At 60.0% G+C, this 113,127-nt stretch carries 107 protein-coding genes and 2 pseudogenes (2 of these 109 cut by a window edge); 70 read left to right on the top strand and 39 right to left on the bottom strand.

Annotation, left to right across the window (positions count from 1 at the left end; genetic code table 11):
- The 7 genes from ACWHRL_RS10885 to ACWHRL_RS10855 form a co-directional block, all read left to right on the top strand.
- Positions 1-798 carry the 3' portion of a TRAP transporter substrate-binding protein gene (locus ACWHRL_RS10885; protein WP_447893663.1) on the top strand. It extends 171 nt beyond the left edge of the window, so the window shows 798 of its 969 coding nt (coding positions 172-969); the start codon falls outside the window, past its left edge; its stop codon occupies positions 796-798.
- An 84-nt stretch (positions 799-882) separates the two neighbouring features.
- A complete protein-coding gene (locus ACWHRL_RS10880; protein ID WP_447893662.1) occupies positions 883-1,464 on the top strand; it encodes a TRAP transporter small permease in 582 nt (193 codons plus the stop codon).
- Positions 1,465-1,466: 2 nt separating this feature from the next.
- Entirely contained in the window at positions 1,467-2,750 is a 1,284-nt protein-coding gene (locus ACWHRL_RS10875; protein ID WP_447529149.1) for a TRAP transporter large permease, read from the top strand.
- 280 nt (positions 2,751-3,030) lie between these two features.
- Positions 3,031-3,771, top strand: coding sequence for a GntR family transcriptional regulator (locus tag ACWHRL_RS10870; RefSeq protein WP_447893661.1), 741 nt, complete (start codon positions 3,031-3,033; stop codon positions 3,769-3,771).
- Between the two features lie 94 nt (positions 3,772-3,865).
- Complete coding sequence (locus ACWHRL_RS10865; RefSeq protein WP_447893660.1) at positions 3,866-4,819, top strand: C4-dicarboxylate TRAP transporter substrate-binding protein; 954 nt, start codon at positions 3,866-3,868, stop codon at positions 4,817-4,819.
- A gap of 96 nt (positions 4,820-4,915) precedes the next feature.
- Positions 4,916-5,410 (top strand): TRAP transporter small permease, encoded by a 495-nt coding sequence (locus tag ACWHRL_RS10860; protein ID WP_447893659.1) that lies wholly within the window; start codon positions 4,916-4,918, stop codon positions 5,408-5,410.
- Entirely contained in the window at positions 5,407-6,696 is a 1,290-nt protein-coding gene (locus ACWHRL_RS10855) for a TRAP transporter large permease (RefSeq protein ID WP_447893658.1), read from the top strand. Before ACWHRL_RS10860 ends, ACWHRL_RS10855 begins: the two co-directional genes overlap by 4 nt.
- A gap of 82 nt (positions 6,697-6,778) precedes the next feature.
- Here ACWHRL_RS10855 and ACWHRL_RS10850 read toward each other — a convergent pair whose 3' ends face one another.
- From ACWHRL_RS10850 to ACWHRL_RS10830, 5 genes are all read right to left on the bottom strand, one after another.
- The gene (locus ACWHRL_RS10850) at positions 6,779-7,537 is read right to left on the bottom strand and encodes a GntR family transcriptional regulator (protein WP_447893657.1); all 759 of its coding nucleotides are present in this window, start codon (positions 7,535-7,537) and stop codon (positions 6,779-6,781) included.
- 145 nt (positions 7,538-7,682) lie between these two features.
- Positions 7,683-10,082 (bottom strand): TIM-barrel domain-containing protein, encoded by a 2,400-nt coding sequence (locus tag ACWHRL_RS10845; RefSeq protein WP_447893656.1) that lies wholly within the window; start codon positions 10,080-10,082, stop codon positions 7,683-7,685.
- Positions 10,083-10,101: 19 nt separating this feature from the next.
- Positions 10,102-11,400 carry a TRAP transporter large permease gene (locus ACWHRL_RS10840; protein ID WP_447893655.1) on the bottom strand — a complete coding sequence of 433 codons (1,299 nt, stop codon included), beginning with the start codon at positions 11,398-11,400 and terminating at the stop codon, positions 10,102-10,104.
- A gap of 22 nt (positions 11,401-11,422) precedes the next feature.
- A complete protein-coding gene (locus ACWHRL_RS10835; RefSeq protein ID WP_447893654.1) occupies positions 11,423-11,923 on the bottom strand; it encodes a TRAP transporter small permease in 501 nt (166 codons plus the stop codon).
- Positions 11,924-11,927: 4 nt separating this feature from the next.
- Positions 11,928-12,926, bottom strand: coding sequence for a TRAP transporter substrate-binding protein (locus ACWHRL_RS10830; RefSeq protein ID WP_447893653.1), 999 nt, complete (start codon positions 12,924-12,926; stop codon positions 11,928-11,930).
- A gap of 247 nt (positions 12,927-13,173) precedes the next feature.
- Between ACWHRL_RS10830 and uxaC the strand changes: the two genes are divergently transcribed.
- Genes uxaC through uxuA form a run of 3 tightly spaced genes read left to right on the top strand, consistent with a single transcriptional unit; the run spans position 13,174 to position 17,278 of the window.
- Complete coding sequence (uxaC, locus tag ACWHRL_RS10825; protein ID WP_447893652.1) at positions 13,174-14,583, top strand: glucuronate isomerase; 1,410 nt, start codon at positions 13,174-13,176, stop codon at positions 14,581-14,583.
- A gap of 30 nt (positions 14,584-14,613) precedes the next feature.
- Positions 14,614-16,071: a mannitol dehydrogenase family protein gene (locus ACWHRL_RS10820; RefSeq protein ID WP_447893651.1), complete on the top strand. Its 1,458-nt coding sequence runs from the start codon at positions 14,614-14,616 to the stop codon at positions 16,069-16,071.
- Between the two features lie 25 nt (positions 16,072-16,096).
- A complete protein-coding gene (gene uxuA, locus ACWHRL_RS10815; protein ID WP_447893649.1) occupies positions 16,097-17,278 on the top strand; it encodes a mannonate dehydratase in 1,182 nt (393 codons plus the stop codon).
- Positions 17,279-17,363: 85 nt separating this feature from the next.
- On the opposite strand, the gene ACWHRL_RS10810 is transcribed toward uxuA, so the two are convergent.
- From ACWHRL_RS10810 to ACWHRL_RS10765, 10 genes are all read right to left on the bottom strand, one after another.
- Positions 17,364-18,035, bottom strand: coding sequence for an HAD family hydrolase (locus tag ACWHRL_RS10810; protein WP_447893648.1), 672 nt, complete (start codon positions 18,033-18,035; stop codon positions 17,364-17,366).
- Positions 18,036-18,068: 33 nt separating this feature from the next.
- Entirely contained in the window at positions 18,069-18,860 is a 792-nt protein-coding gene (locus tag ACWHRL_RS10805; protein WP_447893647.1) for an IclR family transcriptional regulator, read from the bottom strand.
- Between the two features lie 52 nt (positions 18,861-18,912).
- On the bottom strand, positions 18,913-19,665 hold the full coding sequence (kduD, locus tag ACWHRL_RS10800; RefSeq protein WP_447893646.1) for a 2-dehydro-3-deoxy-D-gluconate 5-dehydrogenase KduD: 753 nt from the start codon (positions 19,663-19,665) through the stop codon (positions 18,913-18,915).
- 30 nt (positions 19,666-19,695) lie between these two features.
- The gene (kduI, locus tag ACWHRL_RS10795; protein WP_447893645.1) at positions 19,696-20,526 is read right to left on the bottom strand and encodes a 5-dehydro-4-deoxy-D-glucuronate isomerase; all 831 of its coding nucleotides are present in this window, start codon (positions 20,524-20,526) and stop codon (positions 19,696-19,698) included.
- A 57-nt stretch (positions 20,527-20,583) separates the two neighbouring features.
- Complete coding sequence (locus ACWHRL_RS10790) at positions 20,584-21,858, bottom strand: TRAP transporter large permease (RefSeq protein ID WP_447893644.1); 1,275 nt, start codon at positions 21,856-21,858, stop codon at positions 20,584-20,586.
- Positions 21,855-22,397 (bottom strand): TRAP transporter small permease, encoded by a 543-nt coding sequence (locus ACWHRL_RS10785; RefSeq protein WP_447893643.1) that lies wholly within the window; start codon positions 22,395-22,397, stop codon positions 21,855-21,857. The genes ACWHRL_RS10790 and ACWHRL_RS10785 overlap by 4 nt, the downstream gene beginning before the upstream one ends.
- On the bottom strand, positions 22,397-23,395 hold the full coding sequence (locus tag ACWHRL_RS10780) for a TRAP transporter substrate-binding protein (RefSeq protein ID WP_447893641.1): 999 nt from the start codon (positions 23,393-23,395) through the stop codon (positions 22,397-22,399). The genes ACWHRL_RS10785 and ACWHRL_RS10780 overlap by 1 nt, the downstream gene beginning before the upstream one ends.
- Before the next feature lie 223 nt (positions 23,396-23,618).
- On the bottom strand, positions 23,619-24,599 hold the full coding sequence (locus ACWHRL_RS10775) for a 2-hydroxyacid dehydrogenase (RefSeq protein WP_447893640.1): 981 nt from the start codon (positions 24,597-24,599) through the stop codon (positions 23,619-23,621).
- A gap of 29 nt (positions 24,600-24,628) precedes the next feature.
- Positions 24,629-25,603, bottom strand: a complete 975-nt coding sequence (locus ACWHRL_RS10770) for a sugar kinase (RefSeq protein ID WP_447893639.1) — start codon at positions 25,601-25,603, stop codon at positions 24,629-24,631.
- Positions 25,596-26,621, bottom strand: coding sequence for a substrate-binding domain-containing protein (locus ACWHRL_RS10765; RefSeq protein WP_447893638.1), 1,026 nt, complete (start codon positions 26,619-26,621; stop codon positions 25,596-25,598). The genes ACWHRL_RS10770 and ACWHRL_RS10765 overlap by 8 nt, the downstream gene beginning before the upstream one ends.
- Positions 26,622-26,784: 163 nt before the next feature.
- On the opposite strand from ACWHRL_RS10765, the gene ACWHRL_RS10760 reads away from it, so the two are divergent.
- From ACWHRL_RS10760 to ACWHRL_RS10750, 3 genes are read left to right on the top strand one after another with little or no spacing between them, the layout of a single operon-like run.
- Complete coding sequence (locus ACWHRL_RS10760) at positions 26,785-28,302, top strand: amidase (RefSeq protein WP_447893637.1); 1,518 nt, start codon at positions 26,785-26,787, stop codon at positions 28,300-28,302.
- Between the two features lie 33 nt (positions 28,303-28,335).
- Positions 28,336-29,145 carry a methyltransferase domain-containing protein gene (locus ACWHRL_RS10755; RefSeq protein ID WP_447893636.1) on the top strand — a complete coding sequence of 270 codons (810 nt, stop codon included), beginning with the start codon at positions 28,336-28,338 and terminating at the stop codon, positions 29,143-29,145.
- Positions 29,142-30,140 carry a methyltransferase gene (locus ACWHRL_RS10750; RefSeq protein ID WP_447893635.1) on the top strand — a complete coding sequence of 333 codons (999 nt, stop codon included), beginning with the start codon at positions 29,142-29,144 and terminating at the stop codon, positions 30,138-30,140. Before ACWHRL_RS10755 ends, ACWHRL_RS10750 begins: the two co-directional genes overlap by 4 nt.
- Before the next feature lie 30 nt (positions 30,141-30,170).
- Here ACWHRL_RS10750 and greB read toward each other — a convergent pair whose 3' ends face one another.
- On the bottom strand, positions 30,171-30,701 hold the full coding sequence (greB, locus tag ACWHRL_RS10745) for a transcription elongation factor GreB (protein WP_447893634.1): 531 nt from the start codon (positions 30,699-30,701) through the stop codon (positions 30,171-30,173).
- Positions 30,702-30,893: 192 nt separating this feature from the next.
- On the opposite strand from greB, the gene ACWHRL_RS10740 reads away from it, so the two are divergent.
- From ACWHRL_RS10740 to ACWHRL_RS10695, 10 genes are all read left to right on the top strand, one after another.
- A complete protein-coding gene (locus tag ACWHRL_RS10740; protein WP_447529136.1) occupies positions 30,894-31,535 on the top strand; it encodes a TRAP transporter TatT component family protein in 642 nt (213 codons plus the stop codon).
- Between the two features lie 70 nt (positions 31,536-31,605).
- Entirely contained in the window at positions 31,606-32,298 is a 693-nt protein-coding gene (locus ACWHRL_RS10735; RefSeq protein WP_447893633.1) for an NUDIX domain-containing protein, read from the top strand.
- Positions 32,291-32,737: a DUF1249 domain-containing protein gene (locus tag ACWHRL_RS10730; protein WP_447893632.1), complete on the top strand. Its 447-nt coding sequence runs from the start codon at positions 32,291-32,293 to the stop codon at positions 32,735-32,737. Before ACWHRL_RS10735 ends, ACWHRL_RS10730 begins: the two co-directional genes overlap by 8 nt.
- Complete coding sequence (locus tag ACWHRL_RS10725) at positions 32,737-33,474, top strand: metallophosphoesterase (protein WP_447893631.1); 738 nt, start codon at positions 32,737-32,739, stop codon at positions 33,472-33,474. Before ACWHRL_RS10730 ends, ACWHRL_RS10725 begins: the two co-directional genes overlap by 1 nt.
- A gap of 164 nt (positions 33,475-33,638) precedes the next feature.
- Positions 33,639-34,601, top strand: a complete 963-nt coding sequence (gene cysD, locus ACWHRL_RS10720) for a sulfate adenylyltransferase subunit CysD (protein ID WP_447529132.1) — start codon at positions 33,639-33,641, stop codon at positions 34,599-34,601.
- Positions 34,601-36,034: a sulfate adenylyltransferase subunit CysN gene (cysN, locus tag ACWHRL_RS10715; RefSeq protein WP_447893630.1), complete on the top strand. Its 1,434-nt coding sequence runs from the start codon at positions 34,601-34,603 to the stop codon at positions 36,032-36,034. The genes cysD and cysN overlap by 1 nt, the downstream gene beginning before the upstream one ends.
- A 258-nt stretch (positions 36,035-36,292) precedes the next feature.
- Positions 36,293-36,856 carry a type 1 glutamine amidotransferase domain-containing protein gene (locus ACWHRL_RS10710; protein WP_447893629.1) on the top strand — a complete coding sequence of 188 codons (564 nt, stop codon included), beginning with the start codon at positions 36,293-36,295 and terminating at the stop codon, positions 36,854-36,856.
- Positions 36,856-37,989 carry an App1 family protein gene (locus ACWHRL_RS10705; RefSeq protein WP_447893628.1) on the top strand — a complete coding sequence of 378 codons (1,134 nt, stop codon included), beginning with the start codon at positions 36,856-36,858 and terminating at the stop codon, positions 37,987-37,989. The genes ACWHRL_RS10710 and ACWHRL_RS10705 overlap by 1 nt, the downstream gene beginning before the upstream one ends.
- A 75-nt stretch (positions 37,990-38,064) precedes the next feature.
- On the top strand, positions 38,065-38,739 hold the full coding sequence (locus tag ACWHRL_RS10700) for a zinc metallopeptidase (RefSeq protein WP_447893627.1): 675 nt from the start codon (positions 38,065-38,067) through the stop codon (positions 38,737-38,739).
- A gap of 134 nt (positions 38,740-38,873) precedes the next feature.
- On the top strand, positions 38,874-39,974 hold the full coding sequence (locus ACWHRL_RS10695) for a hypothetical protein (protein WP_447893626.1): 1,101 nt from the start codon (positions 38,874-38,876) through the stop codon (positions 39,972-39,974).
- Positions 39,975-40,070: 96 nt separating this feature from the next.
- On the opposite strand, the pseudogene ACWHRL_RS10690 reads toward ACWHRL_RS10695, so the two are convergent.
- Positions 40,071-40,430 (bottom strand): annotated as a pseudogene (locus tag ACWHRL_RS10690) (DUF1698 domain-containing protein); the annotation flags it as partial.
- A gap of 220 nt (positions 40,431-40,650) precedes the next feature.
- Here ACWHRL_RS10690 and ACWHRL_RS10685 point away from each other — a divergent pair.
- From ACWHRL_RS10685 to ACWHRL_RS10575, 23 genes and pseudogenes are all read left to right on the top strand, one after another.
- Positions 40,651-42,770: pseudogene (locus tag ACWHRL_RS10685) on the top strand (type VI secretion system Vgr family protein).
- Positions 42,763-43,686, top strand: coding sequence for a DUF4123 domain-containing protein (locus tag ACWHRL_RS10680; protein WP_447893625.1), 924 nt, complete (start codon positions 42,763-42,765; stop codon positions 43,684-43,686). The pseudogene ACWHRL_RS10685 and the gene ACWHRL_RS10680 overlap by 8 nt, the downstream one beginning before the upstream one ends.
- Positions 43,683-44,426, top strand: a complete 744-nt coding sequence (locus ACWHRL_RS10675) for a hypothetical protein (RefSeq protein WP_447893624.1) — start codon at positions 43,683-43,685, stop codon at positions 44,424-44,426. The genes ACWHRL_RS10680 and ACWHRL_RS10675 overlap by 4 nt, the downstream gene beginning before the upstream one ends.
- 75 nt (positions 44,427-44,501) lie before the next feature.
- Complete coding sequence (locus ACWHRL_RS10670) at positions 44,502-45,467, top strand: type VI immunity family protein (RefSeq protein WP_447893623.1); 966 nt, start codon at positions 44,502-44,504, stop codon at positions 45,465-45,467.
- A complete protein-coding gene (locus ACWHRL_RS10665) occupies positions 45,460-45,864 on the top strand; it encodes a hypothetical protein (RefSeq protein WP_447893622.1) in 405 nt (134 codons plus the stop codon). The genes ACWHRL_RS10670 and ACWHRL_RS10665 overlap by 8 nt, the downstream gene beginning before the upstream one ends.
- A 93-nt stretch (positions 45,865-45,957) precedes the next feature.
- Positions 45,958-48,030: a hypothetical protein gene (locus ACWHRL_RS10660; protein WP_447893621.1), complete on the top strand. Its 2,073-nt coding sequence runs from the start codon at positions 45,958-45,960 to the stop codon at positions 48,028-48,030.
- Positions 48,031-48,094: 64 nt separating this feature from the next.
- The gene (locus tag ACWHRL_RS10655) at positions 48,095-49,081 is read left to right on the top strand and encodes a hypothetical protein (RefSeq protein ID WP_447893620.1); all 987 of its coding nucleotides are present in this window, start codon (positions 48,095-48,097) and stop codon (positions 49,079-49,081) included.
- Positions 49,078-49,341 (top strand): PAAR domain-containing protein, encoded by a 264-nt coding sequence (locus ACWHRL_RS10650; protein WP_447893619.1) that lies wholly within the window; start codon positions 49,078-49,080, stop codon positions 49,339-49,341. The genes ACWHRL_RS10655 and ACWHRL_RS10650 overlap by 4 nt, the downstream gene beginning before the upstream one ends.
- Before the next feature lie 128 nt (positions 49,342-49,469).
- Positions 49,470-50,402, top strand: a complete 933-nt coding sequence (locus ACWHRL_RS10645) for a hypothetical protein (RefSeq protein WP_447893618.1) — start codon at positions 49,470-49,472, stop codon at positions 50,400-50,402.
- Between the two features lie 8 nt (positions 50,403-50,410).
- Positions 50,411-50,596: a hypothetical protein gene (locus ACWHRL_RS10640; protein ID WP_447893617.1), complete on the top strand. Its 186-nt coding sequence runs from the start codon at positions 50,411-50,413 to the stop codon at positions 50,594-50,596.
- A 38-nt stretch (positions 50,597-50,634) separates the two neighbouring features.
- Positions 50,635-51,762: a hypothetical protein gene (locus ACWHRL_RS10635; RefSeq protein WP_447893616.1), complete on the top strand. Its 1,128-nt coding sequence runs from the start codon at positions 50,635-50,637 to the stop codon at positions 51,760-51,762.
- Between the two features lie 77 nt (positions 51,763-51,839).
- On the top strand, positions 51,840-52,694 hold the full coding sequence (locus ACWHRL_RS10630; protein WP_447893615.1) for a hypothetical protein: 855 nt from the start codon (positions 51,840-51,842) through the stop codon (positions 52,692-52,694).
- Positions 52,691-52,954 carry a PAAR domain-containing protein gene (locus ACWHRL_RS10625; RefSeq protein ID WP_447893614.1) on the top strand — a complete coding sequence of 88 codons (264 nt, stop codon included), beginning with the start codon at positions 52,691-52,693 and terminating at the stop codon, positions 52,952-52,954. The genes ACWHRL_RS10630 and ACWHRL_RS10625 overlap by 4 nt, the downstream gene beginning before the upstream one ends.
- A gap of 43 nt (positions 52,955-52,997) precedes the next feature.
- The gene (locus ACWHRL_RS10620; RefSeq protein ID WP_447893613.1) at positions 52,998-53,906 is read left to right on the top strand and encodes a hypothetical protein; all 909 of its coding nucleotides are present in this window, start codon (positions 52,998-53,000) and stop codon (positions 53,904-53,906) included.
- A complete protein-coding gene (locus ACWHRL_RS10615) occupies positions 53,903-54,166 on the top strand; it encodes a PAAR domain-containing protein (RefSeq protein WP_447893612.1) in 264 nt (87 codons plus the stop codon). Before ACWHRL_RS10620 ends, ACWHRL_RS10615 begins: the two co-directional genes overlap by 4 nt.
- A 43-nt stretch (positions 54,167-54,209) precedes the next feature.
- Positions 54,210-54,434: a hypothetical protein gene (locus ACWHRL_RS10610; RefSeq protein WP_447893611.1), complete on the top strand. Its 225-nt coding sequence runs from the start codon at positions 54,210-54,212 to the stop codon at positions 54,432-54,434.
- A protein-coding gene (locus ACWHRL_RS10605) for an IS3 family transposase (protein ID WP_447893610.1) occupies positions 54,403-55,550 on the top strand; the annotation gives its coding sequence in 2 pieces (ribosomal slippage) (positions 54,403-54,646 and positions 54,646-55,550; 1,149 coding nt in all). Before ACWHRL_RS10610 ends, ACWHRL_RS10605 begins: the two co-directional genes overlap by 32 nt.
- A 237-nt stretch (positions 55,551-55,787) precedes the next feature.
- Positions 55,788-56,792, top strand: coding sequence for a tetratricopeptide repeat protein (locus ACWHRL_RS10600; RefSeq protein ID WP_447893609.1), 1,005 nt, complete (start codon positions 55,788-55,790; stop codon positions 56,790-56,792).
- Positions 56,789-57,799, top strand: a complete 1,011-nt coding sequence (locus tag ACWHRL_RS10595; protein WP_447893608.1) for a tetratricopeptide repeat protein — start codon at positions 56,789-56,791, stop codon at positions 57,797-57,799. Before ACWHRL_RS10600 ends, ACWHRL_RS10595 begins: the two co-directional genes overlap by 4 nt.
- A 119-nt stretch (positions 57,800-57,918) precedes the next feature.
- Positions 57,919-58,812, top strand: a complete 894-nt coding sequence (locus ACWHRL_RS10590) for a tetratricopeptide repeat protein (protein WP_447893607.1) — start codon at positions 57,919-57,921, stop codon at positions 58,810-58,812.
- Positions 58,813-58,904: 92 nt separating this feature from the next.
- Positions 58,905-59,831 carry a tetratricopeptide repeat protein gene (locus tag ACWHRL_RS10585; RefSeq protein WP_447896165.1) on the top strand — a complete coding sequence of 309 codons (927 nt, stop codon included), beginning with the start codon at positions 58,905-58,907 and terminating at the stop codon, positions 59,829-59,831.
- Positions 59,832-60,095: 264 nt separating this feature from the next.
- Positions 60,096-60,254 carry a hypothetical protein gene (locus ACWHRL_RS10580; RefSeq protein WP_447893606.1) on the top strand — a complete coding sequence of 53 codons (159 nt, stop codon included), beginning with the start codon at positions 60,096-60,098 and terminating at the stop codon, positions 60,252-60,254.
- A 170-nt stretch (positions 60,255-60,424) separates the two neighbouring features.
- Complete coding sequence (locus tag ACWHRL_RS10575) at positions 60,425-61,048, top strand: hypothetical protein (protein WP_447893605.1); 624 nt, start codon at positions 60,425-60,427, stop codon at positions 61,046-61,048.
- 68 nt (positions 61,049-61,116) lie between these two features.
- Here ACWHRL_RS10575 and cmoB read toward each other — a convergent pair whose 3' ends face one another.
- Entirely contained in the window at positions 61,117-62,124 is a 1,008-nt protein-coding gene (cmoB, locus tag ACWHRL_RS10570) for a tRNA 5-methoxyuridine(34)/uridine 5-oxyacetic acid(34) synthase CmoB (protein ID WP_447893604.1), read from the bottom strand.
- 1 nt (position 62,125) lies between these two features.
- Positions 62,126-62,869, bottom strand: coding sequence for a carboxy-S-adenosyl-L-methionine synthase CmoA (cmoA, locus tag ACWHRL_RS10565; protein WP_447893603.1), 744 nt, complete (start codon positions 62,867-62,869; stop codon positions 62,126-62,128).
- 103 nt (positions 62,870-62,972) lie between these two features.
- Here cmoA and pgi point away from each other — a divergent pair, with 103 nt between their 5' ends.
- From pgi to serB, 4 genes are all read left to right on the top strand, one after another.
- Positions 62,973-64,664: a glucose-6-phosphate isomerase gene (gene pgi / locus ACWHRL_RS10560; RefSeq protein ID WP_447893602.1), complete on the top strand. Its 1,692-nt coding sequence runs from the start codon at positions 62,973-62,975 to the stop codon at positions 64,662-64,664.
- Positions 64,665-64,822: 158 nt separating this feature from the next.
- Positions 64,823-66,718, top strand: a complete 1,896-nt coding sequence (gene parE, locus ACWHRL_RS10555) for a DNA topoisomerase IV subunit B (protein ID WP_447893601.1) — start codon at positions 64,823-64,825, stop codon at positions 66,716-66,718.
- A 6-nt stretch (positions 66,719-66,724) separates the two neighbouring features.
- Positions 66,725-68,977 (top strand): DNA topoisomerase IV subunit A, encoded by a 2,253-nt coding sequence (gene parC, locus ACWHRL_RS10550; RefSeq protein WP_447893600.1) that lies wholly within the window; start codon positions 66,725-66,727, stop codon positions 68,975-68,977.
- A 3-nt stretch (positions 68,978-68,980) separates the two neighbouring features.
- A complete protein-coding gene (gene serB / locus ACWHRL_RS10545) occupies positions 68,981-69,898 on the top strand; it encodes a phosphoserine phosphatase SerB (protein ID WP_447893599.1) in 918 nt (305 codons plus the stop codon).
- 472 nt (positions 69,899-70,370) lie between these two features.
- Here the strand turns inward: serB and ACWHRL_RS10540 are convergent, their stop codons facing one another.
- Genes ACWHRL_RS10540 through ACWHRL_RS10515 form a run of 6 tightly spaced genes read right to left on the bottom strand, consistent with a single transcriptional unit; the run spans position 70,371 to position 76,219 of the window.
- Positions 70,371-70,757: a Na+/H+ antiporter subunit G gene (locus ACWHRL_RS10540; protein WP_447893598.1), complete on the bottom strand. Its 387-nt coding sequence runs from the start codon at positions 70,755-70,757 to the stop codon at positions 70,371-70,373.
- 31 nt (positions 70,758-70,788) lie between these two features.
- Positions 70,789-71,058 (bottom strand): K+/H+ antiporter subunit F, encoded by a 270-nt coding sequence (locus tag ACWHRL_RS10535; RefSeq protein ID WP_447529119.1) that lies wholly within the window; start codon positions 71,056-71,058, stop codon positions 70,789-70,791.
- Positions 71,052-71,549 (bottom strand): Na+/H+ antiporter subunit E, encoded by a 498-nt coding sequence (locus tag ACWHRL_RS10530; RefSeq protein ID WP_447529118.1) that lies wholly within the window; start codon positions 71,547-71,549, stop codon positions 71,052-71,054. Before ACWHRL_RS10530 ends, ACWHRL_RS10535 begins: the two co-directional genes overlap by 7 nt.
- Positions 71,546-73,057: a monovalent cation/H+ antiporter subunit D gene (locus ACWHRL_RS10525; RefSeq protein ID WP_447893597.1), complete on the bottom strand. Its 1,512-nt coding sequence runs from the start codon at positions 73,055-73,057 to the stop codon at positions 71,546-71,548. Before ACWHRL_RS10525 ends, ACWHRL_RS10530 begins: the two co-directional genes overlap by 4 nt.
- On the bottom strand, positions 73,054-73,386 hold the full coding sequence (locus ACWHRL_RS10520) for a Na+/H+ antiporter subunit C (protein WP_447529116.1): 333 nt from the start codon (positions 73,384-73,386) through the stop codon (positions 73,054-73,056). The genes ACWHRL_RS10525 and ACWHRL_RS10520 overlap by 4 nt, the downstream gene beginning before the upstream one ends.
- 1 nt (position 73,387) lies before the next feature.
- Positions 73,388-76,219 carry a monovalent cation/H+ antiporter subunit A gene (locus ACWHRL_RS10515; RefSeq protein ID WP_447893596.1) on the bottom strand — a complete coding sequence of 944 codons (2,832 nt, stop codon included), beginning with the start codon at positions 76,217-76,219 and terminating at the stop codon, positions 73,388-73,390.
- 278 nt (positions 76,220-76,497) lie between these two features.
- Between ACWHRL_RS10515 and ACWHRL_RS10510 the strand changes: the two genes are divergently transcribed.
- Positions 76,498-77,352 carry an ion transporter gene (locus tag ACWHRL_RS10510; RefSeq protein ID WP_447893595.1) on the top strand — a complete coding sequence of 285 codons (855 nt, stop codon included), beginning with the start codon at positions 76,498-76,500 and terminating at the stop codon, positions 77,350-77,352.
- Positions 77,353-77,387: 35 nt separating this feature from the next.
- On the opposite strand, the gene ACWHRL_RS10505 is transcribed toward ACWHRL_RS10510, so the two are convergent.
- From ACWHRL_RS10505 to ACWHRL_RS10485, 5 genes are all read right to left on the bottom strand, one after another.
- Positions 77,388-78,284 (bottom strand): ParB/Srx family N-terminal domain-containing protein, encoded by an 897-nt coding sequence (locus tag ACWHRL_RS10505; protein ID WP_447893594.1) that lies wholly within the window; start codon positions 78,282-78,284, stop codon positions 77,388-77,390.
- 213 nt (positions 78,285-78,497) lie between these two features.
- A complete protein-coding gene (locus tag ACWHRL_RS10500) occupies positions 78,498-80,531 on the bottom strand; it encodes a pyrroloquinoline quinone-dependent dehydrogenase (protein WP_447893593.1) in 2,034 nt (677 codons plus the stop codon).
- A gap of 8 nt (positions 80,532-80,539) precedes the next feature.
- Positions 80,540-80,902 carry a hypothetical protein gene (locus tag ACWHRL_RS10495; RefSeq protein ID WP_447893592.1) on the bottom strand — a complete coding sequence of 121 codons (363 nt, stop codon included), beginning with the start codon at positions 80,900-80,902 and terminating at the stop codon, positions 80,540-80,542.
- 69 nt (positions 80,903-80,971) lie between these two features.
- Positions 80,972-81,118 (bottom strand): AraC family transcriptional regulator, encoded by a 147-nt coding sequence (locus ACWHRL_RS10490; protein ID WP_447893591.1) that lies wholly within the window; start codon positions 81,116-81,118, stop codon positions 80,972-80,974.
- Positions 81,119-81,124: 6 nt separating this feature from the next.
- Entirely contained in the window at positions 81,125-81,973 is an 849-nt protein-coding gene (locus ACWHRL_RS10485) for a hypothetical protein (protein ID WP_447893590.1), read from the bottom strand.
- A 177-nt stretch (positions 81,974-82,150) separates the two neighbouring features.
- Here ACWHRL_RS10485 and ACWHRL_RS10480 point away from each other — a divergent pair, with 177 nt between their 5' ends.
- On the top strand, positions 82,151-84,310 hold the full coding sequence (locus tag ACWHRL_RS10480; protein ID WP_447893589.1) for a TonB-dependent siderophore receptor: 2,160 nt from the start codon (positions 82,151-82,153) through the stop codon (positions 84,308-84,310).
- A gap of 97 nt (positions 84,311-84,407) precedes the next feature.
- Positions 84,408-85,559: a hypothetical protein gene (locus ACWHRL_RS10475; RefSeq protein WP_447893588.1), complete on the top strand. Its 1,152-nt coding sequence runs from the start codon at positions 84,408-84,410 to the stop codon at positions 85,557-85,559.
- Here ACWHRL_RS10475 and ACWHRL_RS10470 read toward each other — a convergent pair.
- The gene (locus ACWHRL_RS10470) at positions 85,556-86,875 is read right to left on the bottom strand and encodes an amidohydrolase family protein (RefSeq protein WP_447893587.1); all 1,320 of its coding nucleotides are present in this window, start codon (positions 86,873-86,875) and stop codon (positions 85,556-85,558) included. The two genes, ACWHRL_RS10475 and ACWHRL_RS10470, sit on opposite strands and share 4 nt — an antisense overlap.
- A 141-nt stretch (positions 86,876-87,016) precedes the next feature.
- A complete protein-coding gene (gene epmB / locus ACWHRL_RS10465; RefSeq protein WP_447893586.1) occupies positions 87,017-88,048 on the bottom strand; it encodes an EF-P beta-lysylation protein EpmB in 1,032 nt (343 codons plus the stop codon).
- A 115-nt stretch (positions 88,049-88,163) separates the two neighbouring features.
- On the opposite strand from epmB, the gene efp reads away from it, so the two are divergent.
- Together efp and epmA are read left to right on the top strand one after the other, a co-directional pair.
- Positions 88,164-88,730: an elongation factor P gene (gene efp / locus ACWHRL_RS10460; protein WP_263584362.1), complete on the top strand. Its 567-nt coding sequence runs from the start codon at positions 88,164-88,166 to the stop codon at positions 88,728-88,730.
- An 80-nt stretch (positions 88,731-88,810) separates the two neighbouring features.
- On the top strand, positions 88,811-89,791 hold the full coding sequence (gene epmA, locus ACWHRL_RS10455) for an EF-P lysine aminoacylase EpmA (RefSeq protein ID WP_447893585.1): 981 nt from the start codon (positions 88,811-88,813) through the stop codon (positions 89,789-89,791).
- 7 nt (positions 89,792-89,798) lie between these two features.
- Here epmA and ACWHRL_RS10450 read toward each other — a convergent pair whose 3' ends face one another.
- Together ACWHRL_RS10450 and ACWHRL_RS10445 are read right to left on the bottom strand one after the other, a co-directional pair.
- A complete protein-coding gene (locus tag ACWHRL_RS10450) occupies positions 89,799-91,346 on the bottom strand; it encodes a DHA2 family efflux MFS transporter permease subunit (protein WP_447529095.1) in 1,548 nt (515 codons plus the stop codon).
- Positions 91,343-92,503 carry an HlyD family secretion protein gene (locus ACWHRL_RS10445; protein ID WP_447893584.1) on the bottom strand — a complete coding sequence of 387 codons (1,161 nt, stop codon included), beginning with the start codon at positions 92,501-92,503 and terminating at the stop codon, positions 91,343-91,345. The genes ACWHRL_RS10450 and ACWHRL_RS10445 overlap by 4 nt, the downstream gene beginning before the upstream one ends.
- Positions 92,504-92,636: 133 nt before the next feature.
- On the opposite strand from ACWHRL_RS10445, the gene ACWHRL_RS10440 reads away from it, so the two are divergent.
- On the top strand, positions 92,637-93,296 hold the full coding sequence (locus tag ACWHRL_RS10440; RefSeq protein ID WP_447893583.1) for a TetR/AcrR family transcriptional regulator: 660 nt from the start codon (positions 92,637-92,639) through the stop codon (positions 93,294-93,296).
- Here ACWHRL_RS10440 and asd read toward each other — a convergent pair.
- The 3 genes from asd to rsgA are packed head-to-tail and all read right to left on the bottom strand — an operon-like array spanning position 93,274 to position 96,076.
- The gene (gene asd / locus ACWHRL_RS10435) at positions 93,274-94,140 is read right to left on the bottom strand and encodes an archaetidylserine decarboxylase (RefSeq protein ID WP_447893582.1); all 867 of its coding nucleotides are present in this window, start codon (positions 94,138-94,140) and stop codon (positions 93,274-93,276) included. The two genes, ACWHRL_RS10440 and asd, sit on opposite strands and share 23 nt — an antisense overlap.
- Before the next feature lie 37 nt (positions 94,141-94,177).
- Complete coding sequence (locus ACWHRL_RS10430) at positions 94,178-95,020, bottom strand: sulfurtransferase (RefSeq protein WP_447893581.1); 843 nt, start codon at positions 95,018-95,020, stop codon at positions 94,178-94,180.
- Positions 95,021-95,056: 36 nt separating this feature from the next.
- A complete protein-coding gene (rsgA, locus tag ACWHRL_RS10425; protein WP_447529090.1) occupies positions 95,057-96,076 on the bottom strand; it encodes a small ribosomal subunit biogenesis GTPase RsgA in 1,020 nt (339 codons plus the stop codon).
- Between the two features lie 115 nt (positions 96,077-96,191).
- Here rsgA and orn point away from each other — a divergent pair, with 115 nt between their 5' ends.
- The gene (orn, locus tag ACWHRL_RS10420; protein ID WP_447529089.1) at positions 96,192-96,764 is read left to right on the top strand and encodes an oligoribonuclease; all 573 of its coding nucleotides are present in this window, start codon (positions 96,192-96,194) and stop codon (positions 96,762-96,764) included.
- Here orn and queG read toward each other — a convergent pair.
- The gene (gene queG, locus ACWHRL_RS10415; protein WP_447893580.1) at positions 96,761-97,870 is read right to left on the bottom strand and encodes a tRNA epoxyqueuosine(34) reductase QueG; all 1,110 of its coding nucleotides are present in this window, start codon (positions 97,868-97,870) and stop codon (positions 96,761-96,763) included. The two genes, orn and queG, sit on opposite strands and share 4 nt — an antisense overlap.
- A gap of 188 nt (positions 97,871-98,058) precedes the next feature.
- Here queG and ACWHRL_RS10410 point away from each other — a divergent pair, with 188 nt between their 5' ends.
- From ACWHRL_RS10410 to ACWHRL_RS10360, 11 genes are all read left to right on the top strand, one after another.
- Positions 98,059-99,504 (top strand): NAD(P)H-hydrate dehydratase, encoded by a 1,446-nt coding sequence (locus ACWHRL_RS10410; RefSeq protein ID WP_447896164.1) that lies wholly within the window; start codon positions 98,059-98,061, stop codon positions 99,502-99,504.
- 9 nt (positions 99,505-99,513) lie between these two features.
- The gene (tsaE, locus tag ACWHRL_RS10405) at positions 99,514-99,972 is read left to right on the top strand and encodes a tRNA (adenosine(37)-N6)-threonylcarbamoyltransferase complex ATPase subunit type 1 TsaE (protein WP_447893579.1); all 459 of its coding nucleotides are present in this window, start codon (positions 99,514-99,516) and stop codon (positions 99,970-99,972) included.
- Positions 99,973-99,999: 27 nt separating this feature from the next.
- A complete protein-coding gene (locus ACWHRL_RS10400) occupies positions 100,000-101,463 on the top strand; it encodes an N-acetylmuramoyl-L-alanine amidase (protein ID WP_447893578.1) in 1,464 nt (487 codons plus the stop codon).
- 45 nt (positions 101,464-101,508) lie between these two features.
- Entirely contained in the window at positions 101,509-103,431 is a 1,923-nt protein-coding gene (mutL, locus tag ACWHRL_RS10395; protein ID WP_447893577.1) for a DNA mismatch repair endonuclease MutL, read from the top strand.
- Between the two features lie 29 nt (positions 103,432-103,460).
- Entirely contained in the window at positions 103,461-104,399 is a 939-nt protein-coding gene (gene miaA / locus ACWHRL_RS10390; RefSeq protein WP_447893576.1) for a tRNA (adenosine(37)-N6)-dimethylallyltransferase MiaA, read from the top strand.
- A 142-nt stretch (positions 104,400-104,541) separates the two neighbouring features.
- Positions 104,542-104,790: an RNA chaperone Hfq gene (gene hfq, locus ACWHRL_RS10385; protein WP_263584347.1), complete on the top strand. Its 249-nt coding sequence runs from the start codon at positions 104,542-104,544 to the stop codon at positions 104,788-104,790.
- A 35-nt stretch (positions 104,791-104,825) separates the two neighbouring features.
- Entirely contained in the window at positions 104,826-106,136 is a 1,311-nt protein-coding gene (gene hflX, locus ACWHRL_RS10380) for a ribosome rescue GTPase HflX (RefSeq protein WP_447893575.1), read from the top strand.
- A 121-nt stretch (positions 106,137-106,257) separates the two neighbouring features.
- Positions 106,258-107,538 carry an FtsH protease activity modulator HflK gene (gene hflK / locus ACWHRL_RS10375; protein WP_447529082.1) on the top strand — a complete coding sequence of 427 codons (1,281 nt, stop codon included), beginning with the start codon at positions 106,258-106,260 and terminating at the stop codon, positions 107,536-107,538.
- Positions 107,539-108,447 (top strand): protease modulator HflC, encoded by a 909-nt coding sequence (gene hflC / locus ACWHRL_RS10370; RefSeq protein WP_447893574.1) that lies wholly within the window; start codon positions 107,539-107,541, stop codon positions 108,445-108,447. It abuts the gene before it with no gap.
- Between the two features lie 195 nt (positions 108,448-108,642).
- Positions 108,643-109,836 carry an ATP phosphoribosyltransferase regulatory subunit gene (locus ACWHRL_RS10365; protein ID WP_447893573.1) on the top strand — a complete coding sequence of 398 codons (1,194 nt, stop codon included), beginning with the start codon at positions 108,643-108,645 and terminating at the stop codon, positions 109,834-109,836.
- A complete protein-coding gene (locus tag ACWHRL_RS10360) occupies positions 109,836-111,131 on the top strand; it encodes an adenylosuccinate synthase (protein ID WP_447893572.1) in 1,296 nt (431 codons plus the stop codon). Before ACWHRL_RS10365 ends, ACWHRL_RS10360 begins: the two co-directional genes overlap by 1 nt.
- A 65-nt stretch (positions 111,132-111,196) precedes the next feature.
- Here the strand turns inward: ACWHRL_RS10360 and cobO are convergent, their stop codons facing one another.
- Positions 111,197-111,796 carry a cob(I)yrinic acid a,c-diamide adenosyltransferase gene (gene cobO, locus ACWHRL_RS10355; RefSeq protein WP_447893571.1) on the bottom strand — a complete coding sequence of 200 codons (600 nt, stop codon included), beginning with the start codon at positions 111,794-111,796 and terminating at the stop codon, positions 111,197-111,199.
- Between the two features lie 143 nt (positions 111,797-111,939).
- On the opposite strand from cobO, the gene ACWHRL_RS10350 reads away from it, so the two are divergent.
- Both ACWHRL_RS10350 and pepN read left to right on the top strand, forming a co-directional pair.
- Positions 111,940-112,425 carry a YajQ family cyclic di-GMP-binding protein gene (locus tag ACWHRL_RS10350; protein WP_447893570.1) on the top strand — a complete coding sequence of 162 codons (486 nt, stop codon included), beginning with the start codon at positions 111,940-111,942 and terminating at the stop codon, positions 112,423-112,425.
- A gap of 118 nt (positions 112,426-112,543) precedes the next feature.
- Positions 112,544-113,127, top strand: the 5' portion of a protein-coding gene (gene pepN, locus ACWHRL_RS10345) for an aminopeptidase N (RefSeq protein ID WP_447893569.1). It continues 2,044 nt past the right edge of the window; the window shows 584 of its 2,628 coding nt (coding positions 1-584); the start codon lies at positions 112,544-112,546; its stop codon lies off the right edge, out of view.

Genomic DNA, 113,127 nt, shown 5'->3' with positions numbered 1-113,127 from the left:
CGCATCGAAGTACGCCTTTATCCCAGCGAGCAGTTGGGTAATGAAATGGATGTCATCAATAGCATCCAGCTAGGCACCGCGGATATGACCATTACCGGTGAGAGCCTGCAGAACTGGGCCCCGAAAGCCGCCATGATGGCCGTGCCCTACGCTTTCCGCGACTCCGAACACCTGCACGCGGCGGTGAGCGGCGAGATCGGCAGCGAGATCGAAGAACAGATCACCGAACGTACCAACCTGGTGCCGCTTGCCTGGTTCGAGCGTGGCGCGCGGGAGCTGACCTCCAACCGGCCGATCCGCACGCCGGAGGACCTGGACGGCCTACGTTTACGTGTCCCCAACGTGCCGCTTTTCGTCGACACCTGGGAGGCGCTGGGTGCACGCCCCACGCCCATGGCATTCAGCGAGGTATTCACCGCACTTCAGCAGAATACCCTGGAAGGCCAGGAAAACCCGCTTAGCCTGATCGAGAGCGCCAGCTTCAACGAAGTTCAGGACTACGTGAACATGACCGGCCACGTGCGGAGCTGGATCTACGTGGTAATTGGCCGTAACCAGCTGGAAAACATGCCCGATGACCTGCAGCAGGTCGTTCGCGATGCCGCCAGCACCATGCAGTCCTTCGAGTCCGAGCTCTTCGATGAAGACCAGACGCGTCTGGAGCAGGCGCTTCAAGAGCGGGGCATGGAATTCATCGAAGTGGACGTGGACGCCTTTGCCGAAAAAGCGCGCCCGGCGGTCATCGATGCCTTGACGGACGAGCAGCGTGAACTGTTCGACGCCATTCAAGACCTGTAAAGCGGTTGGTAACGAGAATGGGCTGGCGGCTACGCCAGCCCGTTTTCTATCTGCAAGAGTGGTTTGCCCCTCGAGGATACGATTATGAGCTCGGATCAAAATGCGCTCGAGCAAGAGGCGCTAGAGAGTCTGGATTCGATGTCGACGGTACCCAAGTTCAAGGGGCCTATCGGGCGCCTGATGGGCTGGGTAGATACGTGTTTTCTCACGCTTGCCGTGCTGGCGCTTATTGCCATTGCCGCCACGGTCCTGCTTCAAGTGGCTTCGCGGCTGTTTCTGCCGGTCTCCATATCCTGGACCGAAGAGCTTTCGCGTTACTTGTTCATCTACATGGTGGCGCTCTCGGCGGGCGTGGTGCTGCGCCAAAACCGCAATATCAGCGTCGAGCTGTTCCATCATATGCTCGGGCTACGCGCTCGAGCCGCGTGTCAGGCGCTGATCTGTTTGATCATCGGCGTATTTGCTTTCATGGTGCTGCCCTACGCTTGGCAGTATGCCCAAAACGGTACCTGGCAAACATCCCCCACGCTTCGCATCCCCATGTTGTATATCTTCTTCTCGACGGTAGTGACTTTTGCGCTGGTGCTGCTTTATAGCGCGCTGGGCTGCGTCGAGGGAGTGATGGCGGTGTGTCGTCCCTCTGCCGCTCGCGAACGGGAGTCGTAAGCATGGAAGTCATCATTTTGTTTAGCGTTTTTCTGGTACTGCTGGTGGTGGGCATGCCGATCGCCTTTGCGCTGGGCATCGCCTCGATGTCCTATCTGCTGATGGAAGGCATTTCGCTGACCATCGTGCCCCAGCGTATGTTCGCAGGTATCGATACCTTCGTGCTGCTGTGTATTCCAGGCTTCGTGCTGGCCGGTAACCTGATGAACGTGGGCAACATCACCGAACACATCGTGCGTTTTGCGAATGCGTTGCTTGGCCATATTCGTGGCGGGTTGGGTCTTGCCAACGTGGGCGGCTCGATGATCTTTGGCGGCATCTCCGGCACCGCCGTGGCGGACTCGGCGAGTATCGGCTCGGTGATGATTCCTGGTATGGCGCGCTCGGGCTACGACAAACCTTTCGCCGCCGCCGTCACCGCGGCGTCCTCCACGGTCGGGCCGATCATTCCGCCGAGTGTGCCCATGATCATCGCCGGCTCATTGAGCGGGATTTCCGTGGGTCGAATGTTTCTAGCCGGCGCCATTCCGGGGCTTTTGATGGGCCTTGCCATGATGGTAACGGTGTACATCCTGGCCGTTCGGCGGGGCTACCCGAAGGAGAAGCGCGTTCCGGTCATGCAGCTTCTGCGCGAAGCCAGAACCGCCTTCTGGGCGCTTCTGATGACCGTGATCATTCTCTACGGCATCATCGGTGGCTTCTTCACCCCGACCGAGGCCTCGATCGTGGCCTGCGTCTATGCCCTGGTGGTCGGTATGTACGTCTACAAGGGGCTGACTTGGCGTAAGCTCCCGTCGATTCTGGTCGACACCGTGCTGACCTCCTCGGCGCTTTTGCTAATGGTAGGGCTTGCTAATCTGTTTGGCTGGATCCTGACCAGCGAACAGATTCCCCAGATGGTTGCCACGCTGATCCTCTCCATCAGCGAGAACCCGCTGATCGTGCTGCTGATTCTCAACCTGATCCTGCTGTTCGTCGGCGCCTTCATGGAAACCATTGCCGCGCTGATCATTTTGTTCCCGGCGCTGGTCGGGGTGGCCACCGGTGTCGGCGTCGACCCGGTCCACTTTGCCGTGATCGCGGTGCTCAACCTGATGATCGGCCTGACCACGCCGCCGGTCGGGGTGTGCCTGTTCGTAGTGGCGGGTATCGGCAAGATACCCATGCTGTCCGTGGCCCGCGCCATCGTGCCTTTCTTGCTGTGTAATCTGGCGGTGCTGCTGCTGGTGACCTACGTGCCGGCCATTTCGCTTTGGCTACCCAATTTGCTGATGGGGAGTAACTAGTCTCAGGGCGCAGTCGACTCAGGCCCGGGTGCGATTGGTCGCGCCCGGGCCGATCTTTATGAGGGGGCGACGCGCATTCCATTCGAGCTTGTCGGATCGATGATTTAATAAACCGTTAAAACTATAAATGGCCTATTGATTCAATGGCTTAGCTATTATGCTGATGACTTCTTTTTAGAAGCGCTACCAAAGTATAGAAGGCAGGAAGGCCGTTTTTTGCCATCCTACCATACTAGTTATATCAGTTAAGCGCTTCACTACTTCCATCAGGCAGCTTTCAATGAGCGATATGAGTACCACGCTACAAACCTTGTGGCGGGACACATCGGAGACCGAATCGGTCCGCCAGCGCCTTTACCATGTTTTGCGCCACTCCATCATTCAAATGGTGCTGGCGCCGGGTAAGGCGCTATCGGAGAAAGAGGTCGCCGACGCTTTTTCGGTTAGTCGCCAGCCGGTGCGCGAGGCGTTTATCCGCCTTTCGGAAGCAGGGCTGGTCGAGGTTCGCCCGCAGCGGGGCACCTTCGTCGTCAGGATTTCCCGGCGCGCGGTGCTGGAGGCGCGCTTCATTCGCGAAGCGGTAGAGGTGGCCGTTGCCGTCGAAGCGGCCCAGAAAGGGCTCTCTTCGGCCAGTTTGATGGAGCTCAATGAGCTGATCGCGCGGCAAAAAAGCTGTATCGAAAGGCAAGATCACGACCGCTTTTTTATTTTGGATGAGGTGTTTCATCGCACGCTGGCGCTTGCCACCGGACAGGTCATGGCCTGGAACGTCATCGAAAACGCGAAAGCACAGTTGGATCGCGTGCGGTATCTGAGTATTGCGGACACCACGCCGATCGAAAAGCTCGCCGAGCAGCATCAAGCCATCGTGGATGCCATCGCGGATGCCGATGAGTCGAGCGCGGTCGACGCCATGGGGCGTCATCAGCGTGAAATACTCCAGTCGTTACCCGAACTCGAATACCGCTTTCCTGAAATGTTTGAAGAGGCAGTTGCTCCGGTAACGCGAAGTTTGGCCTGAAGCCTTGCGTGACGGAGCCAGCAGAGCCTTAGAGCTCATCTCTACGGCTTAATAATACAACATCAACAACAAGTAACGTGTTAAGGAGCTAATAATGAAACTGAAAAACGTACTTCCTGTCGCGCTGGTATTAGCCAGCAGCTCGGCCTATGCCGAACACCAGCTCAATCTCTCGATTGCGCTAAGCCCGCAAGACCCCATTGCTCAAGCGCTGGATGAAGCGAAAGCAGCCATCGAAGAGCGCTCCGACGGGGAGCTTACGATCCAGATTTTCCCCAACAGCCAGCTTGGCTCGGACGAAGACGTCGTCGAGCAGATCCGAAGCGGTGCCAATATCGCGATTTTGATCGATGCCGGGCGCTTGTCGGAATACCAGCCCGAGCTTGGGATCTTGAGCGCTCCTTATCTGGTCGAGGACCCGCAGGACTACGCCCAAATCACGTCCTCGCCGCTTTATAACGACTGGGTAGAAGGGCTTGCCGACCAGAGTGGTCTTCGGCTTCTCAACTACAACTGGTTTCAAGGCTCGCGCCAAATGTTGACCCAAAACGAGGTCAATACACCGGAAGACTTGAGCGGCGTGCGCGTACGCACGATCAACTCGCCGGTCTGGGTCAAGACGATCGAGGCGATGGGGGCGACGCCAACACCGCTTCCCTGGTCGGAGGTCTATTCCGCTTTGCAACTGGGGTCGATCGACGGCGCCGAGGCGCAGCTTACCGCGGCAGAGGGGCAAAACCTGCACGAAGTCATCACTCATATCGCGATGACCAACCATATCCATTTGATGACCGGTATCGCTACGTCCGACCAGTGGTATCAATCCCTGCCCGAAGAGCTGCGCACTATCCTCGATGAAGAGCTTTTGAAAGCAGGTGACGAGGCCAGTACTGCCATTGCCGAAGCGCAGGCTGCGGTACAAGAGCGTATGGAGGCCGAAGGCGTCACGTTCACCGAAATCGATCGAGAACTGTTTCGTGAAAGGGTGGACAGTGTTTACGAGGAGTTGGGCTACGACGAGTATCGCGATCAGCTACTCGGTCAATAACCGCCCCGCGCCCTTGTCTTTTTAAGGCAAGGGCGCCTTGTTTTGTCGAAGGCTGGATCGGGTTTTTCTGCATGCCCTGGGTGGGAAGGATACTGTATGTGGCACTGGTACGATAAGAGCGAAGAGTGGCTGGCGATGGCGCTGCTTGGCGGCACATCGCTTACGATGCTGGTGAGCTCGAGCGCCAGAGCGATCGGCCAACCCTTTGCCGGTGGGGCCGAACTCGCCCAGTTTCTGTTCATTTGGACCGCGGTACTGGGCGCGGATATCACGCTGCGCCACGGAGGTCAGGTACGCATAGATGCTCTGATCGTTCGCCTGCCCGCCAAACTCCAGCTTCTCATTACCAGCTTGTGTCTGGCCATGATGCTGGGGTTTCTCATGCTGCTTGCCTGGTACGGCTTCTTTTTGGCTGCTTCGAACTGGCAACGGCCCATGGGCGTTGCCGGGCTTAGCTATGGCTATATCACTTTGGCCTTGCCCGTTGGCGCTGTATTGATGGTGATCACGCTACTTCGACGTATAAAGGCGACGGGGGTCATTAAGAGCCTGATGCCCGACGACGACGACGCGGTGGAGGAGACGCTATGACGGCCGGTCTACTGTTGGGCCTTGGGCTACTGCTCATGGCGATTGGCATGCCGGTCGCCTTTGCGATTGGTATCGCAGGCTTTTCGTATTTTTTGTTGCCGGATACGTTCTTGCCGACCAGCATCGCCGTGCAGCGGATCGTCTCATCGACCCAGTCGTTTCCGCTGCTGGCGGTTCCGCTGTTTATCTTTATCGGGCACTTGATGAATGCCAGCGGTATTACACCTCGGCTGGTTCATCTTTCAACGCTTTTGGCGGGGTGGATGAGCGGCGGTTTGGCCCAGGCCAGTATCGTGCTGAGCACCCTGATGGGCGGTGTTTCGGGTTCCGCCGTGGCAGATGCCGCCATGCAGTCGCGGGTTCTGGGTAAAAGCATGATCAAAAACGGGTACTCCCCCGGCTTTTCCGGCGCAGTGCTCTCGATAGGTGGCCTCATTACCGCGACGATCCCGCCCAGTATCGGCCTGATCCTTTATGGCTATCTGGGCGAGGTCTCCATCGGGCGGTTGTTCATCGCCGGTCTGGTGCCGGGTTTTCTATTGATGGTGGCCTTCATGGTGACCACTTACATCATGGCCAAGCATCGCGGCTATCAGCCGGTGAGAGATAGCCTGCCCACGGGCAGAGAAGTGCTGAAAGCGATGCTCGAGAGTATCTGGGCCATTCTGTTTCCCGTTTGGCTATTGGTAGGTATTCGTTATGGGTTGTTCACGCCTTCCGAGGCGGGCGCTTTCGCCGTCGCCTATGCGCTGTTCATCGGCTTCGTGATTCATCGGCAAATGGGCGTCAAGGAACTGCTCGCTGCCATGCGCGCAAGCGTTAGAGACATCGGTATGGTCATGCTGATCATCATGTTCGCCGGCATCATTGGCTACGTAGTCTCCTTCGAGCGCGTTCCTCAGACGATCGCGGAACTGACGCTGGGCGTGTTCACCAGCCAAACGGCGTTGCTGTTCGTGCTGGCACTGTTGTTGGTGTTCATGGGGATGCTGCTGGAAGCCACCGTCGTCGTGATGCTGCTGACGCCGATTTTGGTGCCCGTGATCAAGGCGGCGGGGGTAGACCCGGTTCATTTCGGGCTTTTGATGATGACGCTGGTCACCTTTGGGGGTATGACGCCGCCGGTCGGCATCTCGATGTATACCGTGTGCGGTATTTTGCGGTGCTCTTTTTACGACTATAGCCGAGAGCTATTGCCCTATGTGCTGGCGGTGTTCGCGGTCGTGACGGGGATCATATTCTTCCCGGACATCGTGCTGTTCTTGCCCGATATGTTGCTCGACTAGCAGTGCCCCATTCAAGTGGGCCGTGGTCATTAAAAAGGGGAAAGCACGAACCTGACGGGAAAGCGCCCGGTCTTTTGCGGCGCTACCCCTTGAGTGTCAGCTTGCCAGCAAATAGGTAGTAGTCGAGTTCGTCCTCTTCTTCCAGCGTGCTGGCCTTGAAAAGCATCTCCTTGGTGTTTTCCAGGTGCTGCCACATGGCCTGGTGCGCGGCATCCGCATCGCGGCGTATAAGCGCTTTCAAGATGACATCGTGGTCATCGCACCAGCTATCCAACGACTGACGGTTATCGATTCTGTCGTGAAGCTTTTGCCACAGCAGGTTTTTATCGCGCTGATACCAAAGCTTTTCGACCAGATAGACCAACACGGCATTCTGGGTCGATTCGGCAATTTGCAGGTGGAAGCGCTTGTCCCATTCCGAATCCTGGTAGCGGTCCTCGCCCCGCGCCTGCTTGCTGATCTCCATTAGCTTTTGGGTATCGCTTTTGGTGATGAGCGTGGCCGCAAACGCGGCAATCTGGCTTTCGATGAGCTGGCGGGCCTGGAGCATTTCGAAGGGGCCAGCGCTCAGCGCATTCTCTTCGTCATCGGCGCCGTTGGGCACGGGCTCTTTAGGCGGGTCGAGCACGTAGATACCCGAGCCCTTACGCACTTCCACCAGAGCTTGAAGTTCGAGCATGATCAGTGCTTCGCGCACGACCGTGCGGCTAACGCCCAGTTCCTCGGCGAGGTCGCGCTCGGCGGGGAGGCGCTCGCCTACAACGTAGCGGCCGGACAAAATGCGCTCTTTTAGCTGTAAGCCCGTTTTCTGATAGAGGCGTTGTGCAGTAGGTAGTTGCATTTTAGCGTTCCAGAGCGAAACAGGCGTTTCGGGTTAGGGGGGCCTTGGGCGGTTCGTCGTGCTCTTCTCTAAGCGTTCAGGGGAAAACGCGAGAAGAGAAGCGAGGGCAGCCTCCTCGCCTCTCTTTTCAAGCGGGCGTTACGCCTTAAAGCGAAACGATTACCTTTTGCCCGGCGGGCTGCTCGTCGCCGTTGATATAAAGCGTACGGGTATCCCCCGTGGCCATTATGAAGGTTGCCGTCTCATAGGGCAGGGTATAGCCGTTTGAGATGACCTTCGTGGTCACGTGGATGGCGTCTTCGCTGGTCGTCATTTGAAGCTCGACCAGGGCGTGGGCGGTGCGCCATTGCCCCGTTTCACCGTCATCCTCGAATAGGGTGTAGCGCGACGAGGTATCGGCTTGTTGCGCCGGGAAGAGCAAAAACCCGCGCTGATCTTCGTCCTTGTTGGCAAAAGTGCGGGGCGCTTCGTTGGTGGGGATGATCGCACCCGCTTTAACGAGCAGCGGCGTTTGATGGTAAGGCGCATCGAGGGTGGCGTGAGCGCCGCCAGCGACCGGCTTGCCGGTATAAAAATCGAACCAGCCGCCCGGATGCTGCGGGGCGTAGACATCACGAGTAGAAACGCCGGGCTCGACGACGCTCGCCACGAGCAGCGACTCACCCACTAAGAAGTCGTCGTTCTCCTGCCAGGTGCGCGTATCCGCTTCGAAATCGAAAAAGGTCGGCTTGAGAATGGGCTCATGATGCACGTGGGCTTTATAAAACGCGCTGTACCAGTAAGGTGTTAGGCGTGAGCGCAGCTTGATGAGCTCACGAATCGGGGCGATAGCCTCTTCATACATCCACGGTTCGTTGACGGTAGCGTCTTCGTTCCAGGAGTGAATGGTAAAGCGGGGGTGGAAAATGCCGTTTTGCACCCAGCGGATAAACAGTTCCTGATCCGGTTTGGGGCCGGCGAAGCCGCCGACATCGTGGCCGAAATTATAAACGCCGGAAAGGCTCAACCCGATACCGGTTTTGTTATTGAACTTGATGGTTTTCCACTCGGTACGGTTGTCGCCGGTCCAGGTCTGCACGTAACGGTGCATACCCGGCGCACCGGAGCGCGAGATCAAAAAAGGACGTTTTTGAGGGGCGTACTCCGCCTGCGCCTCGAAGGACGCCTTCATCATCAACAGCGGAAAGAGGGCACGGATACTCGTAAAAGCCAACCCGGCACCGAAACCATCGGCCCGAGCGGTGCTGTTCCAGATCTCGTACTCGTTGTTATCGTTCCAGGTCGTCTCGATACCGTACTCGAGTAACTGCCGGGTCACTTCGTCTTTCCACCAGCCAAAGGCGCCTTCATGGGTGAAATCGATATGCGCGCCGCCGCCGTCCCAAAACTGGGCAAGCTCGGTTTTGCCGTGATCATTTTTTAGAAAATAACCCAGCGATTCGAGTTTTTCGTACTGCGGGTGGTCTGTGAGGAGCGCCGGTTTGATATTGGCGGCCAGACGAATGCCTTTGCGCTTGAAGTCAGCGGAAAGCTTTTTTGCATCCGGGAATTTCTGCGTGTTCCAGTTGAAAACGTAGCGCTTGCTTTCGATCGACGTATAGCCCGACGAGAGCTGGAACGAATCGCAAAGAATATCGTGTCGTTCACACTGCTCGATGAACTCCCACACCCGCTCCTGGGCGTTGGGGGCATCGGTGTAGCTCATGGTCGAGCCCGAATAGCCGATGCTCCATTTGGGCGGCAGGGCCGTATTGCCGGTCATCCAGGTGTAGGCGGTCACGACGTCGCGCACCTGGGGGCCGGCAATCATGTAGTAATCCAGGTCGCCGGCGTCGGCCTCGAAGTAGCGGTACAGGCCGTGATAGTTATCCAGCTCCCGGCCCATGTCGAAATAACCCGGCGCCAGGTTGTCGTAAAAGAGCCCGTAGGCGAAGCCTTGATCCGGCTGGCGCGTGATGTAAAACGGGATGTGTTTGTATAGCGGGTCGGAGTGCTCGGCATCGTAACCCATCGCATCGATGGTGATATTACGATAGCGGCGATGATGGTGATCGAGCTGGCCGGTGCGCTCGCCCAGGCCGAAATACTGCTCCTGAATGTCGCGTTTCAGGTAGTGCTTGATTTGCGTGCCAAGCTCCCCGGCGAAGTTATACGCCTGGGTTTGCCGGTCTTGGGCAAAGAGCGACCACTGTCCCTGGGCGCCATGGTGCCAGTCGATCCGAAAACCTTCCTTTTGAATGACCGCTTTGAGCTGGCCAGTCTGGACGGTAAAACATTGCGCGTCTTCGGAAAAATCAAAATCGGGCAGGCTAAAGTGCTCGGTGCTGAAGCGGTCTCGCCCCTGGTGAGGAAGGTCATCCTGACCGGGCGCGATGCTCCAGGTCTTATCGACCTGGAGCCCTTCGCGTTTTTCAAAGAGCACGCGAAAGATGCCCTCCTCGAGAACGAAGAGGTGAGCTTTCACGTCTTCGTCCTTGGATGCAAACGTGAGGTGGTTTTGCTCGGTCTTCGCCAGGTGAAAACGATAGCGCTCTTGAATATTCATCCAGGTCAATCCTTGAAAATTACATTAGGCCGGCCAGGCGCGGAAGCCATTCGCTGATGAACGGCAGGAACGTGATCAGCATGAGAACCGCGATGACCGCCGCATAGAAAGGCAGAAGCGGCTTGATGACTTCTTCCATTTTGACTTTGGCTACCGTACTACCCACGTACAGCGCACTGCCGCCGGGCGGGGTGATATTACCGATACACAGGTTGACGATGAGCACGACACCAAAGTGTACGGGGCTCATGCCGAACTCCGACACCACCGGCAAGAAGATGGGCGTGAAGATCAAAACGGCCGGCGTGACGTCCATGAAGGTACCGATCAACAGCAAAATGATGTTAATCAGGATGAGAATCAGAATGGGGTTGTCGGTAAGCGCCAGGATGCCCGCACTGATGGCCGCGGGTATACCGGTAAACGCCATGACCAGAGCCAGCATGGCAGACGTGCCGATCAAAAACATGATGACGACGGTAAGCTCGGCCGTCTCTTTGAAAATGCCGGGCAGTTGCTTGATCGATAAGCTGCGATAGGCAAACGAGAGCAGCAACGCATACAGTACGGCCACCGCCGAGGCCTCGGTTGCGGTAAATATGCCGCCGATGATACCGCCGATGATGATGACGATTAAAAAAAGGCTCGGAATCGCATCCCAAACCACTTTTAGCGCCGCGCTAAAGGGCACTTTGGACGGCGAGGTGTAGCCTTTTTGCCGGGCGATGATAAACGCCACTGCCATGGTCGCCAGCCCCCAGAGGATGCCCGGGATATAGCCCGCCAAAAACAGCGCGGCGACCGAGGTCCCGCCGCTGACCAGCGAGTAAATGATGAAAAGTCCCGTGGGCGGAATGATCAACCCGGTCGGTGCCGAGGCGATATTCACGGCGGCAGAGAACTTACGGTCGTAGCCTTCCTTTTCCTGCAGCGGATGCATGACCTTGCCGATCGCCGCGGCCGACGCCACCGAAGAGCCGGCGAGCGAGCCAAACAGCATGTTACCCACGATGTTGGTGTGCGCAAGCGAACCCGGTAGACGCCCGGTAAAGAGTTTCGCCACGTTGACCAGGCGCAGCGCAATACCGCCCTGGTTCATGATGATGCCCGTCAGCAAAAAGAACGGGACCGCCAGCAGCGTGAAGCTGTCGATACCGGTCACCATCTTCTGCGCCGAGGTGAACACGGCGACATCGAACGGGGCGATCAGCAGCATCGTCACGATAGAGGCACCGGCCATGCTGATGGCAATCGGCACGCCAATGAATAGAAAAACGAAGAAAGATATAAGTAGACTAAAACCTGCAATGATCGTCATGGCGCGAATGCCTTATTGTTTATTAAACGTCCAGGGTTTGATCGAAATCGGCGGGGGTACCGGGGCTACCATTGATGAGTTCTACAATGCAAAACCACAGGATCAGCACACCCGAAATAGGTAGCGAAAGGTAGATATAGCCCATCGGTATACCCAGCGAGACGGTCTGCTGAGACATGGTCAAGGAAACGAGCCAGATACCGCCATAAATCATGACGAGGGTAGAGAACAGGATCAGCAGTACGAGTACGAGGTAACGAATCATTTTCTGGCGCTGCGCAGAGAAGCGGTTGACCACCATCTCCACCGCGATGTGCTTTTTGGTATGAAAGGCGAGCGCGCCGCCGATCATGGTGATCCAGATGAGCGAGTAGCGCAGAAATTCCTGGGAGAACGTGCTGGGGTCGTTGAGCAAATAGCGGCTCACTACCTGCCATAATGCCACCAGCACCATGACCGCTAGCATGACCGACGTAAGCACCGTGATGAGCTTACAAAGCCCGCGATTGATCGTGTTTATCATGGCCTCAAGACTCCGTTAGTTCTTGTATGCGCTCGTAAAGTGGCGCCAGCACGGGGTTTTCCAGCACTCTTTCGTGCATGGGCGCTACCGACTCGCGAAACGCCTCTACATCCACGTCGTGGTGGAAGTTCACGCCCATCTCCTGTGCCTTAGTGACGGCCTGCTCGATCTCTCTGGCCCAAAGCTCTTTATGAAAGGCGGTGGATTCGATCGCGGCGTCTCTCAGCCACTCTTGTTGCTGCGGTGTAAAGCTCTGCCAGCGGTGCTGGCTGAAAATCAGCAGATCCGGAACGATGGCGTGGGCGGTGTACGAGTACTCCTTGGCCACCTCACCGTGATTGGAAGAGGTCAGCGCCGTTTCGTTGTTCTCGGTGCCATCGATCACGCCTTGCTGAAGGGCGGTATACACTTCGCCGTAAGCCATGGGCGTGGGCGCGCCGCCCATTAGTCGGGTCATTTCCAGCGCGGTTTGGCTGGGTTGAACCCGCAGTTTCAAACCACGCATGTCCGCCGGGGTACGCACTGGCGTGTCGATGGTATAGACGTTGCGGACGCCGGAGTCGTAATAGGTCAGGCCGAAGAAGCCGTTGTCCGAGGTTTGCTGGTAGATATCGGTGGCGATCTCGCTATCCATGGTGCGGTAGTAATGATCCGGATCGGCGAAGAGGTAGGGCACGCTAAACAGCGAATAAACGTCAGAGAAGCTTTCGAGCGCGGTGGCGCTCACTTTCGTAACATCGACGGCGCCGGTTTGCACCAGCTCGATGACCTCGCGCTCGGAGCCCAGCTGACCATTGGGATAGAGCTGGAATACAAGCTCTCCGCCGCTTTTCTCACGCACTCGCTCGGCAAAATAGGCAAGCGACTGGTGAACAGGGTGGGTCTCGCTCATGTTGTGGGCGAGCCTCAGTTGGGTAACGTCCGACGAAACCTCTGAGGGCATCGAGCAGCCCGACAGCGCGATCAGCGCGCTCGACAAGACTGAAATAACGCCTTTGTGCATGTTGCCCTATCTCCTGAAAAGCCGGCTTGAAAGAGTGCTTGTAGGTGTTGGTCATTGGGCCAATAAAAGCAGGTTGCTAAATTGGACTAACCAATAGTTTTGTTAAATAAGCCTTTGGTCGCAGTTGGTGGGGCAAAGGTTGACATTCCAAGCGCTCGCGCCGACTCTTTGGCCTAACCAATTTTTATGGGTGGCCCGTTTCGTGGTTTTTCTACCCCCGGGCGCAACGATTGCAACGGAGGCCTTCATGGCAGCATTTCTCGGTGAGGATTTTCTTCTCGATAGTGAGATGGCAAAGCGTCTGTATCACGGCTACGCAAGCGCACAACCCATATTCGATTACCACTGCCATCTTTCCCCCCAGGATATCGCTCAGGACCGCCGCTTCGAGAACCTGACCGAGATCTGGCTAAAAGGGGACCACTATAAGTGGCGCGCCATGCGCTGGAACGGCGTGGATGAGCGTTTTTGCACAGGCGATGCCAGCGATTACGAGAAATTTCAGGCCTGGGCCGACACGGTTCCCTATACCCTGGGCAATCCGCTTTTCCACTGGACGCATCTGGAACTCAAGCGCCCCTTTGGCATCACCGATAAGCTCTTGTCCCCGTCGACCGCCGATGCGATCTGGAACGAGAGCAATGCGCTTTTAGCCAAGCCCGAATTTTCCGCCCGCGGTATCCTCGAACAGATGAACGTGCGGATGGTCGGCACCACCGACGACCCGGCCGATGACCTGAGCCATCACGCGCAAATTGCCGCCGATTCGAGCTTTGGCATCAAGGTATTGCCAAGCTTTAGGCCCGACCGGGCTTTCAAGCCCGCCGCCGACGACTACCCGGCGTACCTGGAAAAGCTGGGTCGCGCCGCGGACATCGAGATACGCGATATGGCCTCGCTCTATAGCGCGCTCGAAAAGCGTATGGACCATTTTGCCGAGCACGGCTGCAAGATTTCCGACCACGGCCTGGAGCGCGTGGCGTATGCCACCGCCACGGAGGCCGAGCTAAACGCCATCCTCAAACGCCGCCTGGAAGGCACGCTTCCCGATGAGCAGGAGCAGGCGCAGTTCATGACCGCCGTGCTGATCTTTTTGGGGCGCGAATATCACCGCCGGGGTTGGGCGCAGCAGTATCATATGGGGCCACTGCGCAACAACAGCAGCCGCGGTTGGCGTGAAGTAGGCGCCGATGCCGGCTTCGACTCCATGGACGACCGACCCATTGCCGCGCCGCTCAATCAGCTCTTGAACGCGCTGGATAGCGACGACCGGCTGCCGCGTACCATCCTTTACTGCGTCAACCCCATCTTCAACGAAGTGCTGGCCACGACCGCCGGTAATTTCCAGGGCAACGGCATTGTCGGCAAGGTGCAGTTCGGCTCCGGCTGGTGGTTCAACGACCAGCTCGATGGTATGGAGCGGCAGATGACCCAGCTCTCCCAGCTCGGGCTGTTGAGCCGTTTCGTGGGGATGCTGACCGATTCGCGCAGCTTTCTTTCCTACACGCGCCATGAATACTTCCGGCGCCTTCTGTGCCGTATGCTGGGGCGCTGGGCCGAAGAGGGGCAGTTGCCCAATGACGAAGCCTGTCTTGGCCAGCTCGTGACCAACATCTGCTTCAACAACGCGCGTGACTATTTCGGTATCGATGTATAAGCACTCGCCAGAGAGGGGACGGCATTGAGCATGCAAACCATTAAAGCGGTTCAGGCCGCGGGCCAAATCGGCATCGTCCATCTCGGCCTGGGCGCGTTTCATCGCGCCCACCAGGCCGTTTATCTCGAGCGCTATCGACACCGCACCGGTGACACTCAGTGGGGCGTAAGTGCGGCGAACCTGCGCAAAAGCGTCGATCTGGTCGATGCGCTGCGCAAGGCGGACTTTCGCTACCACGTGGCCGAGTACCAGGACAGCGACAGCGTAACGCTGCGTGAAGTGGGGGTTATCGAAGAGGCGCTGTTCACAGGCCAGGCCAAAGAAGGCGCGTGGGGGCGCGACCTGGAGGCGCTGCTCGAGCGCTTGAGCCAGGTGGATACGCGCATCGTCACACTCACCGTGACCGAGAAGGGTTACTTTCTCAACCCGGCAAGCGGCGAGCTTTTGACAGACGACCCGATGATCCAGGCGGATATCGCCACGCCCGGGGCGCCACGCACCGCGCCGGGTATTTTGGTCGAGGCGCTAAAGCGCCGTCGGGCGGCGGGGGTTGCACCGTTTACCGTGCTCTCCTGCGACAACATGCCGGACAACGGCCAGCGCACCCGTCAGGCCGTGGCGCAGCTTGCCCGGACAAACGACACTGCCCTGGCCGAGTGGATTCTGGATAGCGTGGCGTTTCCCTGCAGCATGGTCGACCGGATCGTGCCGGCCATGACCGAGCAGGACTTCACCGCGCTCAAGGCGCTGGGCGTTGACGATGGCAACGCCGTGGTGTGCGAGGCGTTCTCCCAGTGGGTCGTCGAGGATCACTTCCCCGCCGGCCGCCCGAGCTGGGAAGAGGAGGGCGTGACCATGGTGTCGGACGTTGCGCCGTTCGAAACCATGAAGCTGCGCATGCTCAACGGCAGCCACTCGCTCTTGGCCTATCTCGGCGCGCTGGGCGATATCGAAACCGTGTTCGATGCCGTGCAAATCGAGGCATTCAAGGCGCTTTTGAGCCGCTATATGCGCGAGGAGGCCGCCCCGACGCTGGATATGCCCGACGAGATCGACTTGAACGCCTACGCGGATTCGCTACTGGCGCGCTTTGCCAACGACAGCCTGCGCCACCGCCTGCAGCAGATCGCCATGGACGGCAGCCAGAAACTGCCCCAGCGTTGGCTGCAGGTGGTCGAGGCCAACCTGGCCGCCGGTCGCAGCACCGCGTGCGTCGCACTGGGCCTGGCCGCCTGGATTCGCTATACCCAGGGCACCACGCTCTCTGGTCAAGCATTCAGTGTCGAAGACCCGATGGCCGAGAAGCTGGCATCGCTTCATGAACGCAACGCGGACGCCGCTGCGCTGGTCGACGCCTTCTTCGCACTGGAGGTGGTGATGCCCAAGGCCCTCGCGGACCATGAGGCGTTCAAGCGCCAGGTCGTCGAGGCCTACCGTACATTGACCGAACACGGCGTCGAACACGCGCTTGCACATCTTGAGCACTAACTAGCGCTCGCTATAAGGACACAGCATGGAACATACCTGGCGCTGGTTCGGACCAAACGACCCGATCCAACTCAGCGAGATTCGTCAGACCGGCGCGAGTGGCATCGTCACCGCCCTGCACGGCATTCCCAACGACCAGGTCTGGTCGGTCGAGGCGATCAGCGAACGCAAGGCGATGATCGAGGCGGAAGGGCTTTCCTGGTCGGTGGTCGAAAGCGTACCGGTCCCCGAGGCCGTGAAGAAGGGCCTGCCCGCGCGTGATGAACTCATCGAGACCTACTGCCAAACGCTCAAAAATCTGGCCGCCTGCGGGATCGATGTCGTCTGCTATAACTTCATGCCGATTCTCGACTGGACGCGCACCGACCTGACCTATGCGCTGGCCGATGGAGCACGGGCGCTGCGTTTCGATCAAACCGCGTTTGCGGCGTTCGACCTTTACTTGCTCGAGCGCCCCGGTGCCGAGAGCGAGTACAGCGAGCAAGAGCAACGTGATGCCCAGGCGTATCTTGAATCGCTGGATCAGACGGGCCGCGACAAGCTGATCGATACGCTCATTGCGGGGCTGCCCGGCGCCGAGGAGCACTATACCCTGGCGCAGTTTCGCGAGGCCCTGGCGGGCTACGCGGCCATCGACGCAGAAACACTGCGCGAGAACCTGGGCTACTTTCTGCGCGCAGTGATACCGGTCGCCGAAGAGGTCGGCATTCGCATGGCGATTCACCCGGACGACCCACCCCGGCCGCTGTTGGGCCTTCCCCGGGTGGTATCGACCCAGGACGATGCCCAGTGGGTGGTGAACTGCGTACCCAGCCCCGCCAACGGCATTACCTTCTGCACCGGCTCTTACGGGGTGCGCGAGGATAACGCCCTGGTGGCGATGGCGCGCCACTTCGGCCCGCACATCCACTTTGCCCACCTGCGCGCGACGAAACGCGAAGCCCAGGATGCGCGAAGCTTCCATGAGGCGCCGCACCTGGCAGGCGACGTGGATATGGTCGGGGTGATCCAGGCGCTGGTAGAGGAGGAGCGCCGGCGCGAACGCGAAGGCGGGGCACGCCTTCCCCTTCGCCCGGACCACGGCCACCATATTCTGGATGACCAGGCACGCGCCACCGCCCCGGGGTACCCGCTTTACGGACGCCTACGCGGCCTTTCCGAGCTTCGTGGGGTCGAGGTCGCCGTGCGGCAGTTGACTGCCAGGTAGCTGCGCTACCCGGCGAAAAAAGCCCCGTCTGAATTTACGTCATGCGGGGCTTTTTTGTTGCTAGCGAAACGCCAGCGGTTTTACGTCAAGCGGGAGACATCCCTTTCAACCCGGCAATGATACCGGGCAGCTCGCTTGCGTGTTGAATCTCGATGGCGCCTTCGGGGGCGCGCTCTTCGTCGGGGAAATGGTTCAGGTGAATCACCTGCATCCCCGCCGCCAGGCCCGCTTCTACGCCCACCGCCGCATCGTCGATCACCACGCATTCGCTGGGCGGGTAGCCCATGGCGGCAGCGGCCTTTAAATAAAGCGCTGGATCCGGCTTCCAGACGTTCAAGGTATAGGCACTAAAGAGCTTGCCGGCAAAGTAATGCTCGAGCCCGGTGCTCTCCAGGGCGCAGCGAATCTTGCGCTCGGGCCCGTTAGAGACCACCGCCTTGGGATGCCCGCTTAGCGCCTCAAGCGCCTGCGGTATACCGGCTACCGGTTGAAGTTCGGCGCGCATACGGGCCTCCATACGCGAGCGCATACCCGCTTCGAGCGTGGTGAACGCTTCTGGCGTCAACGGCTGAAAGCGGCCTTCCAGCGCCTCGACGATGCTCTGAAAGCGCACACCGCGAAACTCTTCCATGTACTGGCGGGCCGAAAAGGGGAGACCGCACTCAGGCAGAATCTCGCCCATCACCTCGGCCAGCAGTATTTCGCTATCCACCAGCGTGCCGTCGGAGTCGAAGAGTAAACACAGGGGAGCGTTCATGGCGGCCTCGGTCAAATGAGCAAATATTCTATCCTAGCAGGAAGCGTTACTCGCTGCCCCACCGATGTCCGCCGAGAGGGCCGCGGCGAGCTCCCCGAGCAGTGCCCGGCAGCGCTCGATGTCCGGGACGTCGCGGTGCATGGCCTCGGGAATCAGGGTCAGGTAGGGAATGGTGATGACCGCTTCGATGGACTCGTGCACGCCGAATATCGGGAAGCTAATGTTGGTCAGGCCTTGCACCTGGGGGCTCGGGCCGACGAAGTAGCCCTGGTGGCGAATAGTGGAGAAAAGCGCGCGGGTGCGCTCGGCTTCCTCATCCGTGGCCCCGCTGGCCTCGAGCATGCGTTCGCGTCGCGCTTCGTCGAGAAAGCTAAGCATCACCGCGCCGGAGCCCGACCCCCAAATGTCGATCTGGGCACCCAGGCGCAGGCTGAACCCCATCTTGTCCGGGTTCTCGTACTGGGCGACGACCAACAGGTGTCCGGGGCGTAGCACGCTCAGGTGGCAGGATTGCGAGATTTCGTAGCAAAGCGCCTCCATGCGCGGTATGGCCGCTTGTACCAGGCGCTTGGTCGGCGGGAAGCGGTGCGCCATCTCGAACATCTTGAGCGATAGCTGGTAGCGGCTGCCGCTTTCATCCATGGCCACGTAGCCGCGATCGCGCAGCACCATCAGCATACGATACATCTCGTTGGTCTTGCGCCCGATCTGCTCGGCAATCACCTGGGTACTCAACGGTTGGGACGACTGGGCGAGCAGCTCCAGAATATCCAGCCCCTTCTCCAGTGCAGGCGCGTGATAATGGGTCTCCGCCTTGTCCTTCATACCGCTTCCTTTCATCGTCGTTTTATCGGGGGGGGGCCTTTGGGTGTTCGTCTTAGCGGGCAAGCCAGCCACCGTCCACCGCCAGGGTATGGCCGTGTACGTAGCGCGCCGCGTCGGAGCACAAGAATACCACAGCGCCGGCCAGGTCTTCCGGCGTGCCCCAGCGCCCCGCGGGAATGCGACCGAGAATTTCGTCATGGCGTTTCGGGTCGTCGCGCAGGGCCTGGGTGTTGTCCGTTGCCATGTAGCCCGGGGCGATTGCGTTGACGTTGATATCGTGGGCGGCCCACTCGTTGGCCAGCAGCCGAGTGAGCCCCATGAGGCCACTTTTGCTGGCCGTATAGGAAGGCACGCGCACGCCGCCCTGAAACGACAGCAACGAGGCGATATTGACGATCTTACCGCCGCTTTCGCGCTCGCGCAGATGCCGGGCGATGCACTGGCTCAAAAAGAACACCGACTTCAGGTTGACGTCGATTACCTCGTCCCAGTCCTGCTCGGTGAAGTCCAACGCGTTCGCCCGGCGGATCATCCCGGCGTTGTTGACCAGGATATCGATCTGGCTTGCTTGCTCGAGCGCCTGACCGACGATGTCTTCGGGGCGGGACCGGCCAAGCTCCGCCTCGACGCCATGAAAGCGCTGGCCCAGTGCCGTAACGCGCTGGGCGGTCTCGGTGGCGGGGCTACGGTTGACGCCGACGATGTCGGCCCCCGCCTGGGCCAAGGCAATGGCGATCCCTTGTCCCAGACCCTTGTTGCAGCCGGTCACCATGGCGGTCCGGCCTTCGAGAGAAAAAAGCTCCATGTCGTCTCCTTGGTGGATAAGCGGCCTGGCTTAACGCAGGTCGCGAGTGGCAACGAAGTCCATGTCGTCGTAGGTAAGGTTCTCGCCGCACATACCCCAGATGAACGTGTAGCGGCGGGTGCCGAAACCACAGTGAATCGACCAACTGGGATGAATCACCGCCTGCTCGTTGGCGACCACGATGTGACGGCTTTCCTCGGGTTTGCCGCACAGGTGGAAAACCACGTCGTCCTCGGCCAGGTTGAAATAAAAATAAACCTCCATGCGACGCTCGTGGGTGTGGCAGGGCATGGTATTCCACATGCTGCCCGCGTCGAGTTCGGTCAGCCCCATGGAGAGCTGGCAGGTCTCGAGAACGTCGGCGTGCAGGTACTTGTTGATGGTGCGCACGTTGCCCGTAGCCGGGTCGCCCAGGGTCATGGGCGAGGCATCCTCGGGGCGGATGTGGCGAAGGGCCAAGCGCACGTGGGCCGGAGCCGAGTTGATGTAAAAGCGCGCCGGATCGGCTGGGTCATCGCTTTCAAAACGCACGTCCCGGCTCTCCTTGGGAATGTAGAGGCCGTGATGGCGCCCGAGCGCGACGCTTTCGCCATCGACCACGATCCGCCCCGGGGCGCCGATGTTGATGACGCCCATTTCACGGCGCTCGAGGAAGTAAGCAACGCCGAGTTCCTTGCCATCGCCAAGGGTGAGCGAGCCTTGTGTGGGTACCGCGCCGCCGATGATGATGCGGTCGACGTGGCTGTAGGTCAGCTTGAGCTCCCCCGGGCACATGATCTGTGTTACCAGCATTTTGTCGCGCAGGCCCTGGGTATCCAGGGTCTTGAAGTGGTCTTCGTGAACGGCTTGAAGAATGTCCATGTAAGCTCCTTTTGCCTCGATGGGCGGGTATCGATAAAAAACGGCTAAACAAACGCCTCAAGAGAAGAACATGAGGGGCCACAGGGTAAGCGCGGGTATGCTCATGACGAGTAGCATGACCAGCACGTTGGCCAGCAGAAACGGCAGGGCGCCCCGGAAAATACGGCCGATGGAGAGCCCGGTGATCGATGAGCAAACGTTTAGGCACATGCCGACGGGCGGCGTCACGAGTCCTATGGCCAAACCGCTGATCAAGAGCACTCCGAACTGCACCGGCGAGATGCCGGCGGCGACCAGAATCGGCAGCACCACCGGCGTGATGAGCAGGATGGCCGGGGTCACGTCGACGAAGGTACCGATGAACAGCACCGCCAGGGCCACGACCAGCAGCAGCATGAAGGGTGAAAGTTCGAGCCCACCCAGGTAGCCCGCGAGTAGTTGCGGAACCTGCTCCATGGTCAGGATCCAGACGTAGAGCTGGCTCATGGCGATGATGATCATGACCGTCGCGCTGGTCATGACCGCCGAGCGCAAAAGCGCCGGTAGCTCGCGAAGCGTCAGACTGCGAAAAACCACCAGCCCCAGAAACAAAGCGTAGCCAACGCCGATGGCCGCGGACTCCGTGGCCGTCGCCACTCCGCCGACCACCGCGCCCACCACGAAGACCGGAATCAGCAGCGCAAGTACCGAACGCTGGATGACCAGGCGCTTTTCGGTGGCGCTCAAGCCGGCGTGAGCGCGCGGATAGCCGTGACGACCCGCCATCAGCGCGATCACGCCCATCATGAAGAGTCCGATCATGAGCCCCGGTAGCAGGCTTGCCAAAAACATCGTGCCGATGGACTGCTGCGCGGTGACCGCATAGATGACCATCGGCACGCTAGGCGGAATGATCATGCCCATGGTCGAGGAGGCCACGGTGATGCCGCTCGCTGTCTCGGTCGAATAGCCCTTGCGTGTCATCTCGGGAATCATGGCCGAGCCCACCGAGGCGGTATCCGACACCGACGAGCCCGAAATACCCCCGAAGATCATCGAGGTCGAGATGTTGACGTGGCCAAGCCCGCCAGGGAAGCGGCCCACGAGCATCAAACAGAAGTCGATCAACCGCGTCGTGATCCCCGAGGCGTTCATGATCAGCCCCATGAGAATGAACAGTGGCAGGGCGATCATGGTGTAGGTATCCATACCCGACAGCACCCGCTGGGGCAGTACGCCGATCAGGTTGGGCTGTAGCACGATGAAGTAGAGCAGCCCCGATAGCCCCAGGGAGTAGGCGATGGGAACGCCGATCAGCAAGAGCGCGAAGAGCGCGATCAGTAGAAGCGTCATGCCTGGGCCTCCTGAGCGCCGTCACGCCGGGTAGCGGGGCGTTCTCCACCGACCAGTACGGCCAGCGAGAACAAAATGACCAGAACCGCCCCGATGGGGACGCTGATCTGCACGACCCAGTTGGGCACGTCGAGCACTGCGGAGCGAAAACGGCCCACCTGGCCGATCCAGCCAAGGCTAAGCCAGGCAAGGTATCCATTGAAGAGCACGACCAGCAGGTGACGTAGGCTATCGACCGCTTTCAGATAGACCGGCGGCAGGCGCTCGACGAAGACACTGATGCGAATGTGTTCGCCGCGCAATATGGCGACAGAGGCGCCCAGCGCAGTGGAATAGACGAACAGAAAACGCATCAACTCCTCGGCACCGGCAAAGCCAATCCCAAACAGATAGCGAAGCACCACCAGCGTGAAGCAAAGCAGAAAGATCGCCGCCACCAGCGCGGCGATCAGATTCTCGAGCAGGGCAGCGGCGCGTCTAACGATACGCATGCCTGGCGTATCGCTTGCCACGTCTTGAAGCGACGACGGCTGGCTCATTACTCCTGCCCTTCGCCATGACCGGTTTGGGCCAGCACCGCATCGAGCTGTTCACGGCTGAAATCACCCCGTTCGACGAAGAACTCCCAAACCGGTACTACCGCCTCGACGAAGCTCTGGCGCGAGGTATCGCTGAGTTCGTTGATCTCCATGGACTCACCCAGGGTCTCGAGGTAGTTCGCCTCGGAGGCGAGCCAGAGTTCGTTGGAGCGCGTCATGGTTTCCACCGCCACTTCGTCGACCAGCGTCTGCATCTCTTCGGGGAGCTGGTCGTACCACTGAGCGCTGATGAAGAACGGGTCGGGATGGATCTGCCAGTTCAGCAGTGTCAGGTACTCCTGCGCTTCGTTGAACTTCATATCGGCGATGTTCGATGGCGGGTTTTCCTGGCCGTCGACCACGCCCGTACGCAGCGCCATATAGGTTTCGGTATAGGGTACCTGCTGGGGCGATGCGCCCAGCGCCTCGAAAGCCCGCAGGGTGGGCGCCAGCGGCGGCGTACGGATCTTCATGCCCCGCAGGTCGGCGACTTCGTTGACGGCGCGCACGTTATTGGTGAGCTGACGCATGCCTCCGGCCACGCCGGTCACCGGAATATGCAGCTGGCTGGCGCGCGCATCGGCATCGATGGCCTGGCCCAGCTCGCTTTGCATCACCTCGATAGCTTCTTCCGGCGTCTCGAAGAGAAACGGCATGGCGTAGATCAGGTAGGCCGGGTTGGCCTGGGCGAAGAGCCCGCCGCGATAGCCCTGGATGAGGCCCATCTGCACCTGCTGGAGAACGTCTTCTTCCTTGCCAAGGGTGCCGTTGAAGTAGAGCTCCACCGCGATGCGCCCGTCACTGCGCTCTTCGAGGGTCTCCTTGAAGAAGCGCATGGACTCCGAGCGCGGCGCATCGTCGGTTTGTGAGTGCGCGTACTTGAAGGTGTAGTCCGCGGCGAGAAGAGGGAAGCTGGCTCCCAGGGCAAGGGTGGCAATGACTGACAGGTAAGGGCGCATAACGAACTCTCCAATAGCGTTATTGTGATGTTGTTGTGAAGCGCTGTTCAAATATAAAAGTTATTTTTATATTTGATTGTTGGTTAGCTTAGCGGGATTGATCGCCAGGTCAATTGAGACATTGGTCGAGGGTTAACCCTTGGAGTGGGCATAAAAAAAGCGCCCGAAGGCGCTTGTCTGGTGGTGAGTACCAGGGTGAGGGCTGGTGATGAGTACAGACCGGCTACGCCGTTTTCCACGCCTCTTCGTTGACCAGGCTAATCGGCCGCTCGCCGGTGAGCGCCAGGCGCACGTTGTCCACCGCCCGCTGGGCCATGGCGGCACGGGTTTCGAGGGTGGCGGAGCCGATGTGGGGGAGGGCGACCACGTTGGCCATGCCGGGCAGCGGTGAGGTGTCGGAAAGCGGCTCCTGCTCGAATACGTCCAGTCCCGCTGCCTGAATCACGCCGCTTTCCAGCGCATTGATTAGCGCCCCTTCGTCGACCACCTTGCCGCGGGCGATGTTGATCAAAATGCCCGTGCGCTTCATTTGCGAAAGCTCCTTCTCGCCGATGAGCTTTTCGGTTTGTTCGGTCAAGGGCACGGTCAGGCAGACGAAATCCGACTCGGCGAGCAACTGCTCGAGTTCGCGCCGCTCGGCGCCTAATTCACTTTCTACATCGGGCTTGGGAGAGGCGTTGGAGTAGAGCACCTTCATGCCAAAGCCAAGCGCCCCGCGCCGGCCAATCGCCTGGCCGATGCGGCCAAACCCCACCATGCCCAACGTCTTGCCGTGCACGTCGCTGCCGTAAAGGTCCGGGCCGATGCTCGCCTCCCAGGCGCCCGCTTTCACCCAGGTGGCCAGTTCCACCACGCGCCGGGCGGTGGCCATCAGAAGCGTAAAGCCGGTATCCGCGGTGGTTTCCGTCAGCACGTCTGGCGTGTTGCAAAGCAGGATGTTGCGCCTTGTGAGCTCGTCCACCGGGATGTTGTCGTAGCCCACGGAAATGGTCGCGACCACCTCGAGCTTCGGCGCGGCGTCGAGTAGCTCGGTGGTGATGGGCAGGCCCGAGCCGATCAGGGCGTGGGCGCGGGAGAGGGCATCAAGGGTTTTGGGTGCCTGGAAATCCAGCGGCTTGGCCAGTTCGATCAACTCGAAGTGCTTTTCGAGTTCGGCCCATTGGCTGTCGCTCAGCGTACCCATCACGATAACAGTTTTACTCATGCGGTTTCCTTGCGTGCGTTGTTGTCGGTTCAGCGCTCCAGCGCCTGAAGCTGTTCGCGGGTGGGCAGGCCTTCCATATCGCCGACGACCTGCACCGCCTGGGCACCGACCAAATTACCACGGGCAAGCGCCTGTTGGGGCGATAAGCCATCGAGCAGTGCGCTGATCGTACCCACCGCGAAACCATCCCCCGCGCCGACGGTGTCCACCACGTTGGCCACTGGCTGGCCCGCCACGTGCAGGCTTTCAAGCTGGCCGCCCAAATGGCCCCGGTAGTAGCTGCCCTCCGGGCCGAGCTTGATGATGACCGCTTTGGCGCCGCGCTCGAGATAGAAATCGGCTATTGCCGAGGGCTCCTGCTCGCCGGTCAGCAGTTGGCCTTCCGAGAGCCCCGGCAGTACCCAGTCTGCATGGCGAGCGAGTTCATTCAAGGTGTCACGCATCACGTCTTCGCTTTGCCAAAGCGAGGGGCGCAGGTTCGGGTCGAACGAAACGCTCGCCCCGCCGGCGCGCGCCTTTTGCATCAGGTGACGCGTCAAGTCCTGGGCGCTTTCCGAAAGCGCCGGGGTAATACCGGTGGCGTGCAGGTGAGTGAGTGCGGCGAAGTCGATGCTTTGCGCATCTTCTACTGCCAGGTGGCTGGCGGCGCTGCCCCGGCGAAAATACTCCACCCGCGGGTCGGCGCCACCTTCGGCGCGCTCCTTGAACATGAGTCCGGTGGGGTGTTGGGTGTCGGTATGAATGTAGCGCGCGTCGATGCCTTCGGCTTCAAGCGTTTGGCGAATGAAGTCACCGAAGCTGTCCTGGCCGACCCGGCTTAGCCAGCCCACCGAGTAGCCCAGCCGTGAAAGACCGATGGCGACGTTGTTGTCCGCGCCGGCCAGGCGGCGGTGAAAGTGCTCGATGGACGAAAGCGGCCCCGGTGTGTCGGCGACCAGCATGCCCATGGCTTCGCCAAAGGTCAGTACGCTCGGCGATGAATCGGTTGAGGCGGTGTTAGCCATGTAGTGCTCCAGCGGTCGGTAAAGGGTGGGTTAAAACGGTGCTGCCGCGGGGGATCAAACGCGGCGCATGGCAATAGTCGATGGGGGCGTCGGGCGTTAACAGCCGGGCCACCGCGGCGCGGCTTATCGCATCACAGGGTTGGGCAAGGGTAGTGATGCTCGGGGTCATCAGCGCGCACCAGTCGAGCTCGTCGATGCCCATCAGCCCCAGCGGCCCGAGTATTAAGCGCAACCGCTGAACGGTTTCGACCACGGCAAGCGTGGCGGTTCCGTTGGCGCAAAGCACCGCGCAAGGCGTTTGTGCGGTCGCGGTCAGCTCGGTCAGCGCTTGGGAGATCACATCAGGCTCGAGAAGGGTGAGGGCGCGCGAATTGATGCCAAGCTCGGCGCACCGGGTTTGAAAGCGGGCCAGGCGCTGTTGGCGGGCGCTGGCGCCCTCCGGGGCGTTGCTTGCGTATAAAAGCGAGCGATACCCTTGGGCGATGAGGTGCTCCAGCGCCATATCGATGGCAAGCGCGTTATCCAGACCGATCGCCTGCTCCCCCAAGTCGGGAATCTCGCGATCGAGCAGTACCACCGGCACGCCGCGGCGCTCGAGCGTTAGAAGCTGCGCCTGGGGCTGGCCGGTGGCGTTGATGATGATGCCCTCGGCCTGGTAGCCGGCCAGCAGTTCGAGGTGGCGCTGCTCCTGAATCGGGTCGTTATCGGTGTTGCAGACGAGCAGCGAGTAGCCGTGCGCCCGCGCGGCCTGCTCGACGCCGTGGGCAATCGCCACCGAAAACGGGTTGCGGATATCCGCCACCAGCAGGCCCAGAAGCTTCGAGCCGCCACCCTTTAAGCCCCGCGCCATCTGGTTGGGCTGGTAGCCAAGCGAGCCCGCCGCCGCCTCGATACGCGCGCAAAGCTCGGCCGAGAGCTTGCCGCGCTCCGGGCCGAAATAGCGCGACACGCTGGTTTTCGAGGTGTGGGCGCGCTTGGCCACTTCGATCAGGGTGGCGCGCGGTGGCGTTTGGGACATGCGCTGGCTCTATTCATGACTGTATTCATGACTGTGATGGGAACGTTCCCATTGATGTTTCAAACTAGTGGTTTTGAGAGGCGAAGACAAGATCGCCTAAAGTGGTAGAGTGAGCGTTAGAGCCTTTTAAAAGCCGGCACTACCGAACAAAAAAGGAGACCGCATGCGCCTGGATGAGTATCAGCGCTTCGATGCGTTGGGGCTGGCCGAGCTGGTTCGCCGTCGCGAAGTAAGCCGTGAAGAGCTGTTGGATAGCGCACTAAGCGCCATCGAACAGTTGAACCCGGCGCTGCACGCCGTGGTGCGAACCCGCGCCGATCAGGCCCGGCGCGAAAGCGCCTCGCTAAACGAAGACGGCGTATTTGCCGGCGTGCCCACGCTGAGCAAGGACCTCTTGATGGGCATGGCCGGCGAGCCGCTGGCCTGTGGCAGTGCGGCGCTTATGGATTGGCGCGCGACGCAGGACGCGCCGATCATCACCCGGGCGCGCCAGGCGGGGTTGGTGATTGCAGGCCAAACCACCACGCCGGAGCTTGGCCTGATGGGCATTACCGAGCCCAGGGCGTTTGCGCACCCGGAAAACCCCTGGCGCGCGGGCTATTCGCCGGGGGGCTCGAGTGGGGGCGCCGCCGCGGCGGTGGCCGGCGGTATGGTGCCGCTGGCGCTGGGGGGCGACGGCGGCGGCTCGCTGCGAATCCCAGCAAGCTACTGCGGGCTGTTCGGCTTCAAACCGTCCCGCGGGCGGGTGCCGCTCGCGCAAGGCCAGGGTGAAGTATGGCAGGGCGCGGTGATCGAACACGCGCTGACCCGCAGCGTGCGCGACAGCGCCGCGCTTTTAGAGCACATCAACGGCATGCTGCCGGGAAGCCCCTACCCGGTGGCCCGTGAAACCGGTTACCTGGCAGCGCTTTCTGAGCCCTGCAAGCCGCTGCGTATTGCGCTCTCGTTGGGCGAGCCGTTCTCGAAAGGCCTTGAAACGACGCTCTCGCCAGAGGTCAAAACCGCCATCGAGAAGGCGGGCAAGGCCTTGGTAGACATGGGCCACGAGGTGGAGTGGGCGGACCCGCCGGTCGACGGCGAGGCGCTGGCCAACAGCTACCTGACGCTGTATTTGGGTCATCTGGCGGCGGATCTTGTCTGGCTTGGCCGGGCGACGAATACACCGCTTGGCCTGCTGGCCATCGAGCCCGCGACCCGCGCTATTGGCCGCTTGGGGGCAAAGCTGGGCGCGCGGGAGTATGAGCTGGCCAAGCGCGAGTGGTACGCCGCGGCGGCACAAATGAGCGCGTTTCACGAACGCTTTGATGTGATGGTGATGCCGGTAACGGCGGACACCGCGCCCAGTATCGGCGAGCTTTACCCAAGCCGAGCGCGGGAGCGCCTCATGGCGCTATTGGCGCTTCCGGACCTTCCAACGATTGCCTTGAAGGCAGGGATGCTGAAGCGTTTGGCCGTCGATGCGTTAAGCCGTACACCCTATACGCAGCTTGCCAATTTGACCGGCCAGCCGGCAATGTCGGTGCCGCTGCACGTGGCGGCTAATGGCCTGCCGGTGGGCGTGCAGGTGGTGGGGCGCATGGGTGAGGATAAAACCCTCATGCAGCTTGCCGGGGCGCTCGAGCAGTTCGCCCCCTGGCCGCAGCGGCCACCATCACAAGCGTTCGTGCTTGATGCAAGGTAAACTGCCTGTTTTGAGAGCCATCTGGCGAAAGGCATGCACTCCATCTATGAACTGACCCCGGCGGGGGATCGCTACTTCGACGGTATGGTCGACAAGTTCTCCCGCTCGCTCTACTACGCGCCGCGCGGCGAGCTGCGCCTGGCCATGCTGGACTACTTGTTGCCGCAAATGCTCGCCCTAAAAGGCCAGCCGGTGCTGGACATCGGCGGCGGGCTTGGTCAGCAGGCGGCCTGGTTCGCCGAGCGCGGCCACGGCGTGACGCTGGCCGAGCCCTCCGGCGATATGCTCGACTACGCCCGCCAGTGGCATCAGGCGCGGGAAACGGTGCCCGAGCAGGCCATTCGTTACCTGCAGACGCCGCTTCAAGCGCTGCCCGGCGAGGCGCCGGGCCCCTGGCCTTTGATCACCTGCCACGCGGTGCTCGAGTGGCTGGGTCAGCCCCGCCAGGCACTGAGCGTGCTGGCTGCTTTGCTGGCCCCCGGCGGCCAACTGAGCCTGATGGTCTTCAACCGCGACGCGCTGCGCTTCTCCAACGCCGTGAAGGGCAATCTAAAAAAGGCCTTGAGCGACGAGCTGGAAGGCAAGGGCAAGCGCCAACGGCTGACGCCGATCTCCCCGGTGACCCACGCCGATATCAGCCAGTGGGCCGAGGAGTGCGGGCTCGTGGTGCAGGCGGTGGCCGGCATTCGCATCTTCCAGGACTATCTACGCACGCCCCCGGTGGATGAAACCGAACAAGCCACGCTGCTGGCGCTGGAAAAACAGTACTGCCGCCAGGACCCGCATTGGCGACTGGGGCGCTATTTGCTTTATACATTAACCAAACCCGAGGCCGATTCATGAGTGCCCAACTTCCCGCCTGCCAACTTCTCGAGCGCTACTATGGTGACGCGGCCGCGCTTTGCCCCGTCGCCCCACCCGAGGACGCTTGGCTGATCCACCGTTCGGCGGCCATGGTCAGCGATAACGTCGCGCTGCGCACTGCCTGGCAGGCCCAGCAAAAAAGCGCCAAAAGCCCTTTTGACGCCGAGATCGATCTGGCCGCCGGCCAAGTGGTGCTTTTCTGGCCGAAGGCGCACCAGCTGGGGCTTTGGTGGCTACAGTGGCTTTGCCACACGCTGCCGGAAGGCACGGCGGTGGCGATCGTCGGCGAGCACCAGGGCGGCATCAAGCGCGTGCCCCAATTCCTGGACGAGCAGGGCATGGCCTGCGACAAGCTGGACAACGCCCGGCGCTGTTCGCTGTTCACCACGCGCACCCAAGGGGCGAGCGACCCGGAAAATGCCTGGGCCACGTTCGAAGCGCAAGATCTGGCGCTTGTCAGCCACCCCGGCGTCTTCGGCCACGGCAAGGTCGACGACGGCACCCGGCTATTGCTGGAACAGCTTGAAAAGCACCTGCCGCAAAAACCGCTTCGCGTGCTCGATATGGGCTGCGGCGACGGCATCATCACCGCTTGGCTTGCCAAGCGTGGTTTTGATGTGACCGCCGTGGACGTGAGCGCTTTCGCGGTGAAGGCGTGTCAGCGAACACTCGCGGCCAACGAATTGAGCGCCCGGGTGCTCGAAAGCGATGTGTTCGAGGCACTCGAGGGCGAGCAGTTCGACGTCATCGTCAGCAACCCGCCGTTTCATCAGGAGCGCGATATTAGCTACGGGCCCAGCGCCCGGCTGATCGAGCAGGCCCGCGAGCATTTGAGCCCCCAGGGGCAGCTCATGTTGGTCGCCAATGCGTTTTTACCCTATCCGCCGCTTTTACAGCGCGCCCTGAGTGATGTCGAAACCCTGGCGGATAACCGGCGCTTCAAGGTATACCGCGCCGGTTTGGCAAGGCGCTAAACCCCGGCGGGGTTTCACGGCGCGATGGTTTCATGGCACGTAGTGAATCGCCGAGACGAGGTAGAACGTCTCGCCACTGGGCGTTTGCACCGTGATCTCGTCATCGACTTCCTTGCCAAGCAACGCCTTGGCCATGGGCGAGTCCACGCTGATCCAGCGTTTCTGGGTATCGATCTCATCGTGGCCGACGATGCGAATGTCCAGCGGCTCACCGTCATCGTCTTCCAGGCTGACAAACGCGCCGAAAAAGACCTTGTCGGTGTTGGCCGGCAAGCGGTCGACCACCTGCAGCTCGTCCAGGCGCTTGGTGAGATAGCGAATCCGCGCGATCACCCGGTGAAGTTCTTTCTTGTTGTAGGTGTAGTCGGCGTTTTCCGAGCGGTCGCCTTGGGCGGCGGCTTCCCCTACCTTGGCGGAGATGGCGGGGCGCTTCACCCTTGAAAGGTGATCGAGAATGCCGCGCAGGCGCTCGGCGCCTTGGGCGGTGATCAGGTTGCTTTTGGGCTCCTGGCGCGGGTCCTTGGCCGGGTCGCGCCAGCGGGTCATGTTGCGGCCTTTCATGACGGTTCTCTCCTTGCGTTTGTGCGCCAAAGCTTAAGCGAAAGCGTGGGTCTGGCTCAAAGCGCTGTTATGAGCTGATAGAAGTTCTGGCGAGTCATTCAAACGTTCGTTACATTATTTGGCAGGGCGGTTGAATCCCAACCGCTCTTCGATGATTTCGAGTACGCGACAAAAACAACCAAGGAGCTTTTCATGCGCACACACTCTTCTCGCTGGCTGTTGGCTTTGACCCTGGGCGGGGCGCTGGCCCTTTCGCCGTTGGCCGTTAGCGCCTACCAGGACGAACTTTTCTCGTTAACCAACCGCTGGGAACATACCATTACGGAGCTTCCGGCCAACCAGCGCCAGAGCACGCTACAGGCGCTGAGCGGCGAGGCCGAAGCGTTGGCCGAGCAAAACCCCAACGAAGCCGATGTGCTGATATGGGAGGGCATCATACTCGCTTCCTACGCCCGCGAGCGCAGTGGCCTGGGCGCGCTTGGCACCGCCAAAGACGCGCGTAGCGTGCTCGAGCGCGCCATCGAACTCGACCCCCAGGGCGGCAACGGCTCGGCCTACGTCACCCTTGGCGCGCTTTATGACCGCGCGCCGGGTCGGCCGCTGGGCTTTGGCAATAGTGACACCGCTGAGCGCATGTTCCAGCGCGCCCTGGAGATCCGCCCGGATGGCATCGACGTGAACTATTACTACGCCACTTTCCTCAGTGAAGAGGGCAATACCCAGGCAGCGCGGGAGCACGCCCAACGCGCGGTGGACGGCACAGCGCGGGAAAACCGCCAGCTTTCCGACGAAGCGCTTCGCCGCGAAGCGCAGACCTTCCTGCAGTCGCTTTAATAGCGCGCAAATTGGCATTCCCGGCATCTAGCATTGATAATGGATCGATTGTGCTAACCGGGAGTGCCCTATGGCGTCCAGCCTCACTACATCGCTTGCCCCCGCGCTTGCCACACCCGAGCTAACCCGTTCGGACGTGACGCTCGAAAAGCGCGAGACGCTTTATCAGGGCTTTTTCCGTCTGGAGGAGCTCACCCTTCGCCACCGTCTTTTCGAAGGCGGCGAAAGCCACAGCATGCGCCGCGAAATTCATAGCCGCTTCGACGCGGTGGGTGTGCTGCTATATGACCCTCATCGCGACGCGTTGGTGCTGGTCGAGCAGTTTCGCGCCGGTGCGATCGACGATCCGCGCTCGCCCTGGAAGCTCGAACTGGTGGCCGGATTGGTCGAGAAAGGCGAATCCCTCGAAGACGTTGCCCGGCGCGAGTCTCTGGAAGAGGCGGGCTGCGAGGTCGGCGAGTTGACCAAACTTCACACCTACTACCCAAGCCCCGGGGCGTGCAACGAACGGGTCACGCTGTTTTGTGGGTTGGTCGATACCACCGGCATGGGCGGCATTCACGGCCTTGCCGAAGAGCACGAGGACATTCGTGTTCACGTGGTCAGCTTTAGCGCTGCCTGGGAGCTTTTGGGCCAGGGCCGGCTCGACAACGCCATGTGTTTGATCGCGCTTTACTGGCTGGATGGCCAGCGCGCGTCGCTGCGTGCCGCGCCATCCCAAACCCCCGCCCCTGGCGAATTCGAAAGGAGCGAAGATGGCTAGAGCCGCCTACGTCACCGACTTAAAATCCCTGCAAGGGGAGTGCAGCGCCAACTATGCGCGTCTGCTGCGCCTGGTGGGCACCATGGAGGCCGGCCAGCAGCGCGATATCAACCTGCACACCAGAGATCAGCATCTGGGGGTTCTGCATCTTGCGGTGCTGGAGCAGGCCCCTTACACCACGATGGTCGAAGTGACCCAGAGCGGGCCTTTGGACAGCGTCCTCGAAGGCCCCAAAATGCGCGTGCACCTGTATCACGATGTGCGCATGGCCGAGGTCACCGACTTTCAGCGCGAGCGCCACTTCAACGGGCGCTACCGCTACCCCAACGCCAAAATGCACCAGCCCGATGAGAAGCTGCAGCTCAACCGCTTTCTGGGGGAGTGGCTGGCCCACGGGCTGGCTCACGGTCACGCCTACGATATTCCCGAGCTCCCCTGATGCGCTTGATTCAGATTACCGATGCCCACCTTCATGCCGATAAAAACGCCCGCTCTCGTACGGGTATTCCTTGGCGGCAGTTCGAGCGCGTCGTCGAGCAGGTGATCCGCGAGCGCCCGGACATCGTGCTGTTCAGCGGCGATATAAGCCAGGACGAGACGCTGGCCTCCTACACCCATGCTTGCCAGGTGCTCGAGCAGTTGCCGTGTCCCTGGTTCTGGATCCCTGGTAACCACGACCAGCCGGCGCTGATGGCCGAGTGCCACCCGCTGCTCGACGAGGTAGAGCTCGATGATTGGCGTTTGCTGCTGCTTGATACCCACGTCGAGGGCCAGCCTCATGGGGAGCTGGGCGCCGAGCAGCTAAGCGCCTTCGTCGAGCGCCTGGAGCAGAGCGACACGCCGACGATCATTGGCCTGCACCACCCGCCAGTGGATGTGGGGGCTGCGTGGATGGACGCGATCGGCCTCAAGGACCGCGACGCTTTCTGGCAGGCGCTGAGTGCCTACCCCCAAGTCAAAATCGTGCTGTTTGGCCACGCTCACCAGGCGTTTGCCCAGCAGCCTACGCTGGGCGAAACCCGAATGGGGGTTTACGGCTGCCCGGCCATGGCGGATCAGTTCATGCCCGGGGCGCTGGAGTTCGCGGTCGATCAAGCCTCGCGCCCGGGCTACCGGGTGTTGGAGCTTCGCCGCGGTGGTGAATGGCAAACCTGGGTCGAGCGGGTCAAAGTTTAACGGTTTTGTTCGTTATATAGTTCTTAAAAGCATAAAAAGATAGTTATTAATTCTTTCAGGTTATTACTTTTGGGCGTTACCCTACCCACAGTGACGATAATGAGGCAAACACCGTTTGCAGGCACCGTTAGTCAGCACCCCGGTGCTTTTAGAGGGAGTAGGCAATGACCCAGTTTAAAGCTCCGCCGAGCGGGCAGCGGCGCGAGACCTCCATCGCGATTGACGGCGCGCGCCAGACGCACCTCAAGCAGCTCGAAGCCGAATCGATTCATATCATTCGTGAAGTCGCCGCCGAGTTCAGCAATCCGGTGATGATGTACTCCATCGGTAAAGACTCTTCGGTCATGCTGCACCTGGCGCGCAAGGCGTTTTACCCCGCGCCGCCGCCGTTCCCGCTGCTGCACGTGGACACCACCTGGAAGTTTCGCGAGATGATCGAGTTTCGTAATCGCATGGCGGTCGATGCGGGTATGGAGCTTTTGGTGCATACCAATGAAGAGGGGCGGGCAGCGAACATCAACCCCTTCGATCATGGCAGCGCCAAGTACACCGATATCATGAAAACCCAGGCGCTCAAGCAGGCGCTCAGCAAGTACGGTTTCGATGCGGCGTTTGGCGGCGCGCGTCGCGATGAAGAGGCATCGCGGGCCAAAGAGCGGGTCTACTCGTTTCGCGACAAATACCACCGCTGGGATCCGAAAAGCCAGCGCCCGGAGCTTTGGAACATCTATAACGCCAAGGTCAACAAGGGCGAGTCGATCCGGGTTTTTCCGCTCTCCAACTGGACCGAGCTCGATATCTGGCAGTACATCTACCTCGAGTCGATTCCGATCGTGCCGCTTTACTACTCCGCCCCGCGCCCGGTCGTCGAGCGCGACGGCATGCAGGTCATGGTCGACGACGATCGCCTACCGCTGGAACCGGGTGAGGTACCCGAGCAGAAATCCGTGCGCTTTAGAACGCTTGGCTGCTACCCGCTGACCGGCGCGGTGGAGTCCACGGCGGCCACGCTGCCGGAAATCATTCAGGAGATGCTGCTGACCCGTACCAGCGAGCGTAGCGGGCGGGCCATCGACCGCGACCAGGTCGGGTCGATGGAGAAGAAAAAGCGTGAGGGGTACTTCTAATGTCACACCAGTCGAACCTGATTGCCGATAACATCGAGCAGTACCTGCACGAGCATGAAAACAAGGACCTTTTACGGTTCATCACCTGCGGCAGCGTCGACGACGGCAAGTCCACGCTGATCGGGCGGATGCTCCACGACTCGCAAATGATCTTCGAGGACCAGCTCGCCGCGATCACGCTGGCCTCCAAAACCAGCGGCACGACCGGCGACGCCGTCGACCTGGCGCTGTTGGTCGACGGCCTGCAGTCCGAGCGCGAGCAGGGCATCACCATCGACGTGGCCTACCGGTTTTTCTCCACCGATAAGCGCAAGTTCATCATCGCCGATACGCCGGGCCACGAGCAGTACACCCGCAACATGGCCACCGGTGCCTCCACGGCGAGCCTGGCGGTGATCTTGATCGATGCGCGCTACGGGGTGCAGACCCAAACCAAGCGCCACAGCTTCATCGCCGATCTGCTCGGCATCCAGCATTTGGTGATCGCGGTCAACAAGATGGACCTGGTCGAGTTCTCGGAAGAGCGCTTCAACGAGATCAAACGCGAGTACCAGCAGTTTGCGACCAACCTGAATGCCCCGGATATTCGCTTCGTGCCGCTGTCGGCGCTGACCGGCGATAATGTGGTCAACAAAAGCGCGCATACCCCCTGGTATTTTGGCCCGGGTTACGAGAGCCGCACGCTGATCGAGCTGCTGGAAAGCGTCGAGCTCAGCCATGATCAGAATCTGACAGATTTGCGTCTGCCGGTGCAGTACGTCAACCGACCCAACCTGGACTTTCGCGGCTACTGCGGCACCCTGGCCGCGGGTATTTTGCGCCCGGGGCAGGGCGTCAAGGTGTTGCCGTCGGGCAAAACGTCGAAGGTCGCGCGCATCGTTACCCAGGACGGTGACTTAAGCGCGGCCTACCCCGGTCAGGCGATCACCGTGACCCTCGATGACGAGATCGATATCTCGCGCGGCGATTGGCTGGTCGAGGCGAACGCCGAGGTGCCGCTTTCCAACGCGTTTATAGCCGACATCGTATGGATGCATGAAGACGCGCTGACGCCGGGCAAGCTTTATGATTTCAAACTGGCCACCCGAGATCTTTCCGGCGAGGTTCGGGCCATCGAGTATCAGGTCGATGTGAATACCCTGGAAACCTACCCGGCCGAGCGGCTGGAGCTCAATACCATCGCCCGCTGCGAGATAGAGCTCACCGCGGCCATTCCGCTTGACGACTACCGCGCAAGCCCGGGTACCGGTAGCTTTATCGTCATCGACCGGCTAACCAACGTGACCGTTGGCGCGGGGATGATTCGCGGCCTGGCCGCGCAAGGCGAGCAGACGCAAACCACCGATTGGGTCGCTTTCGAGCGCGACTTGAACGCCCTGGTACGCAAGCACTTCCCGCATTGGGATGCGAAGGATATAAGTAAGCTTTTTTAAGCTGTACGTCAGTTTGTGTTTTGAACGTTGGTCGGCCCTGTCACCCCGGGGCCGGCTTTTTTTATGCAAGTCATTTCACGTCGGCGTATCGAGCGGGATGCTACTTTGTAGCGGGGGATGTGGGACTGTACAAGTTTTAGGTGGCCTGACAAGCGGATTCGTTAACGAATAGCGCTTGACGATTGTACAAGATAAGCCACACTTGTAAGGCGTTGTACGGCATGGCCGAACGCATGTCATCACGAAAAGGAGAGCACGATGAGTCAAGCACTAAATGGTAAACGCGTTGCAATTCTAGCCGCCGATGGCTTTGAAGAGTCCGAACTCAGCGTCCCGCGTGCCTCGCTTCAGAAAAACGGCGTCGAAGTCCATATCGTTACGCCGGATGGTAAAGGCATTCGCGCTTGGGCGGAAACCGACTGGGGCGATACCTACGAAGCTGATAAAGCGCTTAGCGACGTGTCCGAATCCGATTATCACGCGCTGGTCTTGCCGGGTGGCTTGTTCAACCCGGACGAACTGCGCACCAACGAAGACGCACTGAGCTTCGTTAAAGCTTTCTTCCAGGCCGGCAAGCCGGTTGGCGCTATCTGCCACGCCCCCTGGATTTTGATCAACGCTGGTGTGGTCGACGGTCGTAAAATGACCTCGGTACACAGCATTGCCCAGGATTTGAAAAACGCCGGTGTGAACTGGGTTGATGAAGCCGTGGTCTGCGATGAAGCGCTGGTATCCAGCCGCACACCGAAAGACCTGGACGCCTTCTGCTCCAAACTGCTTGAAGAGATTCAAGAAGGGAAGCACTCGGGTCAGCACGCTTAATGGCGTGGTACCACCAGTGGGCGAGCTTTGCCAAGCGGCTCGTCCACGTTGTCGCCAAGCCCATGAAGCGCGACAGTGGCCGCGGCGGGATGGTGGTTCATCCCTACCGTGGCTACGGCTCCCAAAAGGAAATATTCATCATGGGCCGCGTCTTTCGACAGGCGGCACTCGGCCGCGCCATTCCTCGGCGCGGCTTTTTACGTGATACCGCCGATGTTGCCCGGCGTATTTTTCGACGCGGTTTGAAAGAAGCGCAGGTCGATGTTTGCGTGGGTGAGAACGAGCTTTCGCTGATCACCGACCGCGACGGCTACTTCGATGCCCACTTGCCGATCGAGCACGCACTCCCTATCGATGTATCCTGGCATCGGGCAGATATTCTCGTTCGCGCCGAAGGGCAAAATCCCATTCGTACCAGCGCGGAGGTTTACGTACCGCCGCCGGAGGCGGACCTGCTGGTGATCAGCGATATCGACGATACCGTGATGTTTACCGGGGTCGCCGAAAAGCTGAAAATGCTTTACCGTCTTTTCGTGCGCAAACCCCACCGGCGTACCGCCTTTCCCGGTGTGGCCTCCCTTTATCAGTCGCTTTATCGTGGTAAAAGCGAGAAGGCAGAGCGGCCTATTCTGTATGTCTCCCGGGGGCCCTGGGCGATTTATGAAATGCTCGAAGCTTTTTTCCAGCTCAACCGTATCCCCGTCGGGCCCATTTTGTTTCTGCGTGAATGGGGCATTTCCTGGCGTAAACCTTGGCCACGCAAGGCCGAAGACCACAAGCGTGACCTGATCGACCGGATGCTAGGGCTTTATGACGATATGCCCTGCGTGCTGATCGGTGACAGCGGCCAACACGACCCGGAAGTATATACCGAGGTCGTAAAATCCTACCCCGGCCGCATCAAGGCGATTTACATTCGCCGGGTGGATAAAGACCCGAAACGCCAGCAAGCGATCGAACGGCTTCGCGACGAGCTGGCCGGCACCGACTGCGATCTGATACTCGCCGCTGACAGTGTGTTGATGGCCGAGCACGCCTATGAGCAGGGCCGTATCTCGGCGCGCGGTTTGGAGGCGGTCAAGCGTGATGTCGAAGAGCATCGTAAAGAGGAGGCCGAAGAGGCTGGCGTTTAGGGGGTTCAGATGCCAAGTGCACGCGGTTTGGCGACGTGGTACAACATGGGGTTTTGATCCGCTGGGGAAGAGACCATGATCGTACTTCTCATCGTGCTGGCACTGGCCATTTTTCTACTCCCCAACCTCTGGGCGCAGTGGGTGCTCAAGCGCCATACCCGCGGGCGCGACGACTACCCCGGTACCGGCGCAGAGCTTGCCAGCCACCTTCTGCGCCGCTTCGATCTCAAGGATGTCACCGTCGAGCGAACCGAGCAGGGCGACCACTACGACCCGCTCGAGCGCGCGGTGCGCCTGACCCCGGAGCACTTCGACGGCCGCTCGCTCACCGCCGTTACCGTCGCCGCCCATGAAGTAGGCCACGCCCTGCAACACTTTGATGGCTATGCCCCGCTCATCGCCCGTAGTCGTATGGTCGGCGTTGCCCAAAAAGCCGAGAAGCTCGGCGCGCTGTTGATGATGGCCGCGCCGTTTCTATTTATTTTAACGCGCCTGCCCGGCGGCCTCGCCCTGGTCATCGGCGTTGCCGTCATTAGCTTCGGTACCGCCGCCGTGGTGCACCTGGTGACATTACCGGTCGAGTTCGACGCCAGCTTCAACCGGGCGCTTCCGCTTTTGAAAGAGTACGTACCCCCCTACGATATGAACGGCGCCCGCCACGTACTGACCGCCTGCGCGTTTACCTACGTGGCGGCCTCGCTTGCCAGTATCCTGAACCTGGGGCGCTGGTTGATGATCCTGCGCCGCTGATATCAGTTTTCATGTTTATTAGAAATATTAATATTGGCTGATTTTTTGTAATTCTTATCTTGGTTTAACTTGAAGTAACGTTTATCGTTAATTTTCTTTATTAACTGGCCGATGTTGAATAAGCGTAAGAAGATATGACTAAAAAATTGCAAAAGTTTTTGCCCAGCGATACTGAATCCTGTTATACGCCAACGGCTTTTCGGTTAGACTCTATACCCTATCAAAAAGCAATGTTTGCCACCGGTGAAATTAAAGAAAGAAAATTTGTCCAGCGTCTCGCATGGTCTAATTATGTTGGGGTAAATCCTACTGCTTACCAATACTCTGAAACTTCACCTCGATTTTTTAGCGAGCCTAAGCAGCATGGGGGATGTGAAATGGATGAATCAAAATGGCATATAAAGTTGAATGAGAATTTCAACGATTTTGATGTTATTAAAAGTTACTTTGAAAGCATATATGATGACTGCTTTTGCTTTTGGGATAGCACTACTTCACATGGTAAGTTTTTCTACATGGTTTTTGCTATATGTGTTTATATTGCATACAAGGTAGACTCCTTCTCGGTAATAGCCGTTTTGCTTTCTCCAATAGGTTGGATGATTTCTATTTTCCTGGTTTGCTACGTCGTTATTAAATGGTTTGATAATGATAACAAGTATCACCGATTATCGTTAAGTGGTCTGAGCGACTGTTACTTGTCTCGCAAGACAGGTATGGTGGTCGTACCTTGGGGAGAGTTTTATTTTTATGAGTTTGATGCTTATATTGTTCGAAAGAAAAATATTATGGGAGATGAGAGGTTTGTTCTGAATTTAATCCATCGTTACCCCATTGAGAGTTATTCTCCAAGCGTCTATCAGTCTTCAAGTTTTTTAATGGATATAGAGGGCGGTATTAAAGAGTATCAAGCTCTTTGGGATATGATGTGTCGATATATGGACATCTCTCAGCCCCTCCCGGATATTCCACAGTTAGAACCGTTTAGGCCTCATGATTTAACGACACGACTTTACGACGAAGGAGCTAGTCGATTGTTACCTGACTCATATTGGGTGCATTTCTATAATCATGTTACGTGGCAGGAACTAGAGAAAGCTCGAATTACTCATCAGTCTTTGATAAATAATCTGGAGTGGAAAGGGCAGACTAATTTAATGAAGGAAAAAGTGCCTAGCTATATCTCGATTGAAAAAATTATTAGTTTGGAAGTTAGGGGTGAGTGTGATTTTTAAAAGCTACCCAAAAATAAATTAATAATATGATTGGTGGGTGCTCAATCTTTCTTTTATATAAGTTGAGCGCTGAACGTTTAATAGGCGATATGAGTTCTATTCGACTTGGTTTGCAATGACCACCGTCCGCCGTGTGCCAGGATAACCCTCGAGAGTGCACGTGCGACCCTCTGGGTCTTGAAAAACTGCAAGCGATCGATATGTTATCCACTTGGTCGAGCGCTGCTCTTCAAGAGTCATCACCGGTTCATCCACCACGCGCACGTTAGTGAAGCCGCAGCGCTCTAGCCAGTGACAGAGCGCTTTGGAGGAGGGCAGGAAGTAGACGTTGGGCATCGCGGCGTAGCGCTCGCCGGGTACGAACACCGTTTGCTCGTCGCCTTCGACCACCAGGGTTTCCAGTACCAGCTCGCCGCCCGGAACGAGCGCGGCCTTGAGCGATTCAAGGGTTCGAAGGGCGATAGCCAGTGCTTTGCGCTAAAGGGACAGAGAGGACGCGACCAACCGCGCTTCGCGCTGGAGAGGGCCTTTTGGGCAAGTTTACTTCGATTATGTAAGATATCTCTCACATTTTTGTAAGTGATCCGCTCCTTGTGACGGATACGTTTGCGCTTGTCGCCCAGGTCGTTATTCTCGTCATTCTCCAGTGACGGGTTAAGAGGCAAGGAGCAGCGCAATGGCAAAAGGAAAAGGGCTTCAATTCACTCTCACGCTTGCGGGCGTGGATGACATCGCGGTCATCGACTTCACCCACCGCGAGGCGCTCTCCGAGCCCTTCGAGCTGACGCTGAACATCGCCAGCCGCGAAGGCGACCTGGAGGCTTCCGAGCTTCTTGACCGCGAAGCCACGCTGACCGTCTGGCAGGACGGCGAGCCGCTGCGCCGGGTCCACGGCATCATCAGCGAGTTCGGCCGGGGGGATCGTGGCCACCGGCGCACCTTCTACTCGCTGACCCTGCGCCCGGCGCTCTGGCGCACCTCGCTGCGCCAGAACTCGCGCATCTTCCAGAAGGTCGACCCGCTCACCATCATCAACACCCTGCTGGACGAGCGCGGCATCACCGACGTGGCCTTCGCCGTCAGCCGCGAACCCCTCGAGCGGGAATACTGCGTGCAGTACCGCGAAACGGATCTCACCTTCATCGAGCGCCTCGCCGCCGAGGAAGGGCTGTTCTCTATTTTCACCTGTTTGATGAAAAAGGCGAGAACAGCGAAGGCGGCGCCCACCGGCTGGTATTCTCCGACGACCCCCAGGTGCTGACGAATCTGGGCGAGCGCACCTACCACAGCCGCGCCGGCGGCACGCCGCCTACCCGCCACGTGCGCAAGCTGAGCCACACCGCCCGGGTCGCCGCCGCCAGCGCCCAGCTCAAGGACTACAGCTTCAAGAACCCGGCCTACGCCCAGCTTCACGATCACATGGGCGAGGACGTCGCCGAGCATGGCCAGCAGACCGACTACGAGCATTACGATTACCCCGGCCGCTACAAGGAAGATGCCTCCGGCAAGCCCTTCACCCGCATCCGCCTGGAGCACCTGCGCCGCAACGCCACCACGGCCAGCGCCCAAAGCGATCTGCCCGAGTTCGCCCCCGGCGCACGCTTTACGTTGACCGACCACGACACCGAAAGCCTCAACCGGGACTGGCAGGTGGTCGCGGTGCACCACACCGGCGAGCAGCCCCAGGCGCTGGAAGAGGACAGCATCAGCACCAGCGACACCGGCGGCATGACCCGCTACGTCAACCAGGTCACGCTGATGCCCGGCGACGCCGCCTGGCGCGCCACGCCCAACCCCAAGCCCCGGGTCGACGGCCCCCAGGTGGCCTTCGTGGTCGGCCCGGAAGGCGAAGAGATTCACTGCGACGAGCACGGCCGGGTGAAGGTCCAGTCCCCCTGGGACCGCTACGCCGAGCCTGATGACACCGCCAGCTGCTGGGTGCGCGTCTCCCAGGGCTGGGCCGGCGGCGGTTACGGCAGCATTGCACTGCCACGCATCGGCCACGAGGTGATCGTCTCGTTTCTGGAAGGCGACCCGGACCAGCCGCTGGTGACCGGAAGGACCTACCACGCGGTCAACCAGCCCCCCTACGATTTACCGGCGAACAAGACCCGCACGGTGCTGCGCACGCAAAGCCACAAGGCCGAAGGCTTCAACGAACTGCGCTTCGAAGACGAGGCGGGCGAGGAACAGATCTGGGTCCACGCCCAAAAAGACCTGGAGCTTTTAACGCTCAACGACCGGACCGAGGAGATTCGCAACGACAGTCACCTCAAGGTGCACAACGACCGCATCAGCGAGATCGATAACGACGATCACCACACGGTGCGCGGCAACCGCTACGGGAAGGTAGACGGTGACGACCACCTTACTGTGGATGGCACCCGCCACGAAAAGGTCGGCCAGGCTCAACTCCTCGAGGCAGGCCAGGAAGTACATCACAAGGCGGGCATGAAGGTGGTGATCGAAGCTGGTACCGAGATCACCCTCAAAGCCGGCGGCAGCTTTATCAAGATCGACCCCAGCGGTGTGACCATCGTGGGCCCGCAGGTCAAGATCAATTCAGGGGGCAGTCCCGGTAATGGAACCGGGCAGGCGGCTCTAAGCGCTCGGCTTCCCGGCGAGGCCGAAAGTGAAGAGCATTCCAGAATCTCTCCGGTTCAGCACCAGCCCACGGTCTTCGCAGAAACGCAGGGCCAAGTAATCGCTTTGAAAAGGGCCGCGAGCAGTGGCAAGGCACTATGCGATATTTGTGCCGATACGTTGAAGCATTCTCAAGGAGCGATCGATGGATAGCGCCTTGCCAACCTGCACGCATCTCATTCTGGATACTGCTCAGCCCGAGCTACGCGAGCAGTGGTATCGGCGCTCGGCCTACAGCAGCGAGGCGGAACTACTCTACGTCGATACCCCTTTTGGTCACTTGACCGAGGTGTCGCCTATTGTCGCGCCGACCTCGGCAGCGGATCCTTTCCTGCAGTGGGTCAGCACTCGGCGCCCCCATCTGCGTTGGGGAATACTTCTGGAAAGCAAGGAAAGCAGCCATGCGTTGGTAAGGCATTTTCGGCACTGGTTAACGATCTATAACGACCACGGCGATGAGGTGCTATGGCGTTTTTATGATCCTGAGGTACTGCCCTTTTTTCTTGATGCTTTTAGTGATCAGGAGCGCCAAGAGTGGTTCGGACCCTGTACCGCTGTTCATTGCCGGACACCAAAAGAAACGCTACGCCGAGAGCCGGAAAAGGCGCACGATGTATCGCTTCCATCATTACCTGATGCCCCTTGGTGGCGTATTACGCAACAACATATCACCCTGCTTCGCCCACTGATGCGCAAGGAATTGATCTCCGATGCGCGTCAGCGCTTATTACTCGCTGCATGGTCGTGGTTAATGCATCTGGACTCACCTGCGATTGATGCCCGCCTTGAAGAAGCCATTGACCGCTTGACTGCTCTCAATCAAGGCGAGTTACCCAGTATCGAAATGGCCGAGCACTTTTGCCTTTTGGTGTTTACCAGTTGTTCCCATTTGGAGAAGCGGGAGGATTTTCAACGAGCAGTGGATACTCACGGCATCGCTAAAGCGCTAATCCAATGGCAGGCCTGTGCTTATGGGCAACTGCCTGATCGTACCCATCATGATGTTCAGTGGCTGCCCGACGGCCCGCAAATGTTAACGTTATCAGCAAGGGAAGGAACCACACCATGAGCGGTACAAGTGCCCAAGCATGCCCAATAGGTGATGATATCGAGAGTCGTCTTGCAGTCGTTTGTAGTTTTGTATGCACCTGCGAGGAAGTGCCTAATCGCGGCCAAAACGGCATTAACCTCAAACAGAGCTGCGTGGATAGAGGGCTGCAGCAATATAACGAAAGCTGTGATACGGGAATACGGGTTCAGGTGCCCTACTATATGAGGGATACGCCCCCTTCACCGCTGCTGGTCAAAGATGAGGGCGGCCAGGAAACCACGGATCCGATTCCCAGTTTTGGCCACGCGATTAACCGTATCATAAAAATCAAACGCGATAGAGCGCAGGGCATATTGCTGACGGAATCGGCCAAAAACCGAGCAGAGGGCTATACCCGGGGCGATATGCGCATACCCGATGCGGTCGTACTGCGAGATCCCAATGACAAGCCTACTCAGGATAATCTGCTGGGAGTCGTGGAGGTAAAGTTTCCGCCTGATGATTGGGGAGCGGGGCAAGAAGAGGCTTATGAGCAAATTGCAGGCGCAGATCATAAATTAAGGCTACTTACTCCTGGGCGTTGTGGCTGTGACGGCCCGCGACAGACTGAATATGCTCCCGAGATTCAACCTGCCACGGTAACTTACGAAGATCGATTGGATGAAAGAGGGATAAATTGGGGGCTTATCGCCACAAGGGTGGGCGGATTCGCTTTCAGAGCTGCCGTGGGAGTAGTCACTGCCATTGGCGGTACATAACTGAGAGTATGATTGATAGTGTTAAAAACGTGCTCATAAATTGCAATAATATTTTAGCTGTTAAGGAGAGTGGTAGTGGATGCATCGCAAGATTTTGACAACCTGCTGACCGTCGAAACCGATAACGGCGTACTGTTTAAAATATGTTTGGGGGTGGCGTTTTTTTTTACTGGCTCTCAGCAGGAAGAAAAGCGCCAGGCTGTGTTGGATATCCTCGCTGACTACCGCGACTTGGTTGGTGATCGACTGACGTGGACCACGAATCCTACGACTGGTCGTTGGAAGAAGCTTAAGGGATTCGATAGTTATATAACCCCATTTGACTGGTTGCCTAGCTATGGCCCCGGAGAGTGGGAATTTGTTTATCACGGCGGTCAGCGGCGTAGTGATGCAGATGCTTGCGGTATCGTTGTGCTTGGAAAAGGGCAAGATGAACGAATAAGCAGGCTATACTGTTATTTTCCTATCGATTTCTTTATGGAGCGTGATCAAAAACTGCCTGAGCTAGTACAGCGGTGGTGTGAGAAGCTCAAGCCTGAACACGGATACTCTGGGTTTTGGTTAGGGCAGTCGTATGGTTATGAACGAGAAGATGAGGCCAAAATACTGGAATATAAATTTGGGCAGCGCTTTCCAGGCCTTCAAATCAATAAGTTCACCACCCACTCACTCAATCTACATCGAGGTCCAAAAGGGGTTGATTGGTTAACGATTCTGTCAAATGACTGGCTTGCTCGACTCGGCGGTGTTGAGCATCTCAAAGCGCAAATGGATGATTTGTCAGTGCTCGAATACAGTGGAGGTGCCATTTTGCGCGCAGGTTCCATGCCGCAGTTGGGTGATAACGAAAACCCAGAAGTTAATGACGCGTTAGTGGATTATCGCCGCGTAGCCGGGATCATTGAGCCTATCCGTATCAAGGATCATCCAGGCATTCACTCCCCGCTTCTGCCTCGCAATAGAAATGAGCCCTATTTTAATGAAGCTGAATACCAAGCCTGGCTGGCACGCTTCAGCCTTCAAGGGGGGAGCAATGAGTGAGCCAACGAACGGTGAAGTTTTCGATCTGACGTGGATGCCAATGCAGCTATTTCCCGACATCGAGCTGGAGCGGGTGGACGTTAACGAGCAGGCAATCCGCATCGTGTGCAGCGATGGCGACTGGTCGATACAGTCGGATATTACTCCCTTCTGGGGACCGGGCACCATGGTGTTTGAGGTTGAAGGCGATACGTTCGTACATATCCAGGAAGGAGAGCGCTGGCCTCTGGTCGACCCTGCGGTGGCGCAGGAAAAACTGATTCCTTATCTCCACACGCTGGAAGTAATCGAGCGCGGCGACCCTTGGCGATTACGTTTTCGGGCGGGCGACCGCAACGCCATTGTTGAGCTGCAGTCGAAAGTGATCAATATTACCTGGTATCCAGAAGGGGCCTGAGTACGTGTGAAAGGCTACGTCATACCGATATCTGCTTTAATGATACTGCCATGAACTAACGGTTCTCGGTAAGCACGAGCAACGCCATGCGGTTTGAAAACCTATGGCGTGCTACCCGGTTCAACAGCCCAAAATGCGCGCCAGCGCCACGGCGAGGTGGTGCGTGAGTTCGAGTGGCAGGATCACATGCTGACCGCCCACCGCGTGCCCGGCGGTATGGAAGCCCACTACACCTGGGACCGCCACGCGCCGGACGGCCGCGTAATAGGTCAGCAGGAAGCTGGCGGCCTGGCGCGGCGCTTTGAGTATCACGTCGATCACACCCAAGTCACCGACCACCTGGGCCGCGAAGAGCGTTACCACTTCGTGGGCAGCGGCCCCGGCAAGCGCTGGACGGCGCACACCCGCCCCGACGGCTCGCGTATCGAATTTCGCTATGACCGCGCCGGGCAAAAAATTGCCACGGCCGACCCGCTGGGCCGGGAAACAAGGATCGAGCGTAACGAAAGTGGCCAGGTCATCGGCCAGGTAACACCGGACGGCCAGCGCTGGAGCATCGAGCGCGATGCGTTGGGCGACACGGTGAGCATCGAAGGGCCGGAGAGCCAGCACTGGCAGATCACTCGTAACGAACGTGGTCAGCCGGTGGAAGTGACGGGGCCGACAGGCACCACGGCGTTTGCTTACGACGACGAGCGCCTGCCCGACCGCGCTACCACGGTCGCCGACCCGGTGGGCGCCACCCACCAGCGCGAGTGGAACGCCCAGGGCCAGCTAACCGCCGATGTAGAGGTGACATGGGAAGGTGAGCAGACTTGTCAAAGCGGACGCCCACAAACGCCTTGCGTAAGCGCCAATGGCATAGAAAGCGGTTCCCGGTTGCTTACCTCACAAAGTGAAGAAGTAACGGTTATCTACGATCAGCCTGTCCGGCTGGCAGAACGCCTCAGCGATTTTATTCCCTTTGATGTCACGCTGGGTTTTATGGCCTTTGAAGCGCTGATAGGCGGACGCTTCTTGTCCGATCAGGGCGGACAGGCGACTTTTCAGGCCATACAGTGCTTTCCAGGCAACGATACTCGCGCCACCTTAAACGTTATCCCTTATCCCTACACCGAGCTGGGCGGAGATGTCAGCATCGCGGTTGAAACGGTCATCATGACCAGTAATGTCTCCGCAAAAGTCGAGGTCACAGGAACCCTCAACGGACAATACGGGCGGCACAAGATTGAATGGAGCCGTAGTGCCGAAGCTGCCGGAGGCGGTGAAAAGGAAATTCCTCGCCAAAACGATGCACCGGGTTTAATCGGACTGATGGTCGAGACCGTCCAGACGATCAATCACTACGTTTCCATGGGCGGGGGCGCCAGTGGCCCGGTGGAACTTGATAGTGGCCATATAGGTTCCGGCATTACTATCAGCAAGTCACTCTCCTTTAAGCCACAAGGATTTGTGTTACAGCCGGTGAGTGGCAGCCCCGATCTCGAGCTGCAAATAGGTAATCTGGAGTCGGCGTTGAGTCTTGGCGTCACAGGCAGAATCGACCTGATTGAAGTCATCGCAACCATCATGCTATCACCTGCGGGTGCCAAAAAAATTCAGGATGCTCGTGCCCGTCTGGAGGCGGGCGATCGAGTGAGCGCTACGATAGAAGGCTACCTTGAGTTAAGTGCTACCGGCACCTTGCAGCATACCCTGACCTCAGGTGCGGCGATTCGTATACCGGCTTCCAGTGACAGCCAGTCAACGGATGATAATGGAGTAAGCGGTGATTTTACCGGGACACTGCAAATTCTCGGGCGTGCCGAAATAAAGCTCCACGTCGAAGGCAGTGTCTTCATGGTTCGAGCGCAGGCGGGAGTACGCGGTTCTATCCACACATCATGGACATGGGAAGCGCGGAAGAACTCTGATGGTAAGCGCGAGAAGCGGTATATCTTTGAAGGCGTGAAGCTCAGTGGTGAGGCTTATGCTGAGATTGGATGGAGTAAAGATCAAGATAAAACAAATGGGGGGTTAGGTGGTCGAGCCGATGGAGAGACCACATTAATAGAGGGCGAAGAAAGCTCTGGGTCAATGGGAAGTGTTGAAGTAGATGAATCAGGAGATAGTAGCGATGGCAAGATTATTTGGTCTAGAGAGGAAGGTTCGTGGGTGCCTTTTTAGAAAAGTATTGATCTTATTTGGGGTTTTTTGTTTTTCGATATTTTTTATGTTAAAGGAGTTAGCTATGGCGCAACCTATTGAACGCGAATACTGGGTTAATATCCACACCGAAGGCGCGGCGTGGGTCTTGCGTATTAATGATTTGAATGTGCAGTCTCATAGCACGACAGAACAATACTCTATTTCATACCCTATTAGTACCAGTCTTAAAGAGGGGCAGAATATGGTGTCGTTTATTTTTGTCCCTCTTGTTGAAGATGAGGCAGGGCACTTAGTAACAGATGGTGAAACAGGCGGATATATACAGGCGCCTAAAGAAAGCTTCTGGGTTGATATCTCGATTGAAGCCATTAATACGCGTACCCAAGAGAAAGAGCGAATCAATACTCTTCAACTGCGCTACGACATGGAGAGTGGAGAGCTTGTAGAGGCTCAACAAAACCCTGCCAATATGAGAGGCGACATTGTGCATCAAACTGAACGCCTCCGCACGAGTGGGGAGTTCGTGATGAGTTCACCTGAACAGCTAGTCGTGAGTAGTGGCCAGAGCTTGGAAGCTGAGCGAGTGGATATGAGCTTTCGCGTTTTAGATCCCATTCCTGATTTTCACTGGGTAGATGATGCAATAGCTTTAGAAGATACTCCCTTACTGCGTCATGAGCTGCGACACGCTTATCAACACCTGCATCGTTTATTTAGCGAAAAAAATAGCGATGCGATTCTGCGTGAAGGGGAAGCAATGTGGGATCGGGCAGGATTGTTGATGGCCGGCGGAAAAAATGCGAGAGAATATACAGCTTCGCTACCAATTGCTTCCCAGCTTGCGGGTTTACGTACGGAGCCTAGTAGCCCGCAATTATTGCCTTTACAGCTTGAAGAGGATCCTGGCAACGACACATTAGAGTTTATGGGCGATAGCCGTCTCGTACGTATCCAACCTACCCCTATCCGCTGGTCACAGCCAGAGAATTCAGATCGGGTCCACACTTTTCCAGTTGTATTTTATCGTACAGAGTCGGGTGAATGGCGGCTCGCAACGGTATCTACATGAAACCCGTAGCCCGCCAAGGCGACTTGCACAGTTGCCCCATCCCCGGCCACGGCACCACCGAAATCGTCTCCGGTTCGCCCTCTCAAATAGAGGGCCAGCCCGTGGCGCGGGTGGGCGATAAAACCGGCTGCGGCGCGACTATCGTCGAAGGCTCCCGCCACTCCTATCATGACGGCCGCCCCACGGCGTATTTGGGCTGCAAGACGGATCACGGCGGTGAGATCATCACCGCCTCGAGCAGTGCCAACGTCGAGCCGTAATGCTACTGCGATGTTTTAACGTTAAAAGGCGCTTAAGCCGTTCTTAAGCATGACCCATAACGTCCTGGCACGGCTTGAATGATGTTCAGCCGTGCCCTCATTGAATCAACTAGTATGGATGGTGAACCATGAAACAATGGATTGTTGCGCCTTTGCTGCTGACAGCCGCGATGGGAAAAGTGCTGGCCGATCCTTCGGAAATGCCACATTCAGGCGTCTATGCCGTGGACGCGATAGAAGCGGTAGAAGCGAACCCCATGTTTGATTCCCTATTGCCCGAGATTGAAGCGAGCATGGAGCGCGCCTGGATTCGGTTCGATCGCGAGAGCCATCGGGCTGAGATCTATATGGAAGCACAGGCCGAGCCGCTGCATTATAACTTCGATTTCGAGCATCAGCAGGCGACCAGCCCGGATAACCCTGCCGCCAGGATCCGGTTCGAGACACCCGAGCAGTTTGTGTTGATCCATGGTGAGCCGTTTGAAGTGGCGTTTACCTTTAAGCAGATAGATGAGGAAGGGCCTGAGTTTGCTGCTTTGCAGTCTGGCCGGGATGAATGGCTGGAGAACAAACAGGCGGCTGTGGAACAGCAGGGATCAGGTCTAGCCGAACTTTTCGATGTGGAGCCTCTGTCACCTGATGCGTCTGACTGGGTAGATTGGGAAGTACCCTACATATTCGATGCGCCATTTGATTGGAATGACCAAGACGTTACGCTTTCCAAGCCGGATTTACTCGCGCCTGAAGGGTTGCTGTTCTCTACCGATTTCGGTGTGCCAACGCTGTTGATCGGGCATTTGGTAGCTGATGCTGACGCCTTTCGAGAAAGCATTATTTCGCCTGACGATGTTCAGGAGACAATCGAACTGGAAGCGCCGGAGCGGTCGCTGACTATTTTCATGAATCAAGATGGCAACCTCGGGCTTGTGGGGGTTGTACCCAGTGATCAAGAGGCCACGAGCTTCTGGGTAATGGAGCCCAGTGACTTTTTGGTGACAGAAGATATCAATCGATTCATTGCCATGTTTTATACCATTCGTACGCGAGATTCCCTGCAATAAGTGCATCGTTGGCCCTTGCCAATAGAGGGCTAGCCCGTCGCGCGGGTAGGAGTAAAACCGGCTGCGGCGCGACCATTGTCGAAGGCTCCAGCCACTCCAACCACGACGGCAGACCCACCACGTATCTTGGCTGCAAGGCGGATCACTGCGGTGAAATCATCACCGCCTCGAGCAACGCCAAGGTCGAGCCTTGAATCCATGGCCATACATCGCGAGTAGGCCAGCTGCTTGGGTGCGCGTCTCCCAGGATTGGGCCGGCGACGGCTGCGGCAGCATCGCTATCCGCATCCAGAGCCACAAGGCGGAAGGCTTCAACGAACTGCGCTTCAAGGAGAGGCAGGTCACCCAGCGACAAGGCTGGGGATTTCATGCTGGCCTGACCGCCGTGTGTGGCGCCGATAACCGAACCATTACGCTAGGCACAAGCCCCAGCGACACCACCACTTATGACACTGGCCCGTCACTGCGGCGAGCGGACAACCAGCGGCAACAGCAAAGCACAATAGAGCGGTTCATGGATACGCTGAGCAGTGCCTCACAGCGCATTGCTCAAAACCTCAGCGCCACGGAGAGCGACCGCAGCAAACTGTTCAGCTTCTATACCCGTGGCCCCGAGCTAATGCTGGGAGCCACGAATGAACAGGTCGAGGAGAGCGGCGGCCCCGGGACCAACTGGCGTATTACGCCCGGGCTTTCTTTGGCGTATGAATGTGGCATTCAGCTCGATATCTACGCAGCGCTGAAAATAGCGGCCAGAAGCACCGGTGGGGGCACGGCACTCGTCAAATTTCTGGACAATCTCGAAGAGGGCTTCGACTGGTATTTTGCGGAAGGGCGGGTTGAAGCCGCGCTGTTTATGGAAGTGGGGTTAGGCGTTTGGCCTGAGCCTACGGAGGAAACCCTGGGCAATCACATGCTGCGCTACGCGTACGAGTTCCAGAATGGTGAATTGAATGGGAGAGGAGTGGAAGGCAACGTAAGCATTACGCTGAAAGCGCTTATTGCGGGTGGACTGCTGGGTTACTTCGACAGTCTGTTTACCGAACGCACTGTATTTAAGTACGGCGTCGAAGTATCGACCAGCGGCAGCATCACCCTGAAAAGCGATGGGCAGGGGCGCTGGGGGTATCAGCTCTCCCATTCGGGGGCCATGTTGCGAGTGCAGGGGTACAAGAAGGCGGATGTCAGTGATCGTAATAGTCAGTCAAGTGATGGTGGTCGACCCAATGCAGATCGCCAAATTCAGCGAAGCTCTTCTCAAGTGGTCGAGACAGATGACGGTACTCAGTGGCGAGAAGATGGCCAGGTTCTAGGCTATCCCTTGGCCGAAGGCTGGACCGGTGAATTTAATCCTTTTTAACAGTGGGGCGTAAGAGCTTTATGAAAATACTTGTTACATCAATTTTATCGGTAGCGCTTACTATGGGAGGGCAAGCAATGGCACAGGAAATCGAGTATCAGTTTGGCGTACGTTGGAGCGTGAATGGCTTGGCCTCCTCAGTCGACATACAGGACATTATGCTCGATTTTAAAGGTGTGCCGAGCGAGCAAAATACCATGCTGCCCATAACCGAGTACGTTAAAAATGGAAGCAACGCGCTACAGTTTTATGCTTGGCCAGTGCCGTCTGCTGAACCATTTGAAGAGCAGCACGAGCTTCGCCTCGCCGTCGAGTACTGGGAGCCTGGTGACAATCCCAACATTGATGCAAAAACAGCGTTTGAAGTGGTAATGATGCCCGGTGTAGAAGACGCCACACCTGAAATTGTATCGACAAATTCGTCTGCTCCGGTGCAGCCACGAGAAAGTGATATTAACTGGGATCAAGACAATTTCAGGTTAACGGTGCCCTTTAACAATCGCCAACCTATGCCCACTTGGTGCTGGGAGGAGGGCGATGTGCTGCAAGACAACACCGCTACTCGCGATAGCCTGACCCGCGAATACCGCCGCCTACATGCTCTGTTTGCAGCGGGCGATAACGACGCCTTGCAGAACACTGCCGCGACAAGAACCGAAGAGCTGGCCATTGCTTCTAATACGCCGGAAGAGTACGTGCGCCATCGGTTTAGTTATGACATGTACTTTGATAATCCGGATATTTACCAGTTGGACGACCTGCCCGAAGATCCCATGACACTAAACCTGGGGGCAGATAACCGCGTGGCGTGGTTAACGACAGAAGGGGTAAGTGAGCCCATTCGTTTCAACAATCTTGAACAGGAGGGGCGTGCTAGCTACGTCAGTCTTTATTTCATCCGTCGCGATGGCCAATGGGAAATCTGCCGATGAAAACCGTAGCTCGCCAAGGCGACCTCCACAGCTGCCCCATCCACGGTCACGGCACCACCAAGATCGTCTCCGGTTCGCCCTCTAAAGTAGAGGGCCAGCCCGTGGCGCGGGTGGGCGATAAAACCGGCTGCGGCGCGACCATCGTTGAAGGCTCCCGCCACTCCCATCACGATGGCCGCCCCACGGCGTATTTGGGCTGCAAGACGGATCACGGCGGTGAGATCATTACCGCCTCGAGTAGCGCCAAAGTAGCGCCCTAGCTCATTAGTACCAGCGTTGAAGATAATCAGGAGAGCCAGCCGTATGATCAGACCACTCATCCACTGTTGGCTCTTGCTGACGATGCTGATAAGCCTGCCCGCCATGGCACAGGAACCCGAGTATCAGTTTGGAGTGCGCTGGCAGGTTAATGGCTTGGCTACAGGCACCCATATACAGAATATTTTGCTTGATTTTAAAGGCGTGCCTAGCAACCAGAATACCATGCTACCCGTGACCCAATATGTGCGTGATGGGCAAAACGAACTTCAATTTTACGCTTGGCCTGTGCCCTTTGCTGAGGAAGACGAAATTCGGCTTTCCATGGAATACTGGGAGAGTGATGAAAACCCCAATACGGAGGCAAAGACGGCATTTGAAATCATGATTAAGCTAGGAGAAGAAAATGCGGAGCCTGAAATAATCTCAAGAAATGCCAACGCTCCCCTGCAACCCGTAGAAAATGATATTCGTTGGGTTGATCATGTAGGCCACTTTAGACTGCATGTGCCTTTCATGAATCGCCAACCGATGCCCATCTGGTGCTGGGAAGAAGGCGATGTACTGCAAGACAACGCCGCTACTCGCGATAGCCTGACTCGCGAATACCGCCGCCTACATGCCCTGTTTGCAGCGGGCGATAACGACGCCTTGCAGAACGCTGCCGCGACAAGAACCGAAGAGCTGGCCATTGCCTCGGATACGCCGGAAGAGTACGTGCGCCACCGATTCAGCTACGACATGTACTTCGATAATCCGGATGTGTACCAGTTGGACGCACTTCCCGAAGAACCCATGACACTAAACCTGGGGGCAGATAACCGCGTGGCGTGGTTAACGACAGAAGGGGTAAGTGAGCCCATTCGTTTCAACAATCTTGAACAAGAGGGGCGCGCTAGCTACGTCAGTCTTTATTTCATCCGTCGCAACGGCCAATGGGAAATCTGCCGATGAAACCCGTAGCCCGCCAGGGCGACCTGCACAGCTGCCCCATACATGGCCACGGCACCACCCAAATCATCACCGGTTCGCCCTCTAAAATAGAGGGCCAGCCCGTGGCGCGGGTGGGTGATAAAACCGGCTGCGGTGCGACCATCGTCGAGGGCTCCAGCCACTCCCATCACGATGGCCGCCCCACGGCGTATTTGGGCTGCAAGACGGACCACGGCGGTGAGATCATTACCGCCTCGAGTAGCGCCAAAGTAGCGCCCTAACTCATTAATCCCAGCGTTGAAGATAACCAGGAGAGCCAGCCGTATGATCAGACCACTCATCCACAGCTGGCTCTTGCTAGCAACGTTGATAAGCCTGCCTGCCATGGCACAGAAAATTGATTATCAATTTGGCGTACGCTGGAGTGTGAATGGCCTGGCATCCTCGGTTGTGATCCGCCCCACTGATTTTGGACACCGCGTTAAGCGAGTACAATCCGCTTATGAGGTGATCCACGATGAGCAAACAAACGCGCAACCGCTATTCTGATGAGTTCAAGGCCGAAGCGCTGAAACTCGCAGAAAGGACCAGCGTTGCCAGCGCCGCCCGAGAACTGGGTATCCATGAATCGCAAATCTACGATTGGCGTTCGGCAGCGAAAAAGAAGGCCAACGTCTCCGAGCGCGAGTCTGAACTGGCTGCCGAGAACGCCCGGCTGAAGCGCCAAATGGCCGAGCGTGAAGAGGAGCTGGCCATATTAAAAAAGGCGGCGACCTACTTCGCCAAAAACCAAAAGTGAAGCGTTACAGGTTCATGCTGGAGCACCGTCACAGGTTTTCCGTGGTTCGGATGGCGTCTGTTCTCGGTGTCTCGCGAAGTGGGTATTACACATGGCAGAAGACCCGGCTTCAGCCCAACCAGCTGGAGCAAACCAGGGAAAGGCTGGATCGTCGCGTGAAAGAGGCATTCGGCCAGAGCAGGCAGCGCGATGGGGCTCGACGCATCCAGGCCACACTGTCGACTGATGGCCACCCCTATGATGTCAAAACGATAGGTGCCAGTATGCGGCGCCAGTCGTTGGTACCAAAGGCCGCCCGCAAGTTCGTCGTCACCACAGACAGCGACCACAGCTTGCCTGTGGCACCCAACTTGTTGGAGCAGGACTTTGAGGCGACCGCCCCGAACCAGAAGTGGGCCGGTGACATCACGTACCTGATGAGCTCTGAAGGCTGGCTGTATCTCGCCGTCATCATTGACCTGTATTCGCGCTCTGTCGTCGGCTGGTCCATGAATACCAGGATGACCGCAGACCTGGTCTGCGATGCGTTGGAAATGGCGCTGTGGCGACGCAATTTCCCCACCGGGGTAATCTGCCACAGTGACCAGGGAAGCCAGTACTGTTCCCGCGCCTACCGGGATCGACTGCGAACGCATCAGTTGCGTCAAAGCATGAGCCGTAAAGGCAACTGCTGGGACAATGCCTGCGTGGAAAGCTTCTTCCATTCCATGAAAGTGGAAGCCCTCCACTACGAGCCGATGATGAACCGGGAGCGGCTTCGTCAGCACGTGTTCGAATACATTGAAGTTGATTACAACCGCCGGCGACGGCACAGTGCTTTGGGGTACGTCAGTCCCATGGACTACGAGCTTAAAAACAGTGCTTAACCGAGTGTCCATTTTTAGCGGGGCAGATCAAATGACCGAGAATGGGCAGCCTCCGCATAACTATCCTGATGTAGCCTATCTTAACCATTTAAACGCATTGGATGAGTTTATGGACTTGGTTTCAGATATTGGAAATCCTGAAGTGGCTGAATCGAAGGCTAGATATCGCCGATATGTCGGTGGCTTAGGCACCGAAGTATGTGCTACTCAGTAAAGTAACTGACCAAGGATAATCTCATGCGATCGACCCTTTTAGCTGCACTGGCTAGCCTGCTTTTAATCCCTATAACGCTACAGTCTGCTTGGGCCTTGGATGACGAAGCGCAAGCCGCCAAAGAGGAAGGAATGCGGTTATGGGGTATTCACCAGTGGGAAAGGATGCAGCCGCCACTTGAAATTGCCGCCGAAAGTGGCGATGCGGAAGCGATGTATTATTTGGGCGAAGCGAATCGACTGCTTAGCCGAGGTCTTTCACAGGCCGCACTGGACTGGTATTACCAGGCCGCCCAGCACGGCGAGCCCTACGCCATGTTGCGCCTCTTCGATGGTGGTGCCTGCAAACTGGGCGACGTTTGCCCGGAAAACGGCGATGATTGGCCGCAGGAGGCACTCGAACTCACGCTGCCCAAAGCGGAAACCGGCGACCCGGATGCCATGGCGGCGCTTTATTACATTTATTACTACGTGGAAGAGCCGAACGAAGAAGAAGCGATTACGTGGTTGAGCCGCTCGGCCGAGGCGGGCGTTGCCTGGGCCATGAACTCGCTGGGCAAGCTCGCACGCGACAATAAGGATGCTTACAGTAGCGATACAGAGCGTTTGGAGGCTGCGGAGGTATGGTTTCGCCGGGCAGCCGAAGCAGGGTATGCGCCGGGGATGAACAATTTGGCTGTTGTCTTGAGCCATCTGGAACATTATGAGGAATCTAGAGAGTGGCGAGAAGCATCCTCTGACGCAGGACATATCAATGGGCGTCGATGGATAGCCGCCTGCAATATAGTGCCCACACTCAGAGACTTTAAGGACTTATGTCGGGCGGCATTAGAGCCAGATCCTGCAAAAGGGTGGGCAATATTGTTGGCAATTCAGGAAGAGGTGTCCGGAAGCTATTCAGATCAAGACCTGGATATCTATAGAGAGCACGTCACCCCAGAACAACGCGCCGAAGGCGAGCGTATGAAGGAAGAATGGCTGGGCCTGGAACCGCCACTCTCCTATTTCCCCGAGAAGTTTGGTCCATGATGATGTTACTCCCTCGCGCCGGTCTTCTGGCGACACTGGCCTGCTTGCTCTTGATACCGTTAACGCTACTACCAGCCTGGGCGTTGGACGAGCAAGCGCAAGCCGCCAAAGAGGAAGGAATGCGGTTATGGGGTATTCACCAGTGGGAAAGGATGCAGCCGCCACTTGAAATTGCCGCCGAAAGTGGCGATGCGGAAGCGATGTATTATTTGGGCGAAGCGAATCGACTGCTTAGCCGAGGTCTTTCACAGGCCGCACTGGACTGGTATTACCAGGCCGCCCAGCACGGCGAGCCCTACGCCATGGTGCGCCTCTTCGATAGTGGTGCCTGCAAACTGGGCGACGTTTGCCCGGAAAACGGCGATGATTGGCCGCAGGAGGCACTCGAACTCACGCTGCCCAAGGCCGAAGACGGGGACGCTGAGGCCATGGCGGCGCTTTATTACATTTATTACTACGTGGAAGAGCCCGACGAAGAAGAGGCGCTCGAGTGGCTGGACCGCGCAGCCGAGGCGGGCAATGCCTGGGCCATGAACACGCTGGGCAAGCGCGCGCGCGACAATAAGGATGCTTACAGTAGTGATACAGAGCGTTTGGAGGCCGCGGAGGTATGGTTTCGCCGGGCGGTCGAAGCGGGGTATGCGCCTGGGATGAATGATTTAGCTGTCATTTTGAGCCATTTGGGGCGATATGAAGAAGCTTGGGAGTGGATGCTTCAAGCCTCAGAGGCGGGCCATATTAATGGTAGGCAATGGGTAGCATCTTGCTATATCGAGCCTGAAGCACAAGGGCGGGAAATGTGTCAGGTAGACAAACAGCCTGCGAAAGGGTGGGCGATTATGCTGGCCAGAAATGAGGAAGTACCGGGTACTTCCTCAGAGCGAGCACTACGGGTGTATCATGATAGCCTTACCCCCGAACAACGCGCCGAAGGCGAGCGTATGAAGGAAGAATGGCTGGGCCTGGAACCGCCGCTTTCCTATTTCCCCGAGAAGTTTGGCCCCTGATGATGTTACTCCCTCGCGCCGGTCTTCTGGCAACCCTAGCCAGCTTGCTCTTAACGCCGTTAACGCTACTACCAGCCTGGGCGTTGGACGAGCAAGCGCAAGCCGCCAAAGAGGAAGGAATGCGGTTATGGGGTATTCACCAGTGGGAAAGGATGCAGCCGCCACTTGAAATTGCCGCCGAAAGTGGCGATGCGGAAGCGATGTATTATTTGGGCGAAGCGAATCGACTGCTTAGCCGAGGTCTTTCACAGGCCGCACTGGACTGGTATTACCAGGCCGCCCAGCACGGCGAGCCCTACGCCATGGTGCGCCTCTTCGATAGTGGTGCCTGCAAACTGGGCGACGTTTGCCCGGAAAACGGCGATGATTGGCCGCAGGAGGCACTCGAACTCACGCTGCCCAAGGCCGAAGACGGGGACGCTGAGGCCATGGCGGCGCTTTATTACATTTATTACTACGTGGAAGAGCCCGACGAAGAAGAGGCGCTCGAGTGGCTGGACCGCGCAGCCGAGGCGGGCAATGCCTGGGCTATGAACACGCTGGGCAAGCGCGCACGTAATGATGAGGATGCTTACAGTAGCGATACAGAGCGTTTGGAGGCAGCGGAGGTATGGTTTCGCCGGGCCGCCGAAAATGGGTATGCGCCTGGGATGAATAATCTCGCCTCAGTGCTAAATCATTTGGAACAGCCAGAAGACGCTTGGGAGTGGATGGCCAATGCGTCTAAAGCCGGCTATATGAATGGCCGTGGTTGGCTGGCTGCTTGCAATATAGTACCGAACGAAAGCGGGCGTGAGCTATGCCGAGGAGCCCCCGAGCCAGACCCAGCTGAAGGGTGGGCTATTTTCCTTGCTATTGATGAAGAGGTGCCGAGTACTTCCTCTGAGCGGTCACTAAGAGTCTATCGTGACAGACTTACCTCTGAGCAGCGCGCTGAAGGTGAGCGTATGAAAGAGGACTGGCTAGGCCTAGAGCCGCCGCTTTCCTATTTCCCCGAGAAGTTTGGCCCCTGATGATGATGTTCCCTCGCGCCGGTCTTCTGGCGACACTGGCCTGCTTGCTCTTGATACCGTTAACGCTACCACCTGCGTGGGCTTTGGACGAGGTGGCACAAGCCGCCAAAGAAGAAGGAATGCGCCTTTACAGTATTAGTAGGCCTCAAAGTGCTATTCCTCATTTAGAACAAGCAGCACAAGAAGGCGATGCAGAGGCGAGGTACTACCTGGGTGAGGCCAACCGCCGACTGGTTATGGGCAATATGAACCAGGCCGCACTGGATTGGTACTATCGGGCCGCCCAACACGGTGAACCCTACGCTATGTTGCGCCTGTTTGACGGCGGCGCCTGCGAGCTGGGCGATGTTTGCCCGGAAAATGGCGATGATTGGCCGCAGGAGGCACTCGAGCTCACGTTGCCTAAGGCAGAAGCCGGGGACTCGGATGCCATGGCGGCGCTTTATTACACTTATTACTACGTGGAAGAGCCCGACGAAGAAGAGGCGCTTGTGTGGCTACACCGGGCAGCCGAGGCGGGCAATGCTTGGGCCATGAACACGCTGGGTAAGAAGGCGCGTGATGCAGGAGGTTCTTTCGAGCTCAATATGGAGCAATTAGAAGCAGCGGAAGTATGGTTTCGCCGGGCAGCCGAGGCAGGGTATGCGCCGGGCATGAACAATTTGGCTGTCGTCTTGAGTCATCTAGAGCATTACAAAGAATCCAGAGAGTGGCGAGAAGCATCCTCTAAAGCAGGTCATATTAATGGGCGTCGATGGATAGCCGCCTGTAATATAGTACCCACGCTCAGCGACTTCGAAGATTTATGTCGAGCAGCATTGGATCCAGATCCTGCAAAAGGGTGGGCAATATTGTTGGCCATTCAGGAAGAGGTGACTGGGAGCTATTCAGAGCAAGATCTTGATATCTATAGAGAGCACATCACCGCTGAACAACGCGCCGAAGGCGAACACATGAAAAATGAATGGCTAGGCCTGGAGCCGCCGCTCTCTTATTTCCCCGAGAAGTTTGGGCCCTGATGATGTTACTGCCTCGCGCCGGTCTTCTGGGAACACTAGCCTACTTCCTCTTGATGCCGTTAACGCTATCACCTGCCTGGGCGTTGGATGAAGAAGCGCAAGCCGCCAAAGAAGAGGGTATGAGGCTTTACAACGCACACCAACGCTCAAAGAGCCCGCCCTATTTGGAAATAGCCGCAGAAGCGGGTGATGCGGAGGCGATGTATTATCTAGGAGAAGTTGATCGCTTGCGTCATATGGGTTTAACCCAGGCCGCCCAACACGGTGACCCCCTACGCTATGTTGCGCCTCTTCGATGGCGGCGCCTGCGAGCTGGGCGATGTTTGCCCGGAAAATGGAGACGACTGGCCGCAAGAGGCGCTCGAGCTCACGCTACCCAAAGCAGAAGCCGGGGACGCTAAAGCCAAGGCGGCACTTTATTAAAGTTATTACTACATTCGTTATGTATAATGAAGATTTTTAGTGTTATTCAGAATAACTCAATATGTGGCACAAAATTTATGTCGTTGTCAGTCCTGGTCGCTTGAGCCGGCTCGTTCTTTATATAAGGATATAGTCGATTCGAGTTTTTTTATGAGTCAATTGGAGTAACTATGCTTCCGTGTGGGTTTAAAAGAGAGTTTGATAGTGAGCTGATCGAATCTCTATATCGTGCCTTGAGCGAGCACGACAGTGGAATAACATTGGTGCTGAGAAAGAAAAGCGGTAAAAAAGTTGATAGTGCCTATCAAGCGTCCATTGGCGAGATCAAGAACTCCCAAGGCAAGGCGCTTTTTGCGATGGGACCTAAAGAGGGGGTTGTCCACTTCGATAAAGCTGGAAAGCTGACTATACCCCTCGCGGCCTTCTTGAAAAGCCGTGGCTTCGATCAGGAAGAGGTTTCTTTTGATACGCCCATGGTATGGGTGGCGCTGTATGTTTTGCTGGTATTGGGGGGAGGGCTGCTTTATAGCCTCGATAACCAGGCTATGTATATTTACCCTGTCTTGCTTGCCGCGGTCGGTACGAGCCTGGCGGGCCTTTACACTCTGTCGCGTAATCTCGAGCCTGGCCAGTCAAAAGGGGGCGCTTTAACGGGAATGATCATGATGGGCGTTGGCATGCTGGTCACGGCGCCGGCAAGCCTACTGAACCTGCCCATGATAAAGACGCTTCAGCGTCAGAAACTACGTCATTATCTCGCGTCTGCTAATACAACCGCCTCCGCCGAATTCTGAGCTTTTAGAAAGAACGCTCCAAGCTCCCGTGCCTCGCCCTTCCTTGAAGCGAGGCACTGGTTGAGCCTTTAGCCGGGTTTGTTAGCGATCATCACCGCGCGCCGCGGGGCAGGATAACCCTCTATAGTGCGGCTACGATCATCGGGGTCGAGGAAATCTGAAAGCGACTGGTAGGTCATCCACTCCGTGCTGCGCTGCTCTTCCAGCGTCGTGACCGCTTCGTCTACCACGCGCACGTTGGTGAAGCCACAGCGTTCCAGCCAGTGGCAGAGTGCTTTGGAGGAGGGCAGGAAGTAGACGTTGGGCATCGCGGCGTAGCGCTCGCCGGGTACGAACACCGTTTGCTCGTCGCCTTCGACCACCAGGGTTTCCAGTACCAGCTCGCCGCCCTGGACCAGGGCTGCTTTCAACTGATTCAAATGCTCGAAAGGGGAAACCCGGTGGTAGAGCACGCCCATGGAGAAGACGGTATCGAAAAAGGCCAGGTTCTCCGGCACGTCCTCGATGCCTACCGGTAGAAAGTGGGTGCGCTGATGATCGGCGTCGCCGACGAAATGGCGCACCGCCTGAAACTGCCAATAAAACCGCGGCGAGGGGTCGATCACCAGCACGAACGCGGCGCCAAGACCGGCCATCCGCCAGGCGTGATAGCCGCTGCCGCCGCCTACGTCCAGTACCTTGCGATACTTCAAGGGGGCCAGGTGCGGCGCCACGCGCTGCCACTTCCAGTCCGAGCGCCATTCGGTGTCGATCTCGATGCCGCCCAGATTGAACGGCCCCTTGCGCCAGGGCGCGAGCTTTTTGAGCAGGTTGAAGCACTGGCGCCTCTGGCTCTCATCCAGCGCCATGTCCACGGTCACCGTGTCGCTTGTCAGCGATACCTCGCGTGGCTCGGGCAAGTGCGGCAGTTTCTTGACCGCTTTTTCCCAAGCGGATAGGTCGCCGTGGCGCTTTTTATCCAGCCCCTGGGCGAGCTGTTCGGGCAGGCGGGCAAGCCAGGGAAGCAGCGCGTCGTCCAGCGCCGCCTGATCCAGAAACGCCTGGTAGAGTGCTCGGTGATCCTCGGGTAATGGCACCTCAAGCCTCCTTGAACGCGATCAAGGAGGCGAAGTTCAGATATTGAAACCAGGTCATCGACCTGGGAAAGCCGGCGGTTTGGAGGCGCTGATGAAGCACGTCCAGGGAGTCCGGAATCAGCACGTTCTCGAGTGCGGTGCGCTTTTGGCTGATTTCCATATCACTGTAGCCGTTGGCGCGCTTGAAATCATGGTAGCGCTCGACCCGCCAGGCGTTGTCACGCTCGTCCGGGTCGACGGTTTTTTCCGAGAGAATCAAAACGCCGCCGGGCTCGAGCGCCGCGTACAGGCGGGCGAGCAGCGCATCGCGGTCCGCCGGGGGTAAAAACTGCAGCGTGAAGTTCAAAATGATCATGCCCGAAGGTGCATACTCCAGCGTTCGAATATCGTCTTCGATCACCGTCATGGCGTGGTCGGGGCATTCGTCCAGAAACGTCTGGCGGGCTTTCTCGGCCATGGCCGGGGAGACATCGACCCCGGTATAGCGAAACGCATCCGCGGGGAGTGCGCCGGCCAGCGCCAGGCCCGAGGCGCCCAGCGAGCAGCCCAGGTCGTACACGTGGGCGCCGTGGCGCAGGTGGCGCTGTGCAATCAGGCTCAACATACCCAAAATCTGGCCGTACCCCGGCACTGATCGGCGGATCATGTCGGGGAAGCACGCGACTACCTGCTCGTCGAAAGAGAAGCGCGCTACGCGGTCAAGGGGTGTCGAAAAGATAGCGTCACGGTAAGATGCGTTACTCATGGGCAAGCCAGGCTAAAAAGTGGAGGGGGCGTAGTTTACGCGGCCCCGGCACAACACAACAGTCCCAGGCTTTAGGATACCCGCCAAAAAGAGGGAAACGGCTTTGGCAAAACACGACACTCCCGACACGCTACCCGCGTGGCAAGCGCTGACCCGTCATGCTCGAGCGCTCGAAAACGTGCACTTGAAGGATCTTTTTGGCGAGGCGAGCCGCTCTCGAACGTTCACCCGTGAGGTCAACGGGCTAACGCTGGATCTCTCCAAGCAGCGCTGGGACGACGACACCCTGGAGCACCTTTTGGCGCTGGCGGACGAGGCGGGCGTGCCCGGCGCGATCGACGCGCTTTTAAGCGGCAAACGGGTCAATACCAGCGAAAACCGCCCGGCGCTGCACACCGCGCTGCGTTTGCCCGCGGATGCCACGCTTGAGGTCGAGGGCGACAACGTCGTCACCGCCGTGCACGAAAGCCTCGATGCGATGGAGCGGCTGGTGTCAAGGCTACACGCGGGCCAGTGGCGGGGCGCGACCGGCAAACCGATTCGTCATGTGGTCAATTTGGGAGTAGGCGGCTCGGATTTGGGCCCGCTGATGGTCACCCACGCGCTAGCCGACTACCGGCCCGACGACATTCACCCGGTCGAGGTTCACTTTGCCTCGACCATGGATGGCTCGCAGTTGGCGGATTATCTCGCCCGCTTCAACCCGGAAACCACGCTGTTCATTTTGTCGTCGAAGTCGTTCACCACCATCGATACGCTTTCCAATGCCAACACCGCCAGGGACTGGCTGCTGGGCCGTTTGGCCGAACACGACGAAATGATCGGCGCCAAGCCCTTGAGCGCTGAGCTGATCGTTCGCCAACACTTCATCGGCGTCTCGGCAAGCCCGGAGAAGATGTGCGAGTGGGGAATCGCGGCGGATCACCAGTTGATGTTCTGGGAGTGGGTCGGCGGGCGCTATTCGCTCTGGGGCACGATCGGGCTGCCCATCGCGTTGATCGTCGGGATGGAAAACTTTCGCGCGTTGCTGGCCGGCGCCCACGAGATGGACCGTCATTTTCGCGACGCGCCGCTCGATCAAAACCTGCCGGTCATGCTGGGGCTGGCCGGTATCTGGAACGTCAACTTTCTGGATATTCGCGCCCACTCGATTCTGCCTTATGACGGGCGTCTGGAGTACTTTGCCGCCTATCTCGAGCAGCTCGAGATGGAATCCAACGGCAAGTCCGTCACGCGCCAGGGCGAAAGCGTGAACTACTCCACCTGCCCGGTCCTTTGGGGCCAGCTTGGGCCCAACGCCCAGCACGCGTTTTACCAGCTCTTGCACCAGGGCACCCAGCCGGTGGTGTGCGACTTTATCGCCCCGCTCAAGCGCTACGACGAGGTCGAAGACCCGGACACGAAGCGCCTGCTCAAGGCGCAGCACCGGCTTTCTTTGGCCAACTGCTTCGCGCAGTCGCGGGTGTTGATGCTGGGTGACGACGCCGTCGACGAAGACGGCACCCCTCCAGCGCACAAGCGCTACCGGGGTAATCAGCCCTCTACCACGGTGTTGATGGATGAGCTGACGCCCAAAACCCTGGGCGCGCTGATCGCGCTTTACGAGCACAAGGTGTTCGTCCAAGCGGTGATTTGGGACATCAATCCGTTCGACCAGTGGGGGGTAGAGCTTGGCAAGGAGATCGCCAAGGACACCCTGGCGACCATGGAAGGCAAGGGCGACGTTAGCCGCCTGGACGCCTCGAGCCAGGGGCTCATCAAGGCCTTTTGGGCGGCAGAGCAGGGCGGGGAGTAGACGCCCACGGGTGTGCGGTTACTCGCCGCTGGCTTTAACGCCACGCTAGATATGGCTGGATATACAGTAGTTTGCTTTTAAGCTATGCTGTGCCTTTTTTCGCCGCGCCCGTTCACTTGGGCGCGGTCTTAGCACTGTTTCTCAGGAATCGACGTTACATGACCCAGTTTGATGCCTCCCAGTACGGCGCGAGTTCTATCGAGGTCCTGTCCGGGCTCGAGCCGGTGCGTAAGCGTCCCGGTATGTACACCGACACCTCCCGGCCCAATCATCTGGTTCAGGAGGTCATCGATAACAGCGTCGACGAGGCGCTGGCCGGCCATGCCACGGCTATCAATGTCGTGTTGTTCGATGACGGCGCGATCGAAGTCATGGATAACGGCCGTGGCATGCCGATCGATATTCACCCGGAACACGGCGTTTCCGGCGTCGAGCTGATTCTGACCAAACTGCACGCCGGCGGTAAGTTCTCGGCGTCGAGCTATCGCTTCTCCGGCGGGTTGCACGGGGTCGGGGTGTCGGTGGTCAACGCGCTTTCACGTCGTTTGGAGGTCGAAGTCACCCGCGACGGCTTGCGTCACGCCATCGCTTTCGAACACGGCGAAAAGGCCGACGAGCTTCACGAGATCGGCAAGGCGGCCAAGCGCGCCACCGGTACGCTGGTGCGCTTCTGGCCGGATGAGAGCTACTTCGATAGCCCGAAACTCGCGGTGGGCCGGCTAAAACACCTTTTGCGCGCCAAAGCGGTGCTCTGCCCGGGGCTCAAGGTTACCCTGGTCGAGCCCGACGGTACCCAAACCGAGTGGGCCTACGCGGACGGCCTGCGTGATTACCTCGCCCAGGCCACTGACGGCTATGATGTATTGCCCGCCGAGCCTTTCATCGGCCACTTCAGCGACGACGAGCACGGCGTCGACTGGGCAATCCAGTGGCTGCCGGAAGGTGGTGAGGCGCTTTTGGAAAGCTACGTCAATTTGATTCCCACGCCCCAGGGCGGCACCCACGTCAACGGTTTTCGCTCCGGGCTTTTGGACGCGCTGCGCGAGTTTTGCGAATACCGAAGCCTTTTGCCCCGGGGCATCAAGCTCACCGCGGACGATCTTTGGGAGCGCGCCTCCTTTGTACTATCGGTGAAGATGCTCGACCCGCAGTTCGCCGGGCAAACCAAGGAGCGCCTCTCCTCGCGCACCATCGCGGCGTTCGTCTCCAATGTCGTTAAAGACGCCTTCTCGCTATGGCTGAACCACCACGTGGATCAGGCCGAGCAGCTTGCGGAGCTCGTCATCAGCGCCGCGCAAAGCCGCCAGAAAAAGGCCAAGAAGGTCGCGCGCAAGAAGGTCACTTCTGGGCCGGCGCTACCGGGTAAGCTTGCCGACTGCTCCGGCCAGGACCCCTCGCAAAGCGAGCTTTTCCTGGTCGAGGGGGATTCCGCCGGCGGCAGCGCCAAACAGGCGCGTAACCGCGAAACCCAGGCAATCTTGCCCCTGCGCGGTAAAATTCTGAACACCTGGGAGGTGGAAACCCACGATATCTACGGCTCCCAGGAGGTGCACGATATCGCCGTGGCGATCGGTGCCGACCCGGGAAGCGCCGATCTCGAGAAGCTTCGTTATCACAAGATTTGTATTCTCGCCGACGCCGACTCGGACGGCCTGCACATCGCCACGCTCTTGTGTGCGCTGTTCGTGCGCCACTTCCCGTCACTGGTGGACGCCGGCCACGTGTTCGTGGCCATGCCGCCGCTTTATCGCATCGACCTGGGCAAGGAAGTGCACTACGCCCTGGATGAAAGCGAGAAGGCGGCGATTCTCAAGCAGCTCGCCAAAAAGCGCGGCACGCCCAATGTTCAGCGCTTCAAGGGCCTGGGTGAGATGAGTCCGCTGCAGCTTCGAGAGACCACCATGGCGGTCGAAACCCGCCGGCTGGTCCAGCTCACTCTCAGTGAAGGCGACGGCACCATGGAAATGATGGACATGCTGTTGGCCAAGAAGCGCGCCGGCGACCGCAAGCAGTGGCTGGAAAATTACGGCAACCTCGCAGACATTGAGGTATAACCCCCGATGACCATGGATATTCAAGTGGCGGAGGGCGACGTCGAGCGCCTGTCCCTTCGCGACTACACCGAAAAAGCGTACCTCGACTACTCGATGTACGTGATTTTAGATCGCGCGCTGCCCAATATCGGCGACGGCATGAAGCCCGTGCAGCGGCGCATCATTTACGCCATGCGCGAACTGGCGTTGAACGCCAACGCCAAGTACAAGAAGTCCGCGCGTACCGTGGGCGATGTACTGGGTAAATTCCACCCGCATGGCGACAGCGCCTGTTACGAAGCCATGGTGCTCATGGCGCAGTCCTTTAGCTACCGCTACCCGCTGGTGGACGGCCAGGGCAACTGGGGAAGCCCGGACGACCCCAAATCCTTTGCGGCCATGCGCTACACCGAGGCCAAGCTTTCCAAATTTGCCGAGATGCTGCTGGGCGAGCTTGGCCAGGGCACCGTCGAGTGGGCGCCCAATTTCGACGGCACCATGCAAGAACCCGTCGTGCTGCCGGCGCGCCTGCCTCACGTGCTGCTCAACGGCGGTACCGGCATTGCCGTGGGCATGGCAACCGACATTCCGCCGCACAACGTGAGCGAGGTCGTCGAGGCCACCTGCCATCTGCTACGCAACCCCGGTGCCACCACCACGGACCTGATGGAGTTCATCCCGGCGCCGGACTTTCCGACGGATGCCGAGATCATCACCCCGGCGGCGGATCTGCGTAAGCTCTACGAGTCCGGGCGCGGCTCGGTCAAACTTCGCGCCCGGTATGTGCGCGAAGAGGCGAATATCGTCATCACCGCGGTGCCGTATCAAGTGAGCGGTGCCAAGGTGCTCGAGCAGATTGCCGCCCAAATGCAGGCCAAGAAGCTGCCCATGGTGGCGGACCTGCGTGACGAGTCGACCCACGAAGAGCCAACGCGGCTGGTGATCGAGCCGCGCTCGAGCCGCGTGGACGTCGAATCCCTAATGGCGCACCTGTTCGCCACCACGGATCTCGAAAAGAACGTGCGCGTCAACATGAACGTGATCGGCCTGGACGGCCGCCCCCGGGTCATGGCGCTACCGGATATGCTGGCCGAGTGGCTTACTTTCCGTCGCGCCACGGTGCGCCGGCGCCTGGAACACCGGCTGGGCAAGGTGGAAGACCGCCTGCACATTCTCGAAGGCCTGCTGACGGCGTATCTCAACCTCGACGAAGTGATTCGCATCATCCGCGAAGAGGACGAGCCAAAGGCCGCGCTGATCGAGGCCTTTGCGCTTTCCGAGCGCCAGGCCGAGGCGATTCTGGAGCTTCGCCTGCGCCACCTGGCCAAGCTCGAAGAGATGAAGATTCGCGGCGAGCAGGAAGAGCTCGAAAAAGAGCGCAAGACGCTGCAAGGCCTTCTGGGCAGCGAAGCCAAGCTGACCACGCTGATCGAGAAAGAGATTCGCGCCGCCGGCAAGGAGCACGGCGACGCCCGCCGCTCGCCGCTGGTCGAGCGAAGCGAGGCCAAGGCGCTTTCGGAAGTCGAGCTACTCGGCGCCGACCCGATTACCGTGGTGGTCTCCGAAAAAGGCTGGATTCGCGCCGCCAAGGGCCACGACATCGACCCCGCTGGGCTCTCGTTCAAGGCCGGCGACCGCTACCAGCTGGCAAGCCGGGGCAAGACGAATCAACCGCTGGTACTGATCGACGACACCGGGCGCGCCTATACCCTGAGCGCCCACAACCTGCCAAGCGCTAGAGGCCAGGGCGAGCCGATTACCGGGCGGGCGAACGTGGCCGCCGGCGCCCAGATGGCCGGCATGATGCTTGCCCCGCCTACCCAGCGCTACCTGATGGCAAGCGACGGTGGCTACGGTTTTATGGCTAAACTGGGCGATTTGACCGGCAAGAATAAGGCCGGCAAGGCGGTGCTCAGCCTGCCCAAGGGGTGCAACGTCATGGCGCCCATCGCCGTGCCGGAAGGCGAGGCGCTTTGGGTGGCGCTGGTTTCCAACGAAGGGCGGCTTCTGCTCTTCCCGCTCGAACAATTGCCGGAAATGAGTAAGGGCAAGGGCAACAAAATGCTCGATATCCCCGGCGCCCGGGCCGCGCGGCGCGAGGAGTTCCTGCGCGACATCACCGTGGTGGGCGAAAATGCCGAGCTGGTCATCCACGCCGGCAAGCGCAAGCTCACGTTGAAAGCGAGCGATTTGGCGTACTACCGCGGCGAGCGCGGACGGCGAGGCAGCAAGCTTCCCCGTGGGTTTCAAAAGGTAGACCGTTTAGAGGCAGGGGAGTGAGTCGTGGCATCGAGTGAGAAACTTTTGACCGTATTGGCGCCGCGTTTGACGCCGGCCATCGAATCCTCAGTGGCCGAGCTCAAAGAGCGGTTCGGTCTGAATGAGCAGAGCGCCAGGCGCCTGGCGGATACCGCCAATGGCGATAGCCAGGACGCGCTCGAGTACGTGGTCGAGGGCGACAGCGCGCAGTGGGAGGTGTTTCGCGAGGCGGCGCTGGCGGTGAGTGAAGCCCACCCGGTGGATATCGTCGTTCACACTCAACCCGAGGCGCCGTTCAAGCTCGTCTGCTTCGATATGGACTCTACTCTGATTCAGGCCGAGGTGATCGACGAGCTGGCCAAGCGCCACGGCGTGGGCGAGGCCGTGGCGGAAGTGACCGAGCGCGCCATGCGCGGCGAGCTCGATTTCAAGGCGAGCTTTCGCGCGCGTATGAGCAAGCTCGAAGGTCTTGACGAGTCGGTGCTGGAAAGCATCGCCGATGAGCTTGTGCTGATGCAGGGTGTCGAGCGGCTGATAACCAACCTCAAGCGACTGGGCTACCGCACGGCGATTCTCTCCGGCGGCTTCACCTATTTTGCCGACTACCTGCAGCAAGCGCTTGGCTTTGACGAGGTGCATGCCAATGCGCTGGTGGTCGAGGCGGGCAAGGTGACCGGCGCTACGCAGGAACCGATCGTGGACGCCGAGCGCAAGGCCGCGCTGCTGACCGAGATCGCCAGCCGCCAGGGGTGGCCGCTTGCTCGAACCGTGGCGGTGGGCGACGGGGCCAACGATCTTAAGATGTTGGCCCAGGCCGGCATGGGCGTGGCGTTTCGTGCCAAGCCCGTGGTGCGTGCCCAGGCCCGCCAGGCGCTGACCACCGCCGGGCTCGATGGCCTGCTTTATCTTCTGGGTCACTCGGAAGAGGAGCTGGTGGGCTAAAACGCCTTATAAAAAAAGCGGCGCCGAGCGCCTAATGCCGATCAGTTAAGGCTTTTGCCTACCCACAACGAGCGGTAAATCTATTGTAGCAGCGCGTTGCGCTGCGTCGCTGGCTAAAGCCTGCTCTTACGAGGGATGGGGCACGACTCCATTGTAGGAGCCCAATTCCATTGGGCGATGGCGGCGATAGCCGCCCTTCGGTGGCGACGGCACTTTTGGTTGCCATCATCACCAACCCCGGCAGCGCGTTGCGCTGCATCGCTGGCTGAAGCCTGCTCCTACAAGGGATGGATGCAAGATTTCGTTGTTGTGGAGCCCGCTTCAGCGGTGGTCCGACAATTCGGCGAATGGCGCCGTCAGGCGCCCTGGCCAAGCCACCCGTCGCGAGCTAAAGCTCCGTCCCACAGGTGATAGCCAAGCTTAACTGACCAGCATTACGCCGAGCGCCGCTTTTTTTGTACCTGAGTCAGGCTTAGCCGTGGCCCTTGTCCGGATGGGGCACCGGCTTTTTGCCGACTTCCTCGTCGCGAAGCTCGAAGGGCACGCCGCCGGTTTTTTGAGCGTGCCTGACGCGCAGGTGCAGGCCCGTTTTGGCGAGCAGGTGGGCGCTGACCGGCGCGGTGATGAACAAAAACAGCGTAATCAGCATTTCCTGAATATCGATGTGGCCATCCGTCCCCCAAAAATAGCCCATCGAGGCGACCAGCATGCAGCCGATACCCAGGGTAGAGGCCTTGGTAGGCCCGTGCAGGCGCATGTAAAAGTCGCGCAAGTGCGCCATGCCTAATGATCCGATAAACACGAAAACGCCGCCGGTAATCAGTAAAACAGAGACGAACGCCTCGGCTAAAAAAGACATGCAAGCGCTCCTTTGTGAGTCGTTGACAGGCTCATTCGATGATATCCCCGCGCAGAATGTATTTGCACACCGCCACCGTGCTGATAAAACCGAGCATGGCGATCAAAAGCGCCGACTCGAAGTAGGTCTTGGTACCCAGCCAAAGCCCCAGCAGCACGATCAGCGCGATCGAATTGACGTACATGGTGTCCAGCGCCAGCACCCGATCGGGCAGGTCCGGCCCGATGATCAGCCGGAACAGATTCAGCAAAAGCGCGATGACCACCAAGGTCGAGGTAAGGTATAAAGCCACGCTCAACATTCGTAAATCTCCTTGAGAGGGCGCTCGTAACGCTCGCGAATCTGGTCGATCAGCGCCTGCTCGTCCTCGACATCCAGCGCATGGATCAAAAGCGATTGGCCGTCCAGGCGCAGGTTGGCGGACACCGTACCCGGGGTCAGGCTGATAGTGCTGGCCAGCAAGGTGATGGTGAAGCGCTCCTCCAGCATCAGCGGGTACTCGATGAAGTGCGGTTTGAGCCGCTTCCAGGGGTTGGCGACCAGGCGCGCCACTTCGAAGTTGGCCACCACGATATCCTTGAGCACGCGAAGGATGAAACGCACCAGCATCCAGGGTTTTTTGATGCGAAGCTGCGTATCCCAAAAGCGGTAGGTCACCAGTGGAATGATGATCGCCAGTATGCCACCCAGCAGTATTTGCCCGGGGGCGTAGCTGCGCGCCATCAAAAGCCACACGAACAGCAGCAAAAGTGATAAAACCGGCGTGGGTAGCCATTTACGCGGCGGTATCATAAGCGGCCTCGTGATTCAGAAATAAGCGTGTCGGTCAAACGCTCGGGGTTGGCGAGCTGCTCGGCGGTGGCTTGGGTATAAACGCTCACCGGATGGGCGAATACCACCAAAAGCGGCGCCGCACTCAATAGCCACACCACGCCTAACCACTGAAACCCGGAAAGTTTAGCGCCGCTCGGGCTGCCCTGGGCGCTGCGCCAGAAAAGCGTCGAGCCCGCGCGGGAAAGCGCGATCAGCGACGCCAGGCTCGCGATCAGCAAAACCGGCCATAGCCACAGGCGCTGGGCGCCTTCGGCGGCGCCCAGTACCAGCGCCTTGCCAATAGCACCGGAAAGCGGCGGTACGCCGACTACGGCCACCGCGCCGATAAGAAACAAAAGCCCCAGCGTCTTGCCCTGTACCAAAGGGCGTGCCTTCACCAGCCGTGTGCCGGCCTTGCCCCGCTGCATGCCAATCATCTCGGCCAGCAAAAAGAGCCCGCCGGTGATCAGGGTGGTATGAATCAGGTAGTAAAGTAGCGCCGAGACCCCCGCTTCGCTGCGCATCCCTGCGCTGACCAGCAGTGTACCCACCGACAGCAGCACAAGATACGAAACGAGCAGGCGAAGATCCTGGGCGGCCATAATGCCCACCATCGATGCGACGAGGGTGGCAAGGCCGAGCCACCACACCCAGGCCTGCTCCAGGGCGGCAAGCGCGCCGGCACTTTCACCGAACACCAAGAGATAGACGCGCAGAATGGCGTAGATACCCACCTTGGTCATGATGGCGAACAGCGCCGCCACCGGCGCCGGCGCTACCGAATAGGCGCGGGGCAGCCAGAAGTAGAGCGGCAAGATCGCGGCTTTCAGGCCAAACACCACCAGCAGCATCAGCGCCCCCGCGGTCACGATGCCCTGGCGCTCGGCAGGAAGCTCGGCGACGCGAATCGCCATATCGGCCATGTTCAGCGTGCCGGTGGCGCCATAAAGGATGCCCGCGGCAATCAAAAAAAGCGACGACCCCGCCAGGTTCAGCACGACGTAATACACCCCGGACTGAATACGCGCCTTGCCACCGCCGTGCAGTAGCAGCGCATAGGAGGCCAACAGCAGCACCTCGAAAAACACGAACAGGTTGAACAGGTCGCCGGTCAAAAAGGCGCCGTTGATACCCAAAAGCTGCCACTGAAACAGGCCGTGGAAGTTGCTGCCTTTTTCATCGTCGCCGGCGCAGGCGAACACCACCGCGCCCAGGGCGAGCACGGAGGTCAGCAGCAGCATTAACGCCGAAAGCCGGTCCAGCACCAGCACGATACCAAACGGCGGCTGCCAATCGCCCAGGGCGTAGTAGAGAATCTCGCCGCTTGAGGCTCGCTCCACCAGGGCGGCGGCCACTACCACCAGAAGCGCAGTGGCGCCTACGCTGACCACGCGTTTGAAGCGCACCAGCCCCTGGCGCTGATAGAGCATCAAAATGCCCGCGATCAACGGCACCACGATGGGAAAAACTACAAGGTGTTGCATCATTCGCGGTCTTCCTTCTTGCCGTCTACCTGGTCGTTACCCAGCTCGCTGCGCGCGCGCATCGCCAAAATCACCACGAACGCGGTCATCGCAAAGCCGATCACGATAGCGGTGAGAACCAGCGCCTGGGGCAGCGGGTCGGCATAGGTGCCTTCACCGTGAACGATGGTGGCACCATCGGAGGTCAGCCCGCCCATCGAGAACAAAAACAGGTTCACCGCGTAGGATAAAAGGGTCAGGCCGACCACCACGGGAAAGGTACGCCCTCTAAGCGTTAGATAGAGCCCGCTGGCGCTGAGAACGCCGGTGGTGATTGCGTAGAGCGTTTCCATATCAGGGCGTCTCCTTGTTGATTGCTGCCGCGGTGTTGTCGTCTTTCGTGGCGTTGACCACCGGGCGGTGCGCGGTGGTCACCTTGCCAAGGTTCGCCAGAATCATCAGCGTTGCCCCGACCACGGCCAGGTACACCCCTAGATCGAATAAAAGCGCCGTGGCCAGCTCGAACTTGCCCACCAGCGGCAGGCTGAAATAGCTAAAGGCAGAGGTTAAGAACGGGTGACCGAACAGCCAGCTCCCCAGGCCGGTCAGGGTGGCGACGGCCACGCCCACCACCGCGACGGGCTGGAAGGGGAAGTCCAGGCGCTCTTGCGCCCACTCAACGCCGCGGGCCATATAAAGCAGGATGAGCGCGACTGCGGTAATCAAACCGGCAATAAAGCCGCCGCCGGGCTCGTTGTGCCCGCGAATGAAGATGAACGCCGACACCAGCAGGGCCAGCGGTAAAAGCGCCAGCGAAATCGAGGTAAGAATCGCCGGGTAGCGGTCCGGCGACCAGAGGCGACCTTCGCTGTCGCTGTGCGGAATGAACAGCCTAAGCCGATTCAACAGTTTGAAAATGGCAAGACCGGCCAGCGCCAGCACGGTGATTTCACCCAGGGTATCGAAGCCGCGGAAATCGACCAGAATGACGTTGACCACGTTATGGCCGCCACCGCCGGGCACGCTGTTCTCCATGAAAAACTGCGAAATCGAGAGCGTTTCGCGGGTCATCACCGCGTAGTTGAGGCTCGCCACCACGCCGCCGACCGCGCCGGCCAGCAGGATATCGCGCAGGTTACGCTTGGGGCTGGATTCCGGCGGCGTTTTTTGCGGCAGGAAAAACAGCGCCAACATCAAAAGGATCATGGTCACGACCTCGACCGAGAGCTGGGTCAGTGCCAGGTCCGGCGCCGAAAAACGCGCGAAGGTCAGTGCCACGAAAAGCCCGACCACCGAGAGCATCAAAAGCGATATCAGCCGGTAGCGGTGGGTCACGGCGGTGGCCAGGCCGCCAAAAATCAGCATCAAGGCGCCGAACAGCACGATGCCGTCCACCGGCTGGTTGCCAAGCTCGCCGGTCAGCTCGGTGATTTGCGAAAGCCCCACCGCGCCCATGACCAGGGTCGCCAGCAGCAGCCAGCCCATATAGCGCTGAAGCGACTGGCCGTCCCAAGCGGTGATCAAAAGCTCGCAGCGGTGCGCAAGGCTGACCACGGTGCGCTCGAAGATACGGCTGGCATCCATGGGTGCGAAGCCGCTGGTAAAGCGGCGTAGATCGTGATGACGCCAGTAAAGCGCCGCGCCGACTATAAAGGCGATCACGCTCATCAATAGCGGCAGGTTAAAGCCGTGCCAGAGCGATAGATGAAAATCGAGCGGCGCTTGCAGCACTGCTTGCGTGGCCAGATCCAGCAGCCCGGTGGCCATGAAGGCGGGCAGGATACCCACCAGCAGGCAGATACCCACGAGGATTTCCACCGGCAGGCGCATCAAGTACGGCGGCTCGTGTGGCGTCTTGGGCGACGCCTGACGCGGCTCTTTATGGCACACCGCCACCACCAAACGCACCGAGTATCCGACCGAAAGAATACCGCCAAGCGTCGCCAGCGCCGGTATCAGCCAGCTAAGCCCACCCAAAAGCGGGCTCTCCAGGGTCTCGGTAAAGAACATTTCCTTGGAGATGAAGCCGTTGAACAGCGGCACGCCGGCCATGGCGGCGGCGGCGAGTGTCAGAAGCAGGGCGGTGACCGGCATACTTTTTCTTAGCCGCCCAAGCTGCTTGAGCTCGCGGGTACCCGCTTCGTGGTCGATGATACCGGCAATCATGAAAAGCGCCGCCTTGAAGGCCGCGTGGTTGATGATATGGAAAAGCGCCGCCAGCACCGCCATGGGGCTGCCGATACCCAAAAGCACCGTGATCAGCCCCAAATGACTGATCGTCGAGTAGGCGAGTATGCCCTTCAAGTCGGTTTTGAAAAACGCGAACCAGGCGCCGTAAATCAGCGTGATCATGCCCACCACGGGAACCACGAGCTGCCACAGGACGCTATCCGCGAGCGCCGGGTGCAGGCGCGCCATCAAAAATATACCCGCCTTGACCATGGTGGCCGAGTGCAGGTACGCCGAGACCGGCGTGGGCGCGGCCATGGCGTTGGGCAGCCAGAAATGAAACGGAAACTGCGCGGATTTGGTAAACGCGCCGAGCAGAATCAGCCCGAGCATGACCGGATAGCGCGGGTCCTCGACGATCATCGCGCCACTTGCCAGTACCGTGTCCATGTCGAAACTGCCGGCGATACTGCCCAGCAGCAAAAGCCCGGCGAGCAGGGCAAGCCCGCCTGCGCCGGTCACGGTCAGCGCCATGCGCGCGCCCTTACGGGCATCGTTGCGGTGGGACCAAAAACCGATCAAAAGAAACGACGATAGGCTCGTAAGCTCCCAAAAGAGCCACAGCAGCAATAAGTTATTGGAGAGCGAAATTCCCACCATCGATGCCATGAACAGCATCAAGAAGCTGTAAAAACGCCCCACCGGCTCCTCTTTCGAAAGATAGAAGTGGGCGTAGAGCAGAATCAGCAGTCCAATGCCCAAAATCAAGAGATTGAAGAGCAGCGACAACCCGTCCAGGCGAAAGGCCAGTGCAAGGCCAAGCTCGGGGAGCCACTCGGCGAAAAACCGCAGCGGCTGGCCTTCACTGAGTGCCGGAATCTGCCAAAGCGTCAAGCCCAGCGCAATGGCCGGCGCGATGGCGGTGGCAAGCGAGCACGTCAAACGCGAGCGTTTACCAGCGATGACCGGCATCAGCACGCCCAGTAAGGGGAGTAAAACAATCCAAAGCAGTGTCATTGGGGCATCCAGCACAAGGTATAGAACGTGGCATTGCGCGCTAGGCGCTTTCCAGCTGAAACAGTGTAAACAGACCGCGGGAGAATACCATTTGTCGAGGGGGTTTGCGGCTTTAGTATTAGTGGGTTAATTAAAAAGGGAAGCACTCATTCTATCACTTCCATGGCGGCCCGCGTTTAAATGCGCGCCAGGGTTTGCGTTGCCGGCACCTCCAAAGGAATAATGCCCAGGCTTTACCCCCGGATTCACGCTATCGCGTACGAGAGACCCTTTGAGTCATGAGCACTTCGTTTAGCACCTGGCAGGCCCGTTTCGAGCAGCTGCGCAGCAATAAAATCTTTGAGACCGTCGTGATCGCGATCATCGTCATCTCGGCGCTGGTGATCGGCGCGCGCACCTACGATGAGGTGAGCCGGTTCGAGCAGTGGCTGGGGTATCTGGATGTGGCGGTGACGGTCTTCTTTTTGGTCGAAGTGCTCATCCGTATGGCCGCCGAGCCCCGGCTTAGGGACTTCTTCAAGAAGGGCTGGAACATATTCGACTTTTTGATCGTCACCGCCAGTCTCATCCCCATGGATGAGTCCGAGATGGTGCTGCTGGCCAGGCTTCTGCGTATTTTCCGCGTGCTGCGCCTGGTGTCGATGATCCCGGAGCTTCAAATGCTGCTCTCGGCGCTTTTGAAGTCGATCCCGCGCATGGGCTACGTGGCGCTTTTGATGTTCATCATCTTTTATATCTACGCGGCGATCGGCAGTTTCTTGTTCCATACCGTCGACGAACAGCTCTGGGGCAACATTGCGCTGGCCATGCTGACGCTCTTTCAGGTCGCCACGTTCGAGAGCTGGGCCACGGCGGTGCTGTACCCGACCATGGAGCAGTTTCCCTACGCCTGGATCTACTTTCTCACGTTCATCTTTTTGAACGCCTTCGTTTTTTTGAACATGATGATCGGCATCGTGCTGGACGTGATGCAAAAGGAGAGCGCCCAGATGGCGCTGGATAACGGCGAAGGCGAAGAGGCGGAGCTGAGCGCGCTGCGCGGCGACGTACGCAATTTACAAGCGCAGCTAGATCGTATGGAAGCCGCGCTGACCAAGCAGGGCGAGGCGGCCGAGACTTCAAGGCGTCGTTGACCCCGCGCCCGGGCAAAAGGCGCGAGGTCCGGCTTTTACTCTTGGGAGAACGCGTAGGTGAGCTTGCCGCGCTCGCTTGAAAGTTTATCGAGCGCGCTTTGGTCGAAGGCGTCGAGCTGGCCCATCGCCTTGGCGGTTAGCGGCCCCTGGGCCGTCTCGGCGATCACCGTGTCGCTTGAGGTATCGACCATGAGCCGCGCCGCCTGGGCCACGGCCTCGGCGTAACCTTCTTGGGTGGTCAAATCGAGCGCGTCCATCGATAGTCGCTCGGCAAGCCACTGCCCCCAGTAAAACTCCAGAAAGGGCGGTGGCGTGGCGGGCTTGACGTAGCCCACGCCGCGAGTGAAGTAGACCAGTGAACGCCAGGCGTCGTCCATCTGATGCTCCCGGCCCAATGCGGTGGGTAGCGCGTCCGGCGTGATGGGGCCATTCGGGGCGTCGAGCCACACCTGGCGCTCGTTTTGCAGGGTGTCCCAAAAGCGCTGCATATCCGCCAGCTCGCTGTAGTCGTCGGTGATCAGCACCGGCATTTCAAACGCCGGCCCTTGCTGGGTAATGAAATTGCTGAAGGTGTGATGGCCGTCGGTGAGGTAGCGCTCGCCGTTGGGCGCGATCACCGCCGTTTTCATGTCGCCGGTATGCGTGCCGACCTCGTCCTGGCAGCGAAAGCTTTCGGTATCCTCGAGCATCGAGGCGTCATCGAAGGTGGCGATTTCGCCTTGCCCGGCGGTTTCGCAGTATTCGTCGAACAGTTTTTCACGATCGAGGGCAAAACGCCCCTGCTTGTAATCCATCTGACGATACCCCAGCGCCGGCTGGGTCGGGCGCAGTTCGCCCAGCGTCAGGCGTTCAATCACCGGCCGCGAGGCCTCTTCGCCGGCCAGGGCCAGCGCCGGCGCGAACAGCAAAACCAGTGTCGTTACTTTTTTCATTTAACTCCCCAAACGTCATCGGCATCGGTAACCGGGGAGTGAGCCTACTCGTCGAAGATGACACTGCGTTGACGCCAAGCGCTACTCTCAAGTTCTATTCCCAGGTGCTACTCCTGAGTACTATTCCCAAGTGCTATTCCCAAGTACTATTCTCAAGTGCTACTCACTAAAAAGGCGGCCTTTGAGGCCGCCTCGAAAGCGCTGCACCTGCAGTTACTCGGGGAGCGCGTACACGACGACCTGGTCGCCCACGTGGTCTTTCAGGATGGTATTCCCCCCGGCGACGAAGGCCACGTACTGGCGGCCCTGGTACTCATACACCGACGGGTTGGAAACCACCGGCGCCTCGGCCTGGTCCGACCAGAGCTGCTCGCCGGTTTCCAGCGAATAGGCGCGTACCTTGGCATCCATGGAGGCGCCGATGAAGATCAAGCCCCCGGCGGTGACCGCCGGGCCGCCGATGGTCGGCGAGCCCCAGCGCTCCGGCATGAAGAAGCCGAACTGCTGTGAGGCACCCACCGGACGACGCCATTTGACCTCGCCGCTGGTCATGTCCAGCGCAACGAGCTCGCCAAAGGGCGGCTCCCAACAGGGCATACCCAGCCAGTTCAGCGCCACTTCCAAACGCATCCCGTAAGGCGCGCCTTCCTGGGGCGCAAAGCCGCTTTCGTTACCCGAGCCGCTATCCGCTTCGATATACGTCTCGCGATCGAAAAGCTTGATGTACTGCACGATATGCGAGGTGTTCACCACCGCGGTTTGGCTTTGCGGGTCGAATGCCACGCCGCCCCACTGCACACCGCCGGCGCTGTCCGGGTAGGCCAGCGTCCCTTCGCCTTCGGTGGTGGGCGGGGTGTACATGCCCTCGTACCAAAGATCGTCCCAAAGCGCCGAACACTGGCCGAAGCTGACCGCATCCGCCAGTGCCCATACCTTGGGTTTCTCGGACTGGTCCAGAAGCGGCGCGGGCAGGGTGGGGAAAGGCTGGGTGGGCGCATACACCTCACCCTCTACATTGCCATCGCCGCCGGGCACTTCGCGCTCCTCTATCGGCCAGACGTCCTCGCCGGTTTCGCGGTTGACCACGAACAGAAAGCCCATTTTGGTGGCCTGCATCAAGGCGGGAATCTCTTCACCATCGACGGTGATGTCCATCAGCGTCGGCGCGGCGTTGATGTCGTAATCCCAGATGTCGTGATGCACCCACTGACGCGACCAGACCACCTCGCCGGTTTCGATATCCAGTGCGGTGGTCGAAGTCGCCAGCGGCACTTCTTCGGTACGGTTGCCGCCCCAGAAGTTGGGCGAGGGCGAGGCCACGGGCAGGTAAACGAGCCCTAGCTCTTCATCGGCGCTCATGTGGGTCCAGACGTTGGCGGTGCCGCTTCGTTCGCGCATCTCTTGTGTCAGCGCCTCGAAGGTCCACTCGCGCTCGCCGGTGCGCGCGTTGAGACCGAACACCGTACCCGCCGGTGCCTCGCTCTCCTCCCAATCCTTGCCCGCCCAGCCCAGAATCAGCCGGTCGCCCACCACGGTGGGCGGCTGTAGAAGCGACAGCGGCCAGTTCTCGGGCATGTTGTTCCACTCGTCGACGTTCAATACGCCGCCGTCTGCAAACCCTTCGCACAGCTCGCCGCTATCGGCGTCCAGCGCAAAGAGCTGGGCATCCATGGTGCCGAAGTAGACGATCTTCTGGCAGGCTTCGCCCTCGACGGAGTCGTCGGCCTCCCAGTAGGCGACACCGCGGCTTTTGAGTGCCGGCTGAGTTAGCGCCTCCTGGCTCGAGGCGGTATCGAAGCGCCAGCGCTCTTCGCCAGTGGCCGGGTCGAGGGCGAACACCCGATAAAACGGCGTGCCGATATAAACCGTGTCGTTGGCAAACACCGGCGTGGCCGACCAGACCGTGGGCGCGGTGTCACCGGAGCCATCGGAGACGTCCCCGGTATGAAATTCCCAGGCTTTTTCGAGCTCGCCGACATTATCGACGTTGATCTGATCAAGCGGGCTATATTTTTGCGCGTTGAGCTGGCCATGAAAGCCGTCCCACACACCACCTTCGGGCACCAGGGGGATGGGCGCGGCGTTGTTCTCGGGACGCGCTTGCGCATCCGGCGCCTCTTCAGGCGCTTGCGTTGGTTGAGCCAGCAGTGGGAGCGGCGCCAGTAGCAGCGTCGAGAGCGCAAGCGGCGTCATACCGGGTAAAAGACGCAGGGTAGGGCGCGAGGAAAAACCGTGATCGTTTGACATGATGCGCCTCAAAGACGGTCGGGTGTGCGAGAAGAAGCGCGGGCGATATCGATGACCAGCCCCACGAGGCCGATCACCAGTACCGCGGCCAGCAGCCACTGATGAAGTAGCAGGGCGGCAAAAAATGTACTCGCCAACCCCAGTAAAATAAGCACGCGTAGTACGACAAGACCGGCGCCCTGGTGGAGCTTGAAAAGCCCTGCCGCCGCCGCTGCCAGTATCGCGCAGCCCAGTATGGCCACCAGCGCGCCAAGGGTTCCGGTAACGCCGGTCAACGGTGTCAAATAAGCGTAAAGCGCTAACGCTCCCCCGATAAGTGCGGCGACCAGCAGTACCCAAACGCCCGGTCGGCTCCCTTGTAACGTAGCCATGACAATGATTGCTCCCTAATTGGATTTTATAGATTGCGGTTCGATGGATTAGTCGTGTGCCGTTTAAGCCTAGCAGACGCCGCGCTTGTGCGGTGAAATGTCGCAGCGGGCGCGTTGTGAGTCCCTGCGCTGGCTACGGTAATCGCTGGGCGCTACACCAAATTCGCGTTTGAAGGCCGTGGCGAAGTTGGTGGCGCTGGTGTAGCCCGCCAGCATCGCCGCTTATTCGATGCTAATCGCCTCCCGCTCCAGCGCCTTTCGCGCCCTATCCAAGTGGTGGCGGCGTAAAAACTGGCCCAGCGGCTCACCGCGTTCGCTGGAAAAGCTTCTTTGCAGCGCACTTAAGCTCATGCCCAGCCGCCGGGCCAGCGCTTTTTGGCTGAGCCCGCGCGCTTCTCCCCGGTCGATGAGCGCCATGAGCCTTGCCAGGCGTACCCGGCCCGGGGCCAAAGCGGGGGGCTTTTGCGGCGCGTGCTTTAGCGCCTCGCCGGCCAAAAGGGTGGCAAAGCCGTCGATGATCAAACGCGTGGCCGGCGTGGGTTCTTCGCTACCGGTCTTGAAGAGGCTCTTGGCCAGGGCCAAAAGGCCGGACGAGGGGGTAAAGGGGTGAACCGCAGGCGAAGGGGGCTCGGCCAGGGCCTGGTAGCCGTGGCGCGCTAGCCAGCGCGGGGAGAGCGAGAGCGTCAGCGTACGCTCGAAAGTGCCCGGCCGACCGGTGCGCACGAAGGGCGTTTTATCGGGAAGAGTGGCGATCAGCGCAGAGTGCGGCTCTTCCGGGCCCAGCAGCGTTTCATGATGGCCGTAGCGCACCTGGGCGCTGCCCTGGACGACCAGCGCGATTTTGACCCCCGCCGGGAGTAGCGCCTGGCTTTTGAGCCCGAAGCGGTCCTCGATGTCCGCCAGGCGCAGTTGCATGCCCGGTTCCCGCTCGCTCACCCACATTTTTCCCGAAAGCGGCGCCGAGCGTTTGTCCCAGGCTGGCGCCTCCAGGCGCTGCTGTTTTACCAGATGTGCCGACAACCGTTGCAGGTCGGTCGTGCTAATGACGTGCTTGTCGCGTGAACCGTCCAAGTGCGGCTCCTGTAAATAAGCCTGCTTATCGTATTTGCAGCGTTTGCATAGCAAAGCGACGCCTTGGCAAAGGTGGCGGGCCCCGCAAGATGCCATAATCCGCTGCCTTGAATTTTATTGTAATGGATTCTCATTCGCAAAGCAGGCGCGAACCAGATATCAAAAGGGGAGGGAGCGATGTTGGTCAAACGGCGTACTTATCAAAACGCGGCCGCGGTGGGGAGTGCGGCGCTGCTGCTCGGCTTTACGCCGAACGTACTGGCGCAGGCCACCGGCGAGGCCATGCGACTCGAGACCGTGACCGTGGAAGGCAACCGCCTGTACGAAATGCTGCCTTCCGAGGTGACCGGTGGCTACGGGGTGGCCGCGGCGACCGTGGGGACCAAAACCCCGGCCTCCCTGCGCGATATTCCCCAGTCGGTCAGCGTGGTGACGCGCGAGGCGATCGAGGCTCAAAACTTCACCACCCTGGACGAGCTTGGCCGCCGCACGCCGGGCATGCGCGTGCTCTCCAACGACAACGGCCGCTCCTCGATTTACGCCCGGGGTTTCGAGTACGACGAGTACAGTATCGACGGCTTGCCCGCGCCCATGACCAGCATCACCGGCTCGGTGCCAACGCTTTCGGCGTTCGACCGGGTCGAGATCATGCGCGGCCCCTCCGGGCTTTTCGATAGCACCAGCGAAATGGGCGGGATCGTCAACCTGGTGCGCAAGCGGCCTACCTACGACCCCCAGGGGCGCATCAGCGTAGGCGCGGGAACGGATCAGCAGCGCTCGGCCCAGGTCGATGTTTCCGGCCCGCTCGATGGCGATGATGGCCGGGTGCGCGGGCGGTTGGTGCTCGACCGCGCCCATCACGGTGAGTTCGTCGATCGCAACACCAACCAGCAAAACGATATTTACGCCGCCATCGACGTCGACCTCGACGATTCGACCACCTTCGGGCTTGGCTACCTCCATAACAGCAAGGACATCCGCGTCAACAACGGCCATCCGGTAGGCCCCGACAACGAGCTTCTGTATGGGTCGCGTTCGGATTTCTTCGGCGCCGGTTGGAACGACTTCGACAGCTATTCGAACGACTGGATCGCCGAGCTGACCCATCGCTTCGATACCGGCGGCTTTGGGCGGGTCGCGGCGCGCTATTCGGATCGTAATGCCAACTACAACTACGCCTTCGGCGGCAGCGCTTTGGATGTGGATGACCGCTTGACGGTGGCGGCGATCGGCAGCCGGATAGATCAGCAAGCGCTGGCGCTGGATGCAAGCTACAGTCAACCCTTCGCCGCCTTCGATAGCGTCAGCGAATTCGTGGTGGGCGGCGACTACAAGCGCTTCGACACCGAGACCGAGTCCGGGCGTTCGCGCAGCTTGGCCGGGCGCCGGGTCACCCGGGACGAATTGAACGAGCTGGCTTTTGTGGACGTGCTGGATGCCTCGCGAGCCACCGGCAGGGGCTATGCCCATACCGATACCCGGCTGGAAGAATCCGGGCTTTATGGCAAGTTGACCCTACGCCCGATCGACCCGCTGGCGCTGATCGCCGGCACCCGGGTGAGCCGTTACGATATCGATTTCGAGGACAAGGCCGCCGATACCTATCAGGATCGAAGCGATACCAAAGTGACCCCCTACGCCGGCGTGGTGTTCGACCTGGACGAGAACCACTCGCTCTACGCAAGCTACTCCCAGGTCTTCAAGCCGCAGACCGCCGAGGGCCCGGATGGCCACCTGATCGAGCCGCGCGAGGGCGACCAGTACGAGGTAGGCGTGAAGGGGAGCTACCTGAACGGCGACGTGAACGCCCGCCTTAGCGCCTTCCGCCTGTATGACGATAACCGCGCGGGGACCTCGCCGGATACCGGGGCCAGCTATTCGGTGCCGATCGGCAAGATGCGCATTCAGGGCGCCGAGTTCGAGGTGACCGGCAGCGTCACCGATCAGTGGGACGTGATCGCCGGCTATACGTATCTGGACACCGAGGTGCAGCAAAGCGGCGATGCCCGCGAGGACGCCATCTTCCTGCTGATGCCGAGGAACATCGTCAACCTCTGGACCCAGTACGACTTCGCCGGTGAGGCGCTGGGTGGCCTGCGGGTGGGTGCCGGCATGACGGCGATGAGCGACTTCGGCTCCAGCAGCGGCGTCGATGCGCCGGGTTACGCGGTGTTCGACGCGATGATCGGTTACGACTTCAACGAAAGCGTCAGCGGCCAGCTCAACTTCAACAACGTCTTCGACCGGGAGTACTACAACCGGGTGGGCGGGGCGAACACCTTCAACATGCCAGGTGCGCCCGCCAACGTGATGGCCACCCTAAGCTACGATTTCTAACCGGTACGGCGCCGAGTGCCTGACAACGCCCGCAAACCTTGAGTTTTGCGGGCGTTGCGCTTTAATGAACTCCTTTGTCATCGCTCGAGGAGGCCGTATGCGCGTTGTACCGGTGATTATCGCGTTAGCCGTCGTCACGGCCGGGCTGCTGGCAACGCTTGCCTCTAGCGACGCCTTCGAGCCGCGCCTGGTACGCCTGGAGGCTCAGCGGGCGCTACCTTCGCTCCAGGCTTCGTTGGATGAAGAGAGCGCTACGGTCAACGCGGTCTTTCTTCACTACGCCGATGATCCCGCCCTTTGGATGAACGCCCACCTGGCGCTGGCGCGCTACGGGGACATCGCCCGCGAGACACTGTCGACCTACGCTTTTCTTCCCGCCTTTCAGGAAGTGCTCGCACGTTACGGGCCGGATGCCATGCTGCCTATCGCCTACTACCGCGAACACGATATCGCCACGCTCAAAGCCCGGCACTGGCTGGGGGAGCGCTACCAGGCGGCCAGCCGCTGGTGGAACGACGCCGACGACGAGCAGAGCGAGGCGCCCGAGTGGGGGCCGGACACCCGCGGACAGATGGGCATCGCGCTGCTGCTCGATGAAGGTCACGCGCTGTTGAATCAGTTCGTGCAAGACGCACAAGGCGACATTCACTGGCTGCAGGGCGAGCGAGTGGTGACGGGTGTGGGCGATTTCTTCACCAGCGGCGTACGCAACCTGGAGAACCAGTGGCGCCGGGACGAGGCGATCGGTGCGGCGGACGTAGGTTGGGCCGGGGTCGATCTTCTGTTGATGGCGAGTACGGTGAAGGTGCTGCGTGCCGGTCGCGCTGCCCGTGGGGCCCGGGTCGCCGGAGTAGAAGCCCGGGGCGCCCAGACCGGCGTACGCTCTGCCGCTCTCGGTGGTACCGCGCGCTTCGCCACGCTCCCCCGGGTGGCCAAAATCGCCGCGCTCACCACCACCGCCTACGTAGTAATTCGCCACCCCTCGCTAATCAGCGCGCTGGGGGCGAATGTGGCCCAGTGGCTTGGGTTACCGGCCTGGCTTGGCCAGTTTTTGCTCTGGTTGATCGTGTTGCTGCCGGTGTTGATTTTGACGCGGTTCATTTGGCGCTGGGTTGTGACGCCGCTTTTGTGGCTGTTGCTGCCGCTCGCGCGGGTCGGGGTGAACGCCTTGGCCAAAACGCGCCCGTCCAAGGACGCTCGCGAGCCCGCCACGCGAGACAGGCCCCGTGGCGGGGCTAAAGAGTTTTAATAGCGCAAAATGTCCAGGATGTGGCGCGTGTTGGTGATCTCTTCGGTAGGGTCGTTTTCAAGCACCAGAAACTGCGCCCGGGCGCCTTCTTCGATACGCCCGAGATCCTCGATCTCCAGCATGTCGGCACCGGCGGAGATGGCGGCGATTAACACGTCGAGCGGCTCCATCCCGGCCTCGACCATCAGCTCGAGTTCGCGGTGCTCGGCGATGCCGGGAACGCGCAGGGCGGTGGCACCCGAATCGGTGCCCATCACGATGCGGATACCGCCGTGCTCATATAGGCGCGCCAGGTTGGCCATGTTGGTGGCCACGGCGTCCCGCGCCTCTTGGGTGTCGCTATCGTCGAGCGTCTGCTCGCGCCACTGCTCGTCCTCGATTCGTTCGCGCAGTTCGTCGCTGATCCCTTGGGCGAAGAAGTCATCTTCCAGCCATTCCGGGTGCTCGGCGTAAATATACGCGGCTTCGTCGATGTTGAGGGTGGGGATGTACCACACGCGCTGCTGGGCCATGCGCTCGACCAGCGCGTCGTCGATTTCTGCGTCGCGAATGCCGTGGGCGAGAATGTCGATATCGGCCTCGAGTGCGGCTTCGGCGTCCTTGGCGTCGTGGATGTGCGCGGCGATCTTGAGCCCCTGCGCATGGGCCTCTTCTGCGGCGGCGGTGTAGACCTCCGGAGCCATTTTTGGAGCACTGCCGCCCATATCATCAATCCACACCTTGATCACATCGACCCCGCCCTCGGCCATTTCCCGCACAGCCTCCCGGGCCTGCTCGGCGGTGCTCGGGCGCAGTACCTGGCCGTCGACCACGCTCATCTCCTCTGCCGGCGGGGCGCCATCGGGCACGCCAATGCCTGGGCCTGCGCCGTACAGATCCGCGCCTTCGTGATCCCGCCCGCGCAGCTCACTACGCAGCTCGTAAAAAAGCGGCGGGCTCATGCCCAGGGCGTTGACCGCGGCAATACCGAAATCCGCGAACTGGTTAAGGTCACGTTCGACCGTCTCGCGAGCGTAGTGCTCTCCACCGTGCTCCATGCCCTGAACGGTACCTGCGTGGCTATGCCCGGCGATCAGCTCGGGCATGATGAAATGCGCGGCGTGGTCGACCCGGGTGGCGCCTTCGGGGCTTGCGATCTCGGATTGCGGGCCGATGGCCACCACGAGGCCATCTTCCACCAAAATACGGACGTTCTCGATGATCTGCTGGCCGTCGAACACCTTGCCGGCGTCGATCACGACCTCCTGAGCCAGGGCGGGAAGGGTGGCCAGCGAGCAGGCCAGACCCGCGATCAGGGGCAAACGGAAAGCGTTCATACTCATCTCCCGGGCTAATCGATTCGTGTAAATGAGTCAGTGTCCGTTTCAGTTTAGACAGCCTGACTCATTCGGCGAGGTACGAGTTTCGAGCATTTCGCATACTCACCTGGAGCAATGCCGACAGTGTATTGGGTAGACTCAAAGCGGCGTCTTGCTCGCCTCGCCGGGAATTTCGCGCACCAGCCGGGGCATCAAAAAGCCGGGCAGGTGATGGCGTAGTGCATCGACCAGCTCACGCGCTTCGTGATCCGGTACGTCGAAGTGCGCCGCGCCCTGTACCGGGTCCAGTACGTGCAGGTAGTAGGGCAGGATACCGGCCTCGAACAGCCGTTCGGAAAGCGTGGCGAGGGCTTCGACGCTGTCGTTCACGCCGCGCAGCAGTACGCTCTGATTCAAAAGCGTTACCCCGGCCTGTTTGAGGCGCCCACAGGCATCGATGACGGCCTGGTCGATTTCGTTGGCGTGGTTGATGTGCAGCACCACGACCTTTTGCAGCCGCGTTTGACCTAGCCAGTCGAGCAGTGCGTCATCCACGCGGTCGGGGATCACCACGGGTAGACGGGTGTGGATGCGCAGGCGCTTGAGGTGCGGTATGGCGTCGAGCTCGGCCGCAAGCCAGGCAAGCTGGCGGTCGCTTGCCGCCAGCGGGTCACCGCCGGATAAAATCGCCTCCTGGATGCTCGTATCACGACGTAAATAGTCGAGCGTGTCCTGCCACTGCGCGCGGGAGGGCGCGTTGTCGCTGTAGGGGAAGTGGCGGCGAAAGCAGTAGCGACAGTTCACCGCGCAGGTCGGGCTTGCGATCAAGAGCACGCGCCCGGCGTACTTGTGAATCAGCCCCTTGACGGGGCGGTGCTCGGCCTCCTTGAGCGGGTCGAACACGAACCCCTGGGGCGTGAGCGCTTCGTCACCCAGCGGCAATACCTGCTTGAGCAGCGGATCATCTAGCGTATGCGGGGCGATGCGCGACAGATACGCCTCGGGCACGCGCACTTCAAACAGCGCATGGCCGGCGCGGGCGCCGCCGAGCAGTGCAGGGTCCAGGCCAAGGCGTGTCAACAACGTTTGGGGGTCGCGAATAGCCCCGGAAAGCTGACGCTGCCAGCTCGGCGGGGCGCTTACCGGCGCGTCGCCTTCGTTAACGGCGGCAATCATCATGTTCTCCTGCAAAAAAGCCCTCCTTCGGGTTATCATGCGCGCACTCGATAAAAGCGCTATTCATAAAGGCGCTTCATCACAGCGTTTATCACCTGCTTTATTCAGCAACTGATTAGTGAGAGGCATTATGGCGAACTATTCTACCAACGAATTCAAGGGCGGTTTGAAAGTAATGCTCGACGGCGACCCGTGTTCGATCGTCGATAACGAGCTGGTCAAGCCGGGCAAGGGGCAGGCCTTCAACCGCGTGAAGCTGCGTAACCTGATGACCGGTCGTGTCTGGGAGCGTACGTTCAAGTCCGGCGAGTCGTTGGAAGGCGCCGATGTCATGGAACTCGAGATGGAGTATCTCTATACCGACGGTGACATGTGGCACTTCATGAAAACCGACGGCTCCTTCGAACAGTACGCGGTCGAGAAGAAAGCCCTGGGCGACACCGCCAAGTGGCTAAAAGAGCAGGTAGCTTATACCGTTACCTTGTGGAACGACAAAGCCATTGCTGTCTCGGCCCCGAATTTCATCGAGCTGGAAGTGGTAGAAACCGACCCGGGTCTCAAGGGCGACACCGCCCAGGGTGGCTCCAAGCCGGCAACGCTTTCATCCGGTGCGGTGGTACGCGTGCCGCTGTTCATCAACCAGGGGGAAGTGTTAAAAGTAGATACCCGCTCTGGTGAGTACGTCTCCCGCGCGTGATTCCCGGGCAGCCGCTTGGCTGTCGCGTCCCGAATGGTTCAAGCCACGCTCACGCGTGGCTTTTTAGATCGAGGAAGGCAATGTCGCCCACCTGGCGCCCCAATGCCGATATGGCAACCCTGATCGAGCGTGCCCGCCTGCTGGCCCGGGTGCGCGCTTTTTTTGCCGCCCGCCAGGTGCTGGAAGTAGAAACGCCGGTGCTGGGCCAGGGCGGCAGTACCGATGTGCATCTGGCATCCCTTGCCACCAAAGCGCGTACCGACAAGGGGCAGCGAACGCTTTGGCTGCAAACCTCACCGGAATTTCACATGAAGCGGCTGCTGGCCGCGGGCAGCGGGCCGATTTTTCAGCTGGCAAAGAGCTTTCGCGACAACGAGGTGGGTCGACGCCACAACATCGAGTTCACCATGCTCGAGTGGTATCGCCCTGGGTTTTCCCTCGACGCGCTGATCGACGAAACCGCGGAACTCGTGGACAAGGTCATGCCTGGGGCGGGCCAAAAGGTCGTGCGCTACCGCTACCGGGAGCTCTTCCACGCCCATCTCACCGTGGACCCGTTCACGACCTCCCTCGAGGTGCTCAAACGCCTGGCCGGGCAGCGCGCCCACATGCCGCTGGAAAGCCTTGCTCGCGAAAGCCGCGAGACCTGTCTCGATCTATTGATGAGTACGGTCATCGAGCCCGCGCTTGGCAAAGGGGAGCTCAGCCTGGTGGTGGACTACCCGGCAAGCCAGGCCGCGCTTGCCAAGCGCCACCAGGACGATGACGGCCAGTGGCTGGCCTCGCGCTTCGAGCTTTATCTTGACGGCATCGAGCTTGCCAACGGCTACGACGAGCTGACCGATGCCAGCGAGCAGCGCGCACGCTTCGAGGCGGATAACGCCGAACGCGCGCGGCTGAACCTGCCCCAGGTGGCGATCGACGAGCGTTTGCTGGCGGCGCTGGAGCACGGCATGCCGGAAGGCGCCGGGGTGGCGCTGGGGGTCGACCGGTTGATTCAGCTGGCGCTTGGCAAGTCGCGCCTTGAAGACGTGCTGGCCTTCGCTACACCCAACTGCTGATGCCTTGTCAGGCCTTGATACGCTTGAGCAAAAACACCAGCGGCACCGTGGCAATGTAGATAAGCCCAAGCCAGGTGAAAATGTCGTTGAAGGCGAGCACTTGGGCCTGCTGGGCCACCCGCTGGGCGATGAGCCCGACGGCGGCCTGGTGGGCGTCGGCCACCGAGCCACTCAGCATCGCCTCGTATTTAGCGATCTCCGCCACCACCACCTCGCGGCCGGTGTCGATCGCCGGAATCAGCTGGTTCCAGTGAAAATCCTCGCGAATATCGCGCACCGTATCGAGCAGCGCCAGGCCCATGGCGCCGCCCAGGTTGCGCATCACGTTGAAAAGCCCGCTGGCATTACCCACCTCGCTGGGCGCAAGCGTGCCCAGGGCGATACGCGAGGCCGGGATGATGCACATGATCAGCCCCATGCCCCGCACGATCTGAGGGACGCAGAACTGCCAGAAGCCGGACTCCACGGTGAGGTTGGCGTTCATCATCGTGCCCACGCCCACCAGCAAGAACCCCATAAACAGCATGACTCTCAGGTCGAGATGGTTGGTCGCCTTGCCCACCAGCGGGGCGCAAAAGAACATGGTTAGCCCCGTGACGAACATCACCTGGCCGATCTGCAGGCTCGAGTAGCCGCGCACATAGCCGAAAAACAGCGGCATGATGTAGACCAGCCCGTAAAGCGCGATGCCGATGATGAACCCCATGCCCGCGCCGATGGCGAAGTTGCGGTTGGCGAAGGCGCGCAGGTCGACGATCGGGTGGGCGCTTTTCAGCGTGCGAACGAAAAACCCGACCCCGGTGGCCAGACACAGCAGGCTGAAAAGGGTGATTTCCTGGCTTGCGAACCAGTCTTCGCCCGGGCCTTCTTCCAGCACGAACTCGAGAGAGCCCAGAAATAGCGCCATGAGCGTCAGGCCGATGATGTCCAGCCGGCGCGCTAGCGCGTGGTTGGGTTTATCGATATCCAGAAAGCTCCACGCCGCCCAGCACACCAAAATGCCGGGAATCACGTTGGCCAGAAACAGCCAGTGCCAGCTTTGGGTTTCGGTGATATAGCCGCCCACCGTAGGGCCGATCGACGGCGCCATGGTGACCACCATGCCAATCACCGCCTGCACACTGCCCATCACTCGCCGGGGGAAGATCGAGAAGCTGATCGCCTGGGTAACGGGAATCATCGCCCCGCCCATGAAGCCCTGAAGGGCGCGCAGCACGATTAACTGCTCGATGGAATTGGCCATGGCGCAGCCCAGACTCGCCAGGGTAAAGCCCGCGCAGGAGAGGGTGAAAACGACCCGGGTGGAGAGAATGCGCATCAGCATACCCGAGAGTGGAATCATCACGATCTCGGCCACCAGATAGGCGGTCTGCACCCAGGAGATTTGGTCCTGGCTTGCCGAAAGCCCGGATTGGATCTCGTTGAGCGAGCTGGCCACGATCTGGATATCCAGAATGGCCATGAACATGCCGAACACCGCCGCGATAAAACCGATTCGCTGCGGCCAGGGCGGCATGTCGCTTACACCCGTGGCCGCGCTGGTGGCCTGGCTCATAGTGGCGCGGGATCCGCGTTAGCGATGGTGGCGGGTCTTTCGTGATCGGCGGTCTCTTCACGGGTGTCGATCTCGGGAGCGGCGGAAAGCCCTGCGCGCAAAAGTCCCAGCGACTCGGTGGGGCCGGTGACGCGAATTCTGACGGGCACCCGCTGGACGATCTTGTTGAAGTTGCCGGTGGCGTTGTCCTGGGGCAGCAGGCTGAACTCGGTGCCGGTGGCAGGGGAGAGGCTTTCGACCACGCCGCTGAAGGTCGTGTTGGGATAAGCGTCGAGATGAACGGCAACCGGCTGCCCCAGGCGAATGCGCTCGAGCTGGGTCTCCTTGTAGTTGGCGGTGATGTAGGCCGAGTCGAGGGGCACGAGCTGCATTAGCGTCAGCGACGGCTGCGCGAGTGTACCGGCCTCGACGCGTAAATTACCAATGACGCCGTCCCGCGGCGCGGTCACCCGCGTTTTATCCAGCTGGTGCTGGGCGTAGGCTAAATCCGCCGCCGCGGCTTGCTGGTTGGCCTCGGCGCGGGTTACGTCGCTTTCGGTCACCGCCAGCTGGCGCTGTGCGGACACCACGGCGGCGCGCTGAGTGGCTAGGTGGGCCTCGGCTACGCGCAGCGCGCTTTGGTCATCTTCGCTTTGCTGGCGCGAGCCGTAGTTGTTGGCGGCAAGTGATTGCGAGCGCTGCACGTGCTGGCGGGTGCGGTCGACATCGGCCTGGGCCGCGTCGACCTGGCTGGTGGCCTGGTCGATGCCCGCCTGCTGAAGCGCCACTTGGCGCTGGGCCTGAGTGAAGGAGGCCGCCGCGACCGCTTGCTGCGCCCGAGCTTGTTCGAGCTGGTCGCGGTAGCTGGCGTCGTCGAGCTGAATGAGCAGGTCGCCGCGTTTGACGGCCTGGTTCTCATCCACGGCGACATCGATCACCCGCGCCGCAAGCTCAGCGCGGACGGCGACGCTATCGGTGCGCACATAGGCATTGTCCGTGGATTCGATGAACCGGCCCACCTGCCACCAGCCCAACGCCCACCAGGCGAGTAGCGCCAACAGGATAACGGCGATTACCGCCAAAAGTAGCTTACGGCCCGTCTTTTTGGCCGGTGCCGGCTCATCGAGGGCGTTGACTGAAGGTTCAAGAGGCGCGTTTTGCTGTTCACCGCTGGCCATGGGGATTCCTCGCCGGGTCGCATCCGGCATTGAGCTGGTCACAAAATCTGCCTATAGTGTAATGAAGGTTACACTACATAGCTATCCCGGCGTTGACGAAAGGTACGAAACGCCGATGAGCCCTGGAGGGGCAATGGTTCAAAAATCCACAGCGCAGAGCAGCACGGCTGAAACGCCGCTTACTTCCCGGGGCGTGGCGCGCCGGGAGCGGCTTTTGGATGCCGCCCGGGACGTTTTTTTGGAGCAGGGCTATGCCGGGGCCAGCGTCAACGACGTAGTGGCCCGCGCCGGCGGCTCATTGGCCACGCTTTATAAGCAGTTCGGCAATAAAGAGGGGCTCTTTACCGCGGCGATGGAGCGCCATATCGAAACCGCCTGGGCGGTGCTGGAAGAGGGGCGCCGGGACCGTCAGGCGCCGGGGCAGGTGCTGTTCGAGCTGGGCCGGCGCATGCTGATGCTGGTGTTTGACCCGGGGGTTATTCGTCTGGTGCGGGGCCTGGCCTTCGAGGCCGAGCGCGCCCCGGAGCTTGGCGAGCTTTTCTTGACCCGCGGCCCGGACCAGACCCGCCAGGCACTCGCCCGCTACCTGAGCGACCAGGTGGCCAGCGAAACCCTCGAGCTTGAAAACCCCCGGGAGGCGGCGGGGATCTTCATGGGCATGTTGATGGGGGAGTGGCACGTGGATGCGCTGCTGGGCCGAGACCTGGCGCTGGACGAGGCCCAGTGCAGCGCCCGTGCAAGGCGCTGCGTCACGATCTTTTTGGCCGGCGTTACGCGGGCCCCGGCGTCGTGACGGGCGAAGGTTCATAGCGGCCAAGCGGCTGGCCCATCTGCACCTTGGTTTCCGGCGGGTAGTCGCCGAAGGCGACCGGGTTTTCAAAGCACATCACCACCGTCGAGCCCAGCTTAAAAAGACCCATTTCTTCCCCGCGCGCAAGCGTGACGGGGCGCTCGAAGCGGGTGCGCTGAGGGGTGCCCGCCAGCGGCGTAACCTGGCCGGACCACACGGTTTCGATGGCGGCGACCACCATGGCGCCAACCAGCACCATGGCAAACGCGCCCTCGGGGCTATCGAAAATGCACACTAGCCGCTCGTTGCGGGCGAACAGGTTCGGCACGTAGCGGGCGGTGGCCTGGTTGACCGAAAAGATACGCCCCGGCACGTAGATCATTTCGCGCAGCGTGCCGGTAGCGGGCATGTGCACCCGGTGGTAGTCACTCGGTGAGAGATACACCGTGGCGAAGCTGCCGCCAGCGAATTCGGCGGCCAGCGCCGCGTGGCCCCCCAGCAGCGTCTGCGCCGAGTAGCGGTGGCCCTTGGCTTGAATCAGTTGGCCTTCTTCGATCACACCGTGGCGCGAAAGCGCGCCGTCCGCCGGGCTCAAAAGGCCCTCGCCCAGCGGCCGGGCATCCGCCTTCAGCGCGCGGGTGAAAAACGCGTTGAAGTGTTTGTACGCGGTGGGGTCGGGCTCCAGCGCCTCGCGCATATCCACGCCAAAGCGCTTGATGAACGCCTTGATCAGCATGTTTTTGAGCCACGGCACGTCGCTTTGCGCAAACCAGCCGGTCAAACGCGAAATGCCGTGATGGGGCAGCGGGTACTGAATCAGTGAAAAAGCTTTTTGAGATAGCGACACGTTGGTTACTTTTGGTCAAGAGAAGCCCGCAGGGGCGTTATTTTTCGATCGGCGTATCGTCGCGATTGCCCCACTCACCCCAGGAGCCCGCGTAGCCGCGAATGTTGAAACCAAGCGCTTTGCCCACAAGCCAGGTAAAGCTACTGCGATGGTGGCTTTGGCAGTGGGTGGCGACTTCCATATCCGGCGTTAGGCCCATGGCCTGGAGCTCGGTGACAAGCTCCGCGTAGTCGCGAATGCGAAGCGCTCGCTGATAGTCCATGGCATTGACCCAGTCCATGTTCACCGCGCCCGGAATGTGGCCCAGGTGCTTGTTGTTACCTTTTTCGCCGGCATACTCCGCCGGCGAGCGGGCATCCCACACGGCAAACCCGCGGTCGTCGAGCTTCTCCTTGATCTCATCCGCCGTAATCAGCGCCTGGGGGTTGAGCACCTCGGCGTGGTAGTCGCTAGTGGTCGGCAGGGTCTGTTCGGTGTTTTCGGCAAGGCCCGCGTCGCGCCAGGCGTGAATGCCGCCGTTCAAGTAGGAGTAGCGGGTGTGGCCAAGATAATCCAGCGTCCATAAAAGCCTGGCCGCCCAGCCGCCGCCTTCGTCATCATAGGCTACGACGTGGGTGTTGCGGGTAAGCCCCAGGGCGCTTAAAAGCTTCGACAGAAAGTCGATGTCCGGCACGTCGTTGGGCACCGGGCCCTCGCCGCGTAACAGGTAGCGAAAATCCAGATACACCGCGCCGGGCACATGGCCCTGGCGGTAGCTGTCCGGGTTGGCCGGTACGTCGACGATCAAAAGCTCGGGGTGGCCCAGCTGGGCCTCGAGATCGGCGGGCTCGATGATCAGCGGTAACAGGTTGGCTTCGCTGGACGGTTGATCAACACTCATGAACTGCTCCTTTCAATCAGGCGTTTAGGCGTTTTTTTAAACGCTCAAACTATCGAGTATTCGCCGGTAGCTGGCAAAACGCTCGGAATGAATCTTGCCTTCCTCGACCGCGCCAAGTAAAGCGCAGCCCGGCTCCTGGCGATGGCGGCAATCGCGAAAGCGGCAGTAGCCGATGAACGGACGGAACTCGATAAAGCCATCGGTCACCTCCTGCTCGGTCAGGTGCACCAGGCCAAACTCGCGAATGCCCGGGGAGTCGATCAGCTCGCCGTTTGCGACCTCGTCCCGGTCCATGGCGTAAAGCCTTGCGGTGGTGGTGGTGTGAGTGCCTTTGCGCGAATCCTCGGAGAGCGCCCCGATACGAAGCGACTCATCCGGCAGCAGCAGGTCGATCAAGGAGGATTTGCCCACGCCGCTCTGGCCCACGAACACCGAGGTGCGCCCCTCGAGCTGCTCACGAAGCGCTTCAAGGCCCGCTTCATTATCCGTGGTGGTGCGCACCACCGGGTAACCCAGGCGTTGGTAACGCTCTAGTAGCGCGCCCAGCTCGCCGCCATCGTCAGGCAGTAGATCGATCTTGTTGAGCACCAGCACCGGGGCGATGCCCGTGGCCTCAGCGGCGACCAGATAGCGGTCGATCAGGTTGGGGTGCGGCGCGGGCTCGACCGCAAACACGATCAGAATCTGGTCGATGTTGGCGGCCACGGGTTTGAGCTGGCCGCGGGCGTCCGGGCGCTTCAAAACGCTATCGCGCTCCTCCCGCGCCACGACCACGCCGGAGCCCTCCTGGCCTGCCCGCCATATCACCCGGTCGCCGGTCACCAGGCCGTCCATATTGGCGCGCAGGTGGCAGCGCACCGGGGCGTTGTCGCTGTCGCGCACTTCCAGGGTGCGGCCAAAGTGCGCCATTACCCGCCCGGGCTGCTCCGCGCCGTATTCGCCGGCGGCCAGCTTCTGAGTATCCTGAACTTCGCGCTTTTCGGCGCGCTCGGTACGCTCGGCCTGGATCTTCTCGACGCGCCAGCGCTGCTGGCGGCTTAATTTACGTTTGCTCATGACCACCTGATGCTCGGTACAATAGTCGTAGTGTACCTGTTAACGTTGCCCGGGTAACACAATCTTAAGTCACGCTATCTTGAGCCACCTTGCCCCGGCCCATTTGGAGAAATGCATGAGCGACACCACCGCCCCGAGAAGCGATCTGCTGGTTTGGATCGACCTGGAAATGACCGGTCTGGACCCGGAGAAAGAGCGCATCATCGAAGTCGCAACGCTGGTGACCGATGCGGACTTGAACGTCGTCGCGGAAGGCCCGGTGATCGCGGTCAGCCAGCCCGAAAGCCTGCTGGCGCAGATGGATGCCTGGAATCAGAAAACCCATGGCGAGTCCGGACTTGTGAACCGGGTTAAAAATAGCCCGGTCGATACCGCCAAGGCCGAGCGCGAAACCCTGGATTTTCTGAGCCGCTATGTCGAACCCGGCACCTCGCCCATGTGCGGCAACAGCATCCACCAGGACCGGCGCTTTTTGGAGCGCGAAATGCCAGAACTGTGGGCGTTCTTCCACTACCGCAACCTGGATGTCTCGACGGTGAAGGAACTCGCCAAGCGCTGGAATCCGAAAGCCCTCGAGGGCTTTGGTAAGCAAAACGTGCACCTGGCGATGGACGATATCAAGGAGTCGATCGCCGAGCTTGCCCACTACCGTAAAACCTTCCTGCGCGGGCAAGACGACCCGGCTTAAACGGCGGTGGCGATACGCGCGCCGTGCTTACGGCGCTGTTCGTCGAGTGCCCAGGCCACGTGTTCGCGCACGAGCGCACTGGGGTAGGCGCGGCGCGCGTTGAGCGCGGCTTCTACCTCAGGGCTGTAGGGGGCATTACCCAGGCCCACGGCCAGGTTTCGCAGCCAGCGCTCGTAACCGATACGCCGGATCGCGCTACCCGCGGTCTTTTGCAGAAACTCCTCTTCGCCCCAGGCGAAAAGGCTCAAAAGCGAGGCGCGGTCCAGATCGTGGCGCGGCGCGAAGTCTTCCTCGGCGCTTGCCCGGGTAAAGCGCGTGAACGGGCATACCAGTTGGCAGTCGTCGCAGCCGTAGATGCGATTGCCCATCGCCCGGCGGTATTCGACGGGGATCGCGCCGTGCAGTTCGATGGTGAGATACGAGATGCACTTGTTGGAATCGATGATCTTGTCATCGACGATAGCGCCGGTCGGGCAGGCGGTTTGGCAGGCGTTGCAGCGCCCGCAGTGCTCGGACTCGAACGGCGCATCGACGGGTAAGGGTAAATCGGTATAGAGCTCGCCAAGAAAGAACAGCGACCCGGCCTTGGGGTTCAATATCATGGCGTTTTTGCCGAACCAACCAAGGCCTGCCTTTTGCGCCAGCGCCCGCTCCATCACCGGGGCGGAGTCCACGAACGCGCGGTAGCCGAAGGCGCCCACTTCCTGCTCGATCTTTTTGGCAAGGCTTGCCAGGCGCTTACGAATCAGCTTGTGGTAATCCCGCCCCAGGGCGTAGCGCGAGATATAGCCCAGGTGGCGCTTACTTAGCACTTTGGTGGTTTCGACTTCCGGGGGGAGGTAGTCCATGCGCGCGCTGATCACCCGCCGCGTGCCGGGCTCGAGCTCGGCCGGGCGGGTGCGCTTGGTGCCGTGTTTGGCCATGTAGCTCATTTCGCCCTGGTAGCCCTTGGCAAGCCACGCGTCGAGGTGCGCTTCGTGCTCGCCAAGCTCGGTATCGGTAATGCCGATCTGTTGAAAGCCGAGCTCACGCCCCCAGGTTTTGATCAACGCCGCCAGGCGTTCGAGCTCGTCATCAGAAAGTGAAAAAGCGGTGGAAGTCGCCATGGTTCGTCAACGTTGGTGCATAGGCGCGCTATGCTAACCCATTAGGCGGTATCACTACACGCACCCGGCGCTTACGAAGCGTCCTGGCATTTACTACCCAAGACCAAGGAGTTTTTGTGTCGACGCAACGCCCAACGCATCACCCGGCGCTGACCACTCAGGCGCTACGCCCGCTCTATAAAGCCGCCATGGTACGCGAGCTCGAGCGGCGCACCATGGCTGCGGGTATCGAGAGCTTTGCCTTGATGCAGCGCGCGGCTTCCAGTGCCTGGCACAGCTTCCGTTCGCGCTGGCCCCAGGCCAAAAGCGTGACCGTGATTTGTGGTAGCGGCAATAACGGCGGCGATGGGCACGTGCTGGCCGCCTTGGCCATGCAGTCCGGGCTCAAGGTACAGCGTATTTCGACCCGCGCGCTCGAGTCGCTTGAAAACGACGTTGGCCGGGCCGCCGAGCTTGCCAGCGCCGCGGGGGTCGGCTGCGAGCACTACCGCGCCGGGCTTCGATTCGAAGGCGAAGTGATCGTCGATGCGCTGCTGGGTACCGGGCTTTCGCGGGAGGTAGAAGGCGAGGCGCTCTCGGTGATCAACGATATCAATCGCGCCGAGCAGCCGGTGCTGGCGCTGGACGTGCCGTCCGGGATCGCCGCCGATACCGGCGCCGCCCAGGGGGCAGCGGTGCAGGCGCACTGCACGGTCACCTTCATTGGCGATAAAATCGGCCTGCACACCGGCGACGCCCCGGGCTATACCGGCGAGATCGACTTTCGCCCGCTGGGCGTCAAGGCCCAGGCGTTTTTCGATATCGTCCCCGCCGCCTGGCGGTTGGAAGAGAGCTGGCTGACACCGGCCTTCGCACCCAGGCCCCGCGCCGGGCACAAGGGCCGCTTTGGCCACGTACTGGTAATGGGCGGCGCCCCGGGCTTTGGCGGCGCCGCGCTTTTGAGCTCGCAAACCGCCGCGCGGCTGGGGGCGGGCAAGGTGAGCCTGGCCACCGCCGCCGAACACGTTAGCGCAAGTCTGACGCGCTGCCCGGAAGTAATGGCGCGCGGCGTTTCCGGTGGCGCTGCAGCTTGCGAACTTGCCGAAGCGGCGGATGTCATCGTGGTCGGGCCCGGCATGGGTGAGGGTGCCTGGGGTCAGGCCATGCTGCAAAGCGCGCTGCACACCGACAAGCCCCTGGTGGTCGACGCCGATGCGCTCAACCTGCTCGCCAAGCGCTGGCCGACGCTTGCCCGGGATAACTGGGTGCTCACGCCCCACCCGGGCGAGGCGGCCAGGCTTTTGAGCTGCTCGGTGGCCGATGTTCAGTCCGACCGCCCGGAAGCCGCCCGGGCGCTGCAGCGCGCCCGGGGCGGCATCGTCGTGCTCAAGGGCGCGGGGAGTTTGGTGGTCGGGCCCGGCGGCATGGTGGTATGCCCCTTTGGTAACCCGGGCATGGCCAGCGGCGGCATGGGCGATGTGCTCAGCGGCATGCTCGGCACGCTGGCCGCGCAGTTCGATGATCTCGAGCTTGCTACGCGTTTGGGGGTGATGGTGCACGCGCTCGCCGGTGACGCCGGTGCAAAAGAGCACGGTGAGCGTGGCTTGCTGGCCAGTGATCTGGCATCCTATGCACGCATTTTGATCAACCCGTGAAGGCATTCCATGCAAGTGCAGTTGAGTGATGAAGCCGCCCAGGTTGCGTTTGGTGAAGCGCTAGGGCGCGCCCTCGAAGGGCGCGGACGGGTCTATCTCGAGGGCGAGCTGGGCGCGGGCAAAACCACGCTCACCCGCGGTATTTTGCGCGCCTACGGCCATGAAGGGGCGGTGAAAAGCCCCACCTACACGCTGGTCGAGCCCTACGAGTTCGATAACCAGCGTGTCTATCATCTGGACCTTTACCGCCTTGGTGATCCGGAAGAGCTCGAGTTCATGGGCGGGCGCGATATTTTGAGCGACGAGGCGCTTTGCCTCATCGAGTGGCCCAGCCGGGGAGCCGGCTGGCTGCCCGCCGCCGATATCCGAGTCGAACTAAGCGTTGTCCGCCAGGGAAGAGCAGCAACGCTAACGCCGCAAAGCGAGTGGGGCCAGCAGGTGCTGGCGGCTTTGCAGGCTGTAACGTGATAAACCCTAGGGGAGTAGTGTGATTCAATGGATATGAGGGGCACATTTAAACGCCTGCTCGGCGCGGCCGCGCTGAGCGTTTTGGCGCTTTCGGCCTCCGCCCAGGCGGCGGTGGTCGAAAGCATGCGCCTGTGGGCGGCGCCGGATCACGCCCGGCTGGTGTTCGATCTTTCCGGTGCAGCGACGGCGGACGTTTTTTCGCTGAGTAACCCGGACCGCCTGGTCATCGACCTGAACGACACCGAACTCGATACCGATGCCTCGACCCTGCCGCTTAGTGACAGCGCCATCGACGCCGTACGCACCGGCAGCCTCGAAGGCGGTGGGCTAAGAGTGGTGCTCGAACTCAATCGTGCGATTACCCCGCGTCACTTCTCGCTTGCACCCAACGACCAGTACGGTCACCGCCTGGTAGTGGATTTGGAGTACCCCGGCGAAAGTGCGGTCGAAAACCCCATCGACCCGATCGAGGCGATGATTCGCGAGCAGGAGATCCAGGCCCAGCGCGTGACCGCCCAGGCCCAAGCGGCCGCGCCGGAGGAGGCGCCGGTGGCCGAGCGTGCCCCCGCCGCTGTTCAGCCTGCCCAGCCACACCCCCAGCGCGATATCATTATCGCGGTGGACCCCGGCCACGGCGGTGAAGACCCCGGGGCGATCGGCCCTTCCGGAACGCGAGAGAAGGATATCGTGCTGGATATCGCCCGGCGGCTGGCCTCGGACATCAACGCCACGCGGGGCTTCAAGGCGGTGCTGACCCGGGACGGCGACTACTACCTGGGACTTCGCCAGCGCACCCAGCTCGCCCGGGAACAGAAGGCCGACTTCTTCGTCTCCATCCACGCCGACGCCTTCTCCAGCCCGCGGCCTCAGGGCAGTTCGGTATTTGCGCTCTCCCAGCGCGGCGCCACGTCGGAAACCGCCCAGTGGCTCGCCGATAGCGAAAACCGCTCGGACCTGATCGGTGGCGTGGATGGTTCGCTGTCGCTGCGGGATAAGGATCAAGTGCTGCGCGGCGTGCTTCTGGATTTGACCATGACCGCTACGCTCAACGACTCGCTGTCTATCGGTGGTGAGGTACTCGACCGACTCGGCGGCATCAACCGGCTGCATAAGTCCCAAGTGGAGCAGGCTGGGTTCATGGTGCTCAAGTCACCGGACATTCCGTCGCTGCTCATCGAGACCGGCTTCGTCTCCAACCCAGACGAAGAGCGCCGCCTGCGCGACCCGACCCATCAGCAGGCGCTGGCCCAGGCGATCTTCAGCGGGCTACGTTCGCACTTCGAGCGCAACCCGCCTCCGGCAAGCCTCTTGGCTTGGCAGCGCGACAACCGCCGGGCGCCGTCGGGCAACGAGTACCGTATCCAGTCCGGCGACACGCTGTCCACGATCGCCGTTCGCCACGGCGTGCCGGTCAATCAGTTGAAACAGGCCAACGAGCTGAACGGCGACGTTATCCGTGTCGGCCAGGTGCTGCGCATTCCAAGCTCTTAAGCTCGGGCGGGCGGCGTAATTAACGAGAGGTAGTGAGTGTCTGATGTGAGCGAAACGACACGTATCCATGTGCTCGACCCCCGGCTGGCCAACCAGATTGCCGCCGGCGAGGTGGTCGAGCGGCCTTCGTCGGTCACCAAGGAGCTAATGGAGAACGCCATCGATGCGGGCAGCCGGCGTATCGAGGTCGAGGTCGAGCAGGGAGGCACCCGGCTAGTGCGGGTGCGTGACGACGGCGTAGGGATCAGCGAAGAGGATTTACCCCTGGCGTTGGCCCGCCACGCCACCAGCAAGATCGAAAGTCTCGAGGACCTGGAAGGCGTAAGCTCGCTGGGCTTTCGCGGCGAGGCGCTCGCCTCGATCAGCTCGGTGTCGCGGTTGGAGCTCGTTTCCAACGCAAGCGAAGACCCGACCCATGGGTTTCGCGTGGTCGCCGAAGGCCGGGGCATGGAGGCCCGCGTTGCACCCGCGCCGCACCCCAGGGGCACCAGCGTGGCGGTGCGCGATCTGTTCTTCAATACCCCGGCCCGGCGCAAGTTTCTGCGCACCGAGAAGACCGAGTTCGCCCATATCGAAGAGGCGTTTCGCCGCCAGGCGCTGTCGCGCTACGACGTGACCTGGGTGCTGCGCCACAATCAAAAGACCGTTCACCAATTGCCCGCCGGGGACGCCGCCGCGGCTCGGGAGCGGCGTATCGCCTCGCTTCTGGGCAAGAATTTCATCGAGCACGCCCGCTATATCGAACGCGAAGCCGGCGGTTTGCGGCTCAGCGGCTGGGTAGGCTTGCCGACCCACTCGCGCTCCCAGGCGGACCAGCAGTACTTTTTCGTCAACGGGCGCGTGGTGCGCGACCGGCTGGTCGCCCACGCGGTTCGCCAGGCCTATCGCGATGTGCTCTACAACGGCCGCCATCCGGTGTTCGTGCTTTATCTCGAGCTCGACCCGGACGTGGTCGACGTCAACGTTCACCCAACCAAGTATGAAGTGCGCTTTCGCGACGGGCGCATGGTCCACGATTTTCTCTACTCGAGCCTGCACCACTGCCTGGCGACCTCCAGGCCTACCGAAGAAGCCGAAGCGCCGGCGGGTGACGAGGCGGCGCCTTCCGAGGCGCCGGCCGCCAACGGTGAACGCCAGGGCGTAGCTGAGACAAACGACCCATCGTCGGCACCGCGCTGGCAGCAGCAGGGCATGGCGCTGGGGGAAGGGCCGGCGCGCCATCCGGGCGCCGAGCGGGTGCGCCGCTTCATGCAGGGTTACCAGGCGCTTCACCCGGACCATGAAGAGAGCCTTTTGACCCCGCAAACCGCCTCCGGCCCGGCCGGGCCGAGCCATGAAGTGCGCGAAGCGCCGGTCGCCATGCCCGAAGCAGACCCGACCAGTGCGCCGCCGCTCGGTTTTGCGCTGGGCCAGCTGCACGGTATTTATATTCTGGCGCAAAACGCCCAGGGGCTGGTGCTGGTCGATATGCACGCCGCCCACGAGCGTATCGTCTACGAGCGAATGAAAAATCAGCTGGCCGTGCAGGGCGTGGATACTCAGCCGCTTTTGGTGCCGGTGTCGCTGGCAGCCAGCCGCCAGGAGGTCGCCACTGCGGAAAGCGAGCAGGAAGCGATTGCCGCGCTGGGCCTGGAGCTCGACGTGGCAGGTCCGGAGACGCTTTTGGTGCGCCGGCTGCCGGCGCTTTTAGCCGGCGCCGACCCGGAAGGCCTGATTCGCGAAGTGCTCGAAGAGCTTGCCAATTTTGGCCAGAGCTATCAGGTCGAGGCGCGACTTCACGCGCTTTTATCGACCATGGCCTGCCATGGCAGCGTGCGCGCCAACCGTAAGCTGACCCTGGACGAAATGAACGCGCTCTTGCGCGACATGGAGCGTACCGAGCGAAGCGATCAGTGCAATCACGGCCGGCCTACCTGGACACAGATGAGCATGAAGGCCCTCGATAAGCTTTTCCTGCGCGGTCAATAGCCGCCCCCTTACGATGGAGCTTTGCGGCCATGGCCGACACACGCCCTTTGGCGATTTTTTTGATGGGCCCGACGGCGGCTGGTAAAACCGATACGGCGATCGCGCTGCACGAGCGCCTGGGCTGCGAGCTGATCAGTGTCGACTCCGCCATGGTGTACCGCGGCATGGACATCGGCAGCGCCAAGCCTTCCCCGCAGGAGCTTGCCCGAGCGCCACACCGCTTGATCGATATCCGGGATCCGGCGGACCCTTATTCGGCGGGCGATTTCCGCGAAGACGCGCTCCTACAGATGCGGCAAATCAGCGCGGCGGGCAAGGTGCCGCTGCTGGTCGGTGGCACCATGCTCTATTACAAGCGCCTGCTCGAAGGCGTGGCGGATCTACCCGCCGCGGATGAAACGGTGCGCCAGGAGCTTGCCGAAAAGCGCGAGCAGGTAGGTCTTGCCGGTTTGCACGCCATGCTTGGCGAAGTCGACCCGGTGTCCGCGGCGCGTATTCATCCCAACGATCCTCAACGGCTTTTACGCGCTTTGGAGGTGTACCGGGTCAGCGGGCGGCCGATGAGTGAGCTTTGGGCAGAGCAGCGCCCGGAAAACTTTCCTTACCGCACGCTGTCGATAGGACTTGCCCCCGCCGAGCGGCACGTACTGCACGAGCGAATCGCCCAGCGTTTCAAAACAATGTTGGCCGAGGGCTTGATAGATGAGGTCGCCGCCCTCAGAAAGCGGGGTGACTTGCACAAGGATCTCCCGTCAATGAAGAGCGTTGGCTATCGGCAAGTGTGGGAGTATCTGGATGGCGAGCTGGATGAAGCAGCACTTTGCGAGCGCGGTATCATTGCGACTCGCCAGCTCGCCAAACGCCAGCTAACGTGGTTACGGAGCTGGCCGTCGCTGAACTGGATCGATTCGACCACGCCAGCCCTCGACGATAAGGTGCTGAAATTCGTGCGCCAAAGCAGTGCTTAGCGTAAGATAGTGTTTTAGTAAGCATGTTTTTCGAGTGGCCCAGACGTTTTATAACACCAGGCCTTTCGGGCAATAAGATTGCGGTAGCGCCAAGAGCGCGCCATTAAAAAACCACCCCTCAGACAGTTTAGGGAGAAGCAGCATGTCCAAAGGGCAGTCCCTTCAAGATCCGTACTTGAACATTTTGCGCAAGGAGCGCATTCCGGTTTCTATTTTCCTGGTCAACGGCATCAAGCTCCAGGGGCAAATCGAGTCTTTCGATCAGTTTGTCATCCTGCTGCGTAATACCGTTAGCCAAATGGTCTATAAACACGCTATCTCCACCGTGGTGCCCTCGCGCAACGTGCGCCTGCCGGCCCAAGACCCGGCCGCCCCAGAAGCGGACCTCTAACATCGGTGGTTAGCCTGGAAAGCAAGAGGTATTGATTGTTTTTTGAACGCCCAGATGCCGGTGAAACGGCCGTCCTTGTTCACGTAGATTTCTTCGATGAGCAGGCACGTGAAGACCCGGGTGAGTTCCTGGAGCTCGTGCGCTCTGCGGGTGCAGAGCCTGCGACATTGCTCACGGCCAGCCGAAAGCGTCCTGACCCGCGAACCTTTATCGGCTCAGGCAAGTTGGAAGAGCTAAGAGCAATGCTCGCCGCGCACCAGGCCGAACTCGTGATCTTCAACCATGGTCTTGGCCCTTCCCAGGAGCGTAATCTCGAGAAAGAGCTCAAGTGCCGCGTACTCGACCGTACCGGTCTCATTCTCGATATCTTCGCTCAGCGGGCCAGAACCCATGAGGGTAAGCTGCAGGTAGAGCTTGCCCAGCTCGAATACATGTCCACGCGCCTTGTACGCGGGTGGACCCACCTTGAACGTCAAAAAGGCGGTATCGGTCTTCGCGGGCCGGGTGAAACTCAGCTGGAAACCGACCGCCGCTTGCTGCGCGGGCGCATCAAGGCGATTCATAAGCGCCTGGATAAAGTGCGTAGCCAACGGGACCAGAACCGTCGGGCCCGCTCCCGTGCCGAGATCCACAGTGTCTCGCTGGTCGGCTATACCAACGCCGGTAAATCAACGCTCTTCAACGTGTTGACCGATGCTAAGGTGTACGCCGCCGATCAGCTTTTCGCAACGCTCGACCCCACGCTTCGCCGCATCGAGGTAAACGATGTCGGGCCGATCGTGATGGCCGACACCGTGGGCTTCATTCGCCACCTGCCGCACAAACTCGTCGAGGCTTTTAGGGCAACGCTTCAGGAAGCCGCCGAGGCATCGCTTCTGATCCACGTAATCGATGCCGCCGACCCGGACCGCGAGCTCAATGTCGAGCAGGTGGACCGAGTGCTCAAGGAGATCGGCGCCGACGATGTCCCGGTGCTCAAGGTGATGAATAAAATCGACCGGCTCGACAGCGCCCCGCGCATCGAGCGTGACGGCCAGGGCCGCCCAGAGGTGGTCTGGCTCTCCGCTCAGCAGGGCCAAGGGCTTGATTTGCTGCACGAAGCACTCTCCGAGCGTCTTGCCAACGACGTTATCGGCTTCTCGCTGACCCTTGCCCCGGAGCAAGGCAAGTTGAGAGCCGGGCTTCACGAGTTGAATGCCGTGCAAGAAGAAGCGTTTGATGAAAACGGCCACTCGGTGTTAGATGTTCGTTTGCCCCGGCGGGATTTCAATCAGTTGATGGCGCAGCTTGGTGAGCGCGCCAACACCTACTTACCGGAGTCGCTACAAGAGGGCGGCGAGTGGTAGTGTATTGAAACCAACGCCACGCAAAATGGCACAAGGATTACACAGCAATAATATTATAAGCACGGCGGCCTCGCTCTTACGCGGGGCCGCGTGCAGGTTAACCCCTTAGTGGAGACGAAGTATGGCCTGGAATGAGCCTGGTGGTGGCAACCAGCATGACCCCTGGAGCAGTGGTGGCCGGCGCGGCAACAATAGCGGCGGCGATCGCGGCAACGGTGATCGTGGTAACAACGGGGGCGGGGGAAACAACGGGGGCAATAACGGTGGCAACAATCAGGGCCCACCGGATCTCGACGAAGCACTCAAGAAGTTTCAAAACAAGCTTAACAACATGTTGGGCGGAAGCGGCAAAAAGAGCGGCGGCAACGGCGGTGGAAGCGGCAGCGGTAAGCCGCGTAACTCCTTTGCGCTGCCCGGCTTGCTGATCGTTTTGGCCTTGGCGATTTGGGCGGCCATGGGGTTTTACCTGGTGGACCAGTCCGAGCGCGGCGTCGTACTGCGCTTTGGCGAGTATCAGGGCATCGTCGACCCGGGCCTTCAATGGAATCCGCCGCTGATCGACGACGTGCGCATGGTCAACGTGACCCGCGTTCGTTCGGTCTCGCAGACCCAGTCGATGCTGACCCGAGATGAAAACATCGTCGAGGTCGAGATATCGGCACAGTACCAGGTCGCCAACCCGCGAGATTTCGTACTCAACGTGCGTAACCCGTCACTTTCGATCGAAAACGCATTGGATTCGTCGCTGCGCCACGTGGTCGGCGGTACCGACATGATCGATATTCTGACCTCGGGCCGTGAGATTCTCGGCAGCTCCGTGGCTAGCCGCCTGCAGACCTACCTCGACGCCTACGGCGCCGGTATTCGCCTGCAGACCATCAACATCGAATCCACCACTGCGCCGGCGCCAGTCATCGACGCGTTTGACGACGTGATTCGTGCCCGCGAGGATCGTCAGCGTACGATCAACGAAGGTATGGCCTACGCCAACGCGATCATTCCGGCAGCCCAAGGTCAGGCTCAACGTATCGTCGAACAGGGCCAGGGGTATCGCGAGTCCGTCGTGGCCGAAGCCCAGGGTCAGGCCAACCGCTTCAGTGCGCTGGTCGGCGAGTACCAAAACTCTCCCGAGATTATGCGTGAGCGTATGTATCTGGATGCAATCGAAGAGGTCTTCGGCAATACGCCCAAGGTCTTGCTGGATGTCAGCGAAAACGCGCCTTTGATGTATCTGCCGCTGGATCAGCTGCGCGGTGGAAGCGGTGCCAATCGCTCCACCGGTGGCTCGAGTAGTAACGACGAGCAGCTCGACCCCTCCGTGGTCGAAACGCTGCGCAATACGCAAGGTGACAACACGTCATCGTCGTCGAACAATGGCGCTATTCGCAGGGAGGGCCGCTAAATGATTAACAACCGATCCCTGCTGATCGTTGGCGGCTTGGCCGCCATCGCCTGGCTTGCCAGCAACACCCTTTACGTGGTTGACGAAACCGAGCGCGCGGTCAAGCTGCGCTTTGGTGAAGTGGTTGAGGAAAACATTCAGCCAGGCCTGCACGCGAAAATGCCGATCGCCCAGACGATTCGCAAGTTCGATACCCGCCTTTTGACGCTGGATACCGATACCAGCCGCTACCTGACCCTCGAGCAGAAAGCGGTGATCGTCGACTCCTACGTCAAGTGGCAGGTGGTCAACCCGACGCGCTACTACGAGGCGACCGCTGGCGACGAGTTGATGGCGATACGCCTGATTCAGCCGCGGGTAGACGAAAGCCTGCGTAACGAGTTCGGTCGTTTGAACCTGCAGGAAATCATCGCCGAGCGGCGTGACGACCTGATGATCGGCCCGACCGAAGAGCTCGATAGCCTCATGCGGGACGAACTTGGCGTGGCGGTGCGCGATATTCGTATCAAGCGCATCGACCTGCCCGATGACGTCTCGGCAGCGGTCTTCCAGCGGATGCGCTCCGAGCGTGAACGCGAAGCCCGCGAGTGGCGCGCCCAGGGGCAGGAAGAGGCCGAGCGGATTCGTGCCAACGCCGACCGCCGCCGTCAGGTACTGCTGGCCCAGGCCAACGAGCGCTCGGAAACGCTGCGCGGTGAAGGCGACGCGGAAGCCGCGGCGATCTTCTCTAACGCCTATGGCCAGGATCAGGAGTTCTTCTCCTTCTGGCGTAGCCTGAACGCCTACCGCACAAGCTTTGCCGATGACGGCAACATGCTGGTGTTGGAGCCGGACAGCGATTTCTTCCGCTATATGCGCAGCCCCAACCCGGACTCCGGTAGCGGCGGCGAGGAAGACGACGGCGAATAAACACCGGATTTCGAGCTTCGCCGTTTGCTAAAGCGGCGGGGTTTCGCCGGCGGTTAAACGTGGTAGACTTAATTGAACCGGGCGTTCGCCCGGTTTTTTTGTGGCCCTCATTTGGCACGGGTGCGTTGTGGGCGAAGGTTGTCAACAACGGCTTCATCGCGGCCTGGGCCTTCATCGTCTTGCAGGATTGTTCACATGACCATCGCTGACCGCTGGCTGCTGCCCGACGGCATGGATGAGGTGCTCCCGCCTCAGGCAAGCCGTATGGAAGAGCTGCGCCGTGCGCTGCTGGATCTCTATTACGTTTGGGGGTACGACCAAGTCATGCCGCCCCCCGTCGAGTTTCTGGACTCGCTTTTAACCGGTACCGGTACCGAGCTCGATCTGCAAACCTTCAAGCTGACCGATCAGCTAACGGGCCGCATGATGGGGGCCTCCGCCGACGTTACCCCTCAGGTGGCGCGCATGGACGCCCACTCGCTCAAACGCCAGGGGCCGGTTCGCCTTTGTTACTGCACCAACGTTTTGCGCGCCAAGGCCGACCAGCACCAGGGCGGGCGAAGCCCGGTTCAGGTCGGCGTCGAGCTCTTCGGCCACGCTGGCCTCGAGGCCGACAGCGAAATCATCCGCCTTGCTCTGGCAAGCCTTAGCGCCGCCGGTGCCCAGGAGCTTCACCTGGCGCTCGGCCATATCGGGATCTTTCGTAGCCTGGTCGAAGCGGCCGAGCTCAGCGCCGACCAGGAAGCGGCGGTGTTCGACGCCCTTGCGCTCAAATCGCCCGGCGAGCTCCAGGCCCGGGTGAGCGAGTGCGTCAGCGACCCGGTGCTTGGCGATATGCTATTGGCACTTGGCGAGCTGCACGGCGGCGCGGACATTTTGCGCCAGGCGCGCGAGCGCTTTGCCGGCGCCCCCGCCTCGGTGATCGCCGCGCTGGACCAGTTAGAGGCGCTGAACAAGACGGTGCTGGCGCAGTTCGATGTCTCGCTCTATTTCGATTTGGCGGAGCTTCGCGGCTATCAGTACCATACCGGTGTCATGTTTGCCGCCTACGTGCCCGGCTACGGCCACGCCCTGGCCAAGGGCGGGCGCTACGACGATACCGGCCGCGCTTTTGGCCGGGCGCGCCCGGCCACCGGCTTCTCCATGGATTTAAAGCAGTTGGCCTCGCTTGCTGCGGCGGCCCCCGCCGCGGGCGCTATTTGGGCGCCGGCCCAGGAAAGCGCCACCCTGGATGCGGCCATCGACACGCTACGCCAAAAAGGCGAGCGCGTGATTCAAGCGCTGCCCGGCCAGCGTACTGAACCGGCGGAGCACGATTGTGATCGCCGCCTCGAGTTTATCGACGGCCGTTGGCAGACGACGGCCCTGACACAAGAGACGAGTGCATAATGGGTAAGAATGTCGTAGTCCTGGGCACCCAGTGGGGTGATGAAGGCAAGGGTAAGATCGTTGACTTGCTCACCGAGTCGGCGGCGGCGGTCGTGCGCTTTCAAGGCGGCCATAACGCGGGCCACACCCTGGTGATCGACGGCGAAAAAACCGTTCTCCACCTGATTCCCTCCGGCGTTTTGCGCCCGGGCAAGACCTGCATCATCGGTAACGGCGTGGTGCTTTCTCCGGAAGCGCTGATCAAGGAGATCCGCGAGCTCGAAGACAAGGGCGTGCCCGTGCGCGAGCGTCTGCGCCTTTCGCCGGCTTGCCCGCTGATTCTGCCCTACCACGTGCGTCTGGACCAGGCGCGGGAAAAGGCCCGCGGTGTCGCCAAGATCGGCACCACCGGCCGCGGCATCGGTCCGGCTTACGAGGACAAGGTCGCGCGCCGCGGCCTGCGCCTAGGCGATATGCTCCATCGCGAGCGTTTCGCCTCCAAACTGGGCGAAGTGCTCGACTATCATAACTTCGTGCTGGTCAACTACCACGGCGAGCCCGCGGTAGATTTCCAGGAAGTGCTGGATAGCGCCATGCAGATGGCGGAAGAGCTGCGGCCCATGGTCAGCGATACCGTAAGCCAGGTGCACGACCTGCGTAAGGCCAACGAGAACATTCTGTTCGAAGGTGCTCAAGGCTCGCTTCTGGATATCGACCACGGCACCTACCCCTACGTGACCAGCTCCAACACCACCGCCGGCGGCACGGCCACCGGTTCCGGCGTTGGCCCGCTGTACCTGGACTATGTGCTGGGTATCACCAAGGCCTACACCACTCGCGTGGGCTCCGGGCCGTTTCCCACCGAGCTTTTCGATGATCACGGCCGCCACCTGGCGGAGAAAGGTCACGAGTTCGGTGCGACCACCGGCCGGGCGCGCCGCTGTGGCTGGTTCGACGCCGTCGCGCTGCGTCACGCGGTGCAAATCAACTCGGTGACCGGCATCTGCCTGACCAAGCTCGACGTGCTCGACGGGCTCGAGAACATTCGCGTCTGCGTGGGCTATCGTAGCAAGGATGGCGAAATGCTCGATAACCCGGTCGACTCGGAAGGCTACGAAGCCGTCGAGCCGGTCTACTTCGATCTGCCGGGCTGGAAAGAGTCGACCCTGGGCGCCAAGAGGGTCGAGGATCTTCCCACCAACGCCCGAGCTTACATCAGCTATCTGGAAGAGCAGGTCGGCACCAGCATCGATATCATCTCGACCGGCCCGGACCGCAACGAGACCATCGTACTTCGTAACCCCTTCGACGAATAAGCCGTTGGGCAATACCAGGCGCTTGGCGCTTAAAACGCCGCCGGGTTACCGGCGGCGTTTTACGTTCAAAAATCGATGCCGCGGCGGGCTTTCAGGCCGTTATTGAAGGCGTGGCGCGTCTCCTGCATTTCAGTGACGGTATCGGCCATCTCGACCAGATCGCGGTGGGCATTGCGCCCGGTAATGATCACCGTCTGCTCCTGTGGGCGATTCTCGAGCGCCGTTTTCACCCGATCGATCTCCAGATAGCCGAATTTCAGCATGTAGGTGATCTCGTCGAGCACGACCAGATACGTCTCGGGGTCGGCGAGCATGCGCTCGGCGTCTTCCCACACGGCCAGACACGCCTGGGTGTCGCTTTCGCGGTTTTGGGTGTCCCAGGTGAAGCCAGTGGCCATGATGGCGACCTCGAGATTGGTGTCATCTTCGAGCCGGTTGCGCTCGCCGCACTCCCAAAGTCCCTTGATGAATTGCACCACGCCCACCTTGTAGCCGTAGCCCAGCGCGCGGGTCACCGTGCCCCAGGCCGCGGTCGTCTTGCCTTTACCGTTGCCGGTGTTGATTAGAATCAAGCCCCGCTCCTCGTCGGCGTTGGCTACTTTCTCATCCACGCGGCTTTTGAGTTTCTCCATCGACGCCTTGTGGCGCGTCTCGCGATCGCTCATGCTCGTTTCCTTCTTGGGGGGTGGCGTTTAGGGTAATGGAACACGGTAGGGTTGTGTATCGGGGTTGTGTATCGGGGTTGTATGTCGCAACCCGGGCTTGGCTGCTCTAGAATGGCAGGCTATGTCTCGTTAAGGAAAGCGTCATGCCCTCATTTGATATCGTCTCCGAATTCGACCGCCACGAAGCGACCAACGCGGTGGATCAAGCCAATCGGGAAATCACCTCGCGCTTTGACTTCAAAGGCGTCGATGCAAGCTTCACCCTCGAAGGCGAGACCGTCGCCCTCGAGGCGGACGTGGATTTCCAGCTCAATCAAATGCTCGACGTGCTGCGCGCCCGCTTGATCGCCCGCGGCATCGACGCGCGCTGCATGGAGATCAAGGACCCGGTGCTTTCCGGCGTTAAAGCGCGCCAGGACGTCGCGCTGAAGCAGGGCCTCGACGCTGTCCAAACCAAGGATATCGTCAAGCGCATCAAGGCAAGCAAGCTGAAGGTGCAGGCGCAGATCCAGGGGGAGAAAGTGCGCGTGACCGGTAAAAAGCGCGACGATTTGCAGGGCGTCATGGCGCTTTTGCGAAGCGAAGAGGGGCCGGATCTGCCTCTGCAGTTCGATAACTTTCGCGACTGATAGATAGCGTTTCGTCGGGGCGCTTTGCGGTGCCCCGACAAGCGCGCCTCATCTATACTGAGTGTTGATAAACCCGATATTTGATAAGCAAGTGTTTGATAAAAAGGAGCCCCGCACAATGTCCGACCCGCAGCCGGTTTATTTAAGCGACTACCAGCCGCCCGATTACAACGTTACCCATACTGAGCTAACGTTTGATCTTGACCCCGCTGCCACCCGTGTCAAAGCCCGCCTTTTTATCGAGCGCAACGAAAACGTCTCAAGCGATGCGCCGCTGGTGCTCGACGGCGAACACCTAAAGCTCATCGCGCTTTCCATCGACGCCAACGCCCTGGCCGAGAGCGACTACGTGCTGACTGATAAGACGCTTTCGATCGCGAACGTGCCGGCGCGTTTTTGTCTGGAAAGCGAGGTCGAAATTGCCCCGCAGAGCAATACCGCCCTGGAAGGGCTTTACCAGTCCAGCGGAATGTACTGCACCCAGTGCGAGGCCGAGGGCTTTCGCCGTATTACCTTCTACCCGGACCGCCCGGACGTCATGGCCACCTTCAAGGTCACCGTCATTGGCGATAAAACCAGCGAGCCGGTGCTGCTCGCCAACGGCAACCCGGTCGACAAGGGCGATATCGACGGGCGCCACTTCGCTACCTGGGAAGACCCGCACCCCAAACCCTGCTACCTGTTCGCGCTGGTGGCGGGGGA

This window comes from Vreelandella sp. GE22 (assembly GCF_968212445.1).
Note: the sequence above shows the minus strand (reverse complement) of the source record. Positions and strands in the feature narration are given on the sequence as shown.

Excerpts from the sequence above, each read along its gene's own strand:
- kduD (WP_447893646.1), bottom strand. The coding sequence starts at position 19,665 with ATGGAGCTTTTTTCTCTCGAAGGCCGGACCGCCATGGTGACCGGCTGC.
- ACWHRL_RS10820 (WP_447893651.1), top strand. The coding sequence starts at position 14,614 with ATGCAAACCATTAAAGCGGTTCAGGCCGCGGGCCAAATCGGCATCGTC.
- ACWHRL_RS10805 (WP_447893647.1), bottom strand. The coding sequence starts at position 18,860 with ATGAAGGACAAGGCGGAGACCCATTATCACGCGCCTGCACTGGAGAAG.
- ACWHRL_RS10850 (WP_447893657.1), bottom strand. The coding sequence starts at position 7,537 with ATGCAACTACCTACTGCACAACGCCTCTATCAGAAAACGGGCTTACAG.
- ACWHRL_RS10780 (WP_447893641.1), bottom strand. The coding sequence starts at position 23,395 with ATGCGCCCTTACCTGTCAGTCATTGCCACCCTTGCCCTGGGAGCCAGC.
- ACWHRL_RS10810 (WP_447893648.1), bottom strand. The coding sequence starts at position 18,035 with ATGAACGCTCCCCTGTGTTTACTCTTCGACTCCGACGGCACGCTGGTG.
- ACWHRL_RS10875 (WP_447529149.1), top strand. The coding sequence starts at position 1,467 with ATGGAAGTCATCATTTTGTTTAGCGTTTTTCTGGTACTGCTGGTGGTG.
- hflK (WP_447529082.1), top strand. The coding sequence starts at position 106,258 with ATGGCCTGGAATGAGCCTGGTGGTGGCAACCAGCATGACCCCTGGAGC.
- ACWHRL_RS10765 (WP_447893638.1), bottom strand. The coding sequence starts at position 26,621 with ATGTCCCAAACGCCACCGCGCGCCACCCTGATCGAAGTGGCCAAGCGC.
- ACWHRL_RS10510 (WP_447893595.1), top strand. The coding sequence starts at position 76,498 with ATGAGCACTTCGTTTAGCACCTGGCAGGCCCGTTTCGAGCAGCTGCGC.
- ACWHRL_RS10495 (WP_447893592.1), bottom strand. The coding sequence starts at position 80,902 with ATGGCTACGTTACAAGGGAGCCGACCGGGCGTTTGGGTACTGCTGGTC.
- uxaC (WP_447893652.1), top strand. The coding sequence starts at position 13,174 with ATGGCAGCATTTCTCGGTGAGGATTTTCTTCTCGATAGTGAGATGGCA.
- ACWHRL_RS10725 (WP_447893631.1), top strand. The coding sequence starts at position 32,737 with ATGCGCTTGATTCAGATTACCGATGCCCACCTTCATGCCGATAAAAAC.
- ACWHRL_RS10710 (WP_447893629.1), top strand. The coding sequence starts at position 36,293 with ATGAGTCAAGCACTAAATGGTAAACGCGTTGCAATTCTAGCCGCCGAT.
- cysD (WP_447529132.1), top strand. The coding sequence starts at position 33,639 with ATGACCCAGTTTAAAGCTCCGCCGAGCGGGCAGCGGCGCGAGACCTCC.
- cysN (WP_447893630.1), top strand. The coding sequence starts at position 34,601 with ATGTCACACCAGTCGAACCTGATTGCCGATAACATCGAGCAGTACCTG.
- ACWHRL_RS10705 (WP_447893628.1), top strand. The coding sequence starts at position 36,856 with ATGGCGTGGTACCACCAGTGGGCGAGCTTTGCCAAGCGGCTCGTCCAC.
- ACWHRL_RS10540 (WP_447893598.1), bottom strand. The coding sequence starts at position 70,757 with ATGTCTTTTTTAGCCGAGGCGTTCGTCTCTGTTTTACTGATTACCGGC.
- ACWHRL_RS10655 (WP_447893620.1), top strand. The coding sequence starts at position 48,095 with ATGGCGCAACCTATTGAACGCGAATACTGGGTTAATATCCACACCGAA.
- ACWHRL_RS10430 (WP_447893581.1), bottom strand. The coding sequence starts at position 95,020 with ATGAGTGTTGATCAACCGTCCAGCGAAGCCAACCTGTTACCGCTGATC.
- ACWHRL_RS10755 (WP_447893636.1), top strand. The coding sequence starts at position 28,336 with ATGCACTCCATCTATGAACTGACCCCGGCGGGGGATCGCTACTTCGAC.
- efp (WP_263584362.1), top strand. The coding sequence starts at position 88,164 with ATGGCGAACTATTCTACCAACGAATTCAAGGGCGGTTTGAAAGTAATG.
- greB (WP_447893634.1), bottom strand. The coding sequence starts at position 30,701 with ATGAAAGGCCGCAACATGACCCGCTGGCGCGACCCGGCCAAGGACCCG.
- ACWHRL_RS10695 (WP_447893626.1), top strand. The coding sequence starts at position 38,874 with ATGACTAAAAAATTGCAAAAGTTTTTGCCCAGCGATACTGAATCCTGT.
- ACWHRL_RS10615 (WP_447893612.1), top strand. The coding sequence starts at position 53,903 with ATGAAACCCGTAGCCCGCCAGGGCGACCTGCACAGCTGCCCCATACAT.
- ACWHRL_RS10790 (WP_447893644.1), bottom strand. The coding sequence starts at position 21,858 with ATGACGCTTCTACTGATCGCGCTCTTCGCGCTCTTGCTGATCGGCGTT.
- ACWHRL_RS10650 (WP_447893619.1), top strand. The coding sequence starts at position 49,078 with ATGAAACCCGTAGCCCGCCAAGGCGACTTGCACAGTTGCCCCATCCCC.
- ACWHRL_RS10740 (WP_447529136.1), top strand. The coding sequence starts at position 30,894 with ATGCGCACACACTCTTCTCGCTGGCTGTTGGCTTTGACCCTGGGCGGG.
- uxuA (WP_447893649.1), top strand. The coding sequence starts at position 16,097 with ATGGAACATACCTGGCGCTGGTTCGGACCAAACGACCCGATCCAACTC.
- ACWHRL_RS10470 (WP_447893587.1), bottom strand. The coding sequence starts at position 86,875 with ATGAACGCTTTCCGTTTGCCCCTGATCGCGGGTCTGGCCTGCTCGCTG.
- ACWHRL_RS10410 (WP_447896164.1), top strand. The coding sequence starts at position 98,059 with ATGGTACGCGAGCTCGAGCGGCGCACCATGGCTGCGGGTATCGAGAGC.
- ACWHRL_RS10525 (WP_447893597.1), bottom strand. The coding sequence starts at position 73,057 with ATGATGCAACACCTTGTAGTTTTTCCCATCGTGGTGCCGTTGATCGCG.
- ACWHRL_RS10750 (WP_447893635.1), top strand. The coding sequence starts at position 29,142 with ATGAGTGCCCAACTTCCCGCCTGCCAACTTCTCGAGCGCTACTATGGT.
- ACWHRL_RS10490 (WP_447893591.1), bottom strand. The coding sequence starts at position 81,118 with ATGCTGGCGGGCTACACCAGCGCCACCAACTTCGCCACGGCCTTCAAA.
- ACWHRL_RS10500 (WP_447893593.1), bottom strand. The coding sequence starts at position 80,531 with ATGTCAAACGATCACGGTTTTTCCTCGCGCCCTACCCTGCGTCTTTTA.
- ACWHRL_RS10515 (WP_447893596.1), bottom strand. The coding sequence starts at position 76,219 with ATGACACTGCTTTGGATTGTTTTACTCCCCTTACTGGGCGTGCTGATG.
- ACWHRL_RS10520 (WP_447529116.1), bottom strand. The coding sequence starts at position 73,386 with ATGGAAACGCTCTACGCAATCACCACCGGCGTTCTCAGCGCCAGCGGG.
- ACWHRL_RS10620 (WP_447893613.1), top strand. The coding sequence starts at position 52,998 with ATGATCAGACCACTCATCCACTGTTGGCTCTTGCTGACGATGCTGATA.
- ACWHRL_RS10665 (WP_447893622.1), top strand. The coding sequence starts at position 45,460 with ATGAGTGAGCCAACGAACGGTGAAGTTTTCGATCTGACGTGGATGCCA.
- ACWHRL_RS10365 (WP_447893573.1), top strand. The coding sequence starts at position 108,643 with ATGACCATCGCTGACCGCTGGCTGCTGCCCGACGGCATGGATGAGGTG.
- kduI (WP_447893645.1), bottom strand. The coding sequence starts at position 20,526 with ATGGACATTCTTCAAGCCGTTCACGAAGACCACTTCAAGACCCTGGAT.
- ACWHRL_RS10530 (WP_447529118.1), bottom strand. The coding sequence starts at position 71,549 with ATGATACCGCCGCGTAAATGGCTACCCACGCCGGTTTTATCACTTTTG.
- ACWHRL_RS10735 (WP_447893633.1), top strand. The coding sequence starts at position 31,606 with ATGGCGTCCAGCCTCACTACATCGCTTGCCCCCGCGCTTGCCACACCC.
- parE (WP_447893601.1), top strand. The coding sequence starts at position 64,823 with ATGACCCAGTTTGATGCCTCCCAGTACGGCGCGAGTTCTATCGAGGTC.
- ACWHRL_RS10835 (WP_447893654.1), bottom strand. The coding sequence starts at position 11,923 with ATGATAAACACGATCAATCGCGGGCTTTGTAAGCTCATCACGGTGCTT.
- cmoA (WP_447893603.1), bottom strand. The coding sequence starts at position 62,869 with ATGAGTAACGCATCTTACCGTGACGCTATCTTTTCGACACCCCTTGAC.
- ACWHRL_RS10700 (WP_447893627.1), top strand. The coding sequence starts at position 38,065 with ATGATCGTACTTCTCATCGTGCTGGCACTGGCCATTTTTCTACTCCCC.
- ACWHRL_RS10445 (WP_447893584.1), bottom strand. The coding sequence starts at position 92,503 with ATGGCCAGCGGTGAACAGCAAAACGCGCCTCTTGAACCTTCAGTCAAC.
- ACWHRL_RS10860 (WP_447893659.1), top strand. The coding sequence starts at position 4,916 with ATGTGGCACTGGTACGATAAGAGCGAAGAGTGGCTGGCGATGGCGCTG.
- ACWHRL_RS10785 (WP_447893643.1), bottom strand. The coding sequence starts at position 22,397 with ATGAGCCAGCCGTCGTCGCTTCAAGACGTGGCAAGCGATACGCCAGGC.
- ACWHRL_RS10625 (WP_447893614.1), top strand. The coding sequence starts at position 52,691 with ATGAAAACCGTAGCTCGCCAAGGCGACCTCCACAGCTGCCCCATCCAC.
- ACWHRL_RS10870 (WP_447893661.1), top strand. The coding sequence starts at position 3,031 with ATGAGCGATATGAGTACCACGCTACAAACCTTGTGGCGGGACACATCG.
- ACWHRL_RS10855 (WP_447893658.1), top strand. The coding sequence starts at position 5,407 with ATGACGGCCGGTCTACTGTTGGGCCTTGGGCTACTGCTCATGGCGATT.
- cobO (WP_447893571.1), bottom strand. The coding sequence starts at position 111,796 with ATGAGCGATCGCGAGACGCGCCACAAGGCGTCGATGGAGAAACTCAAA.
- ACWHRL_RS10480 (WP_447893589.1), top strand. The coding sequence starts at position 82,151 with ATGTTGGTCAAACGGCGTACTTATCAAAACGCGGCCGCGGTGGGGAGT.
- ACWHRL_RS10400 (WP_447893578.1), top strand. The coding sequence starts at position 100,000 with ATGGATATGAGGGGCACATTTAAACGCCTGCTCGGCGCGGCCGCGCTG.
- ACWHRL_RS10600 (WP_447893609.1), top strand. The coding sequence starts at position 55,788 with ATGCGATCGACCCTTTTAGCTGCACTGGCTAGCCTGCTTTTAATCCCT.
- hfq (WP_263584347.1), top strand. The coding sequence starts at position 104,542 with ATGTCCAAAGGGCAGTCCCTTCAAGATCCGTACTTGAACATTTTGCGC.
- ACWHRL_RS10595 (WP_447893608.1), top strand. The coding sequence starts at position 56,789 with ATGATGATGTTACTCCCTCGCGCCGGTCTTCTGGCGACACTGGCCTGC.
- ACWHRL_RS10575 (WP_447893605.1), top strand. The coding sequence starts at position 60,425 with ATGCTTCCGTGTGGGTTTAAAAGAGAGTTTGATAGTGAGCTGATCGAA.
- tsaE (WP_447893579.1), top strand. The coding sequence starts at position 99,514 with ATGCAAGTGCAGTTGAGTGATGAAGCCGCCCAGGTTGCGTTTGGTGAA.
- ACWHRL_RS10630 (WP_447893615.1), top strand. The coding sequence starts at position 51,840 with ATGGCACAGGAAATCGAGTATCAGTTTGGCGTACGTTGGAGCGTGAAT.
- ACWHRL_RS10760 (WP_447893637.1), top strand. The coding sequence starts at position 26,785 with ATGCGCCTGGATGAGTATCAGCGCTTCGATGCGTTGGGGCTGGCCGAG.
- ACWHRL_RS10730 (WP_447893632.1), top strand. The coding sequence starts at position 32,291 with ATGGCTAGAGCCGCCTACGTCACCGACTTAAAATCCCTGCAAGGGGAG.
- ACWHRL_RS10535 (WP_447529119.1), bottom strand. The coding sequence starts at position 71,058 with ATGTTGAGCGTGGCTTTATACCTTACCTCGACCTTGGTGGTCATCGCG.
- ACWHRL_RS10645 (WP_447893618.1), top strand. The coding sequence starts at position 49,470 with ATGAAACAATGGATTGTTGCGCCTTTGCTGCTGACAGCCGCGATGGGA.
- epmA (WP_447893585.1), top strand. The coding sequence starts at position 88,811 with ATGTCGCCCACCTGGCGCCCCAATGCCGATATGGCAACCCTGATCGAG.
- ACWHRL_RS10675 (WP_447893624.1), top strand. The coding sequence starts at position 43,683 with ATGAGCGGTACAAGTGCCCAAGCATGCCCAATAGGTGATGATATCGAG.
- ACWHRL_RS10440 (WP_447893583.1), top strand. The coding sequence starts at position 92,637 with ATGGTTCAAAAATCCACAGCGCAGAGCAGCACGGCTGAAACGCCGCTT.
- hflC (WP_447893574.1), top strand. The coding sequence starts at position 107,539 with ATGATTAACAACCGATCCCTGCTGATCGTTGGCGGCTTGGCCGCCATC.
- ACWHRL_RS10840 (WP_447893655.1), bottom strand. The coding sequence starts at position 11,400 with ATGACGATCATTGCAGGTTTTAGTCTACTTATATCTTTCTTCGTTTTT.
- ACWHRL_RS10610 (WP_447893611.1), top strand. The coding sequence starts at position 54,210 with ATGATCAGACCACTCATCCACAGCTGGCTCTTGCTAGCAACGTTGATA.
- ACWHRL_RS10475 (WP_447893588.1), top strand. The coding sequence starts at position 84,408 with ATGCGCGTTGTACCGGTGATTATCGCGTTAGCCGTCGTCACGGCCGGG.
- miaA (WP_447893576.1), top strand. The coding sequence starts at position 103,461 with ATGGCCGACACACGCCCTTTGGCGATTTTTTTGATGGGCCCGACGGCG.
- ACWHRL_RS10590 (WP_447893607.1), top strand. The coding sequence starts at position 57,919 with ATGCGGTTATGGGGTATTCACCAGTGGGAAAGGATGCAGCCGCCACTT.
- ACWHRL_RS10775 (WP_447893640.1), bottom strand. The coding sequence starts at position 24,599 with ATGAGTAAAACTGTTATCGTGATGGGTACGCTGAGCGACAGCCAATGG.
- ACWHRL_RS10505 (WP_447893594.1), bottom strand. The coding sequence starts at position 78,284 with ATGAAAAAAGTAACGACACTGGTTTTGCTGTTCGCGCCGGCGCTGGCC.
- ACWHRL_RS10845 (WP_447893656.1), bottom strand. The coding sequence starts at position 10,082 with ATGAATATTCAAGAGCGCTATCGTTTTCACCTGGCGAAGACCGAGCAA.
- ACWHRL_RS10880 (WP_447893662.1), top strand. The coding sequence starts at position 883 with ATGAGCTCGGATCAAAATGCGCTCGAGCAAGAGGCGCTAGAGAGTCTG.
- ACWHRL_RS10680 (WP_447893625.1), top strand. The coding sequence starts at position 42,763 with ATGGATAGCGCCTTGCCAACCTGCACGCATCTCATTCTGGATACTGCT.
- orn (WP_447529089.1), top strand. The coding sequence starts at position 96,192 with ATGAGCGACACCACCGCCCCGAGAAGCGATCTGCTGGTTTGGATCGAC.
- ACWHRL_RS10360 (WP_447893572.1), top strand. The coding sequence starts at position 109,836 with ATGGGTAAGAATGTCGTAGTCCTGGGCACCCAGTGGGGTGATGAAGGC.
- parC (WP_447893600.1), top strand. The coding sequence starts at position 66,725 with ATGACCATGGATATTCAAGTGGCGGAGGGCGACGTCGAGCGCCTGTCC.
- ACWHRL_RS10770 (WP_447893639.1), bottom strand. The coding sequence starts at position 25,603 with ATGGCTAACACCGCCTCAACCGATTCATCGCCGAGCGTACTGACCTTT.
- ACWHRL_RS10450 (WP_447529095.1), bottom strand. The coding sequence starts at position 91,346 with ATGAGCCAGGCCACCAGCGCGGCCACGGGTGTAAGCGACATGCCGCCC.
- ACWHRL_RS10830 (WP_447893653.1), bottom strand. The coding sequence starts at position 12,926 with ATGCACAAAGGCGTTATTTCAGTCTTGTCGAGCGCGCTGATCGCGCTG.
- queG (WP_447893580.1), bottom strand. The coding sequence starts at position 97,870 with ATGGCGACTTCCACCGCTTTTTCACTTTCTGATGACGAGCTCGAACGC.
- ACWHRL_RS10350 (WP_447893570.1), top strand. The coding sequence starts at position 111,940 with ATGCCCTCATTTGATATCGTCTCCGAATTCGACCGCCACGAAGCGACC.
- rsgA (WP_447529090.1), bottom strand. The coding sequence starts at position 96,076 with ATGAGCAAACGTAAATTAAGCCGCCAGCAGCGCTGGCGCGTCGAGAAG.
- ACWHRL_RS10865 (WP_447893660.1), top strand. The coding sequence starts at position 3,866 with ATGAAACTGAAAAACGTACTTCCTGTCGCGCTGGTATTAGCCAGCAGC.